Here is an 85,997-nt window from a genome sequence, read left to right on the forward strand (position 1 = left end):
AAGGGCAAAAATAGAAAAGTTTTAAATAGTGAAATAGTATATAAAAATCTTCAAAAAAAATTTGGAGATAACACAGAATCTGTCTGCTCAGTGTTCTCTGTGTTAAAGATTTTTTTCATTCGTAATATATCTAAAATCAAGCACATAAACCCTTATTCGGAATAATGTCTATTAAAATATGGGAAATCAGAAAACATAACGAATACTTAGTGCACTATCCCAAAAGCCATAGGGCGCATCACGGTCAGTAACAAAATCAAAAAATGGCTTGACATCAGCCCCAATTGTAAAAGGGATATCCGGAATTTTGTATTCAATTCCGAAAATAAAATCTATTCCAATTGCAATATAATTATGCTCGTGCACATATCCCTGGTTCCATGGACCACCGGTTTTATGCCAATGATCGTAACGATAGCCGCCCCCAAAATGAGCTCCGCCACCATATAACCAAAACAAACCTTCAACATCATCTTTGGTAAAAGCGGGTTTATGAATTTCATATAATCCGGTGATTTGCCATCCGCGATACCTGTAGCCGGAAGAAAGAATTCCTTCTACCGCTTTTCCATCGCTGATAAAATGTTTTAATGAAAGCCCGGATGTCCATCCCCCGCGCAAACCAATTCCTGTTTTATATTCCTGCGCCACAATATTTAGAACATCAATAAAACAAATTAAAACAGAAATAAAAAATATTCTTTTCATAGTTGGTTTTTAATTTATATTATAATCTTCTGTAAATAATTCCGTTTCCGCCACCGCTTCCGCTATCGCCAAATGAATAGGCAACAGAAATTCCGAACACAAAGTTGTGAGAAGGTTCATCACTTGCAAATAATTTAGTGAGCCCGAAAGCACCTTGAACAGATACTACCAGTTTAAACGGGAACCGGTATCCCCCGCCAAATGCAAGAGCATATTCGGTGGTGTTATAGCCGTACACATTACTCGAATCAATATTTTCTGATGTTGCCGAAGAAGTGACAGTTCCTTTCATTTTATCATTAATTAAATATCCAACCTGCGGGCCGAAATTTATAAATCCTTTATCGCCAATACTGATGCTAAGCAAAAGGGGAAAGTCAATGTAGGATAGATTGTGTTTCAGAATGGTATCCTTATTTCCGATGGCTGATAAATACTTGTATCCTCTGGTTGCGTATACTATTTCCGGCTGGATTGAAATCTGGTCACTGACTTCAAATTTCAAATATACGCCTGAGGAAAATCCTAACTTAAAATTATTTCCAGCGCTGTTTCCACCGCCAATCACATTAGAAAAATTTAATAAGAATTTCGGACCAGCAGAAACCTGACACTTTACCTGAAAAATAGGGGCAATAAAAATCAATAATGCAACTACTTTCTTCATAGAGTCACGAAATTACTCATTATACGCAAATATCAATGATTGAAGAACATCTTCAAAACTGTTGCTCTTAACATTTTTTAACAAACTTATGAAAATCGAATCCCCTCCGACACGTTAAATTTGCAGACAACAAAAAAAGATAAAACTATGACTGACATTAAAGAACTCAACGACCGCATTCAGCGCGAAAGCGCTTTCATTGACCTCATCAACCTTGAAATGGACAAAGTGATTGTAGGGCAGAAATACATGGTTGACCGATTGCTCATCGGCCTGCTTTCCAACGGGCACATTCTTCTGGAAGGTGTTCCGGGTCTGGCAAAAACGCTGGCGATAAAATCACTGGCGTCATGCATTCATGCAGACTTCAGCCGAATTCAATTCACTCCTGATTTGCTTCCGGCAGATTTAATCGGAACACTGATTTACAATCAGAAGAAAGAAGAATTCACTGTGCGAAGAGGTCCCATCTTCTCAAATTTTATTCTTGCAGATGAAATCAACCGCGCTCCCGCAAAAGTGCAAAGCGCACTGCTCGAAGCGATGCAGGAAAGGCAAGTCACGATTGGAGATACCACGTTCAAACTTCCTGAACCGTTTCTTGTTCTTGCTACACAGAACCCGATTGAACAGGAAGGAACCTATCCGCTTCCGGAAGCACAAGTAGACCGCTTCATGCTGAAAGTTGTAATCGGATATCCAGGTAAAGAAGAAGAAAAGAAAATTATCCGCATGAACATTGGTGAAAGTTATCCTTTTGCTTCCCGCATTCTAAAACCGGAAGACATTGTTAAGGCGAGGAATATTGTCCGCGAAGTTTACATGGATGAAAAAATTGAAAAATATATTGTGGATATTGTTTTCGCTACAAGAAATCCTACAGAATATAAACTTTCAAAATTCGCTTCGCTGATTAGCTATGGCGCTTCGCCCCGTGCCAGCATCAATCTTGCGCTTGCTTCTAAAGCCTATGCGTTCATCAAACGCAGAGGATATGTTATTCCTGAAGACGTGCGGGCAATTTGTCAGGATGTGCTCCGCCATCGTATTGGATTAACTTATGAAGCAGAAGCAGAAAATATTACAAGTGAAAATATGGTGAGTGAGATTTTGAATACAGTGGAGGTGCCGTAAAATGGAAACGACAGAACTATTAAAGAAAGTTAGAAAGATTGAAATAAAGACAAGAGGTCTTTCCAGCCAGATTTTTTCCGGAGAGTACCACAGCGCGTTCAAGGGAAGAGGAATGGCGTTCAGCGAAGTGCGCGAGTATCAGCCGGGCGATGATATCCGTGCCATTGACTGGAATGTAACAGCACGGTTTAACAGTCCGTTCATTAAAATATTTGAAGAAGAGCGAGAACTCACAGTGATGCTTCTGGTGGATGTGAGCGCTTCAGAAAATTTTGGAACGCAAAAGCAAATCAAGAAGGATCTAATGACTGAAATCTGCGCGGTGCTTGCCTTTTCTGCCATTCAGAACAATGATAAGATAGGCATGATTTTATTTTCTGATAAGATTGAGAAATTCATTCCGCCCAAGAAGGGACGTTCGCACATTTTAAGAATCATCAGAGAACTCATCAACTTCACTCCCGAATCTTCGGGAACAGATATTGAACTGGCTCTGAAATATTTCACCAACGTAATTAAGAAGCGAAGCATTGCTTTCCTGCTTTCAGATTTCATTGACGAAAAACTTACCCGCGAAAACAAACGCGACAGCGATGCGCTTAAAATCGCAAACAAGAAACATGATTTGGTTGCCTTGCAAATTACTGACAAAAGAGAAAAAGAACTTCCTGATGTCGGATTGATTCGCGCACTGGATGCTGAAACAGGAAAACTAAAATGGGTTGATACCGGCAATCTGAAAATCCGCCAGCAGTATTCAAGAACATCAGCAAAACGTGATGCACGTCTCAAAGAAATTTTCACCCGATGCGGAATTGATTCTACCACCATCGGCACATCTGAATCCTATATAAAGCCATTGATGAATTTGTTTAAGAAACGAGAAAGTAAAAGATGATTACAAGGCAGAAGGCAGAAGGCAGAAGGCAGATGTTTTTCCCATTCCGAATAAATGGAATGAAAATAATTTTGTCTTTGCTTACATTTTACTTCTTACTTCCTGTTTCTTACACATTCTCTCAGAACATCACCGCTACCGCAACTTTAGATACCAACACAATCCTCATCGGACAGCAGACAAGACTCAAACTGAAGGTAGAATACAAAACCGATCAAGGAGAACTAAAAATTGATTTTCCGAAAATTGCAGACACCCTCATCAAGCAGATTGAAGTTGTCAGTCAATCCAAGATTGAAAAATTTATTCCTGATTCAAACGACATGAGCACAATGGCGCAAATGCAAACGCTCATCATCACTTCATTTGATTCGGGTTATTATGCAATTCCTCCTTTCAAATTCGTTGTGAGTGGCGATTCAAACAAAGCACTTGAAACAGAACCTATGCTGTTAACAGTGAATACGGTTGCGGTTGACACTACCAAAAACATAATGGACATTAAACCGCCTATTGAAGTTCCGTTCTCATGGAAAGAATATCTGCCTTATGTGTATTGGGGTTTGGGCGCGATTGCGCTTCTGGCATTAATAATTTATCTCGTAAAATATTATCTGAAGAAGAGAAAGAAAAAACCATTACCTGAAATTATTATTCCGAAAATTCCTCCTCATATAACTGCTCTTGAGGAACTGGAAAAATTAAAAGAAGAAAAACTATGGCAGCAGGGAAAGCTCAAAGAATATCATTCCCGTCTTTCCGACATTATCCGCCAATACATTGAACACAGATTTTACATCAACGCGATGGAGCAGGTCACGGATGAGATCATGTATTCGTTCCGAACAGCTGATGCAAGCGAAGAACAGAAAATGAAACTGAGAAATATGCTTTTTCTCTCTGACCTTGTGAAATTTGCAAAAGAACAGCCGCTGCCGAATGAAAATGAATCGAGTTTAACAAACGCGTTTGAATTTGTGATGGCAACGAAGCAGGAAATAAAGAAAGAAGAAGCCCCTTCCCTAAAGACTACCGCAGGTAGCGAGCATAGCTCAGACAAGGACAATAACTCCCTTCTGGATGGAGGCAAAACGAATACCGGGCAATGAGTTTCTTCAGCAACATATCTTTTGCGCAACCGATGCTCTTGTGGTTATTGGTTCTGATTCCAATTTTAGTGTTTTTCTATATATTCAGAAATAATTTCAGCGAGTTCAAAATTTCTTCTTTTGATAATTTTTCAAGCATAGGAAAATCATACAAAGAATACCTGAAGCATTTTATGTTTACGATGAAGATGATTGCAGTGGGATTGCTGATTGTTGTCCTTGCGCGGCCGCAATCAAAAACTTCCTGGAAAAACATTACTACAGAAGGTATTGACATCGTTCTCTCTATGGATATTTCTGCCAGCATGCTTGCAAAAGACTTTAAGCCAAACCGCGTTGAAGCAGCAAAGGAAGTTGCCATTGATTTTATTGATGCGCGCCCAAATGACAGAATAGGATTGGTAGTTTTCAGCGGAGAGAGTTTCACGCAATGCCCTCTCACCACCGACCACGCCATCATTAAAAATTTGATGGGCGGTATTCACACAGGAATGGTAGCAGACGGAACTGCCATCGGAATGGGGCTTGCCACTTCCGTAAGCAGGATAAAAGACAGCAAGGCAAAAAGCAAAGTCATCATACTTCTCACGGATGGAGTGAACAACATGGGCGCAGTGGCTCCTCAAACAGCAGCAGACATTGCAAAAGCATTTGGCATTCGGGTTTATACAATCGGTGTCGGCACACAAGGGAAAGCATATGCACCCGTGGCGATGTATCCGAACGGACAATATGTTTTTGATTATGTGCCTGTAGAAATTGACGAAAAGATGCTCGGCAACATTGCAGACATGACGGGAGGAAAATATTTTCGTGCAACCAGCACCGATAAACTTTCCGCTATTTACAAAGAGATAGACAGAATGGAAAAAACAATTGTGGAAGAACGGAAACACACGCGCAGAACAGAAGAATTTTTTCCCTTCGCGCTGGCGGCAGGAATTTTGCTGTTACTGGATTTTATATTAAAAAATACTTTACTAAGAACTTTGCCATAGATGTACAGGATAGACAACATAGAATATTTATACGGACTCGCGCTCATTCCCGTGCTGATACTTCTTTATGTGCTCATGCGCTTATGGAGAAAAAAAGCGCTGAAACAAATGGGCGACATTGAGATTATTTCGCAAATGATGCCGATGGTTTCATCAGGAAAACCAACCCTGAGATTTATTTTATTTCTTATTGCGATTTTATTTTTGATTTTCGGGTTGGTGAATCCGCAGATCGGCTCCAAACTGGAAGAAGTAAAACGCGAAGGTTCTGATATCGTTATCTGTCTTGACGTTTCCAACAGCATGATGGCAGAAGATTTCAAGCCGAACCGTTTGGCGAAAGCAACACAGTCCATAGAAAAACTCATAGACAAACTGAACAATGACCGAATCGGGTTAATTGTTTTTGCAGGAGATGCGTTTGTGCAGCTTCCCATCACAAGCGATTACGCAGCAGCAAAACTTTTTCTTGAAAACGTCAGTTGCGATGCAGTGCCCGTTCAGGGAACCGTTATCAGTTCAGCCATTGAACTCGCCATGAAATCTTTCGGAACGGAAGAAGGAAAAAATAAATCCATTATAATAATTACAGACGGAGAATCACACGAAGACGATGCGGTGGCTGCTGCTACTGCAGCAGCGGAAAAAGGCGTAGTGATAAATACTATCGGCATCGGCACACCTGAAGGAGTCCCGATTCCTGTTTATAAAAATAAAATTCAGGCGGGATACAGAAAAGACAGGGAAGGCAATACTGTAATAACAAAACTTAACGAAAGCGCCTTACGGGAAATCGCTTCAGTAGGAAACGGTGTTTACATCCGCGCATCGCAGGCTGAAATAGGTTTACTTGCACTCCTTGAACGAATTAATAAACTTGAAAAGAAAACTTTTGATTCAAAGATGTATACCGACTACGAAGACCGATTCCAGATATTCATTGCTGTTGCGCTGTTGTTTCTCATCATTGAATCCATTCTCACCGAAAGAAAAAGCCTTTGGTGGGAACGAATGTTTAAAACGAAAGAATGAAAAATATGAAACATATTTTATTTCTTGGCTCCTTTTTGGCTCTTGGCGCCATCGCGTTTGCGCAAGACGATGAACGAAAACTTGTTCGCGAAGGAAATACATTGTACAAGGACAAAAAATATGCCGATGCTCAAAAGAATTATCTTGACGCGCTCGGCAAGCAGTCAAATTCTTACAGAGGGGCTTTCAATCTTGGGGATTCGTATTATAAGCAGGGAAAATACAAAGAAGCCACCGAGCAGTTTGAAATGCTCACCGCAAGAAAAACGAGCGATGATACTCTTTCAAAAGTATTTCACAATCTCGGCAACTCGTATCTGAAGCAAAAGGAATTTGAGAAAAGCGTTAACGCGTATAAAAACGCGATGAAGAAAAATGATTCCGATGAAGAAACGAGATACAATCTTGCCTATGCACAGAAGATGCTGCAGCAGCAGCAACAGCAGCAAAAACAGGATAAAGACAAAAAAGATAAAGATAAAAAGGACCAGGATAAAAAAGACAAAGACAAAAAAGACGACAAGAAGAAAGATCAGAAAAAAGACCAGAAGCAGGAACAACAGCAGCAGCAAAATATTTCTAAAGAAGACGCGCAGCGATTACTGGAAGCAATGAACAACGATGAAAAAAAATTGCGCGACAAGATGAACGAGAAAAAAGTAAAAGCAGCGCGCGGGCAAATAGAAAAAGACTGGTAAACATCTACGAATGAACAACACAAAAAAATATTTCTTCCTCTTATTAGCTCTGCTGACAAGTTGTGTTTTGTTCGCTCAGAAATTCACTGCATCGGTAAATAAAAACAAAGTAACAGTTGGAGAAGTATTTCAGCTGGACTTCACCATTAACGCAAGCGGAAAAAGTTTCACGCCACCCTCATTCAACGATTTCAATGTGTATTCGGGACCGAATCAATCTTCCAGTGTGCAGATAGTTAACGGAAGCATGAGCCAGTCCATCACCCTCTCGTACTATCTCGCGGCAAAAAAAGAAGGAACATTCACTATTGGCGCTGCAAGCATCACGGTCGGAACTAATACATTGCAATCTAATCCTATCAGCATAGAAGTCGTAAAAGGAAACACACAGGCGCAAACACAAACTCAAAGCGGAAATCAGAATCAAACCAGAGCGCAGGCAACCAGCGATAATCTTTTCGCGAGAACTATTGTAAGCAAATCAAAAGTGTATGCAGGAGAGCAAATCACCATCACGCACAAAGTGTACACACGCATGAACCTGAAAGGATTTCAGGACGTTAAGTTTCCTTCTTATAACGGGTTCTGGGCGCAGGAAGTAGGAAGAAATGCCCAATATGAAGTTACCACTGAAAATATTGGAGGAGTCGCCTACAATGTGGTGGAAGTAAAAAAAGCATTTCTGTTTGCTCAGCGAAGCGGCAAGATTGAAATTGAGCCGATGGAAGTTCAGTGTGTAGTGCGCGAGAAATCCGGAAAAAGAAACGACCCCTTTGAACAATTCTTCGGCAACGACCCGTTCTTCGGTGGAATGAGTTCATATAAAGATGTTCTTTACACAGTAAAAAGCAATGCAGTAACAATAGATGTAACTCCGCTTCCTGAAGCAACCAAGCCGGCAGATTTTCCGGGAGCGGTTGGAAATTTTTCCATCAACGCTGCGATTGACAAAGACAAAGTGAAAGCCAATGAAGGAATCAATCTCAAGATAACTATTTCCGGAAAAGGAAATCTCAAACTGATCGATGCGCCCAAGATGACCTTCCCCGATGAGTTTGAAACGTATGACCCCAAGACAAATGAAAATATTTCGGTAAGCGAAGGAGGAGTGACAGGAAGCAAAACATTTGAATACCTCCTCATTCCCCGGCACGAAGGCATTTACAAAATCCAGCCGAACGATTTCAATTACTTTGATGCTGATAAAAAAACCTATGTAAAACTTCCGTCAAAAGAATTTACCATCACTGTGGAGAAAGGCGAAGGCGGGACCTCTGCAACAATGCCTTCCATTTCTAGCGTTGTGAAAGAAGATGTAAAAATGGTGGGCAACGACATACGCTACATCAAAACAGGAGACATCATCCTCACAAAGAAAGGAGAATACTTTTTCGGTTCGTCAGGTTTCATAGCGGGATTTGGGGTGCCTCCCTTGCTCTTTCTTGTGTTCCTGCTTTTGAGGAGAGAACATATTAAAAGGAACAGCGATTTGGTTTTAGTGAAGAAGAGAAGAGCAAGCCGCATCGCAAAAAAACAACTGGCAAAAGCAGAAAGGTCAATGAAGGAAAATGACAAAGAAAATTTCTTCGTGAATGTTCTGTCAGCGCTGTATAATTACACAGGCAACAAGATGAACATACCGGTGGCAGAACTCTCAAAAGAAAAAGTGGTGGAAGTGCTGAAAGAAAAAAATGTGGCAGAAGAAACCATCCATGAACTTGTAACCCTTTTGGATGAATGTGAATTCGCAAGATACGCACCCGGACTGCAATCAGGAAATCTGAATGAAGTTTATTCGAGAGCAGAAAACATCATAACAAAAATTGAAGATGCAATATAGAAGTCTCAAGTCCCAAATTCCAAATTCCAAATTCCAAGGAATACATTTCCTTTCTTGGGACTTGGGACTTGCTACTTGGTGCTTTGGACTTCTCTTACTCTTCTCCCTTCAGGGTCGGGGTAATTCCATTGCTCCCACTGTTCTGCTGGACAGCGCCAACAGCGCCTACTCTAAAGGCAACTTTGAAAAAGCCGTGCAGTATTACGAAGGAATTGTTTCTCTCGGCTATGAATCACCCGAAGTTTATTTCAATCTCGGCAACGCGTATTATAAAACTGACAAAACAGGAATGAGCATTCTGAATTATGAGCGGGCGAAAAAACTTTCGCCTTATGATGAAGACATTGCTTTCAACCTGAAACTTGCCAGCCAGCGCACGCTTGACAAAATTGAACCAGCGCCAATACTTTTTCTTGAAGACTGGTGGAACAACCTCAAGAGCATGCACTCGGAAAAAACATGGGGCAACCGCAGCATCGTTTGCTTTGCGCTGTTCCTTTTCTTTCTGGGCGTGTTCATCACATCAGGCAGAACCTTCAACAAACAGTTCGGTTTCTGGCTGGCACTTGTGTTCTTTCTTTTTTCAACCATCACATTCTCCATTTCGCGGAGCCGGTATAAAGACATCACCGAAAAAGATTCAGCTGTCATACTTTCTTCTTCCACAGAAATCAAGAACGCCCCTGCCGAAAGCGGCACCAAACTTTTCATCCTGCACGAAGGCACTAAAGTTTTTTCTTCTGAAACAAATGGCGATTGGGTGAAAGTGGAAGTTTCGTCTGATAAAGTGGGATGGGTGAAAAAATCGCAGATAGAGTTTATATAAAATTGTTGTATTGTTGTATTGCTATATTGTTAAAGACAACTGTTCAACAATATGTCAATAAAACAATTTAGCAATAGTTGCTGATGACGAAGATTTTACTCCTCTCCGACACACATAATTTTCTTAACGAAAAAGTTTTTAAGTATGCCGAACCCTGCGACCAGATATGGCATGCGGGAGATATCGGCACCGTTGCGGTTACCGATGCGCTGAAAAAAATAAAACCTCTGGTTGCCGTTTACGGAAACATTGACGGAATGGATGTGCGGAAAGAATTCCCCCTGCACCAGCGCTTTATGTGCGAACAGGTGGATGTGTGGATTACGCACATTGGCGGAAGCCCTGGCAGATATTCTCCGGAGGTAAAAAGAATTTTAGACACCACCAACCCCGTTGGACAAAAACCAATGTCCCACGGGGCAAGACTTTTCATCTGCGGGCACTCGCATATTTTAAAAGTGATGTTTGACAAAAAACATAACCTGCTTTATATGAACCCGGGCGCGGCAGGCAACTACGGCTTGCACAAAGTAAAAACCCTTTTGCGCTTTTCCATTGCAGGAAAAGAAATAAAAGACCTTGAAGTGATTGAGATTGGGAAACTGTAAACTATTTCCTTCTCTTGTATGCTGCAGCCGGTTCTGCAACACGGGAAAGTTGCGATGGCTGGTGATAGGGATTTATTTTTCGTTCAAGAGCAGAAAGAGAATTATCCGCGCCCAGAAATTCAGAAATATGATACACTTCATCAGAGCCGTCAAAATCAAAGCCAACTCCTGCCATGATATGATATTTTTTTCGTTGAGATGATGAAAGCTTTTTAATAGCAGGAAACTTGCTCAGCGGAACAATAATAATCCTTCCGTCTGCTAAAAGCAATTGCATATCCGCATTCTTAAAATGGAGTGCTTTTATTTTCGGCAATGTATCTGCGTATCCGCTCATTTTGTTTTTCGTATTGCTTTCACCTGTTTTCCTTTATAAAATTTATTCAACTGGCTATGAAGAATTTCTTTGTTCTCTTTGATTAGTTTCTCAATCTCGTTCAGTTCTTTTTGTGAAAAACCGTAATTGTATTCAATTTCAATTTTGGGTTCAAGCCAGAACTTGCAGAGATTTGTCAAGCGTCTTTGCTGTCTCGGACATGCACATGCCTGCGCTTTTCTTTACTATCTGCCGAGAAAACAAGAAACACATATCTCAGATAAATAAGCAGTTTACCCATTTACAAAATTACAAAACTTTTGTACCGCCAAAGTCTATTTTCAACAAACATTGCCCTGCCTTGTTATTAAGACTATATTTACCATTCACAAAATAAATTATATAATATCATGAACGGCATTATTAAAAAGAAGACAGAAAAAGGTTTTGGTTTCATTAAAATTGAAGGTCAGGACAAAGATTTATTCTTTCACAGCAATTCATTAGTAGGTATCACTTACGATGAGCTTCACGAAGGAGACAATGTTACTTTCGATGTTGAAGATGGCGCCAAGGGAAAGAACGCTGTCAACGTTAAGCGCTAACATCTTTTATTTTTCATCTGCGCCTCTTCTGTTTTAAGAAGGGTTGTGATGGCTTGTTCCATACCTTGAGGTGATTGGAGATTGGGAAGTTGTAGATGTTACTCAGTGCCGCGATGCGAACTTGCCGGCAAGGCAAAGAATTTGGAATTTGGGACTTGTCCCGAAGGAGTCCTTCGTGACCTTCAAAGGTTGAAAAACTAATCCGCTTTTGTTCCGCGCTTCGCAGTATGAATAGTATATCTTTGGCGGAACACTTCTAATCTTTTGCTGAATGAAAATAAAATTACTCTCCGCAGTTTGTTTTTTTACATCTGCCCTCTGCCTTCTTACATCTTACATCACTTTCGGGCAGTACATCAAACTTTATGATTTTGGGAGCAATCCTAATGACGGACAAACTCCTTATGGCACTCTTATTTCTGACGGAACTTTTCTCTATGGAATGACAGGTAATGGCGGCACAAACACTAAGGGAAACATTTTTAAAATAAAGCCCGATGGAACAGGGTTTGCTAACCTCCTCGATTTTTCAGGCGTTACAAACGGAAGTTATCCTCAAGGCTCTCTTATTTCTGACGGAACTTTTCTCTACGGAATGACAAATATGGGCGGGACAAACGACTTGGGAACTATCTTTAAAATAATGCCCGATGGAACAGGATATGTCAAGCTCCTCGATTTCGCTGGTGTTGCAAACGGAAGTTTTCCTTACGGCTCTCTTATTTCTGATGGTACATTTTTCTATGGAATGACTTACGGTGGTGGCACTGGCGGTTCGGGAACCATTTTTAAAATAATGCCGGATGGAACAGGATATGCAAAACTCCTCGATTTCGCTGGTCCAACAAACGGAAGCGAACCTTATGGTTCTCTTATTTCTGACGGAACATTTCTCTATGGAATGACATCTCTGGGAGGCACAGGTAGTTCCGGAACAATATTTTAAATAATGCCTGATGGATCAGGATTTGCCAAACTATTGGATTTTACTATATCAGGCACAAACGGAAATACTCCTTATGCTTCTCTTATTTCTGACGGAACCTTTCTTTATGGAATGACACATGATGGCGGAACAAACGGTTACGGAACAATATTTAAAATAATGCCCGATGGAACCGGATTTGTCAAACTACTGGATTTCACAGGCGCAAATGGAGCTGCTCCTTATGTTGGCTGCTCTCTTGTTTCTGATGGAACTTTTCTCTATGGAATGACCACTGAGGGTGGAGCAAACTGGAAGGGAAATATTTTTAAAATAATGCCTGATGGAACAGGATATTTTAACCTGCTTGACTTTACAGGAAACGCAAACGGAGGTTCTCCCTTTGGCTCTCTTATTTCTGACGGAACTTTTCTCTACGGAATGACAAGTGATGATGGCACATTCGGTTTTGGAACAATATTTAAGATTAACGCCTGCACACCATCCATCACAGGCAATACAGTGCTTTGCGCAGGAGATGTTACAACTCTTACGGCATCTGGTGGAACAACCTATACATGGAGCACTGGCAGTACAAACGCTTCTATAATTGTAAGTCCTGTTTCAAACACAACTTATACTGTAATTGCAACAACAGGTACTTGTTCTGCTACGGCAAGTGTTACTGTTATAGTGAGTTCGCAACCGGTAATTTCTGTTTCTAATAATACAACAATATGTTCTGGACAAAGCACAACATTATGTGAAATGTGTTGGGACTTGAACGGTAATGGAATTAATGACCCTGCAGAAGATTTAAATGCCGATGGTAATTGGGATGAACTCGATTGTGTGGGCAATGGAATGTTTTATTCTTGGAGTACGGGTGCCACTACTGCTTGTATTGCTTTAGTTCCTACTGCAACTACAGCATATAATGTTATGGTCACAGACGCTAATGGATGTACGAACAGTGATTCTGTTACTGTTATAGTTTATCCTGCGCCCGTGCTTAGCATAACATCAACCAATGCTACTAACCCAACTTGCTGTGATGGCAGCGCTACTGTAAATGTTACAGGAGGTACTCCCAATTACACGTATTCATGGTCAAACGGATGCTTTATTACTTCTTGCACCGGACTTTGCTCCGGTACTTATACTGTAACTGTTATGGATGCAAACGGATGCTACCAAACTGCTACGGTTACAATCTCATGCCCCAACGGCATAGCCGAGAACAATGCGGAAACAGATTTTATTATTTCCCCCAACCCCACGAGCGGAAAGTTCAATGTGCAGATGAGCGGATTTGAAAACCCGCCTGCGGCATGGGCAGGTGTGCAGATGAACATCTATAATATATACGGAGAATATATTTATCAGCATATCTGCACATCCGCACATCCGCAAATTGATTTGTCTTCACAGCCAAGCGGAATTTATTTTCTGCATGTAAAAACAAACGAGGGAACAGCAGTGAGGAAAATTGTCATCAATAAATAAAATACAATAGACAATATATCAAATAAGAATTGTATATTAAAATTCATAACAATCAGGGCTAAAGCCCACACTGTATTTTGCATTATTAGCCACGACCTTAAGGTCGTGGCAACTGAAAACCAAAGCACAAAAGGGCTTCAGCCCAACATAAACCCCGTAGGATATTTTACCCCGTAGGAAGAATTTCCAACGGGGTGAATCCAACGGGGTAAACTCTTATTCGATATAAACTCCAATGAAAAAACTTTTACTTATCTTTTTTCTTTTCGTCATTGCCAGCGAAGCGAAGCAATCTCTTGCACAAGGCACTTGGACGCAGAAAGCAAACTTTGGCGGAACGGCAAGATGGTATGCTGTCGGCTTTTCCATCGGCACAAAAGGATACATAGGAACGGGAGATGATGGCAGCGTGCCTTTCAAAAAAGATTTTTGGGAATGGGACCAAAGCACTGATGTATGGACCCAGAAAGCAAATTTTGGCGGAACAGCAAGAAGGAAAGCTGTCGGCTTTTCCATCGGCACAAAAGGATATATAGGAACGGGAGACGCTAACACTGGCGGTTACCAACAGGATTTCTGGGAATGGGACCAAAGTACTAATGTATGGACCCAGAAAACAAACTTTGGCGGAGCGGCAAGAGAGTTTGCTGTAGGGTTTTCCATCGGCACAAAAGGATACATAGGAACGGGATATGATAACTTCTTTGGTCCTCACTATAAGGATTTCTGGGAATGGGACCAAAGTACTGATGTATGGACTCAGAAAGCCGACTTTGGCGGAACGGCAAGATATGTCGCTGTTGGTTTTTCCATCGGCACAAAAGGATATATCGGAACCGGAGATACATCGATTTATGGTGGTGGTTTCAAAAAAGATTTCTGGGAATGGGACCAAAGCACTAATGTATGGACTCAGAAAGCCAACTTTGCCGGAAAAGTAGGAAATAACGCTGTCGCCTTTTCAATCGGCACAAAAGGATATATAGGAACGGGAAGGGATACCGCTGGCATTGACACACAGGATTTCTGGGAATGGGACCAAAGCGCTAATGTATGGACCCAGAAAACAAACTTTGGCTCTACGGCAAGAGAGTTTGCTGTCGGCTTTTCCATCGGCACAAAAGGATACATAGGAACAGGAGGGGATGGCAATTATAAAAATGATTTTTGGGAATATAATTCTTCTTGTGGCACCACTCTTCCCTCCATCTGCCTTATTACCGTTGATTCCCTTTCACAAAACAACATTATTGTCTGGGAAAAGCAGCCCAATCAATTCATAGATAGTTTTATCATTTACCGCGAAATTCTTACTAACAATTATCAACCCGTTGGAGCAGTGGCTTATGATTCTCTGAGTATGTTTGTAGATACTGTTCGTACATTATATTTTCCGAATACAGGCGACCCTAATGCCGGAACTTACAGATATAAAATTACTGTAAAAGATACCTGCGGCAATTATTCAAACATGAGTTCTTATCATAACACTATTTACATGACTAATAACAGCGGTACTTTTTTCTGGAATTTTTACACCATTGAGGGAAATCCAAATCCTGTAAACAGTTATGTTCTCATGCGGGATGATTTTAATACGGGCAACTGGCAACCTGTTAACAGCGTATCGGGAACACAAAATACTGTAACCGACCCTGCGTATGCGGCTTGGGCAGCCACAGCAAATTGGCGCATACAAACAATCTGGAACATCAGTTGCACTCCTTCAATAAAAAATCCTGTTATCAATGTTACCAACCTTAACACATCCAGATCAAATAATTACAAGACAAATAATAATTCTGTAAATGAAACATCGCTGAATGATTTAATTAACATTTCCCCCAACCCCACGAGCGGAAAAATTAATGTGCAGATGAGCAGATTAGAAAACCCGCCTGCGGCATGGGCAGGTGTGCAGATGAACATCTATAATATATACGGAGAATGTATTTATCAGCATATCTGCACATCCGCACATCAGCAAATTGACCTTAGCGAAGCGAACAGCGGAATTTATTTTCTGCAAGTGAAAACAAGTGAAGGCATAGCAAATAAAAAAATAGTAATTAGTCGTTAGATTGGAAGGGAAATTAATAATTCTTCTTGAAATAACTTTCGGGCTTCACGCGCCTGAATTCAACCAGATTATTTCTGATAGTGCAGAGAATCCAATAAGTTTTATCGCTGTGTTCAGGTGTAATTTCAATTTTATACCAACTGCGCGTATAGGAGCGAAATCTTTTAAGATGGCTGATATGGGAAATGTCTTTTGCCTTTTTTATTTCGGCAATTTTTTTCTTTATGGCTTGAAGCAGATACCTGTTGTTGAGATTATCAAGGTCTCTGTAAAAAGAACCCTTAGAGTTCAACTCCATGCTTGCGGAAGTATTTTTTCATTTCTTCTTCAGAAACATCTTCGCTGTGGTCACTTTCCACAATTAATTTCAGCATTAGTTTTTTTTCATATTCTGCATGGTCTTTCACCACACTGATTTTTGCATCTAATGCTTTCATTAATTTTCTGAAAACATTCAGGTTCTTATTAGGGATGTCCACTATTGCTATACTCATGTTATTTCTTTGTCTTCAAAGTTACGAAAAGTTCCTAATTCACAGCCCAGCGGAGTTAACTTTCTGCAAGTGAAAACAAGTGAAGGCACCGCAGTGAAGAAGATTATCATCAATAAATAATTTTTTTGCATATTAATAAACTTTGTATATTTGTAATGTCAATCCCCAGTTCGTTTAATAATTCCAAATACTTATCTGCCTCGTTTCTTGATAAAAGCACTTATTAGTTAGCCTTCTTTTCAGTTTCGTTGTGATCTATCTGTCAATACACATACTTTAATAACTATCAGCGTTTTACGCTATTTATCTGTAATTCTTATTTTACCATGTTTTCCTTCCAAAATTCATAATTCTAATCATTAATTTCCTACCTATGTTTGACATCATTGAACTAAACGACAAAGCTTTGAACGAACTCAAAGAGATTGCCGAAAAACTCAACATCCCGAATTTTAACGCGATGAAGAAGCAAGACCTTATCTACAAAATTCTTGACTTTCAGGCAACCAACCCATCCAAAACGCCCGACAAAAAAGTGACGCAGCGCAGACCGGATGACAAAAGACCTGCTTCTGATAAAGAAGAGGATAATTTCATTGATGAAAATAACGGAGACGACTCCCCTGCTTCTATCAAAGAGCCCGCGCGCACAGAGCAATCGTATCACGAAACGGAAACTTTTTCTCTGCCTGTTGACCCGGTGATAAATCCGAGCGATGCGAAGAATGAAAATTCTGACCAGACGCAGGAAGTACCGCGGCAGGACAGAAAACCTGAAATTAATTTTGACGGCATTGTGATTGGCGAAGGCGTATTGGAGATCATGCCTGATGGCTATGGTTTTTTGCGCTCTTCCGATTATCAGTATTTGAATTCTCCCGATGATGTGTATGTATCGCAGTCGCAGATCCGTTTGTTCGGACTAAAAACAGGCGATACGGTATCGGGCGACATTCGCCCACCGAAAGAAGGCGAAAAATATTTTCCGCTCATTAAAGTGGGAGCCATCAACGGTCGCGACCCATCGTATGTGCGCGACCGCGTTCCGTTTGATCACCTCACGCCTCTTTTCCCTATAGAAAAATTCAAACTCACCCGCCCTAAAGAACAAAACATGTCTTTGCGCGTGGTGGATTTATTCACGCCCATAGGAAAAGGACAACGCGCTTTGATTGTCGCCCAGCCGAAAACAGGTAAAACCGTTCTGCTGAAAGATCTGGCAAACGCGATTTCAGAAAACCACCCTGAAGCATATCTCATCGTACTGCTGATTGACGAGCGCCCCGAAGAAGTTACTGATATGGCGCGAAGCGTTAACGCAGAAGTTATTTCTTCCACATTTGACGAACCGGCAGAGCGCCACGCGCGCATAGCAAATATTGTTTTAGAAAAAGCAAAACGCATGGTGGAGTGCGGACACGATGTGGTGATTCTTCTTGACTCTATCACACGCCTTGCCCGTGCCTACAACACACTTTCTCCTTCATCAGGAAAAGTTTTGTCGGGTGGTGTGGAGGCAACTGCTCTGCAAAAACCAAAACGCTTTTTTGGAGCTGCACGGAAAATTGAGAATGGCGGGTCGCTCACCATTCTTGCCACAGCACTCACAGAAACAGGTTCTAAAATGGATGATGTCATCTATGAGGAATTCAAAGGAACAGGAAACAGTGAAATGCAGCTGGACAGAAAACTTGCCAACAAACGAGTTTATCCTTCTATAGACATCACCGCATCGAGCACACGCAGAGACGATTTGCTGGTTGACAAAGAAACGCTTCAGCGCCTGTGGATACTGCGCAAGCACCTTGCCGATATGAATCCGCTTGAAGCCATGGAGTTCATCAAGGACAGAATGAAGAACACGGTGAGCAATGAGGAGTTTTTAGTTTCGATGAACAGCTAACCATCTCCCCCTTGTAAAGGGGGACTAAGGGGGATTCCTTGAACTCTACTATCAAATACTCTTTACTCGCCTCTGCTCTGATGATTTTCTGCAAACTCGGAGTTTATTTTACACATTCCCAATTCACCACATTCGGAATTTATTCAGGACTGATCGGTCTTTTACTGATTTCCATTCCTCTTGTTATGGCTATAAGAAACCGAAAAGAAGAACTGAACGGATACATCACGCTGAAAGAAGTAATGAAAACCGCTTTGGGTATTTCAGTGGTCACTGCGCTTATCGTTTCGATATTCACTTATCTCTACTTCATGTTCCTTGACCACGAAACGGCACCACAGATAATTTCACAGACAGTAGAATTTATGCACACGGCAAACAAACCGCAAAGTGAAATTGATTTAGCCATTGTTTCGATTCAGGAATTTTACACGCCTCTGAAACAGGCAACGGGTGTGCTTACAGGAGTTTTGATTGCAGGACTGATACTTTCTTTTATTTCATCAGCTTTCCTGGTGAAGAATCCACCTGCCACTAATTAGCACGAATTCGTGCTAATTAATTCGTGTCAATTCGTGGAATTAGTGTCTTGAAATCCATTCCGTCAAAAGTTCCTGAACTCATCATGAGCAGATTTTTATTTTCCCATTTCTGCTTCAGCAGAAAGTCAAAAAGAGTTTTTGAATTTGTAAATACAGAAAATGAACTCCCTTCCCTTGGGGAAGGGTTGGGGATGGGCTTGAAAGATATTTTCACCTGCTCTTCTGTGATGGACTTTAGTTTCTTATGCTCTATCGTATGCGGATTGAAATAAACAACTGCTTCATCAGCAGCATCCATCGTTCCTGCATACTCTTTCAGAAAATTTTCATTCAGACTGCTGAAGGTGTGCAGTTCAAGGCAGGCAATAAGTTTTCTATTCGGAAATTGTTTTTTCACTGCTTCAATCGTTGCTTTTACTTTCGATGGCGAATGAGCAAAGTCCTTGTAAAAAGCAAATGAATCATTCTTGACAATTAATTCCAATCTCTTTGCCGCACCTTTAAAGGAAGCAATGGCTTTATAAAAAATTTCATCGCTGATTCCGACTTGTCGGCAAACCAAACGAGCTCCGCTGATGTTCATCAGATTGTGTTCGCCATAAACCATCAGCGGAATTTCTTTGCCTTCATCTATTAAATAAGTGCTTCCATTTTCAATTTTATGTTTCGGTATTGAATAGGGATACAATCTGATATCTGCTCTTGCTTTAGAAATAAGTTTTTTTACTTCTTCATCTGTCTCGCAATAAACCAGTGCGCCAATCTGCTCGATGCAGTCAATGTATTTTTTAAACTGCTCCACATAACTTGCGTAAGTCGGAAAAACATTGATGTGATCCCATGCAATTCCGCTGAGGAGAGCCACATCGGGTTTGTAAAGAAGAAATTTTGGTCTGCGGTCAATCGGAGAGGCAAGATATTCATCGCCTTCAAACACCGCAATAGTGGCTGAGGCGGTAAGTTTTACCATTGTATCAAATCCTTCCACCTGCGCGCCAATGAGATAATCAAAATCTTTTCCGCATTGCTTCAGCACGTGAAGAATCATGGCAGTGATAGTGGTTTTGCCATGGCTCCCTCCTACTGCAATTCTGATTTTATCTTTTGTCTGCTCGTAAATATATTCCGGGTAGGAATAAATCCTCAGTCCGAGTTCCTGTGCTCGGAGAAGTTCAGGGTTATCAATCCGCGCGTGCATGCCGAGAATAACTGCATCCAGCTCTTCGGAAATTTTTTCAGGATGCCAGCCCATTTCTGCAGGAAGCAAGCCAAGTTTTTCAAGCCGCGTTTTTGACGGCTCAACAATTTCATCATCTGAACCAGTGACCGTATAACCTTTCCTGTGAAGAGCAATCGCGAAATTGTGCATTACTGCGCCTCCGATTGAAATAAAGTGAACCCGCATAGAAAAACGAATTTACGAATGAAATCAATTAGTGGTTTTGCTTTTGAAAATTTGCTATTGAATAGTTATTCAACCTTGTGTATTTTCTTTCTCCATCCATATAGAATACAGGTTCAGTACATTATCTGAGCGAAAGACCTAAAAATACTGAAAGGAACACGGTAACGGATAAACCTGATAAATATCAGGAGGATACATGACCAGAAACACATAAAAAACTATCATAAAATGTTGTGTGTATTTAAAAGTATGTATTATATTCGCGTCCCAAATTATTAAAAACAATTTTATGTAACAAAACAAATCATCATGGAAACAAAAACAACAAGCACGCATGAAAAAGCTGAAAAGATTAAAAAGAACATCAACGGCTTTGCGGAAAAATCAAAACAAACAATCAGAGAACTGATTGGCACGAGCAAAAAACAAATGAACACGGTGCTGGATACCAATGCCGAAGTGTTCAACACCATCAAGCAAAAGTTAGACCTGCACGAAGTGAACGAAGAGGTGAGCGACACAGTGAAAAACACCTTTTTGCAATCGTTAGAGCTGGCGGAAGATACGCTGGATGGCATCATCAATTCCTACACCAGACAGATGGAACTCACTGTGGATTTCAATACCAAACTGGTGGAAGCGGTGAAAGAATCCAATGTGGAAAACGCTGACAGGTTTTTGGAATTGATTCACGAAAACATGGAAGCATCACAGAAACTCACTGCCGAAAACACCAAAGAGATTCTTGATTTCTATAACAAACATACCAATCTGGCACTCAACTTCAACACAAAGTTTGCGGATAATGTGAACGCACAGGTGGAAGCCATGTTTGAAATTCAGAAAAAATCATTGCAGCGATTCACCGGCTGGGCACAGGAATGGTGGAAACAACCGGGAGAAAAAGAAAAAGTGTAACAGAATAAGTTAATCGTTAATATTTCGAAACCAATAATCAATAATAAATTATATCATCATGGAAACAAAAGAAAAAACATTTGCAAACGCAGCGGAACAAATGCAGGAAGCATTCAAAACCACTACCGACATTTACAAAAAGGCATCGCTGTCCATTCTGGAGGCGTACAACCAACAACTCTCCACTTCTGCCGAGTGGTACACCAATTTTGTTGGAGGCACTCTCAAGACCGACTTTTCAAAAAACTATGGAGTCGCTTCCGACCTGTGGAAAAAAAATCTTGACTCCTATCAGCAAACACTGGCGGAGACGAGTAAACTCTCAAAAGAAGTAACGGAAAAAATATTCCGTTCATGGAGCGAAGAAGAATCCTTTTTTTCGCCTGTAAGCAAGGAAGTTATTGAGGCCGTACTCAGCATTTTTAAGAAACAATCTGAATTGTTCAGCGACTCGGGCACGCAATTCTTAAACACTCTTACTAAGGAAAATAATCTCAAAAACTATTCCGAACAATTTAAAAACATCCTTGGAAGCACCATCAAAACCTCAGGGCAAACCATTAAAAACCTGGTGGAGAATTACAATAAAGAAGCGCAGTTTACTCAAAAGGCAAGTGAGCAGTTGCTCAACAGCATCACCAAACAGTTTGATGCGGTGGCAGAGATGAACACCAAACTCTTCAATGACACGCTCAAAAATTTTGAACAAGAGAAGAAATCAACAAACAAAAACAAATAAACAATAAACAAAAGGGAAGGATAGAGAATAAAAAAAAAACGAATTTACGAATAACAGAAAATGTCCTCATTTGTAGATTCGTAATCAATTCATTATCCGTACCACCAATTCTCATTCGCCATGACAACAGTAGAAGAACCAAAAGCAAAAAAGCAATCCGGCACATCGGAAAACAAAACTATCTCTGAGCAGATAGAAGGGCTTAAATCAAAATTGGATGAAGCCAGCGAGGAAGCAAAAGAAAACATCCGATCCACCATTGATGCCTGCACCAAGCAGTACAACCACGCTATTGAGACAAACAAGGAGTATGTGAAAGCACTGCGGGAACAAATGAAGGATGCCAAAATGGATACTTCCCATCTGGATGAAATTAACAGCACTTTTGCTAATTCATTGCAAATGTCCGAAGAGGTGATTGACACCATCATTGACTCACATCTGCACCGCATAAGCCAAATTATTGACTTCAACAAGAAAAGCGCAGAGGCATTGCATCAGGGTTATTCATCCGATAAATTCAATTATGAAAAATTTGTTGCCCTGCAGCAGAAAAATTTTGAGCAGAGCATTGAACTTTCTACCCGCGATATGAAGAAAATCGTTGATGTGTATAACAAGCACATCAACCTGTCGGTTAATTTCAGCAAGCGTTTTTCCAACAACATCAACACGCAGATTGATACACTTGTAAAATTTCAAAGTAAGGGCTTGCAGGCATACAGCAACTGGGTGGCAAACTGGTGGGAGAAAGATAAATAAGGTTTCGAGTTTACAGTTTACTGTCTATAGTTCTATCAACCTTAAACCGTAAACTATAAACCGTAAACCATTTTTTTATGACTGTATAATCCGATTTTGAAACCCTCTGATACATCGGAGGGTTTTTTATTTTTGTACTTTCATTGTTTTAACACTTTTAAACTATGAGCCGATCACAAAAAACAACAAGCAACGAAACTACCAAATTGCTAAAAGACATGGCAGAAGCCGGTCAGCGTATGACGCAAGCCTACCTTGACAGTTTGCCAAATCTGATTCACTCAAGCAAGGACATGACAGAAACCTGGCGCAATTTCAGCAACAGCATCGCATCCAACCCGGAAAAGTCTGGGTCAAATATTCAGAACAGTTATTTCGATTTTTATAAAAAACAAATGGAGTTGTGGCAGGAAATCAACCAACACATAATGGAAGGAGGAAACCCGCTGCCTAATGGCGACAAACGTTTCAATGCGCCTGAGTGGAACGAATCCCCTTATTATTTTTATTTCATCAAACAGACCTATCTCATGGCATCTGAATTGATGAACAATATCATAGAGCAGGCAGATATAGATGAAACTACCAAAAAGAAACTCAAATTCTATACACAGCTTTTTGTTGACGCTTTATCTCCAGCTAATTTTTTCGCTACAAATCCGGAAGCAATCAAACTGGCACAGCAAACGAACGGAGAAAGTTTAAAGAAAGGATTTAATAACCTACTCAAGGATATAAAACTTGGAAAAATCAGCCAGACAGATTTCTCAGCATTTGAAGTAGGAAAAAATCTTGCAACTACTCCGGGCAGTGTAGTTTTTGAAAACGAACTGATTCAACTCATCCAGTACAAACCGACCGGCAAGAAAGTTTGTGAAGTGCCATTGCTGATTATTCCCCCTTGGATAAATCGTTATTATATTCTTGACTTGGAACCGTACAACTCTTTTGTGCGATTTTCTGTAGAACAGGGCTTCACCGTATTTATGATTTCATGGCGTGTGCCCAAAGGCGATATGGGAAAACTTACTTTTGACGATTATGCAGAAAGCGGAATGTTAGATGCTGTTACGGCAATTGAGGAAATTACAAGTCAGAAAAAAGTAAATGTACTCGGCTACTGTATCGGAGGAACACTGCTGGGTTCTGTTGCAGCAGTACTCGCTGAAAAAAAGAAAAGTGACCTGAACACCGCTACTTTCCTTGCCACGATGCTTGATTTTTCTGACTTTGGTGTCTTGAGCGCTGTGGTTGACCTTCCGCTGATTCAAAAAATGGAAAAAGAATTAGGCAAGAACGGAATGCTCCAGGGAAAAGATATGGCCAATGCCTTCAACATGATACGCTCCAAAGATTTGATATGGAGTTATGTCGTTAATAATTATCTCAAAGGAAATGATCCTGCTCCCTACTCTATCCTGCATTGGACCAATGACAATACCAATCTGCCGGGAAATATGTACACTTATTATTTACGGCATTTCATACTTGAAAATAAATTAAGCAAAAAGAATGCACTCAAAGTATGTAACACCCCTGTTGATTTGGGAAAAATTAAAACCCCGTGTTATGTGCTTGGCACCGCAGAAGACCACATCTCACCGTGTCAAACCGCATTTTCAACCACTCGTCTTGTTGGCGGTGAAGTGGAATTTGTAATAGGGGAATCAGGTCATGTGGCAGGAGTTGTAAATCCACCCGTAAAAGAAAACAAGTACGGATATTTCAGCAATGGAAAACTCGGAAAGGACTTAGATCATTTTAAGGAAACCGCACAGTATCATAAAGAAAGTTGGTGGATTCACTGGGCTAAATGGCTGAAGCAACATTCCGGCAAAGAGATTAACGCACCTGCAAAACCAGGAAGCAAAAAAAATAAAGTGATTGAACCAGCACCTGGGCGGTATGTGAAAGAACCTCTTTAATATCAGGATTACAAGATTATCAGAAGATTACAATAATTACATTTGTTGTAAATATCTAATTTTGATTTTCTGTAATTGTGTTTAACTTACTATAATCGCGATAATGTATGAGGGAGAAAAATAATAAAGTAGCGCTTGTAACAGGGGGTACGGGCGGTATGGGAACTGCTATTTGTGAACGCCTTTATAAAGATGGATATTCTGTAGTTGCCAACTACAGAAATTTTACGACTGCAATGAAATGGCGCGAAATGGCAAAAAAATGGCGCGATGACCAGTTGCAAATGGGCATTGATGTGAAAATCGTTCAGGGCGATGTCACTAATTATCAGTCTGCAACCATTATGATAAAAAAAATTGAAGATGAAGTTGGTCCTGTAGATGTACTTGTTAACAATGTAGGTATTTCAAGAGATGCTACCGTAAGAAAGATGACTCCTGAACAATGGTATGAAGTCATCAACACAAACCTGAACAGTGTATTCATCTGCTCACGATTGGTCATTAACCAAATGGTAGAAAAAAAATGGGGACGAATCATCTGCATATCTTCCGTTAACGGGCATAAAGGTTCTTACGGCACTTGCAATTATTCCAGTTCCAAAGCCGGCATGTATGGATTTGTAAAAACAATTGCCATGGAAGTTGTAAAATATGGTATTACCGCAAACACCATCTCCCCCGGCTACACCGCCACACCTATGCTTACAGGAATACCTGATGAAGTGATGCAAAAAATTATTGCACAAGTCCCCATGGGTCGTTTGGCACAACCTCGAGAAATAGCTGCTGCGGTTGCTTATCTCGCTTCCGATGAAGCCGCCTTCATGACCGGTGCCGACATTTCTATCAATGGAGGGCAGTATATGTATTGATAATATAATTGGTTCTACAAGGTTTCCTGTGGGTAGAGATTTATAGTAGAACTGTAAATTGAATAACGAACATTTGAACATTTGAACTGAGAACATTCGAAGTGAATGTATTTTACTTCTGACTTCGTTATTCAAATGTTCTATTGTTCATTTTTTAGTTTACCCCGTTGGATAATTTTAATCCTACGGGGTTTACCCACAACAAACATAGTAGAACCATATAATTTATGAAACTATATACCATTAATACAGGTTTCTTTAAACTTGACGGTGGCGCCATGTTTGGAGTTGTTCCTAAATCAATATGGACAAGAACCAATCCTGCCGATGAAAACAATATGATTAATATGGCAATGCGCGCACTGTTGGTTGAAGACGGAAATAAACTTATCCTGATTGACAACGGCTGCGGCACAAAACAGGATGCAAAATTCTTTTCTTACTACTTTCTACACGGAGATGATACGCTGGAAAAATCTTTAGCGAAACATGGATTTACTCCTGATGATATCACGGACGTTGTTCTTTCTCACCTTCACTTTGACCATTGCGGAGGAAGTGTGAAATGGAACAGCGACAGAACAAAATTTGAACTCGCTTTTAAAAACGCAACTTACTGGAGTAATGAAAGACACTGGAATTGGGCGATGCATCCAAACAAAAGAGAAGGCGCAAGTTTCCTTAAAGAAAATATTTTACCTATTCAAGAAAGCGGTCACCTAAAATTTATTACACCTCCTTCTTCAGATGATGAACTTGCCTCCCTTCCCTTCGGGGAGGGTTGGGGTGAGGCACTGTTTTCCAACGGGCATACCGAAGCAATGATGCATCCTCACATTAAATATAAAGAGAAGACAATTGTTTATGTTGCCGATTTAATTCCTACCACCGGACATATTCCTGTTCCTTATATAATGGGATACGATACTCGTCCTCTGTTAACATTAGACGAAAAAGAAAAATTCCTAAGCAAAGCCGCTACCGAAGAATATGTTTTATTCTTTGAGCATGATTCCAAACATGAATGCTGTACTGTTAAGACAACGGAGAAGGGTGTGAGAATGAAAGAAGCTTTTTCTCTTGCCGAATGTTTCTCTTAGATGCTAATAGAAAATATTAGTTTTTATTGAAGAAACTTTCTGATGAGCGGAGCGCTCGTCAAACTGGTCACAAGCGCCATGATAACAAGCGCTACAAAAAGTTTGGGTGAAATAAGACCGGCACTGAGCGCGAGAGTTCCAAGAATTATTTCCATTGCACCGCGCGCATTCAATCCAAATCCCACGGCAAAAGCTTTTTTGATTTTCAATCCACCTATATATGCTCCGAATGCTGCGCCAAATACTTTTCCGAAATAAGCAAGCACCAAAACTATTCCGACAATCGTGGCGTCAAAGTTATCTATGAAGTTAACACGCAATCCGATAGAAACAAAAAACAACGGAGCAAAAAAATTGGTGATGAACTGATGAATGATTTCGCGTGCTTTTTCATGCAGATGAACTGAATCTCCAAAAGCGATTCCCGCTATGAAAGCGCCAAGAATTGCATGAATATTTATTTTCTCTGTGAAAGCAGCGCAGAGCAAACAAATTCCAATGGAGATAGAAAGCACTCCACCGGGCCAGGAAAGTTTTGTTTGAATCCATGGCAGCGAGCGATCAATAATTTTTTTACCGATGGTGAGCATAAAAATTCCAAATCCGAAAATATATAATATGGTATAACCCACTCCCATTGATTCATCTGCTGTTTTCATGGAAAGCAGGAATGAAAAAATAAGCCACCCGAATAAATCATTGAACATGGCAGAAGCCATGATAAGCATGCCTATATTTGTTTTGAACAAATTCATGTCCATCAGAATTCTGGCGATGACAGGCAATGCTGAAATCGCCAGCGCAGTTCCGATGAACATGGCGAAAAAAACATCTCCGCCCGAATCATTTCCAAACCATTTCGGAAAATAAAAGGCGCAAGCAAATCCTGTTGCAAAGGGAATCAGCATACTGAAAAAACTTGTAAAGATGGCGGTTTTCCCCTGCTTCAATACCATGGGCAATTGAACTTCAAGTCCGGCAACAAACAGAAGAAGCACTACAGAAAGATTCACCAGCCCGTCAAACGCGATGGAAACATTTCCATCTTTCGGAAAAACTCTTTCAAAAAATTCAGGATTGAATGTTCCAAGTATAGTGGGACCCAAAAGAATGCCGACAACAATTTCTCCCATTACAATCGGGAAGTGAAACTTCCTTCCCATTTCAGAAATAATGCGGGACAAAATGAGAATAGTGCCGATAGCAGTGAGAATTACTATCAGGTCATTATGAGAGAACTTAGACACAAATTAAACTCTTGAATGAACAATTAAAAGATTGCAGGGAAGATTGGCAAGAATATATTCAATGTCGTGTGTGAAAATCCGGTCAAGAAAAGTGAGGTGAGTGTCGGGCGAATTAATTACAAGAAGATCTGCTTTTTTTGTTTCGGAATACTGACGGATTGCATAGCCGGGTCTTCCTTTAATTATCTTTTCATTGATTTTCAGGTTTCCTATATCGCATTTGGAAATCATTGAATGAAGCTTATTCGTTTCTTCTTCGGTATATTCTTTTTTAAGTTTTGTTACTTCAGGCGCGCTGCTGCTGTCAGCCATCGCCATGGCAAGCGCAGGCGCGTGAACTTCGTGCACAAGTGTGACTTCTTTTATTCCGGTATGCTTTGCAAAATAAAAAGCCGTGTTAATAGTATGCATCGTTTTAGGATGGTCAGCGCCTGCGTTGATGATTACTTTTTGTTTTGGTTTTTGCGCGGATGTGCTGGTAATAAGAAGAACCGAACATTTCGCTTTTCGGCTGATGGTGCGGGCAATAGAGCCAAGATAAAACTTAATGATGTTTTCTTTTTCCAGAGCGCCAAGAATGAGAAGGTCAACAATATTTAGTTTACAAAGCTTAAGAATGGTATCCACTGCATCTCCTTCTGCCCAGATAATTTTTGCTTTCTTATCTTCAATACCTGTATGAAAAAGAATATCGCCAAGAGATTTTTCTTTCTCTTTTGTTTTCGGTCCAACATGAATTAAAACTAATTTAGAACCGCATGCATCAGCAATCTTTTTTGCTTCTGATAAAATGATTTCCATTCGCGGAGAAAAGGCAAGACCCACCGCAATGGTTTCAAATGGGTAGGAAGGGCGCTTTTTTAATTTGGTTAAATCGAATTCCATAAGTTAAATGCAATTTAGGATGTAGGAATTGGGATGTAGGATTTAAAATCTTTAATCCTCAAATCCTAATTCCTTAATTCATCATGCCACTCCGGTTTTTCTAACGCCCATTGTTTTCTTCGGAACATTGGCAGTAGGGTTCAAATGCTTTCCTTGATTTTCATGTGTGAAATTATGTTCGGGCTTTTTTGTTCCTTCCTCGGCAATAACTGGCGCATCATCTTTTTTTCCTGCCCCATCGGGGTCTTCTTCCTTCTTCGTAAAAATATCCGTCTTCTGTAAAAGGTTATACCAGAGAATTGCTTTGCGGATATCAGAAGTATGAACTTTCTCCTTATCATATTCAGGAAGTACTTCTCCGAAAAACTTTTTCAGTTCATCATCAGAGGATTTAGAATCGGGCGCTACACCTCCGTTTTGCTTTTCATATATCTTCTTTAACAAATCCTGAAGAGGAATTGTATCATCCTTGGAATCTCCTACGGGGTGAACATAAATACTGATATTATCCAGCACGCTGATTTTGTTGGTGGCGTGAACCGGAATTCTTTTTTTGTCGGCAAGCGATTCAACAATAAGTCCGCTTTTGCCCTGAGCAACCACTTTAAAAAGTCCGCTCATGCCGGAGATGGAAAGGATTTTAGATAAGTCCATTTATAAAAAAGTTAATAGTTAATCGTTAATCGTTTTGCTGACAAATGTAGAAACTTTTGCCACAGATTGCACAGATTATCACAGACAAAATTCCTTCTATCTTCGCCATTGTGAAAATGCTGCTTGAAAATATTCTCATCGCTCTGCGTTCCATCCGAAGCCAGTTGCTGAGAACCATTCTCACTATTCTCATTATCTCTATTGGAATCATGGCGCTGGTTGGAATTCTCACTGCCATTGACAGCATTAAATCTTCCATCAACAGCAACTTCACCGATATGGGAGCCAACACGTTCACCGTTCGCAACCGCGAAATGTCAGTTCACATCGGGAGGAGGGGAAAAAAAGCAAAGCGGTTTCCACCCATCACCTTCGCGCAGGCAACTCAGTTTAAAAAAGAATTTCAGTATGGCGCGGCAGTTTCTGTTTCCACCTGGGCATCGCAAACGGCAACGTTGAAATTCAAATCCAACAAAAGCAATCCGAATGTGCAGGTGCTTGGTTCGGATGAAGGATACCTCTCCACATCAGGATACGAACTTGGCAAGGGAAGAAATTTTTCTTTACAGGATATTCAAAACAACGCGCATGTGGTAATCATCGGCAATGAACTTATTGCGGTTTTGTTCAAGCAAAAAGAAAATCCGATTGACCAGATCATCACCGTGGGAAGCGGAAAGTTCACCGTGATTGGAGTGTTGAAATCAAAAGGAAGCAGCATGATGTTTGGCGGAGATAAAATTTGTTTGATACCGGTAACCAGCGCGAGGCAGTATTTCCCCAACCCAAAAATGTCATTCACCATAAACGTGCTTGCTTTCAATGCGCGCGTGCTCGAAGCAACGCTTGCCGAAGCAACCGGATTACTCAGAGGAATCCGCAAACTCGGCACAGGCGCAGAAGATAATTTTGAAATCACCAAGAGCGATGCCCTTGCCGGAATTCTCATAGACAATATTAAATACGTAACCCTGGCGGCAACCATTATCGGAATCATCACACTGCTGGGCGCGGCAATCGGGCTGATGAACATTATGCTGGTTGCCGTTGCCGAACGCACACGCGAAATAGGCACACGCAAAGCCATGGGCGCAACACGAAAAGACATACGCAATCAATTTCTCATCGAAGCCATTGTAATTTGTTTGCTCGGTGGATTGGTCGGAATCATTCTCGGCACCGCCATCGGCAACATCACCTCCATTCAGATGAAGTCAGGATTCATTATGCCCTGGATGTGGATTTTCGGAGGGCTTGTGATTTGCATTACGGTGGGAATCATCTCTGGAATTTATCCCGCCATGAAAGCTGCTAAGCTTGACCCTATTGAAGCGCTGAGGTATGAATAGCGTTTACAGTTTACGGTCTACAGTTTACGGTTGAAAACATTCGTCATTCGATTATTCAAATGTTCGAATGTTCAGTTGTTCTGTATTGATTGTTTGGCTATTGATTGCCTACTGCCCTTTGCCTATTTGTATTTGCATGTGGGCGTGCCCCCAAGCGAAACGCAAGGGGTCAGGCTTTCGCCACTCGCTTTTTTATGAAGCATAAAAAGAGCTCAAACAAATGGCTCAATCCTTCACGCAACAGCCCATAATATTTTCGGCTAAAGCCAAATCCTTTCCGCTATTTCAATAGCCACGACCTTTCCCATAGGGACTCCTTCGGAGAAGGTCGTGGCAAATAAATTCAATACAAACGGACTTTAGTCCAAACCAGATAAGTTATTCCTTCTGAAAGAAATGATATTCCTTGTGTAGGATAAACTATTCCTATTGAAAGAATTGTTATTCCTCCACAAAGAATTCTTATTCTTCCACAAAGAATTGTTATTCTTCCACAAAGAATTCTTATTCTTCCACAAAGAATTGTTATTCTTCCACAAAGAATTGTTATTCTTCCACAAAGAATTGTTATTCTTCCACAAAGAATTGTTATTCCTTCATAAAGAATTGTTATTCTTCCACGAGGAAAACATTTATTTCAGCCAAAAAATGAAGGCAACCTTAAATTTTGCGTTTTTATTGAGTGGGTGGTTTAGGCGGACGACCTGTGTGTGGTTTTTCGGGCTGAACGCCATAATCGCGCAGCGTTTCGCTGTGAATGCCATAAAGTCCTTTGATGATATGCACATCCCCGTTATACAAGCCCTCCGATTTCTTAACATCGCTCTGATAAACATCAAACGCTTCATTGGCTTTTGTTTGCGCATCTTTTGCCGTGTTCCATGATTTTGTGAGGGCGGCTTCAGATTCCTGATATGTCTTTTGAATCATGTCGGGCGGAAGCCGTTTTTTCGTATCGTCCTTGTGCTTTTCAATGCCATTGCCCATGTTTTCTAAATTCTCCTTGAGCGCTGAATACTCTTTGTCTTTGATATCTGCCATTTTGTTTTTGCCCTTGCGGGTCTTGTTGGTTTATTTTTGTATGATTAGTTTTTTGTTTGCGATTCCATTTTCAGTTTTTAGTTGGAGGAAATAAATTCCGTCAAATCTCAGTTAAAAAATAATTTTTATTAATCCTGATTGTCCATCTTTTTCATAAGGCATTACAACTGCTTTATCTGAAATCTGAATGCCTTCTGTCGGGTAAATTTTAATTCCTTCAACCGAAAGAGTGTTCTTGCTGGTATTGCCTTCATCGTCAATTTTGCAATGAGTTATTTTGCTGCCATCATCACTATAAACGATATGAATAAATTTACCATCACTACAAGAAATGTAAGAACCCCAATCCAATGTTCTTGAAAATGCTTTTATTTTCTCGTTTCTTTCAAATGATTTCATCCATTTATAATTTCCCGTTTTATCAGTACATAATAATACAATGTCACCATAAATATTTGCAGGCACTCTAAATTCTTCTTGTGGCAATTCACCAGTATAATGAGTTACGACATCACCGCTTGGTGAACCAACGTAAACTTTAGGCATTTCCATTCCCTCGATACCATAAATATTATTTCCATTATTAATATAAAAATCAGCTCGTCCATAACCACGTGACGAGAAAAATGATGAGTTTTTGTAAGCGTTATCAATTTGTGTTTGCACCGTTTGAGTGAATGGAACTATTTGTTTATTATCAATTCCACCTGATTGGTCAACAATATATTTGAAAGTTCCTGAAGCAAATGATGGATTTTCTTTCTCGGTTTTTTTTGTTAAAAACCCACTAAAAACTATTTTGTTATTTTCTATTGAATAGTTATATGAAAAAAAATAACAACCATCTACAGCAGAAATTTCAAAAGAATGAAGATCGCCAGTATTAACATCAACGAAATCTGCCTTTCCGCCATCTAAAGTTTGAAAAATAAATTCTGCTGCGCCACTAGAAAAATGAAGACGTTCTTTTTCCGATTTAAAATAGTTAACAAAAAAATAATTGCCGGCAAAAGAATAAAAGGGAATGGCTTTATTTTTCTTGCCAAAATCAGGAGCATTTACCTTGATTACACTTTTTTTAACATTGTTGTTTTCATCAAATGTCCAGTAATATATATTAGGAGAATCTGCAACCCATGAGTCGGGGTTTTTATAATCCATATATATTACGAAATTATTACCCTCTGATAAAATGTGAAACCTTTTAAAGAGGTAACTATCATTCCATGATTTATCATAGACAAATTCATTGCTGAGGTTTAATGTAATAATCTTATTTGCGAATGGTTGAATAACCTCAAGACCTTTTTTATCAAAAACAAGTAGATTCAATTCATTGTTAGCTACAAATGCTTTTATAGGCCAACCCTTCTTGTCAAAATCATAACTAAGAGATTTTATTTTTTTCAAATCATTATCAAATAAATTAAATGCCATGTCTTTTAATTGGTCGCTGTTTCTTTTTGCTGTGAATACATAAACACCTTTATCACATTTACCTATAACATACATTTCATATTTTGATTTCCATGAAGTATCAGAATAAGTTATTTGCTGGGAAAATATGTTTGTGCTAATAAGAGCAAACAAAATAACCACATAAAGTTTTTTCATCGTAAAATGGTTTTTACCCTGTGAAATTCTGTCTTACAGACAATTTCACTGGGTGAATGGTTAAACAAAAATAAACCTGCCCGTCCGGCAGGCGGGTGTATTACATCACGCCTGTTAAACCCCGTAGGATTGAAATTATCCAACGGGGTAAACTCAACTGCGTTTCGGAAACTTTTCTTAAAAATAAAAAGATATGCTCTCCTGAGCAACCTAAATAAAAAATCGAGAGAGAGAGAGAGAGAGAGAGAGAGTTATTCATTACATAAACGCTGGGTTATAATGAGCAAATATAGAAACTATTTTCAGAAAAATGTTTTTACTATTAATGCAAGAATACCCGCCAGCACAAATCCGAGCATCCATTTAACAAGAAGTAATTCCGCTCTGAGTTTTTCAAAATCCGCTTTTGTTGCAAATATAGTTAGCGCATCAGCTTTCGTCAAAAGCTTTTCTTTATCCTCGTGAGAAAGCAGGTTCTTTTTTTCTTTTTCTATTTCTTCTTTTACTTCCGCTTCAATAAAAGTAACCAATGTCTTGGCTTCCTTTTCGCCAAGTTTAACTTTAAGCAGTTCGTATAATTCTAATTCTATGGAACTCATAAGGTAAAGATAAAAATTTTTATAATACCAAATGGTTGTTAATGACTAATGACGAATGGCTTCTTCTTCTTCAAACTCCGAAGTAAAATGAAATTTAATATCAGGATAAGTTTCCTGCGCCTTTTGTAACATCCATGCGCTTTCAGCAAAATATACAGGGCGGTTTTCTTTATCGTATGCAATGTTGTTTGCTTTTACGGAAAGAAAAGTCCCCCAACCCCCCGAAGAGGGGCTTTGCTCCGAAGGAGTGGATACCCACACGCGCAAGTTCTCCCCCTTCGGGGGAGTTAGAGGGGGCTGTGCTGTAAACCAACAAGCTTTGTAATAATCCAATGGGCGAAACTCGCAGGAAGCACCGTATTCTTCTCTCAATCTGAATTGTATCACTTCAAACTGAAGTTCGCCCACTGTGCCGACAATTTTTTTATTCCCCATGTGCTGAACAAACAACTGCGCAACACCTTCATCGGTCAGTTGGCGGATTCCTTTGTCTAATTGCTTTGTCTTGAACGGGTCTTTATTAATAAGTTCCTTAAAAATCTCAGGTGAAAAACTCGGAATACCTTTGAACTGCAAATGCTCTCCTTCTGTTAATGTGTCACCGATTTTGAAATTGCCAGTGTCATACAAACCAATCACATCTCCGGGAAATGCCTCATCAATAATGTTTTTTGAACTTCCCATAAAACTTGTCGGACTGGAAAACCGAACTTGCTTATCCAGACGAACGTGATGATAAAATTTATTCCGCTCAAACCGGCCGGAACAAATTCTGCAAAACGCAATTCTATCGCGGTGATTCGGATCAAGGTTAGCGTGTATCTTGAAAACAAATCCTGTAAATGCTTCTTCTTCAGGATTTATAATTCGCTTATCAATCTGTCTGGCAAGAGGCGGAGGAGCAATCTTCACGAATGTGTCGAGCAACTCTTTCACGCCAAAATTATTTATCGCACTTCCGAAGAAAACAGGAGCCAAATAACCTTCACGGTAAAGATTCATATCAAAAGGTTCGTAAACTCCTTCAATCAAATGAGCATCTTCTCTTAATTGCTTAGCGTAATCTTCTCCAACATATTTTTCAAGAGCAGAATCATTCAAATCATTAATCGCGATTACATCTTCTGCAATTCGCTGTTTGTCTGCAGAAAAAAACAATTGTAATTTTTTCTCAAAAAGATTATACACTCCTTTGAATTCAGAACCCATTCCTATCGGCCATGAAAGCGGACGAGTATGAATGTGCAACTCTTTATTAATTTCTTCGAGCAAGTCGTAAGGGTCGCGCCCTTCTCTGTCAAGTTTGTTGATGAAAACGATAACAGGAGTGTGACGCATGCGGCAGACTTCCATTAATTTTCTCGTTTGTTCCTCCACTCCTTTCACACAGTCAATAACGAGAATAACACTGTCAACTGCAGTGAGTGTTCTGTAAGTGTCTTCTGCAAAGTCTTTGTGCCCTGGTGTGTCGAGAATATTTATTTTATAACCGTTATATTCAAAACCCATTACGGAAGTAGCAACAGAAATTCCCCGTTGCTTTTCTATCTCCATGAAATCGGATGTAGCGGTTTTCCTGATTTTATTGTGTTTAACAGCACCCGCAGTTTGAATTGCTCCACCGAACAAAAGTAATTTTTCAGTAAGCGTAGTTTTTCCTGCATCGGGATGACTGATGATGCCGAAAGTCCTGCGTTTTGCTATTTCTTCTTTCTGTGCCATTGATAAAAGAAAAAGGCATCCCGATAAAACAACGAGATGCCTTTCAATATGATAAAATCCTATTCTGCTACAACTTCAAAATTTACTTTTACGATAACTTCTTTGTGAAACTTTATTGTAGCAGCATAAGTGCCGAGGGTTTTAATATTTTCTTCGTTTTCAATTGAAATATTTTTTCTATCCACATCATATCCTGATTTCTTGATTGCTTCAGCAATCTGAATGGATGTAACAGAGCCGAATATTTTTCCTTTTTCTCCTGCTTTTGCTCCAACTTTCAGCGTCATGCCCTTAAGAACTTCTGCCGATTTTTGTGCAGCCGTAAGAATTTTTTCTTCTTTGTGCGCGCGCTGTTTAACAATCTCAGCATGTTCTTTTCTTCTTCCTGTAGTAGCTTCAACTGCAAGTCCCTGCGGAAACAGAAAATTGCGTGCATAACCCGGACGAACTTTCACAAGTTCATTCTTTGTGCCGAGGTTCTTTACTTCTTGTTTTAATATAACTTCCATTTTCTTTTTTGTGTTTAGAGTTATTATTTCCTGGTTACTAATTAACGAATCTTGTTACGAATATTACAAATCATACTTGGCGTCATTTGTAACATTCGAGCCATTCGTTATTAATAATCCTATTTCAATCCGTCAGCAACAAATGGCAAAAGCGCCAGATGACGCGCACGCTTAACCGCCTGAGCAACTCTTCGCTGAAACTTAACAGAGTTTCCTGACAAACGCCTTGGTAAAAGTTTCCCTTGATCATTTACGAATTTAAGGAGATAGTCTGCGTCTTTGTAGTCAATATAATCCCATCGCATTTTTTTGAAGCGACAATATTTTACATTGCTCACCTCAAGCACGGGAGGATTTAAATATCTGATTTCGCCTGTATCGGTTGTTACTGTAGCCATATTTTTGAAATTAAGATTATGAATTATAAATTACGCTGCAACCTCTTCTTTTCGGTTGTCTTTTTTGTTAGCCCGTTTTGCTTTTCTGCGCTCAGCAAATGCAAGCGCAAACTTATCAAGATGAATGGTAAGATAACGGAGTACACGCTCATCACGCTTGTAAGCGGTTTCAATCACAGAGATAGCTTCGCCCGGAGCTTCAATCTGGAAGAGCTGGTAAAAACCCGTGTTTTTCTTTTTGATGGGGTAGGCCAGTTTTTTCAGCCCCCATGATTCTTCGTGAACGATTTTCACACCATGTTCCTTGAACAGTTTTTTGTATGTGTTTACTGTTTCTTTTGTCTGCTCGTCAGACAGGACAGGTGTCAAGATAAATACTGTTTCGTACTGCTTTGACATTTATTTTTGTTTTGTCTCATGCCCTATTCCCCTTGCGGAGACCTTGGATCCCCCGACATGTCGGGGGAAGGCATAAGGGTTATTGTTTTATTTTTCCTTTTTTATAAAAAGGGACGCAAATATAGAAAAAGGATTAATACCAAGAAAAGAGAATTTGAGGTGAATTACTTAGGTGTATATTTGCTAATTCTATTAGGAAAATGAACAATCTGATAACAAATATTATAGAAAAGAATTGGCTGTATGTTTTAGTGCTTCTCAATTCTCAATTCTTAATTCTTAATTCAGCATTTTCTCAAACGCTGACACAAACCATTCGCGGAGTTGTGGTGGATGCCGATTCAAAATCACCGATTGAGCAGGTGGGTGTAAAAGTTCTGAATATTGATACGAATATTTATTCTATTACTGATGCGGACGGGAAATTTCGTTTAGCAAAAGTTCCTGTGGGCAGGCATACCATAAAGTTTTCTTTTATTGGATATGAAGATATAATCCTCCAGAACATCATCGCAACCACAGGAAAAGAGGTAGTGCTCAATGTAGAGATGCACGAAAAACTTTTAATGGGTAATGAAGTGGTGATTATTGCTGAGAAAGACAAAACAAAAGCAAACAATGATTTGGTAACGAACAGCGCGCGCAATTTTCAGAGCGAAGAAACGGAGCGTTATGCAGGAAGCCGCGGTGACCCAAGCAAAATGGTTGCTGCTTACGCAGGCGTGGCAACAGGCAATGATGCACGCAATGATATAATCGTGCGCGGAAATTCTCCCCTCGGAGTTTTGTGGCGTTTGGAAGGCACTGACATCCCTAGCCCGAATCATTTTTCTACGCAGGGCGCAACAGGAGGTCCTGTGAGCATTCTCAATAATAATCTTTTGGGCTCTTCTGATTTTCTTACGGGCGCTTTTCCTGCCGAGTATGGAAATAAAATGTCAGCTGTGTTTGATTTGAAGATGAGAAACGGAAACAATGAAAAAATGGAATACACAGGTCAAGCCGGACTGAACGGATGGGAAGGCGGAATTGAAGGACCTTTAGGAAGAACAAGGGACAAGGGACAAGGAACGAATGATACAACCAGAAAATCTGCCTCATCAAATAACGGTTCTTACCTGATTAATTACCGCTACAATTCTCTGAAACTTTTTCAAACGCTTGGAATCAATTTTGGTGTTTCCGGAATTCCAACTTATCAGGATCTTTCCTATAAAATAAATCTTCCTACATCAAAAGCCGGTGTGTTCACGCTCTGGGGAATTGGCGGCATGAGCGATATTTCTTTACTCGATAGTCAGAAAGATTCTACAGACTGGTCATTCACAAATTTGGGCGAAGACCTTGTATTTGGTTCTAAGATGGGAGTTGCCGGATTTTCTCACCTCTATTTTTTTACCGATAAAATTTCAGGCAAGTTGAATGTCTCAGTTTCTGGTTCGCAATTCAAAGTAACTCTTGATACGCTTGCTGCTGATAAAAGTCCTTTCCGCGTTTACACCAATGCATCCAAAGACGGACAATACTTTGTCAACTACACGGTGACGGATAAAATTAATGCGCACCACTTGCTTAAAACAGGTTATATATGGAAATACATGATGGTAAATTACGAATCTATCTACTGGTCACGCAATAACAAAAGATACCTTAATGAGTTCAATGAAAAGGGAAATACAAGTTCCTTTCAGACATTTTTACACTGGCAGTATCGCTGTACTGACAATCTCACTTTCAATAGCGGGGTGCATTACAACTGGTTTGCACTGACAAATTCTTTTGGACTTGAACCAAGAGCTGGGATGCGATGGCAGTTTTTGCCGAAGCAAACTCTTTCTCTTGCTTTTGGAATGCACAGCCAAACACTTCCTCTCATATATTATATGTACAAGTCTTTTGACTCAATCACTAATGCATACTACAACACCAACAGCACCATTGATTTAAGCAGAAGCATTCATTACGTTCTGGCGTATGATTACAACTTTGCGAAAGATTTTCGCCTGAAGCTTGAATGCTATTATCAGGATTTGTACAATCTTCCTATTGAAAAATACCATAAGAGCTCGTTCTCAACCGTGAATGTTGGGAATGAACTGGAAGGATTAACTTTTGTTGATTCATTGGAAAATAAAGGAACCGGTTATAATTACGGAACTGAGTTTACGATTGAAAAATTCTTCAGCAAAAAATATTATTTTCTTTCATCCCTTTCCCTTTATGAATCAAAATACAAGGGAAGCGATGGAATTCTCCGCAATACTGCTTTCAACGGTGGGTATGTTTATAATCTGCTTGGCGGAATTGAGCTGCCTGTTGGAGGAAAAAAGAATCAGTCCATCGCTTTTGATATAAAAATGACTTTCGCTGGCGGCAACCGCTACACTCCCATTGACATTCAACAATCTATTCTGAATAAAGATGTAGTGTACATTGATTCGCTTGCCTTTCAAAATCAGTTCCGCGATTACCAGAAAATTGACTTCAAAATTTCTTACCGCATCAATACCAAAAAAGTTTCGCACTACATTTTCTTCCACATCGAAAACATCTTCAACCGAAAAAACATTCTGCAGCAAGTGTATAACGACAACAAGAAGGCAATTACTGAAGAATATCAGCTGGGATTGTTTCCTTACGGGGGCTACAGGATTGAGTTTTAATTTGCCCCTGCCTTAATAGTTTCTGCTTTCAATTTTCTTTCTATCTTTTGGGCAAGATTACCACTTATCCCGAAGGGACTCCTTCGGAGCTAAAAAAATATGCCGGTTGCTAAATACTTTTGTTAGTTCAAAACACTTTTTGTACCTTTATGCCATGAGAAAAGTAATGCTTCAATTGTTTCTTCTTTCTTTTTCTTGTTCTGCTTTTGCTTTCAAAGCGCAAAAACCAATTTACCAAGAGCCGCTTTTTCAACTTGGCGGAGGAGCAGTATATTCAAGCATTGATTTGAGCAGGTATAACAGTTCGGTGGTCTATCGCGGATTGCATGCCCATCTTGTTACTCATCTCGGAAGCGTATTTTTTCTATCCACTGAATATTCTTCTTTCCCTGTTCATGAATCTCCATCCGCATGGGATAATGTTCATACCAGAAAGTTTGACATCAATGGACAAGTTTCGTTTCGCACGCAAAGCCAACTCACCCGAATTTATACTATTACCGGCATCAACAGACATGAATGGAAAGGCAGACGCACTGCCTTCACCGACCTTGATCAGTTTGCGAAAGGCGTTTTGGAAGGCACCTATGTGGAAGTAAAAAGATGGGGAATAAATTTCGGAGGCGGAATCACCCAATTGATTTATGAAAACATCAGTTTATTTGGAGATTATCGTTTTGTCTTTGGCAAATCAAATGGTTTTGAAAAAGTGCGTATCTACGATGTGATGGCAACTATTGGAATTAATTTCAACATTCCCCACCCACAGAATCCGAACAGTAAAAAAACTTTTGGCATTGGAAAAAAAATTTACAAGTGGACAGAGAAGGGGGCTCAGTAATTCTAACCTTCCCTATGATCAGATATTTTTTCATTTTAAATTTTTCATTATTTATTGTTAACTGCTTTAGCCAGCCAACGCTTCCTCTTTACGAAAAAAACGAAAAAGGGGAAGTGTTACTTCTCAGAATTGACTCTTTCCCGAAAGATCTAAAAAAGAAATTTGATACGGTCAGCATAATCAGTGAAAATGGAATCTGTTATGGAAAAATGTCAAAGTTCAGAATGATTTCTCAGAAAGAATGCTGCACACACCCTGATCCTAAGTTTTTGCTTGGAACAATTAAATTAAAAAAAAAGAAATGTACAGGAACAATGATTCTCGGAAAAATTGACTGCGGAAAAAGTTTGAACTACGATTCACTAAAAGCTAAAACAAATCTTTTTGAGATGGTAAGCGAAGAATTTCAAAGTCCTCTCATCAATAAGGAATATTTGACAAGATACAGATGGAAAGCAACTGAAGTGGATGAAAAGAAAGATGTGTACTTGCAATCTATTAGTAAAAATAATAACGAGGACTATGTAATCACCTACAGCGTTCTGTTAAAAAACTGCATTCACATCAAAACAGATTCAACTGATTTTTATTACTGTACAACAGATACAACGGGTTATTCGAAAAAGAAAAATCATAGTTGGTATGATGACAGGATAACGTGGTCGCTTCTCTATGTAAACCAAAAACTGATTTATGTTATTCCTGATTTTTCCAGTACAACGATTGATGGATACGGACCTTTTCATGGCAAAGAACAAAAATTTTCTTCCATTTACAAAGCGAAAGGAATCACTTATTATTATTTCTCTCCCGGCTATGTAATTTACTATAGAAACAAAGAATGGAAATACGCAACCCGTGAACCTGTGATGTATTACGGAGAATGTGATTGCGGGGAGTGACGGCACTTACTATTATTTACCAATCACTTGCTGGTACAATGCTTCATACATCGGCAATATCTTTTCAATGCCAAATTTTTTTGCCTGTTCGAAAGCGTTTTCAGAAAACTTTCTATGCTCTTTTTCATCTTTCAGAATTGACACTGCATTCTTTGCCATACCATCCACATCACCCACATTGCTGAGCATGCCGGAAAAATTATGAAGATTCACTTCAGGGATTCCGCCTGTATTGGTGGAGATCACAGGAACTTTTGCCGCCATTGCCTCCAGCGCTGCAAGTCCGAAACTTTCTGTTTCAGACGTGAGTAAAAATAAATCCGCAACCGGAAGAATTTTTTCTGTATCGCGCACCTTGCCAAGAGTAATAATATCTCCGCAAGTATCCAACTGCCTGCAGAGGTTTTCAATATTGCTTCGCTCAGGACCATCGCCAACTAAAATCAACTTAGAAGGAATTTGTTTTCTCACCTTATCAAAAACTTTCAGCACATCCTCTACCCTTTTTACTTTCCGGAAATTAGAAATGTGCATCAGTATTTTTTCTCCATGGGGTGCGTATTGCTTTTTTTCCTGCTCTGTTACTTTATGAGTGTAATCATCCAGACAAATAAAATTTGGAATCACTTTTATCTCGCGTTCAATTTTAAAAAACTTCAATGTATCATCCTTCAAAGATTGCGAAACTGTTGTCACCGCATCGCTCTGGTTAATAGAGAAAGTAATCACCGGTTCGAACGAAGCGTCTTTTCCCAATAGTGTAATATCTGTTCCGTGCAGCGTGGTAATGAACGGAATTTTTATGCCTTGCGATGCAAGAATCTGCTTTGCAAGATAAGCCGCGCTTGCGTGGGGAATGGCATAATGCACATGAAGCAAATCCAATTTATAATAACGCACCACATCCACTAACTTGCTTGACAAAACCAATTCATAAGGCGCATAATCAAAAAGCGGATAATCAGAAATAGAAACTTCATGGTAATAAATATTGGGAGAAGATACATCCAGCTTTACTGGCTGGCTATACGTGATGAAATGAACTTTATGCCCTTTAGCGGCAAGCGCCTTGCCCAACTCAGTGGCAACCACACCGCTTCCGCCAAAAGTCGGATAACAGACAATTCCGATTTTCATTCTTTACGAATTACGAATAAGGTTACGAATATACAAATATGGAAAAATATCACTTCATCGCTCCATACACTACTCTTAGCAAAGCACTGCGCACACCCAGTTTGGTAATCTTCTGATTCTCGGCATCGGGATAAACGCGGTTAGAAAGAAAAACATACACAAGATTTTTTTCAGGGTCAGCCCAGGTGATAGTGCCTGTGAAACCCTGATGACCGAAACTTAAATAGGAAACACAATCGCAAACAGGACTTTCTTTCTTAGGATCAGTTTCGGGTTTGTCAAACCCAATTGCTCTGCGGTTGTCGGCACAAAACTGGCACTTGGTAAATTCACTCACTGTTGCTGTGTCAATATATTTTTTGCCTCCATACTCGCCCTTCTGCAGAAACAATTGCATCATCACGCCCAAATCATTCGCATCAGAAAATAATCCTGCATGTCCTGCCACCCCGCCCAGCATGGCGGCTGCGGGGTCGTGCACATCTCCGTGCACTAATTGTTTTCTGAACTTCACATCATATTCTGTAGGAACAATTCTGTTAAGCGAAAATCTTTCCCTGGGCTTGTATCCCATCGTTGACAATCCGAGCGGAGCATAAAAGTTTTTCTGCACATATTCATTCATCGGCATTTTTGTTTCTCGCTCCACTATTTTCCACATAAATAACAAATCGAGATCGCTGTATTTGTATTCGTGCTTATCGCTCACAGGTGATTCAATGATCCTTTTCCAGATGGTGTCAGAATAGTTCTTATTGATATATAATTTATCTGCCACACGAACAGGAAAATCCTTGTTCTTGTACTTGCTGTATATGCCGGGCTTGTATTCTCCTTTGCTTAATGTTTTCAAATAAAATGGAATCCAGTCTTTTAATCCCGCCTGATGCGTGAGCATTTCCCTAAGATTAATATTCATCTTGTCTGTTCCTTCCAATTCAGGTAAATGATAGCAGAGCAGATCGTTAAGAGATATTTTTTTCTTGTCCACCAACTGCATGGTGGCGGCTGTAGTTGCAGCAACTTTTGTGATGGAAGCTAAATCATAAATATCATCATTCTTAACTGCCCGTTTATTCTCATAAGTATGGTAGCCGAATGACTTGTAATAAAAAACTTTTCTATCTCTGGCAAAGAAAATTTCGCAGCCGGGGAATGCTTTTTCTGAAATTGCTCTTTCTACGATTGTATCCAGCGCTTCCAATTTTTTAGGATCCATTCCAACATCTTCCGGGACTGTATATTTGAAACGAATAGGTGCGCCTGTGTTTAATCCGGAATTAAGCGGAAAAGTTTTAGATGCAGTTACGGGTAGTTTTCCTTTAGCAGAAACTCCACCAAAAATCATTTGCGCGGTAAGATTCATCAGGTAATCATTATTCTCGTAGCTCATTATAATTGCATTGGTGCTGTCGGTAATCGTGTCAAACATCTGCATAGAATATGCATTTGCGAAAATGGAAACGATTGTTTTCGACTGGCGGTTTGCTTTACGGATAAAATTTATCGTTTGGGAGGTGATTCCAAAATCCTGTTTGGGATTATTCATTCCGGCAATTCCAAAAATCACAAGATTGTAATCGCGAAGTTTTTTCAAGAGCGTATCGGACTGGGATTGTGTCGGTTCTTTTGCCAAAATAAATTTTTTCACAGGGGAATACCAGCCAAGCATTTCTTGAAATTTATTGCTGCTCCCCGCCCCTATCATTACCGATGCAATCTTCAGCGTATCGAGATTCATCAGGGGAATTAATTTTTTGTTATTCTTCAGAAGCGTTATAGAATTTTCAGCAAGAAGAATGTTGAGGTATTCGCTTCGGTAAGAATTAATATCGCGGAAAAGATTTGCGGTATCAACCGGAGAATATCTGCTGAGTCCGCACCATTGCTTTGCTATCAGAATTTTTTTACATCGCTTATCTATTTCTTCCTGCGTGATCTCACCGCGTGCCAATGCATTCTTTATTTCCACTATGGCTTTTGGAACATCTTCAGAAAAAAGGAGTACATCATTTCCGGCAATGAGCGCTTTTACATCCACTTCCCCGGGCTTATAAAATTTGCTCACGCCTTGCATGTTGAGCGCATCGGTAAAAACCAATCCCTCAAACTTTAATTCTTTCTTCAGCAAATCGGTTACAACTTTCGGAGACAATGTAGAAGCTGTGTTTGCTGTTGTGTCAAGCGCAGGAATGAAAAGATGCGCCACCATTACACAGCCGATTCCCTGTTTAAAAAGTTCTTTGAATGGATAAAGGTCGAGCGTATCAATCGTTTCTTTGCTGTGAGAAATTACAGGGAGCGTTTTATGCGAATCGCTTTCCGTATCTCCGTGCCCGGGAAAATGTTTGGCGCAGGAAAGAATTCCGGCATCCTGCATTCCTTTCATGTAGAGCATTGATTTTCTCGCTACGGAAAATTTATTTTCACCAAACGAGCGGCTGCTAATCACCGGATTGAGCGGGTTATTATTCACATCTACAACAGGGGCAAGATTCACATGAATCCCCAACCGCCTGCACTCGCGGGCAATTTCTTTTCCCATGAGATAAATCAGAGAATCTGCTTTGGGATTAATTGCACCGAGCGTCATCTGACGGGGAAACTGAACCGTGCTGTCAAGGCGCATATCTAATCCCCATTCTCCATCAATGGAAATCAGAAGTTTCACATTGGATTTTGATTGATAATAATTTGTGAGAACTGCCTGACGCCTGGGACCTCCCTGAAAAAAAATAAGTCCGCCAATCCCACAGGAGTCAATTAGTTTTTTTATCTGTGCGGTATCGGTTTTGTCATTCGAATAGGCGGCAACCATAAACAATTGCCCGATGCGCTGATCGGGTGTAAGAGAATTAAAAACAGAATCAGACCATGATTTTTCAGAAAGTGCTGCAGGATAATCAGGTGATGACTTAAGAAATACGGGTTGGGAAAAGGAAATGACGAATGACGAATGGCAAATGATAAATAATAATCCAATATATTGCAGGGAAATTCTCACTAAACGAATTTAGTTTTACTCATAGCGCAACTATCGCACCCATTCACTATGTTTTCAACGAAGGGATGTTGATGGGATATAATTGTGATTACACCGATTATAAATAGCAAAGAGATTACACCGATGAAATACAGTACTATTATAAATCGGTGTAATCTCTTTTAAAAATCTGTGTAATCTCAGGAATGAAATTTACTTAATGCGCTTTCCGTTTTTGAAAAAAGCAACAAAAGCACCTGCATATCCCTGCGCTTTTAACTGGTCTTTGTACTCGGTCGCCTTCTCATATTCCCATGTTTGAAATTCACCGGCAGTATATTTATAAACTCTATTTTCAATATACTCTTTTATATTTTTCGCTCCTTTGAATGTTGTGGCGTATTGCGATGCCGGGATTTGAGTTGAACTTGACATGATCTGTATCCTGTAAATAACAGATGAAGAGGTATCTGCTGGTGAAACCAGAGGATTGGGATTGGGATTGGGATTAGGATTAGGATTAGGATTTGGAACAGGATTAGGATTAGAGTTATTATTACTGTTTCCACTTATGTTCATCTGGCGTTTCTTTTCGCTGAAGATAAAATCAACCTGAAATTCTTTTGCGCCATCAAAACTTACGGTGTATTCCGGTTCCTGCAATGTAAATTGATCGCCAAAAATATTATTCACAGTTACCTTGTATTCTCCCGCCTCAGGCGCATAAAGGGTATAACTGCCATCACTGGAGGTGAGGGCTGTAAAACTATTGCCGGCAGAATCGGTTGCAACTACCCTTATGTTCGCAACGGATGTCATGCCATTGGAAGAAAATTCATCTCTGAGCACAATGATGTGCCCGATTACCCTATAGCTTTGAGCAAAAGGGATGTAAAATGTGGTATCGCGAATAACCTTTGCCTTTTGCAATTGCCCGTTAATGTTGTATACGTCTTTCAGGTTAACGAGAGGATACACGCGCAAATCAAACTCTCCTTCAGGAATATGATAATACATTATCTGACCGAAATTATCTGTAACTAATTCGATAGGGATGAATTGCCCGCGTTGCTTTACAGCTGTATTGGTCACGGAATCCATTTGCGATTCACGGTCAACAGAAATAACAATATCAGAAATTCCCTGCTCATTGTTATCCATTATTTTATTGCCGTTAATATCTTTAAAACATACCACTTTCAAATCATAATATTTTATTCCGGGCTGAGGTATGTCAAAAGTTTTTCTGAAGCCAAGGTTAAGGTAATATTTTCTGTTGTATATTTTTGCTCCTTCAGCGGTCACCCTGCTGGAGAAATACATGTTGTTGTCAACAAAGAATCTCCAGTCGTGATCAAAAAAGAAAGTGAAGCGGGCATTCAAAGTAATCCGTTCTGAATTGGCGAGCGCTTCATAATAATAGCTGTCATACGAAGACACGAGCATTTTTTTATTGAAGTAATATTTCTCAAAATGCGGGGTGATTCGTATGGATTTGCTATAACTGTTGAAATAATAATAATCCTTCTGGGTATTCATATCATGAGGTCCGTAGAAATAAAGAATATTAACTCCCCAATATTTCTGAATCATGTTCACTCCTGCATTGGCGTTAAAGAAAGAACTTTTTGAATAAGGTGATGGAGTTCCTATTGTAGAATCAATTGCAAACAAAATATAAGTATAACCGAAAGCAATAAAAGGGCTTATTAAACTGTGCGTGTTATTTTTATTGCTTAATCTGAAAGCAAGTTTAGGCGATATGCTTGAAAAGCGGGAAGTAATGCTATCGCCATTGTAATTGATTTTTAAATTTCTATGGTAGATGTGATCGAAAACAGGTCCTGCTGAAAGAGAAAGATGTGAATTCACTTTGTCCACTATTTCCGTTTTGTAATTTCCGGCAAGCAAATATTTTTCAGGATATAAGATTCCCTGGTTGTAGATGGTAGGATCCATCTGATTAATATTTATACCGCTGTTGAGATAGTATTTATTATTTATAAAATACTGTCCGTTGCCGTTGACAAGAATTCTTCCATTGGATTGAGAAAAATATTTTGATGTATAATTAACGTTTAATCGCGCGTGCGCTTTTTTAAGATTCATCCAATATTGAAGCTGTCCGCCATATCCATAGAAAGTTGCGCTGGGGTCTGCAGTAGTAATGAAATTGCCATTTGCATCAGTGAACGTTTGATTATCGTATACGTGGTTAGTTTGTGAAACTCCCAGCAAAAGGGCTACGCGGTGACCGGGTAAAAAGGGATAACTGGCGCGGGCTGACAAACCATAACTTTGAACTTTATTATAGTCATCAGAAATAAATGCTAAGGCAGAACTAAAATCTATAGACTTCCCCAGCATAATATCATGCTGAACATCGCCTGAATAAACCGGAGTTCCAACAGCCGCAGTGAATACACCGCTTATTTTCTGGTCAGGTTTTATTTTATAACTGCCGCCTATTCCCCGCCCACCGACACCTAACATACTTATTCCATACGAACCTATATCGCCCGCCATTGCCTGCCATTTATCTGCTGTGTAGATGGCGCGCATGCGCGTTCGCTGCCAAAGCGATTTTGCCAGATAAGGGTCATTCCCGTATCCCGACAGCGGAAGCCCCGGAATGCGAAGTGAGTAATTAAGTTTGTCGTCATTCTTAAATACCAGATCGCCATATGCGCCAAACACTATTCGCGGGTCAAATTCTGAAAGAAGATTGATGAGCTGAACATCTATGGTGAGAGGAGAAAACCGCTCGGCAAGCACATTGTAATAATTGCTTTCAAGATATTTAAATAGTATGGATGTCTTTTTTACAAGAGTATCTGAAGTGGCAATTATTTTAACAGACATTTTTTGAAAATCTCTGTTCCACACGCCATTTTCTTCAAAAGGAATATATTTTACATGATACGTAAGGATGGTATCAAGGTGAGGTTTTAATTCAATGGATGTAAAATATTTATTTGCAAATGTGCCGTACATTTCCAATGAACTTCCGATGGTGAACTCCAGTTTCACCATCTCGCTGCCGTTTCCTTTATTCGACAACTTTACAGACATGGGAGCATATTCAGCATAGCGGTCAAAATAAATGGTTCGCTGAAGAGGGAAAACATCCCACCGTGTTTTTTTAGGGATGGTAACATAACATGCTTTACTTATCGAATACTGGTTTTTGTCAGAGAAAAGAGAACGAGTTGAAATCAACGTGGCGTTAATGATGTAGGACGTTCCGCCTGTGGAGGTTCTCGCCAGCGAAATCCGCATGGGTATATATTCGGTTTGTCCGGGATTTATGTTTACTGTTTTTTCGCTTTCAGAAATAAGTTTCCATCCGTCAGGAACTGAAATTTTTACAACGCCTTGTACGGGCGCGGCATTTGTATTTGTTATTTTCAGAATATTAAAAAAGGTTGAATCGGTGCCGTGTTCGGTTTTTTCCTTCACAAACTCCATGAGCACAACGCTGTGGGAAGCCCCATCCCCCGCCTTCCCCGAAGGGGAAGGAGTTTCTCCCCCTTTGGGGGAGACGGAAGAGGGGGCTGCAGTATCTGCCGCAATAACCGCTGTTGAATCAGGTGCCTGAGCAAATAAATTATTATTTCTTACTAAAGAAAAAAATAAAAGAAAAGCCAAATAATAGTATATGTTGGTAGTAAATCTTTTCACCTAAGAGGTTTTTATGGGCTCATGAGCAATGTGAATACAATATCATCAGCATAAAAATCAGGCGTGCTGTTCAATAAACTGGTGGTTACTCCGCAACGGTAAGTAATAGAAATCTGGTCAAGCGTATAAACCAGGTTTTCAGGAGACGGAACATCTTCAATCTCATCTGCACCGCCACCGCTTCCATCTACTATAGGAACACCAGCACCTGAAGCAGGTAATGGTAAATAAGGAGGACCAGGAAATAAACTAACGCAGGTAAGACAGCCACCGCTTATTGAAGCGCTCATTTCTATGGTGCTGAACAAAAGAGTATTGGCGGGATTGGTGCCTGTTATGGCTCCATCGCCATCGTTATCCTGCGCTTCAACACTTAGTGTCCACTGTGTATAATCATCAATACCATCACCGCCTGGAGGATTATTATCACCGGCAATATCCGTTACAGATATACCAAGAATAGTCCAGTTGGTGTACGTAATGCCTGCCTTGTATTCTGCAATTGAATTAAAAACAAAATCAAGATTGCCTCCGCCAAGCACTGTTAATCTGACTGATCCGCCCGGTGTTGAACTTTGTGCGTACAGACAATTCGCTGTATTTATCAAAAACACAATTACAATTGTAAACAAACGTAACATCATATTTTAATATTCCTTTAAAATTAATAGCTTCTGAAAGTATTCTTTATCCGATAGTGTAACCTTACCTATATATATACCATCAGGCAATCTATCCATTGTTAAATTGAAGAGTGAGTTGATAGGGTTGAGCATTTAGTATTTTGATAATGAGTAACATTATGCGAAAATTTCTTTTCCAGCCAGGAAATCCTTTATTTCAAAAAGTATTTCCCTTGCAAACATTACTCCTCTCATATTCTTCGTTTCAGGGTCAATTAGAAGCGTATATTTTTTTCGTTTATCAGGGGGTAATTTTTTTAAAGAAGGAAAATGGTTTAAAGGAAGAATAATTATCCTGTCATCATCCATGTAAACAGTTATTCTTCCTCTTTCTTTGAAAGATATTTTTTCTATCATTTTAAAGTAAGTTTTATGGGATGAGTTTCTTTTTTCCCGAATGAATTATATAAATCAATTAATTCTTTCTGATATTTTGTTGCCAGCTTTTTCACTATATTTAATTCTTTTGCGCTAAAATCTGCCGGATGCATTATTTCTAAATTTTGAAGCCACAATTTACCATAAATGTATTTTGATTTATGTTTACTGAAATGTATATGTGGAGCTTCAGTTTTCACATCTTGTGCAAAGATAAAAAATGTAATGAATTTATAGAAAGCAAGAACAGGCATTTATATTTTAAATTTCAAATCCTGAATGTAAAATTTATTTTTATCCAACAGAACTTTCTCATGAAAAACATCAATAACTTTTGTGCTTCCACAGCAAACTCCATCTCCAATTGAATTAAAAATAAAATCAAGATTTCCGCCACCCATCACTCTCACCCTCACCGAACCGTCTGACTGAGAAAAAACGCATTGATATAAATTCAAAAATAAAAGCAGAATCTGCAAACGTAACATCATATTTTAGTATGTATTTAGGAGCAATAACTTCTGAAAATATTCTTTATCTGATAATGTAATCTTACCTATACACACTCCATCAGGCAATCCATTTCCGGAAAAGGAAACGTTCAATGTTCCGCTGTCTGCATTATTATCAAACAATAAGGCAACCTTATTGCCAATTAAATTAAACACTTCAACTTTTACTTTTTCAGGATATGAAAGGTGAATAGAGATGGTAGTATTATCATTAAATGGATTTGGATAAACTTCTATCAGATTAATAGGAGTACTTTCTTCTTGAATGTCAGAAGAAGTTATTCTGTAATTAATACAAGGACCGCAGTAATCACCATGCGCTAAATGGGCTGACAGCGCGTTTGGACTAATGCAAAGCGTTTGTGGATTGCCGGGATTACCGGGAGGAATATGGCATATCACTACTTTTTCATTTTTGTTTCCGCATTTAAAGTTGCTGCAATCCTGAGGTTGCTGAACAAAGACTGTAACATTATCGTTGCTGCTGCAACCATTCATGTCAATGACAGTAACTGTATATGTAGTAGTAACAGTCGGGCTTACTGTAATGCTTTGTGCTGTTTGTCCTGTGCTCCACAAAAAACTATAAGAGGGTGTGCCTCCGCTTACAATTGCTGTTAATGCAGTGATTTGACCGATAATAATGGTTTGGTCTGCACCGGCATTGGCAACTAATTGAAGCGGTTCAATAATTACTACCGAAGCCGTTGCATTGCATCCGTTAGCATCGCTAACAGTTACGCTGTATGTTCCGGCAAACAATCCGGTTGCAGTGGCTGTGGTTTGCCCGTTGCTCCATACATGTATATAAGGAGGTGTTCCGCCTGAAACGTTTACCGTTGCACTGCCGTTGCTTCCTCCAAAACACGAAACATTTGTTTGGGATGTAACTAAAGTAAGAGTCGCAGGTTCTGTAATAATAACTGTTGCAATTGCTGTGCATCCATTGGCATCGGTGATTATAACAGAATAATTTCCTGCCGATAAACCAGTGGCTGATGAAGTTGTTTGCCCGTTACTCCATACATATATATAAGGCGGTGTTCCGCCTGATGCAGTTACGGATGCGGTTCCATTGTTTCCACCAAAACAGGAGGCATTAGTTTGGGTTGCAGTGATAGTGATAGCGGTAGGTTCTGTAATTGAAACAATGCCCGAAGCAGTAGCTCCGCTTGCATCAATTACTACAACCGTATAAGTTCCTGCACATAGTCCTGTAGCAGCAGGTGTAGTTTGTCCTGTGGGTGACCAAAAAAATGTGTATGGTGTAGTGCTTCCTGATGGTGTGGCGGTAGCAGTACCAAGACAACCGCCATTACAAATATTATCAGCGTGAGAAACGCTAACAGTAAGAGGAGTAATTCCGCAAAGGGAAGAAACAACAACTGAAGGAGTACCAATAGTAGGCGTAAAGTTTATTAAAACTGTAGGAGGCGTAGAAGTATTCGTTGAAAAAGTAATGTCTTGAGTATTACGCATGGCTTCTGTAAACACAGCGTTACTTTCATTACATCCACTGTTACCTACAGCATCTGTTTTAATAAAATAAAAATCAAGAGTGCCACCAAAACTGCTAGTGGATCCAACGGTTGCATATCCTCCATCAGAAGTAATTTGCAATGAATGAGGGAGATCCGCTGCATCACCGTTTGTACCTCCGTATAATTTAGCCCATTGAATATTTCCTGAAGAATTAATTTTCAGCAGGCATTTATCATAATTTTGAAAAAGATTCTGACCAGTTGCGGCATCTCCTGAAACGATGAATCCTCCATCAGAAGTTTGTTGTATATCACTTCCCTCTTCATGGTTAGTTGTTCCATAGGTTTTTGACCACAATACATTTCCATTGCTATTTGTTTTAACTACCAATATATCATGCACTCCTAATTGAGAAAAAGGCGATACTGTATGTGAGCCAACAATAATAAACCCACCATCATTGGTTTCTCTCCCGGACCTAAAAACAGTTGACTCAGCAAGACCTGTATTACCATATATCTTATTCCAAAGCAAATTGCCACCGGAATCGGTTTTTAATAAAGATGCGCTATTGAAACCAATAGGCGCTTGATTTTGAGTTCCCACCAAAGCATACCCGTTGTCATTTGTTTGGATTACAAAAGAAGTTGAAGACCCTTGGTCACCAAATACTTTACTCCATTCAAGTGCACCATTTGAATCTGTTTTCAATAAGTATTTAGTTAAAGAAGTACCAAAACTTGATGTAATCCCGGAAATAATAAATCCTCCGTCTGTTGTTTGTGCCATTGTATTCGCTAAGTCCACACCAGATACTCCTCCATATAGTTTAGTCCATAATAAATTCCCGTTCATATCAAATTTGTTTAAATATATTTTTCTCGAAAATTGTCCTACAATGCCGCCATGCACACCCGTCCAGATAAATCCTCCATCGTATGTTTGCTGAACAATTCCAGAAAGTCCACTCACAGGCTGATTGATTTGTTTGCTCCATAAAATATTACCTGAGGCATCCGTTCTTGTAATATTAGAAACACCTGTACGGGGAGCGCCAAACACATATCCTCCATCACTGTTTTGCCAAACACTCATTATGTTCGTAGTTTGTACCTTATAAACTTTTTGAAATGATGTTTGTCCAAAAAAGATTTGCGGAATAAAAATTCCTGATAATAATATAAGGTAAATGAAAAATGAAAAGATATGTTTTTTCATGGGAATGAGTTTGTTGTTAAACAATTTAATCTCTAAGAAAAAACCCCGATAAAGTATTTCACAATATCGGGGTTCTTTTACTAACCCAATGAAATAAGAGTTAGAGTGAAGTCAGTTCAAGAAAAACATTGGTTACATACCTGTCCGGAGGAATATTCTGGTCAAGCAGGTTTATTGCCGACATTGGGCTGTTAGCCGATACGGCTGGAGTAGTGCCGCACTCCCAATTGATAGTGAAATTATTATCTGCCACATCTCCACCGTTTCCGGTACCGGAAGTAAAGAGAATTACAGTACCAACACCTGCATATTGAAGTAATCCGTTGGGAATATTGGGAACACCAAGAGCAGAAATGTTATCTGTGTAAGCGCCAGTACGGTCAACGTCAAGAATAGCGCTACAGCAAGTATTATTTGCTGCAATTGTACCCCAATCGCAGGTGAAACCAACATTATCCAACGCCATGATGTGCGTTGCGTTTGTAGGATCATCTGTTCCAATGAGGTTTGCATCTTCTGCGCCCATATCTAACTGCCACTCAGTGGAAGAAGCAATCTGAACATCAGAATCATAAAAGCCATTACCTTGTGCATTGGTAATGCCGTTTTTGTAATCTTCAATGTCATTAAACACGAACTCAATGTTGCCGCCATTGGTAACATGAATGCGCAAAATCTGAACCAGCGTTACTCCCAAGGGAATAACAGCCCTGTCAGAAACCGGCTGTGCCATAGCAGAACCGGCAATTATCATGGCTATGCATGATGCGAGAATTGTTTTTTTCATAGATTTTGTTTTTGTTTTTGTTTCGTTTAATTGGATGAATGCAAATGTAATAATAAAATTAAAGCATATTGTTCAATAAAAACTAATTATTTTTTATGAAGTATCTGAATACATGATGAAAAAGGAAAAGGTTACTCCCCTGCTACGCTGAAAATAATTAAAGGTTACACGGAAAACCAATTTATTAGGACTTTTACGCAAAATGTACAATTCTTGTATTTCTCTGCGGTTCTCAGCGTCATTTTTCTCTGTGAACTCTGCGGTTAAAATTTTTACCGCAGAGAACGCTGAGATTTTCGCAGAGAGCCGCAGAGTTTGCGTAAGTCCTATTTATTTTGGTTCGGATTCCTGTAAAGTTAATGCGGAGAAAGGTCTCCTTTAGTAAAACGATTGTTTTTCATCAGAGTTTCATCCTTTTACTCAAAAAATCAATAATTTTTATCATTCCTACAAACATTTCTGCCATAAAAATAAGTGTGGCAATGGCATCTACAAGTATTTTGTCAGAGAAAATAAATGTTTTGTCAGAAGAAATAAGTATTTTGTCAGAGAAAATAAATGTTTTGTCAGAGAAAATAAGTGTGGCAATGGAAGCCACAAGTATTTTGTCAGAGAAAATAATTAAAGCCATGCACAATATACACTGGCAAGATCCGTTCTCATTTGTATAAATCAGCCCCGATGATGAATCGGGACACAAAATTAAATTAAATGAAAATCACTTATCCAACCACCCATGACGGATGGTTAAAACTCGGCAACTTAATATTTGCGAAGAGCGAAAACTTAGGCGATGAACCAGCCATCAACCCTGCCGATGCTGATCCCAAAAAAGTAGGAACGCTGGCAAGCACTGCCGCAAAAAAACTGGCAACAGGCGCGCAACTTCACAAAGATGCCGAAACAAGCAATGAAGCAGGAGAAAAAGATATTACGGAAATGGAATCAGAAATCCGCAGAGTTGCCAAAGTGCTTACCGGCAGGAATCAGAAAAACCCGAAAGCCACCGGAGTATGGGGATTTACAATGGACGAAAGCAGCGGCACTCCACCGCCTGTGCCTCCTGTTGCCAAGTAAGCAAAGAAATTTTCTAAAAATAATCCTTCTCCACTCAATCGGAGAGGGATTTTTATTTCCATCAGACAAGGAGGGAGAGGTTTCCAATTATTAAAGATTGATAAAACTGAAAAATAATTACATTTGCCGACAGAAAATCACAAGTAATCGGTGAGCGGTCATCGGTGAACGGTGGATAACAAACAGTTATGAGAAATAAATTTCACATATATACATTCTGCCTTTTACTGATTACTGGTAACCGATTACCGATTACCTTTCTTAATGCCCAGGATTTTGAAGTTGCCCCCGTAAAAATGCTTTATGACTGCGAGCCCGGGCAAATTCAAACCAAGACCTTATATATCCGCAATCACGCCAACCAAAAACAGCAATTCAATGTCGTTGCAGTTGATTTGCCTGCTGATAGTTTAGGAAAGAAAAAAACTTCTGAAAACAAATCCTGCAAAGACTGGATTACGCTGAATCCCTCATTCTTTGATTTGAATCCGAATGAACAAAAAGAAGTGAAAGTGGTGATGCAGGTGCCGCCCGGTCATTCAGAAACCCGCTGGTGCATGGTGTTTGTGAGCGCCACCGAAGAACAAACCGCCCTTTCGGCAGACAAACAAATGAAAGGCAGCGTAAAAGTAAAGCCCCGCATAGGCGTGAAAGTGATTCAATCGCCCAAATCAAATATCAATTACAAGGGAGCCATTTCTAACCTGAAAGAAACAACTCTGCCGGCAGACACGCTGCGCACGTTTCAGGCAAACATATCAAACACAGGCGACAAAGTAATAGAAGGAAAAATTTATCTCGTATTTTCAAATCTTGAAACAGCAAAAGAAATAAAAGAAAAACCTCAGCGCATTACCGTGCTTCCGGGCGCAACAAAAAAAATTACCCTCATAATGCCCCCAAAAATCCCTGCCGGAAAATATTCACTTGCCGCCATTCTCGACTATGGCAACAACTCCGCGCTGGAAGCAGTTCAGATGAATGTTGAAGTGAAGTAAAAAGCCCCACCCGACCTCCCCGAAGGGGAGGGGAAAATCAACATGAAGAAAAAAATTCTGATACTCTTAATTTTCTCCCTTCCCTTCGGGAAGGGATGGGGATGGGCTTTTGCACAAACCCAGCAAACCTTTTACGATGCCGATAAAAAAATAAAAAAAGAAATCTTTCATACAAAAAAAGAATCGGGAAAAACAATGAAGGATGGTTTGTATCAAATCTATTATGAGAATGGCAAACCCTGGCAGGAAGGAAATTACAAAGAAGATAAATTAGAAGGAGACTGGAAGATTTATTTTAACAACGGGCAGCTGAAACAAACCGTTCATTATGAAAACGGACGGAGGCAGGGAAACTCAAAAATATATTATGACGATGGCATACTCTTTCAGGAACTGATTTACAAAGATGACAAGATGGATGGGAAAAATATTTTTCATCACACCAACGGAAAAATCATGGAAGTGTCGGAATACAAAAACGACACGCTCAACGGAGAAAGCAGGGGCTTTAATGAAAACGGAAGCAGGTCATTCAACAGAATATATCTCAACGGCAAGCGCAACGGCAACTGCGAAGGGTTTTATGATAACGGATTGCAAAAAGAAAAATATACCTGCGTAAATGATTTGTATGAAGGAGAATTTATTTCGTATTACAAAGATTCGCTCAACGGAAAACAAAAAACCTGCACTTACAAAAACGGAAAGCTCAACGGAACCTTCACCGGATATTATTCCAACGGCTCCATTGAAATGAAAGGAACCTACGCGAACGATTCCCTGCAGGGAGAATACACGCATTATTTCTCATCTAAAACTCAGGGAGTTCAGCAAGGAATACCTGTGGAAAAAGGTAATTATAAGAACAACTCGCGCACCGGATTATGGACATCGTGGTATCCGGATGGGAAGAATTACACTGCCGGAAATTTTGTCAACGGAAAATATGAGGGCGAATGGAAAGTATATCACCCAAACGGAAATCTGAAACAAACGGGCGCTTACTCAAACGGAATTGAAAACGGTTTTTGGAAATACTACCATCCCAACGGCAACACGTATATGGAAGGAAAATATACTGATGGAAAACAAGAAGGACCCTGGAAAGTTTATTACGAAGATGGAAAACTACTTGCCGATTACAACTGGCTGAACGGAATCCTTAATGGCAAACAAACTGCCTACGATAAAGAAGGAAAAGTGGCTGAAGTTAAAGTTTATGAAAACGGAGTGCAGAAATGAAAGTCCCAAGCATCAAGTCCAAAGTCCCAAGCCCCAAGAAACAGCCATTGCATTTTCTTCGGCTGTTCCTTGAAACTTGGAATTTGGAATTTGGAACTTGAAATTTGGGATTTGGAACTTATTTCCCTCTCCCCTGCAGAATAATCATCACCGTATAAATAAGAATTTTAAAATCGAGGGCGAGAGACATGTTCTCAATATAAATAATGTCGAACTTGAGGCGTTCAATCATCTGGTCAACATTTTCGGCATAGCCGTATTTCACCTGTCCCCACGAAGTAATGCCCGGGCGCACTTTGAGTAAATGTTTATAATGCGGGGCGCGTTTCACAATCTGGTCAATAAAATGCTGACGTTCAGGGCGAGGACCTACAATACTCATATCGCCCATCAGAACATTGTAAAACTGCGGAAGTTCATCTAATCTTGTTCTTCGCATAAACTTTCCGAACTTGGTGATGCGCGGGTCGTTGCTGCTGGAAAGCTGCGGACCGTTATGCTCCGCATTTACATACATGGAGCGGAATTTATGAATCATGAAAGGAATTCCATGCCGCCCGATGCGCTCATGACGGTAAATAATTTTTCCGGGCGAACCTATCCGCACCAAAATTGCCGTAATGATATATAGAGGACTGAAAACCGTGAGCACAATAAATGAAATCACAATATCAATCGTTCGTTTCAGTGTTTGCTGCCACACCGGCATGATGCTTCGCGAAATTTCTATAAGCGGTGTTCCCAGCACGTTGCTCATCTTCACCTGACCCGATAAAATATCATACATATCAGGAATGATTTTTATGTTGGCGGGAGTTTCTTCCAGTTCTCCGATTATTTTCCCCAAACTCTCGTGCTCAGATGATTCAATGGCGATGATCACTTCCTCCACTTCTTTTTCCTTAATGCTTGCTTTAATACTGCTGATGTTTCCCAGGCAGGGCACTTGCTGCTGAAGCTTGTGCGAATAGCCGTTCTTATCATCTACCATCACAAAGCCGATAAATTTATTGCCCGAAGATTTTTTCTGGCTTGTCATCTCGTTAAAAATTTTCCAGGCTCCTTCATTGCTTCCCACCAGCAATGTATTGAAGCTGATAATCCGGTTATGCACTTTGTAAACCGTATTGGTTACGAGTATGAACCGCATAAAGAATGTAATGGCAAAATGCAGAGTCAGGATAGCAAGGAAGGATTGATAATACGTTTTGTACGTAATAATTTCATCATCCAGAATGATGGTAAAGAAAATAATAATAACACCTGCAAGGGAAATGAAAAGCGTTTGCCCGAGCTCTTTCAATCGGGATTTTCTGAAAACATCCTTGTAGGCACCCGTGGATGCATAGAGCGCAAACCAGAAAATGGGAATGATAAACAGTCCCAGATAAAATTTCTTTCCAAACTCAATGGGAATATCCTGACCGAACTTAACACTCTCAATATAAATTTTCCGAAAAACATAAAAAGCCGCCCACGCTGTCGATGCAGCAAAAAGATCCGCAGCAATGTGCTTGACTATTTGTACGGTTTTTCGGGGCATGAAAAGAGCTGTTGGGAAACGATGGCTTTATTTCGATATTGTTAGGAAGGGTATGTGAGTTATTAAGATGTTATTAACAATTTAATTGATTATTAGAGTTTATTCCGATTAAGGATTGTATAATGAAATGGGTACAGATAACGGATTGTTACAGATGTACAGAAATACAAATCCATACAGATTCACATCAATTTGTATTTCTGTACATCTGTATGGTTTCGTTATCTGTACCATAATTTTCTACTGTTTCTTATTCGGAATAGTATCTATTATATTCGAATATTAATCATCAACAGACAACAATCAATTGATAAGTTTCACATTATCTAAATAGAAATACGAGTTGGCGAGGTTCTCGTCTTTCAGCATTGAGAAGAAGATGCTGAACTTAGTTGAATTGGTTGCATTGGAAACTTCAGTACCGAGGTTTATATACACTTTATTCCATCCTGTTGTAGGGCGCAGGGTAAGCGAAGTCCACTGAACATCTATCGTATTATTCGCAGTATACCCGATTATGCCGATATTGAATTCTGTGTTGCAGTTATAATCCAGTTCAAGAAAAACCGAGGCGCCTCCCTGCGGCAAAATATATTTGGCGCATGAAATTCCAATGTAAGAACTGCTTGTGATGGAGACCTTTCCGCTTCCAGTTCCTTCAAAGACATCAGACGGAGCTGTGGTAATAGTCATGATTGAATCTGCCGTTACTCCGCTATTACATACGCTGTGAGAGGAACCCTCAAAATCTTCGAGCCAGGTAAAATCAGCATTTGCTGCATAAGTTACCGTTGGGCTGATGGTTGTGATTTGTCCGCGAGTAAGAATTACGGTTTGAGAAAAAGTTTCATAGAAAGGATACTTAATGCGTGTTTCCGCAATACCATTTTCTTTAATACCCGCCCAGATTTTTATTTCATGGCTTCCTTCTGCCAACACGGGAACCGTGCAGGGCAGTTCAAACGCGCCCACTTGCTGGTCGTCAATATAAATCCACGCGTCAAGGATTTTGTTTGAACTGCTTCCTTCCAGCAAATAATTGGTTGTGAAGTTTATTTTATCAATATGAATGTAGGATGGAATGGGCTCTTCCTTGTTGCACGCCACTCCGATTACACTAATAATAAGTCCCAAATTCCAAATTCCAAATTCCAAATTCCAAGGGAACAGCCATCTAAAACTGATGATTCCTTTTTGGGACTTGGGACTTGGGGCTTGGAATTTTGGACTTTTATCTTTCATTCGTAATTTTAAACTGCATCTTCTCCATCACCTTATAGGCCACATCCATCGCGCGGCAACCGTCTTCTGCCGTGATAGCAGTTTGTTTATCATTAATTATTGCATCCGCGAACGATTGCAATTCCATTTTTATTGCATTGCTCTCCTCCACTTTCGGGTTGTCAAAAAATATTTGCTTCATTCCTTTAGCGCCTAGGTCTATCGTAAGGGCAAAAGGATCGCTGGGTTCCTGCTCAATCGTTTTCATTCTTATTATTTCTGTTTTCTTATCTAAAAAATCTACCGAAATATAGGCATCTCGCTGAAAGAATCTTGACTTGCGCATGCTCTTTAATGAAATCCTGCTGGCTGTAACGTTTGCCACTGCTCCATTGTCAAACTCAATGCGGGCATTGCAAATGTCAGGCGAATCGCTCACCACCGCCACTCCGCTCGCATTTATTTTTTTCACATTCGATTTCACCACACTCAATACAATATCTATATCATGAATCATTAAATCAAGCACCACCGAAACATCTGTTCCGCGCGGATTGAACTGCGCCAGCCGGTGCGTTTCAATGAACATGGGATTGTCAAAATATTTCTGAACGGAAAGAAAAGCAGGGTTGAACCGCTCCACATGCCCTATCTGAACTTTTACATTTGCTTCCTCCTCCAACTTGCGGATTTCTTTCGCTTCATCCAGCGTGTTTGCAATCGGTTTCTCTATAAAAATATGTTTTGAGTTTTTCAGCGCCCTGACTGCAAACCGGTGATGCGTGATGGTGGGAGTTACAATATCAACAGCATCGCACAGGGAAATTAATTTATCGGCAGAATCAAAAGCAGGAACATTAAACTCTTTCTGAACTTTCTGAGATTTCTCTTTGTCAGAATCAAAAAAACCTATTACCTGAAACTGCGGAATTTCTTTCAGAAGCTTCAGATGAATCTTGCCAAGATGACCGACTCCGAGCAATCCTATTTTAATCATTTCAATATACAATAAAGAGGTACGAGGTACGATATACAAGGTACGAGGTTTGATATACTAGGTACGAAGTGCGAGGCAAATTCAGTTTTCATATTCCACTTATAGATTTCGTTCTTTGATTTTTGATTCTCTTAAATTCTTTCTTGCCGTTTTCAGCGAAGCAACCGTAATTGAAAATTGCCTGAACCGTTTTATTAAATCCTGCCTCATCAGCTACTTTGTTCGTAAATCATAATTTATATCTCATACTTCGTAATAATTTTGCAAATGTAATATTAACCCTGTATTTTCGTGTTTCACATCCCGCACTTTGTATTTTATCCCTCGTACTTCGTACTTCTTACCTCGTACCTGCCATGACTCCCAATCAACTCACTGATACCTATCTCCACCAGGGGCTTCGTTCCAAACTTGTAAAAGAATTGCGGGAGAAAGGAATTAAAGATGAAAATATTTTACACGCAATCGGAAAAATACCGCGCCATTTTTTCTTCAACACCACATTCATAAAATTCGCTTACGAAGACAAAGCGTTTCCCATTGCCGCAGGGCAAACCATTTCGCAGCCCTACACCGTTGCGTTTCAAACCCAACTGCTGGAACTGAAGAAAGGAGAAAAAGTGATGGAGATTGGAACCGGCAGCGGCTACCAGACAGCCGTGCTATTGGAAATGGGAGTAAAAGTTTTTACCATTGAACGCCAGAAAGAACTTTACGATAAAACAAAAATATCGCTGCCGGCTATGGGATATGCTCCAAAGTTTTTTTACGGTGACGGATACATAGGGCTTGAAGCGTTCGCACCGTTCGATAAAATTCTTGTCACTGCCGGTGCTCCTTTTATTCCCGAACCGCTGAAACAGCAATTGAAAACCGGAGGGAGGCTGGTAATTCCTGTCGGGCAGGGCGATCTGCAGGAAATGATTTTGATAGAGAAAAAAAGTCCCACCCCTGCCCTCCCCGTTAGGGAGGGAGAAAAAGATTCAGAAGGGGCTTTTGAATACAAACAAACAAAACACGGATTCTTTCGCTTTGTTCCATTGCTGGAAGAGAAAAATAAGTAATCAAGTTAAGTAAGTTAAATAAGTTAAGTAAGTGTTTCCCTCAATCAACTCAATTAACGCAGCTAACAAAACCATGTTTACAACAACAAAATATATTATTGTTATTTTCGTTGCGGCAAAGTAACTTTGTATACTCATTAAATTTTTCTGTTATGAAAAAAAATCACTTCTCGTTTTCAGTTTGCCTTTTTACATCGTACATCGTACTTTGTACTTCGTACATTACTTATGCTCAGGATTTAAGGTCCCGTAAAGGAGAATCATTTCTTCCCGATTCAGGCGACTATGCCATCAGCTTTGACGCCATGCCTTTTTTAAATTATGCCGGCAATCTTTTCAGCGGAAACACTTCTGCCAATAATTCTCCCACCGCCAGCTGGGTGGACCCAACCACCATGACCATTACCGGAAAACAATTCACAAGCGCTAAAACCGCTTACCGCGGAACGGTTCGGATTGGATTTGTATCGGTAAAAGAATCGGGCTTGGTTCCTGACGCTGCGGCAACTACGGCTCCCGTATATCCCAGTTCCATACTCACGCGCAGCGATGTGCATAAAGTTTCAAAAGCAAATATTGGCGTTGGCATAGGAAAAGAATGGCGAAGGGGCAAAACACGTTTGCAGGGTTTGTACGGAGCAGAAGGAATGATATGGATGAGCGCCCAATCGCAAACCTATGAATATGGAAATGCCCTCTCCTCCACCGTAGAGGTGGATACCACCACCGGCACCACTTATAATTTCGGATCCAACATTACCACCGATGAATATGGAAACATGGCTCGCATTAAAAAAGAAAAAGAAGGAACCTTGTTCGGATTAGGGATAAGAGGATTTGTTGGCGCGGAATATTTTCTGATTCCGAAAATCTCGGTGGGCGCTGAATACGGATGGGGAATCGGAGTGGTATTGATAGGTGAAGGCACCACACAGATTGAAAGCGTGGGCGGCTCTCCTGCCACAAAAGGCGAGCAAACTCTCAAAACAGGAAAAGCAGCGGGCTTTGGAATGGATAACGACATCAACGGAGGCACCGGCTCAGGAACCGCTCAACTGAAAGTTACTTTTCATTTTTAGGGCACCTCGAATAACGAACATTAGAACATTTGAATAACGAATGAAGAAGTAAGGAAACAGCAGATTTGTATTGTATTGTGCATTTTACTTCGTTATTCGTTGTTCTATTGTTCAATTATTCTATTGTTCAAGTAGTTTAGAGGTTCCCTTTAGAAGACCTTCTTTTCAGAAACTTACCAAGCCACACATCATAGCGGATGATTTCATGACTCATAGCATCCCAGGCATTATCGCCTTTTTTCGCAGTGAAAAGTTTTGCCCCATTCCTAAGCCCCTTCATGCTTTTGCCATCCTGTTGAGCCATCTTTAAAAACAAATCAGCCATTAACTCATCGCGCTTTGAAACAACAGGGTGGTATTTTAAAAACTGTTTCAGTTGTTTCGCTTTGCCGATACCTTCTTCCTTATTATACTGCACCGCAAGCATCATCAGTTCCAGCATGCGGATGGAAATAGCCCAGCCGCTTTTGTCTTTCATCAGCTCGGAGTTTACGCTCAGCATGGCTTGCGCTTTTTTGATTGCGCCCTGCCTGAAAAACACAGCGGTAAGATAGAAGTTGATTCTCGCCTTGCGGATGGGCTCCATATCATCCGGAAAATTTTTCAGCATCACCTCCAGCAGGGCTTTTGCTTTTGCAAACTTCTTTTGGTAAAAAAGAATTCTGAATTCCATTTCTCTTGATTCAAACCAGTCCAGCGAATAAGGGAGGATGTATTTCTGCTTCCTGATAAGTTGCAATGCGTAGGAATAATCGCCTATATAAATATAGCATTGAGCTAAGTTTCCAAATCCATAATCAATCCGCTGGCGGGTGAACACAGAAACATTATTCATGATCAGATCAAGCAGTTCTACGCATTTCATTCTCGCCTCATCAAAATTTTTCTTATTCTGAAGAAAATCCAATTCTAAGTATTTCAGATGATACAGCACTTCGGGCGAACCGGTTTGTTTGTAAAGCGCAGTCAGCTCTTTAATGCCGCTCTTCAAAAAGAGCTGAAGTGATTTTATATCGGGGTTTGCGCTGAATTTTTTCTTTGCCACAAGGCGGTAATACAGTTCAGTTGCCCTGCGGAGCGCATGTTCGCATTTCTTATAAAACTTAATTTGCCCGGTTGCTTTGTCAATTTCTCTTTCACCCAGCCGGTAGCCCCTTCTTATTTGTTTTCTGTGCAGCAGTTGAATCAGGTCGGTGTAACATTCATATTTTTTTGCTCCTTCAATGGCTTTCTCCATCAGCGCATCATTGCCGATTCCGCTTCTGCCGGTGTTCTGCAAAAAATTATACAGTGTGTGTTTCTTTTTAATGTCCACCTGCGCGGCATGGAGTTTTTCCAGCACAGGGTGATTCTTCAGTGCGGACTTGCTGAGAAAGAAATCATCAATTTTTTCATTCAGCCGGTGATTGAGCATGTCAAATTGTTTTCCGCCCGAAGTATTGCCGTAAAGTTTCTTTTTCATTTCTTTTTTTTCTTCTCTGCTCAGTTCTTTTTTCCCGTGCAAGCGCAGCAAACGAAACAACTCGAGCATTTTTTCGGGCTTGCGCGGAGGGTAAAGAAAATTGCTAAAGCGCTGGGCTTCTTCATCCAGCAGGAGGGCGGCTGTGTTGCGGGTGGTCTTCATTGGTCAAGTCAATTTGAAGATTTGAAGATGAGTCAATTTGAAAATTAACAGCCGTGTTCAATGCCTTTCATTTTCAAATTTTCAAATCGGCTCATTGACTGATTGTTCTGCAATGTTACCATTTTTCTGCATTTCTCTGGGTGTTTTCATAGATAAATCTTACTTCTCACTCTCGCTTCTCTCTTCTTTCTGAGTTACTTATCATCTTCACTTGGTTTAGCCATAGCGGAAAAGAGGAGGTATATTTGTAGATAAAGAAATTAACAAAAAACTAAAACCAAACAATCAAAATGAAACAAACAAAAAACAAATCCATTCTCTTTGCAATGCTCATTGCAGGAGCAATGGTTGTACAGAATGTACAGGCGCAAACAGCATTAAGCGGTACTGCTGCTGCTTCTAATTCTTGCGGTACTACAGCCGGAACAGGTGGTACAGATAACACAAATGTGGGCTGTGGTGCCGGAGATGCTATTGCTGCTGGGGGTATTAATAATGTTGCAGTGGGTATGGATGCTCTTGGCGCTCTTACCACAGGAGATTACAATACCGCGATTGGATGGCAGGCAGGATTGATATGTACAACCGGAACTTATAACGCTTTTATTACTGCGAGAGCAGGTGAAGCAAATATCACTGGGTCTAACAATTGTTTTGCGGGATACGAAGCAGGTTTTAATAGTACAGTATCAGACAATACTTTCTTGGGCTTTCAAAGCGGTCTTGTTAATTCAACTGGCGCAAACAATACTTGCGTTGGTTCAGGCAGCGCGTATCATAACAACACAGGAAGCAACAACGCTATCGTGGGCTATCAGGCAGGATATCTTAGTGGAAGTACCAGCACTGCCATTAGTAACAATTGCTTTTTTGGATATCAGGCGGGATTGGGTGTTTCAGGAAACAGCAACAGCGATAACTGTTTTTTCGGTTATCAGGCGGGCGCAGGAATAACCACTGGCGTGGGCAATGTGTTAATTGGCAGAGAGGCAGGCTCAGGGCTTACCAATACAGGTGGAGTGCCCGGACCAGTTCCAAATACAATTGTCGGCTATAGGGCAGGCAATGGTATTACTACCAGCCCCGGTAATGTTATTATGGGAGCGTCATCAGGACAAGGTGTTACTACTAACTCAGGCGGGTACAATACAATTGTTGGATATAACTCTGGAAACATCATTACCACAAACGGCTATAATACTTGCATTGGTAATGGCGCGGATATTCCCTCCACCTATACAAACTGCACTTTTTTAGGTAATAATGGAGGAACAAATTGGATTGCTGCTAATAATGAAATGCAGCTTGGCAATAGCAATATTACAGCAATTCATGTGGCACCTGCTGCACTTACTTATCATGGCAGTGACAGGAGAATTAAAAATAATATCAAGGAAAATGTGCCGGGTCTTTCTTTTATCAACCTGCTTAAACCTGTTACATATCATTATGACATTCACAAAGAAAGCAGCATAACAGGATATCCCATGAAAACTGTTGTGGATGTTGAGGCAGTAACCGTAACCGATTCATCATCAGGCAATGTGACTACTACTCCCGCGCAAACACATCAGGAGATTGATACTGCATACTGGAATGGGAAATACGATGCTGAAAAAATATTGCTGACGGGTTTAATAGCACAACAAGTTGATTCCGCTGCACAACAAATCGGTTATGATTTTGACGGAATATATAAACCGAAAGATGCAAATCATATATATGGTTTGAGTTATACTCAATTTGTCATTCCTCTTATTAAGGCGGTTCAAGAATTGTCGAAAACAGTTGACAGTTTAAAGGCTGCTAAAAGCGGTCAGCGATTAGGTGATGATGGTTCAGGTAAAAACATACAGAACATAAAACTCACTTTGCCGAATGCGGCAACCTTAGGCGATGCACAGCCGAATCCGAACAGCGGAAGCACGCAAATTCCGTATTACTTGCCTGATAATACCAATGGCGCAAAAATCATCTTCACGGATATGCTCGGCAAAGTGATGAAAGAAGAAGTATTAAAAGCAGGATACGGATTGCTGAACATTGATACGCAGGATTTGCCAACCGGCATTTACAATTACAGTTTGGTAGTAGACGGAAAAGTAATTGACAACAAGAAAATGATGCGCAATAAATAATTTTAATTCACAATAATTGAAAAGGCGGTAATTCTGTTTTGCAGAAACCGCCTTTTTTTTATCTTTACCTAAATGAAAATTAAAATACTCACCTTACAGTTTGCGCTTTGTTTAATTACAAATGCACAATCTCCTAACTGGCAATGGGCGAAAAGTGCAGGAGGATTTCCTGCGCCTGGCGGAAATCACTTTGGAAACAGCATCAGTACAGATGCAAATGGTAATTGCTATGCAACAGGAAACTTTCAAGTGCCTAATATTGTTTTTGGTAATGATACTTTAACGTCTCCTACTACTAATGGTACAATGATGTATGTAGTGAAATACGATAGTTCAGGCAATGTACAATGGGCAAACCGCCCGGGGGGAGTAGGCATCATCACTCTGGGTAATGGCATTGCCACAGATGCAAACGGAAACAGTTATGTTACGGGAGGGTTTTCAGGAACTGTAATTTTTGGAAGCACTACTTTGGTAGGTAATGGATTTTGTCTTGTAAAATATGACAACACAGGGAATGTACTATGGGCGAAAGGTACTAACGGCAGTTCAACAAATACACAAGGCAAAAGAGTCAGCATTGATGCAAACGGTAATGTATATGTAACAGGTACATTTTCCGACCCCACTATTACTTTTGGAAGTTATACTTTATATAATGCGTATTCCTCTAACCCAATAAATATTTTTGCAGTTAAATATGATTCAGTTGGAAATGTGCTTTGGGCGAAAAGTGCGGGCAGTAATAATGCAGTGGGTAATAAAGATGTTTACACCATGGGCATCAGCACAGATGCAAATGGCAACTGTTATGTAACCGGATATTTTCATTACATAATAACAATTGGCGCTATCACTTTAACAGGTTCATCAACGGGTGGTGATTGTGTTTTTATAGTGAAATATGACAATGCAGGTAATGTTGTTTGGGCAAAGGGTTCTGACGGCACTTATCCTTCTTCAGGTACAGCAACAGGCATCAGTGCTGATGCGATTGGAAATAGTTATATCCTTGGTAATTTCATCAGCCCTGTATTTTATATTGGCACCGATACTCTAACAGATGCATTTGGCGGTTCAACTCTTTTTATAGTTAAATACGACAGCGCAGGCAATTTTCGCTGGGCGAAACAAACAACAACTGCTGGTAATAGTAATATTGAAACGCAGGGAATCAGCACCGATGCAAAAGGAAATAGTTATACAACAGGAAGATTTTTTGGTGTTGTATCCTTTAGCAATCAAACAATATTTTCCAATGGCAACAATGACATTTTCGTAGCGAAATATGACAGCGCAGGCAATGCTCTTTGGGCAAAAGGAGTTGGAGCGCCACCACAGAATGCAGGTGGAGTGGGTATCGCCTTAAATACAAAAGGAAATTGTTTTGTAACCGGCTCTTTTGAAAGCCCGTCAATGGTGTTTGATGGCGATACCGTATTTAATACGGATATGTGGGGTGGCAGTGATAATGTTTTTGTAGCGAAGTTAAATAGCAGTGACATTGCAGGAGTGCAAGAAGAAAATAATTTATTGAATGAAATAATTATTTATCCAAACCCAACGAACGGAAAAATTGAAGTGAGAAGTGAGAAGTTAGAAATAAGAGGTTTAGACATTTACAATGTGCTTGGAAAGAAAATGTATAGCAGTAATAGCAGCCAAACAACAGGCAGCAGGCAACAGGCGATTGATATTTCTTCTCTGCCTTGCGGAATATATTTTTTGCAAATCAAAACTCCAATTGGAGTTGCAGTGAGAAAAATTGTAAAGGAATAATATGCCATGAGATTTATTCTCTTAATCTGCTTTCTTCAATTTTCAATTCTTAATATTCTTTTTTCTCAAACAATCAATATTAATTCCATAACATGGTCGAGACAAAGCAGCGGAGATAATGGTTATACGCTTGACGGAAACCGGATGACTGGCTCAAGAGCAAAATTATTAGCCCCTGCTAATTTTAGCGCAAGCGGAATTTATCCTAAATCAATTTCAATTTATGATGCTTACGGATTGTCAGGAGATTTAACTCAAATATCTTCTGTTCCTACAAGTAATATTTTTTTCTTCGGCAGTTTTATAATTAATGTCCCGTCAACTCAACAGTTTACTTCTGCTGAAATTGATTCAGTTTATAATTGGTCAAAAAAAGGAGGCAAATTAATTATTGCAACGAGTCCTAATGGTGCCGGATACGACCTATCTATTCTTAATAACAAATGGGGATTTCATGATTCATTAAAAGCTCCCAGCTATCTTTCTCCAACCACAGATGGGAATAATACTGATATTTTTAATGGACCATTTGGAAATGTTTCATATGCATCTCAAGGCGGTTACCTTCAGGGATATTTTGATGTTATTCCTGCTAATTCAAAAGTGTTTGCAACAGACCCAAATACCGGAAACCCAACCTTGTTTATGGATTGCAATACACTTGATTTAATCGCAGCCGATGTTGATGTTTATACTGACCTGAGCGGAATAAGTAGTGGGGGTGCTATAAATAATATGCAAGATATATTTTGGGCAAACGCAATTGTATTTATGGACAAACTTCAACCGCTTCCAATAATCTCAAATACTTCCAATACATTATCTCTAAATTCTGCTTACAATGATTATCAATGGTACCTCAATGGAAATCCAATATCTAATTCTAATAGTTTGTCAGTCACAGAAAATGGAACTTATAATGTAGAAGTTACTGTAAATGGCGGATGCAAAGTATTTTCAAATTCAATTGTAGTAGATAATTTCTGTGAAGGTGCACTTTACCTCCCCAACGCCTTCTCCCCCAACAACGATGGTGAAAATGACATACTTAAGATTTATTATAATAATATAAATTGCATAAAAAAAAATTCCCTAACCATCTATGACCGCTTTGGAGAAAAGGTTTTTGAAACTACGGATGCAAATTTTAAGTGGAACGGAGAATATAATGGCAAAATGTTAAACACTCAGGTACTAGTGTATTCTTTGCATGTAGAGTTTACAGATAAAACATTGCTTGACAAGAAAGGAAATATTTCTTTGACTCATTAAAACGCTACAAAGTAAAAGTAGATGATACGTTTAATGATTTGCTGCTTGATAACACGCAACTGCCTGCGGGAGTTTATTTTTATCAACTGTTTACCCCTTCGGGGCAAACTAAAAAAGGAAATGAGAGCGTGAAAAAAATGATTGTAATAAAATGAAAGCAGAGCTTATAAACTACTCAGCGCACGAAGTACAACTTCGCGCGTACGGGGAGGGGGTTGGAGTTCTGAAAGTCAGAGAGGGGCTACCTGAAGTTTCTTCTGATCTCCCTGTCGCTATCCCGTTTCTTAATGGTTTCGCGCTTGTCGTGAATCTTTTTTCCTTTGGCGAGGGCAATCTCCAGTTTGGCAAAACCTCTTTCGTTGATGAACAGGCGCAGGGGAATAATAGTGAGTCCTTTGTTCTTCAGCGCATCGCCCAGTTTCCTGAGTTCGTTCTTTGTGAGCAGGAGTTTGCGGTCGGCCGTGGGCAGGTGTCCGTACTGCCCTGCGTTCTTGTATTCGGCAATGTGCATTCCTTTCACAAACAATTCTCTGTTATGAATGAGGCAGTGCGCATCGTTGATGGTTGCCTTTCCCCCGCGTATTGATTTTATTTCTGAGCCCTTTAACTGAATGCCGGCAGTGTACCGGTCAATAAAAGCATATTCAAATGATGCCCTGCGGTTTTGTATGTTAATGATATGGGTCATGTTCCTTTTAAAAAAAAGTCTAACTTTGTGCTATGCAATTCTTAAAATACATAGTTGTTTCTTTCTGCATTTTAATTTCTTCCATCTCTGTTTCCCTCGCTCAGGCGGATTTAGATAATCCAGCAAAAATAAAACTGAACAAAATCAAATCTCAAAAAGTTCTCAAATATAAGTATGAATGGGGTGAGCCGATGCTGCAGGGAGATTTAATATTCATGAAAACCTATGACGAAAGCGGAAACCTCACTGAGAGTAAATCGCCTAACGCACGTTTGACTTACAAGTACAACGAAAAAGGAAAAATGGTTCAGGAGACTTATTTCAACAACGATGGTTCTATCAAATACCGCTACAACTATAATTATGACGGGATGGGCAACCTCACCGAAGAAGCGGAACTGAATGTGGATGGAAGTTTCTATTTCAAAACCGCGTATGAATATGATAAGAACGGCAAACGGGTAAAAACATTGATGTACAATGAGGACGGAAGCATTAAAACCGCCTTCAAATACGATGAAAAAGGAAACCTGCTGGATGCCGCCTCGTATGACAAAGACCAAAGCTTTTACTTCAATACGGTTAACAAATACGATGTGAACGGAAGATTGATTGAAGAAACATCATATAACCAGGACGGAACCATCAGTAAAAAAATATTTTATGCCTACGATGCGAAAGGAAATAAAATAAAAGAAGTTCGTTACGGCACTGACAGTAAAGCGGAAGACAAGAAATTATTAGCGTATGATACCAGGGGAAACATAACCGAAGAGCTCCAGTACAATTCAGAGGGGCAGGTTTATTCAAAAAATGTTTACCGATGGGGCATACTCGGAAAGCTGCTTGAAGAAACTGCTTATTCATACGGTAATTTTTCATCCCGCAACACCTATTTGTATGATGATTACGGCAATGTGATTGAAGAGGTGATGTACGGAGAGAAAGAAATTACTTTATCCAAAACCACCTATAAGTATGACGTTAGTGGAAACAGAACAGAAGCTATCAAAAATAATTTCCTTGATGAGCCCGAAACGCTGCTGAAGTACGAGTACGAATTTTATCCCTAATGTTTCTCTCTTTCTGAAGGTGCCATTTTTCTTCCTTGCTTTCCATGAATTCTAAATTCCTCAACTGGTCAATATTATTTCTCCTCGCGCTTGTTTGGGGAAGTTCATTCATCCTGATGAAGCGCGGACTGGATGTATTCACTTCTTCGCAGGTGGCGGGATTAAGAATGTTTATCGCTTTTCTATTTATAATTCCTTTTGCATTCAGGTATGTAAAAGTGAAAGAGAAGAAAGACTGGCTGAAATTTCTTGGCATCGGCTTGTTTGGAAATTTTATTCCCGCTTTTCTTTTCACCGCAGCGGAAACGGGCATTTCTTCTTCCCTCACCGGAATGCTCAACGGGCTCACGCCTTTTTTCACACTCCTCATCGGCATATTGGTGTTTAAATCCAAGGTGAGCGCGAATAAAATCATCGGCATCTTCATCGGGCTTGTAGGCGCTGTGGGGTTATTAATTCCTGAAAAGTTTTCTGACCTTGGCACAAATATTAATTACGGTGGGTATGTAATCATCGCCACTATTCTTTACGGAATGAGCGTGAATTTTATCCGGCAATATGCAGGTAATTATCATTCCATCACCACTACCTGCTGGGCAATCCTTTTGGTGGGACCGTTTGGCGGAGCTTATCTTTTGTTCACTGATTTTTCATCTGCCATTCATCATCCGCTTTTCTGGAGCAGTCTGGGTTATGTTGCCCTTCTTGCCATAGGAGGAACGGCACTTTCGGTGATGCTGTTTAACCTGCTTGTGAAAAATACCGGAACGCTTTTTTCTTCTTCTGTTACGTATCTGATTCCCATCGTTGCAATTCTCTGGGGATTTTTTGACGGAGAAGAAATTTCTTTAAGGCAAATCCTTTCCATCTTCGTCATTCTCGGAGGGGTTTATCTGGTCAACAGGAAATAGAAGACGATATTAATTCTGCCTTATACAGATTTTTTATATTTACACCATCAGGAACAATCCTGCGTTTGTACATGAAAGAAGCCAGCACCGAAACAATGCGTTTCACCTTTGACGGAAAACTTCTCACCTGCGAGTTGATAGGTGATGTGGAAATTGACGTTCACCATGAAGAAGAATCTTACGAAGTAGCTAAAAAAATTACAGAAGGGAAAAAACATCTTTCACTCGTTCTTGTTTCTCAGGATACTTCTATTACCAGTAAAGCCCAGAAAACTTCGATGCAGAAGAATCATTACACTCACGTAGTGGCTCAGGCAATTGTTATCCGCTCACTCGCGCAGAGAATTATAGGAAATTTCATGTTTAAGTTTATCAAACACCCTCGCCCAAGTCAGTTGTTCACTTCAAAAACAGAAGCGGTGAAATGGCTTAACAAAGAATGGATAAAGGCAGGTTTGAATTAATTACTCCCTCACAATCATTACAGGAATTTTCACATTGTGGCGGACAGATTCAAGTGTGGTTCCATAAGCTAAATCTTTGAGAGCGCCATGTCCGTGCGCGCCCATCAGCAGCAAATCAGCATTCACTTCTTTTACTAAATCAGGAATGGAAAGTTTTGGATTTCCGTATCCGAGTTTCATGTTTGCTTTGAGCCCAAGTTGAGTTAACTGCTTCACATATTTTTTCAAACTGGCGGCATCGGCAGAAGTTTCGTAATCGGCAATGTCTTCGCTCATCATCAACGCGCCCGCGGTTTCCACTATGTGAATGAGAATATATTCTGCATTCTTTCCTCCCTGCTCCAGCGCTTCTTTCACAGCACGGGAATCTGCAAAGGAAAAATCCACCGTAACTGCAACGCGTTTGTATTTGCTTTCAGCAGGAAATAGAATATCTGCAGGAATAGAAAGTTTTTTTGCTTCCGCATGGGGAATTTTTGTTTCTCGGAAAATATATTTCTTAAAGAACGGAGAGAAGCTTACATATAAAAGAAGAACACCTGCTGCAGATGCGACAGGAACAACTATCAGATAAATTGGCACTGAGTTTTCACTGTTTTGAATCCAATCAATTATTGTTTCAATCACGAGTTTTACATTGAGCGAAACAATTATTCCAGCTGTGAGCCATGCACAGACTTTCACCCAAGGCTTAATTACAAATTCTCCCATCTTTATTTTATCGCTGGTGAAATGAATGAGCGGAATCACAGCAAATCCTAACTGCAGACTGAGAATCACCTGGCTAAGCACCAGCAATTCTCCTGTGCTGTCTTCTCCCAAAATATATATAGTTAGAAATGCCGGAATGATGGCAAGCAAACGGGTGATTAATCTTCTCAGCCATGGCTGCAGGCGGAGATTCAAATATCCTTCCATCACAATTTGTCCGGATAAAGTTCCCGTAAGCGTTGAACTTTGCCCAGCAGCAATTAACGCAACTGCAAAAAGTATGGGCGCGAATTTAGTTCCCAGAATGCCTTCAAGAAGTTTATGCGCATCCTGTATTTCACTGACATCTGTAAGTCCTGAATTATAAAAAGCTGCCGCAGCAAGAATGAGAATGGCTCCATTCACAAACAATGCCATGTTGAGCGCCACAGCAGTATCAATAAAATTAAATTTTATCGCGGAACGGATTCCTTCAGATGTTCTTTCAAACTTTCTCGTCTGCACTAGCGCAGAATGCAGATAAAGATTATGAGGCATCACGGTTGCTCCGATTATTCCGATGGCGATATACAGCGCATCGGAGTTCGGAATGGAAGGAATAAATCCTTTCACGATTCCTGTAACATCGGGCCGGGCAAAAATCATTTCACAGATAAATGCAAAACCCATAGTAAGAATCAGGGCAATAATAAAAGCTTCCATCTTTCTCATTCCGTATCGCTGAAGAAATAAAATCAGGATGGTGTCTAGTACGGTAATGGAAACTCCGACAAGTAAAGGAATATGAAAGAGCAATTGCAATCCAATCGCCATTCCGATTACTTCAGCTAAATCACAGGCGGCAATAGCAATTTCACAGAGTATCCAGTTAAAAAAATTTATTACGGGGTGATAGGCTTCGCGAGATGCCTGCGCCAAATCCAATCCGCGAACTAAACCTAAACGCGCGCTCAGACTCTGAAGCAACAGCGCCATCAGGTTGCTCATGATAAGAACCCAAACCAACGCGTAACCAAACTTGCTTCCACCTGCAATATCAGTAGCCCAGTTGCCGGGATCCATGTAGCCAACGCTGATAAGATAGGCTGGACCTACAAATGCAAAAAGTTTTTTCCAGAATCCTGAATACTTTGCCGTGTCCACCGTAGAGTGAACATCGTCTAGCGATTTTCTTTGCTTATTTTTTTCTATTGATAACACAGGAAACCAGAATGTTTTTTGCTATTTGATTACTGATGAATAAGCGTTTCTTTCCATTAAGAAGAATTGCCAGTGATTTATCATAGGGCTGAATATCTTTCACTTTTATTTTGCTTCCTAAAATAATTCCTGATTTATCAAGGAGATTAAGAAAAGCGCTCGTGTGGTCAATCACGCCTTTCATTATATAGTTACTGTCTCGCTTGGCTTCTGAAAGAAAAAGTGATTTCTCTTTCGATAAAATAAATTTCCCGCTTGAATCCGGAATCGGATCACCGTGCGGATCAAATTTCGGGAACTGTAATACCTTATCAATATGCTGAACTAATTTCTCAGAGCGGATATGCTCCAGTTGTTCAGCTACTTCATGTACTTCATCCCATTTGAATTTTAAAACCTTCACCAGGAACATTTCCCATAGGCGGTGCTTGCGTATTACACCGAGTGCGACTTTCCTCCCGGATTCAGAGAGAGAGAGCCCGTTATATTTTTTATAGCGGATAAGTTTTTTTCTTGAAAGCTTCTTGAGCATGTCGGTGACAGAAGCGGCAGAAGTATTTATCCTTCTGGCTATATCGTTAGTGGTGATAAAGCCGTCACCACTCTCAGCAATCTTATAGATTGCCTTCAGGTAATTTTCTTCTGCTAATGAGTTCATGAAAAATAATTTATTGGTAAATGTAATAATTTTTTAGATTTGTCTAAATATTTAATTAGATATATTTAAACATGTTAAAGTTAACATCTCTGACGATTTTATTTTTGGCTTCAATGCAGCTTTTTTCACAGGAATTAATAGATATTGAAACAGACAGACCTGACCAGACCGAATGCTCATCAGTTATACCACGAAAAACAATTCAAATAGAAACAGGTATTGTTTATGAATCGGATGATGAATCTGTCTTGTACTTCCCAACTTCACTTATAAGAATTGGCGCATTCAAAAAACTAGAGGTCAGAATCATTGCCGGAGAATATTACAAATCAGAATCAAAAACCGACTCGCTGACTTATAAAACAGAAGGATTCAGTCCTGTTTCATTAGGAGTAAAAGCCTACCTATTAAAGGAAAATAAATTTCTTCCTCAAACAGCATTCATTTTTCATTTTAACAGAGATAGCAGAAAAATTTATGCTGTCGCCACTCCGTTTGACTTCAGGTTTTCCATGTCGCATACATTGTCAAGAAAAATTGATTTAGGATATAATCTTGGAGGAGAATGGAATGAGGATCAAAAAATATTTACCTATATATATACTCTGACTAGCGCATTCTCTATAGGAGAAAGGTTTGCTTCATACATAGAAATTTTTGGCGATGTTGCTGATCGTAGTTTTCCTCATCATCAGTTTGACGCAGGAATTACGTTTCTCCCAAAAATAAACATTCAACTTGACTGCTCATCAGGAATTGCATTGAATGAATATTCCACTCATTTGTATCTGAGTGCCGGCCTGTCGTGGAGAATTCCAAATTAACTCTTAGCTTCTATTCCCTATATTTGTTTCCATGGAAAAAGAATTATTTGCTGACGTAATTCTGCCGCTTGCGGTTCCTAATCTCTATACGTATTCCATTCCGGAATCCTTACAGAAAACAATTATATCAGGACAAAGAGTTGTAGTGCAGTTCGGGCAAAAAAAACTTTATACTGCTCTTGTAAGAAATGTTCATAGCAACAAACCCGAATATAAAACCAAACAACTTGAAAGCATTCTTGACGCAGAACCGATTGTAAACGAAAAACAATTTGACCTCTGGAAATGGATCTCGGATTATTACATGTGCACAATTGGCGAAGTAATGAACGCTGCGCTTCCTTCAGGGCTAAAGCTGGCAAGCGAAACGAGGATAATACAAAATACGGAATTCAGAATTCAGAATCCAGAATTGTCAGATGATGAATTTCTTATTTGTGAAGCCCTTGAGAAAAATAAAATCCTGACAATGAGTGATGCGGAAGAGATTGTTCAGAACAAATCTGCACATTCAGTAGTGAAATCATTACTTGAAAAAGGAGTTGTTTGTATTTACGAAGAGTTAAAAGAAAAATTTAAACCAAAGGTGGAAGAATTTGTTCGGCTGACAAAACATGCATCGGATGAAGAAAATTTAAAAACTATTTTTGACGAGCTGGAGAAAAAAGCATTTAAACAACTGGAAGTGTTGATGGAGTTTGTGCATTTATCTGCTGTGCAGAAAGAAATTAAGAAATCAGAGCTTCTGAAAAGAAAAGATGCTTCACCCGCTGTGATTGATGCGCTGAAGAAAAAAAATGTGCTGGAGGTGTATGAAAAAGAAACCGGCAGGTTTGCTCATCTGGATGCATCGGCAGGAAGTAAGTCCCTTTCTGAAGAGCAATCCACTGCTCTTGAAAAAATAAAAGAAGAATGGAAAGCGAAAGATGTTACTTTATTTCACGGAGTAACTTCCAGCGGCAAAACTGAAATCTATGTAAAACTCATAGAAGAAATAGTAAAGCAGGGCAAACAGGTTTTGTATCTCCTTCCTGAAATTGCCCTTACAACACAAGTAGTAAGCAGAATAAAAAAATATTTCGGAGACGCACTTGGGGTTTACCATTCAAGGTTTAATGAGAATGAAAGAGTGGAAATATGGAATCAAATAATTAAGTTTCAAGTCGCAAATCACAAGAAAGATAAAGTAAATAATAAATTCAATGTAATACTTGGCGCACGTTCGGCATTGTTTCTTCCCTATTCAAATCTTGGTTTGGTGATTGTGGATGAAGAACATGATTCATCTTACAAACAGTTTGATCCTGCGCCAAGATATAATGCGAGAGATACAGCCATTATGCTGGCTTATATTCACAAAGCAAAAGTTTTGCTTGGCTCCGCTACTCCTTCTGTTGAAAGTTATTTCAATTCGCAGAACAAAAAATATGGATTTGTTGAACTTCCCACTCGCTTTGGCGGAGTGCAGATGCCTGAAATCCTTACAGCAGATATTAAAGATGATACAAAGCGCAGGAAAATGAAATCTCACTTCTCCCCGCTTCTGATGGAAAATATAGAGACTGCATTGAAGAACAAAGAGCAAGTAATTGTTTTTCAGAACCGCAGAGGATTTGCTCCACACCTTGAATGCAAAACCTGCGGATGGGTTCCCCGGTGCAAAAACTGCGATGTAAGTTTAGTGTATCACAAAGCAGGCGCGCAGTTGCGATGCCACTATTGCGGATACATGACGCCTGTCCCCTCTTCCTGTAATGCGTGCGGAAGCCCGGATGTTCTGATGAAAAATTTTGGAACGGAAAAAATTGAAGAGGCACTTCAACTCTTTTTTCCTGAAGCAAGAATTGCCAGAATGGATTACGATTCCACGCGAACAAAACACGCACACCAGCGCCTGATAAATGATTTTGAAGAACAGAACATAGACATTCTTGTCGGAACACAAATGGTAACGAAGGGACTTGATTTTGAAAACGTGAGCACGGTGGGAATCCTCAGCGCTGATCAGGCAATGAACTTCCCTGATTTCCGCTCGCACGAAAGAAGTTTTCAACTGCTGCTGCAGGTGGCAGGAAGAGCCGGAAGAAAATCAAAGCGCGGAAAAGTCATCATACAAACCTATTCTCCATCACATCACATCATACAACATGTGATCAATAATGATTTTGTAAAAATGTATGCAGAAGAAATTGAGCATCGGAAAAACTTTCACTACCCGCCTTTTTACCGCCTCATTGAATTAACAGTAACAGATAAAGATGTTCACAAAGTAAATGCCTTTGCGGATGAATTCGGAAATGAATTGAAGAAAGCATTCGGCAAAAGAGTGCTGGGACCTGAGTTTCCGATGATACCGAGAATAAAAAATACCTATCACAAAAAGCTAGTGATAAAGATTGCCAAAGAAGAATCAGCCAACAAGACAAAAGAAAAAATCAATTCGGTGATTTTGGAATTACAGAAAACTCCCGCGTTCAAATACGTGAAAGTGCTGGCAGATGTGGATCCGATGTAAAAACGGTTTCCAGTTTACGGTCTACAGTTTGTGGTTAAAGAAAAACCCCGACCAAGTTTTGGATCGGGGCTTTCGTAATTCGTGAAATTCGTATTTCGTAGATTTTACTCTTCTATCTGAATCATTTTGAAAGGCACGTTAATGATTGCCTGATAATCTTCACCCGCTTCCAACATGTCTTCATCATCCTGTTCGTAATACCAGTTAATCACTAATTGGTTTCCCCCTTTGTGAATTGATTCTAATTTTTTAAATACATCCAATATGCATTTGGATGAACTTGTGTTAAAATATTCAAGTTGTATGTTTACAGTAGTTACATCGTTTGGAGTGCTTCCGTATTTCTCAAGTGATTCAACAATGGGTTTATAGAACTCAATTGAATTTTCAGGGATGGACCTTCCTTTAATTTCCAAAAACCCCTTCTCAAAATCAAAGTTGATGGATGGCGTTTTAGGAGTTGATTCAATGTTTATTTTTTCCATAGTGATAGGATGATATTATATTTTAATATTTAAACTGAAGAATGAATATTTGTCGTCAATAGGCATGAAGGAGTAGCTCAACTTCTGACCTGTTTTTCTTGCAATGTCAATCATTCCTAATCCTCCACCGCCTTTGGCTGACATTTCTCCGTTAGCAAGGACTTTTTTGTAGTACTCTTTTAATTCGTCCTGGCTAAGAGAGTTGATTTCAGCAAGGCGGGTATCTAACCCCTCCACATTTTCCGAGCGGATATAGTTACCGGTTATGATGGTGTATTGGCTTTCAAGTTTTCCAATCATGAAAATAGCGGAACGTGTTCTGTCGGTTGAGGCATCCACTTCATCCATGTGGTGATAAAGATTCTGGAGGCATTCTACCAACACGTTGTATACTTTCTTTTTTACTTTGGGTTCTTCCTGAAGGTTTTCCAATTTTGACTCCATGATTTGCAGAATGGAAGTAAGGAGCTCAGAGGTAATATCGCCCTTGAAGGAAAGCAATATATTGTTGCGTTCCATCTTGTCGTAAAAATCGTAAATGTCGAGCATCATAGACGGTTACTTCGTTATTTCCTCCCGATAACTACCGGGATAGGAAAACAAATATAGGAATTAATTATTTATACACGCTTTACAAATATTTATTGAAGTGCAAACTCAAAGGTATTGCCATCTATAGTAACGGTTGCTCTGTCATCGCAGGTGCCGTTGCCAAAATCAACAGAACGATCTTTTTTGCCGTCAATCTTAATAGTCATGGCACCGGACACAATCCAACGGCAGGCCATTTCTCTTCTCAGGGGAGAAGTAATGTCAACAGAAAAAGCTTTGCCATTACGGTCGGTGCCATTTGCTGTTCCGCTCACGAGACTGAAATCGTCTCCGGGTACTGAAGGGTCTCCAATATCCACCGTAAGGGTGCGCGAGCAGTTCCAAAGAATAGTCCAGCTTCCATTACCGGCTTTTCCGTTTGTAACAGTTTGTGTGAAAGAGGTGGCAGAATTTTTAGTGACAGAGATAGTTCCTTCGTACTTGACTCCGCTTACATAATAATCTATCAAATCCATAGTAACGTTGGAACCGTTTTGGCTCCATGGCGCGCTGAAGACCGCTTTTACAGTTCCCATCCTTACTTTTTCTCCCGGTGTGTTGCATCCGTAATCAAAAGTGCCATCGTAATTGGTATCAGCGCCATATTGTATCCACATGGTAATAGGAAATCCGTCAGCAACATCTGCGGAATCAGTCCATGAGTCAGGACAATAGTTTGAGGGAACAGGAGGGATATAGCTTCCTTTCTGAACACCGCTGTCGTTCACAGCAATGCTGTTTGTTACGATAAACATGCGGGAGAATTCTCCTTCGGCAATGCTGTTATCAGTTGATGCCTGGGTATCGGTATCGGGTTCTTTCTTTTTGCAGGAGTTAACAGTGAGCAATAAACAGTAAACAGTAAACAATAAACAATAAACCCCGTAGGAAGAATTTCCAACGGGGTAAACAATCAGATATTTTTTCATTGGTGAAATCAATTATGAAACAGATGTTATGCTTCGGAAGTTTCTATTGCTAAAGTTCCTGAACCAACGGGTGTGCCTGTCATGCCATCCCACCTGCTAACGACAAGAGCAACGGCACGGGTGACTTTTACATTCAATGCATTAGCAGCTTTTTTCAATTCTTCTTTTGCTTTTGTTGGGCTCATATCCTTGCCCTTTTTCCACAATAAGTTTGAAGGGAGATGATAGGTTATTTCATCTCTGCTGCCTCTTTTAACTTTCCAGTTTGACATATATCCTTTTGAAGCAAGTTCTTGCCTTACCTGATCTTGCTTTGCGCTGACTTCAAAACAGAGAACTACGTTCATGATTAGGTGTTTTAAAAATTTGTCAAAAGTACGAAATAGATTCTAAATACAAAATGCCAATTTAAACTCTAATTCCTATAACCAAGATATCGTCAACACTCGCCTAAGAGCGGGATTTCTTCAAACCTTATTTGCCAGAACATTCCTGTCTCACTATATTCTAATGCCTATTACCAGCACGTCATCAACCTGCGAATGATTTCCTTTCCACGTTTCCAGTTCTTTTTCGAGCAATACTTTTTGTTCGGGCATGGGCAGAACGCTGAAAGACACGAGCATTTGGTGAAGCCGTTTGATCATAAACTTTTTGCCTTTCTCGCCACCAAACTGGTCGGCATAGCCGTCAGAAAACATATACACGGTATCTCCTTTCTTCAAAAATTTAAGATGGTTGGTAAAAATCCGTTCTGTATCCAACTGCGCTCCGCCTATGGGAAACTTGTTGCCGTCAATTTTTTCAAGTTTGTTATCGCTGATGATGATGAGATGCCTGAGGGCGCTTGAGAATTGCACTTGAGTTTGGAGTTGGGAGTTGGGAGTTCGGAGTTGAGGATTGTTCTTCTCCGAACCCCCTTCTCCAAACTCCACACTAACTAATGCGATGTCCATTCCATCGGTGGTTTCAATATCGGTTTGCTCGCCTTGTTTTAATGCTGAACGCACGCCTTGATTGAGCGAGGATAAAATAGCGGCAGGCTCTGTCATTCCGTTTTCAAGAATTATCTGGTTTAGCAGGTTGGTTCCTATCATGCTCATGAACGCGCCCGGCACACCATGCCCCGTGCAATCTACGCAGGCGGCAATCTTTCTTCCGTTCTTTTCGCCAAACCAATAAAAATCACCGCTCACAATATCTTTCGGCTTGAAGAGAACAAATGATTCGGGAAAATGTTTTTGGATTTGGTCCTTGGTGGGAAGAATTGCATCCTGAATTCTTTTGGCATATTGTATGCTGCTGGTAATGTCAAAGTTTTTTTGCGCCAGTTCGGCTGTTCGTTCCGCCACTTTCTGCTCCAATATTTTTTTCTCCTTTTGAATGGATGCGGTGCGATAGCGGATGAATCCGAAAACAAACGCAATAGAAAATAAAACGGAGAAAGCATAAAAAGCATTTGTCTTCCACCAGGGTGGGACAATGGTAATGTAAATGGCAACTCCTTCATCGTTCCATAATCCATCGCTGTTAGAGCCTTTCACGCGAAACACATAATTGCCGCCTGGAAGATTGGTGTAGCTGACATATCTTCTGGTGGAAGGAGGCGACCAGTCGTTATCGAGCCCGTCCATGGTATAGGAGTATTTGTTTTTGGCGGGGAAATTATAATCGAGCGCAACAAACTCAAACGAAATAAAATTATCACGGAAAGAAAGTTCAATAAATTTTTTATCGCTGATGGCTGAATCAAGCGTAACTTCTTTTCCGAATTTTTTAAACGAAGTGATATAAACTGCGGGAATGTGATTGTTGCTGGAAATATTATCGGGGTAAAAGGAATTGAATCCGTTTATTCCTCCAAAAAACATTTCGCCTGTTTTTTTATTCTGGAAGTAGGCGCCCTGGTTGAATTCGTCACCCTGCAATCCATCATACGTGGAAAAATTCTTGAAAGCCGAGCCCTCTTTGTTTTCAATATTGGGATTAAAACGTGTGAGCCCTTTATTGGTGCTTATCCATAGGTTTCCTCTTTTATCTCCTTGAATTCCTGCTATTGATGAGTTGGGCAAACCATCTTTTTCATAATACTGCGTGAAGGTTTGGCTTTTGATTTCAAATTTGTTAAGTCCGTTTGAAGTGCCAATCCACATGTTTCCTTTCCGGTCGTCATAAAGGCAATAAACCTTATTACTGCTGATAGAGTTAGAGGCATCCTGATGCTGGTATATTTTTATTTTGCCGGTATTAAAATCAAGCATATTCAATCCTCCGTCAGAAGTGCCAATCCAAACCTTTCTGTCTTTATCTTCATGCACACAATAAATTCTGTTGGAAGAAAGCCCTTCTTCTGTGCTGTACTTCGTAAGATTTTTTGAGGTTTTGTCATACGCATAAAGTCCGGTGCTCCCGAAAATGCCTATCCATATTATGTTGCCATGCCCCTGAACAATTCGAATAGCCGCGCCTCCGTCAATTACATGTTCTGTCTTGCCTGTTTTTTTATCCAGCACATTTACTCCTCCGCCCTGAGTGCCAACCCAAATCAATCCGTCTTTATCTTCAAAGAGAGAAAGCACAGAATTATTTTTTGCAGTTGAAAGAGCGTTTTCTTTTCCGGTAACATTGAATTTATGATTCAGCCGGTCAATGGTGGTGATTCCTCCCTGCGATGTTCCCACCCAAATCAAACCCTCTGAATCCTGAAGAATGGACATGATGGTGTTGGAAAGAAAAGAATTCTCGTTTGACATATCGCGGTGATAGTGCTTGAACCGGGCAGCGTTGGGAAAGTAAACGCTTACACCTCCCGCTTCTGTTCCTATCCAGATGTTTCCTTCTCTATCCCGATATACGCAGTTAACTTCATCGTTGCTCAAGCTTTGAAAATCATATTCATTATGCCGGTACGAAGCGAACGAACGCATCTGCTTGTTGTAGCACGACACTCCTCCGCTTTTTGTACCCAGCCATAAAACATCTTTAGTATCCGTGCACAATGAAAATACGCGGTTATCCGAAATGCTGTTTTCTACATTACTCTTGTCATGAATAAGGCGCTGAAGAAATTTTTTAGTGGAGGGATTAAATGAAACAAGTCCGCCATTATCAGTTGCAATCCAGAGAATGTCGGATTCATCCTGAGCGATGTCTTTTACACGATTAAAAAATTCAACATCCTCACCGGCTGAATTATCAATATACCAATGAAATGTTTCTTTCTCTCTGTCAAAAAGATTTAATCCGCCATCATAGGTTCCAATCCATAAATTCTTCTTTTTGTCTTCAAAAATAACCTGCACTTTAAACCCGTTTAACGAAAGCGTATCTTCTTCTTTATGAATGAATGTTTTGAATTCATTGGTCTTGCCATTGAAAGAATTCAAACCATACGTGGTGCCCACCCAATAGGTTCCTTTTATATCTTCATAAATGCATTTCACTTCGTTGTGGCTGAGAGAATTTTTTCTTTCAGGGTCGTGCTGAAACCGGGTGAAGCGGTTAAGAACAGGGTTAAACGCATTCAATCCTCCACCGCTGGTGCCAATCCAGATGGTTCCTTTTCTGTCTTCATACAAACATTCAATATAATTGCTGGAAAGGGAGTTGGAATCGGAAGGATCGTTCTTGTAAACAATCATTTCATATCCGTTATATTTGTTCAGACCATCCTGAGTGCCAAACCACATGTATCCTTTGCTGTCCTGCAAAATGCAATTGACTGATGCCTGTGAAAGCCCCTCATCGGAACCGATGCGCGAGAATTTTACATCCTGAGAGAAACAGAAAAGAGAAAACAGAAGGCAGAAGACAGAAGACAGAAAAACTTTTTTCATTTCGTATTTTTCATACAGTTTAGTTTCCTGAGAACCGCTGGCAGATTCGTTGAATTGGGAAACAAATTTAATAAAAGAAAGAAAGTAAATTTCAAATTCTTTTTATGCTGAAGATCATATGGGATTTTGCCGAATGCTCAACACTCACAGGGTCGCCTGCCTGAAGTTCATCAAACACAGAGGCATCAAGAAGAATATCTTCTTTTTTGAATTGCTGGTTGCCGATAGTCAGAATGGCTTTATCGCGTCTAACAATTCTTGTATGTACTATTTTTTTGAAGGGCGAACGGGTTTCTTTCAGAAATTCTGAAACTTCTCCGAAGTAAATACGACCACAGAGGACAGCGGTGATTCCAACAGCCAGATAAAGCAATGCGAGACTTTCAAACTCTTTTGTAAAAAACATAAAGTAAACAAGAACGAAAATTGTGCCGCCAATAATGGATAGGTAAATAAAACTTTTCATCAGCAATCTTTTTCTAAGGATGGACACAAGTCGTCTTTTTTCTTCCGAAGTAAAATTTTCAACACTGGTATTGGGAGAAGGCATATAGCGAAGTTAGAAATTTGTTTCAGGTTCCATGCTCAGGTTGAATGCAAAACTCTTTTCATACCTTCGCCTTTGTATTTTTCATCCAAGTAACTGATGTTACGCAGAAAAGCAATTAATCCCGTAGGATAATCTGTTCGTTACAAGTTTATGTCTACAACAATCATATCCAACGGGATTAACCGCAGAGAACACAGAGAAAACAACACGCGGAGAGCCGCAGAGAAAATG

General features: G+C 39.9%; 78 protein-coding genes and 1 pseudogene. 38 read left to right on the forward strand and 41 right to left on the reverse strand.

The window, feature by feature from the left end; translation table 11 throughout:
- Positions 1–186: 186 nt before the first annotated feature.
- Positions 187–708, reverse strand: coding sequence for a hypothetical protein (locus HY841_05700; protein ID MBI4930236.1), 522 nt, complete (start codon positions 706–708; stop codon positions 187–189).
- Between the two features lie 19 nt (positions 709–727).
- Positions 728–1,375 carry a PorT family protein gene (locus HY841_05705; GenBank protein ID MBI4930237.1) on the reverse strand — a complete coding sequence of 216 codons (648 nt, stop codon included), beginning with the start codon at positions 1,373–1,375 and terminating at the stop codon, positions 728–730.
- A 147-nt stretch (positions 1,376–1,522) separates the two neighbouring features.
- Between HY841_05705 and HY841_05710 the strand changes: the two genes are divergently transcribed.
- From HY841_05710 to HY841_05750, 9 genes are all read left to right on the forward strand, one after another.
- On the forward strand, positions 1,523–2,509 hold the full coding sequence (locus HY841_05710) for a MoxR family ATPase (GenBank protein ID MBI4930238.1): 987 nt from the start codon (positions 1,523–1,525) through the stop codon (positions 2,507–2,509).
- 1 nt (position 2,510) lies between these two features.
- Positions 2,511–3,407, forward strand: a complete 897-nt coding sequence (locus HY841_05715; GenBank protein ID MBI4930239.1) for a DUF58 domain-containing protein — start codon at positions 2,511–2,513, stop codon at positions 3,405–3,407.
- A 59-nt stretch (positions 3,408–3,466) separates the two neighbouring features.
- Positions 3,467–4,516, forward strand: a complete 1,050-nt coding sequence (locus HY841_05720; protein ID MBI4930240.1) for a hypothetical protein — start codon at positions 3,467–3,469, stop codon at positions 4,514–4,516.
- A 14-nt stretch (positions 4,517–4,530) separates the two neighbouring features.
- A complete protein-coding gene (locus HY841_05725; protein ID MBI4930241.1) occupies positions 4,531–5,514 on the forward strand; it encodes a VWA domain-containing protein in 984 nt (327 codons plus the stop codon).
- On the forward strand, positions 5,515–6,546 hold the full coding sequence (locus HY841_05730; GenBank protein ID MBI4930242.1) for a VWA domain-containing protein: 1,032 nt from the start codon (positions 5,515–5,517) through the stop codon (positions 6,544–6,546).
- 50 nt (positions 6,547–6,596) lie between these two features.
- Entirely contained in the window at positions 6,597–7,244 is a 648-nt protein-coding gene (locus tag HY841_05735) for a tetratricopeptide repeat protein (GenBank protein ID MBI4930243.1), read from the forward strand.
- Positions 7,245–7,254: 10 nt separating this feature from the next.
- Positions 7,255–9,084, forward strand: coding sequence for a protein BatD (locus tag HY841_05740; GenBank protein ID MBI4930244.1), 1,830 nt, complete (start codon positions 7,255–7,257; stop codon positions 9,082–9,084).
- Between the two features lie 61 nt (positions 9,085–9,145).
- A complete protein-coding gene (locus tag HY841_05745; GenBank protein ID MBI4930245.1) occupies positions 9,146–9,910 on the forward strand; it encodes a hypothetical protein in 765 nt (254 codons plus the stop codon).
- A gap of 83 nt (positions 9,911–9,993) precedes the next feature.
- Positions 9,994–10,518, forward strand: a complete 525-nt coding sequence (locus HY841_05750; protein MBI4930246.1) for a metallophosphoesterase family protein — start codon at positions 9,994–9,996, stop codon at positions 10,516–10,518.
- A 1-nt stretch (position 10,519) separates the two neighbouring features.
- On the opposite strand, the gene HY841_05755 is transcribed toward HY841_05750, so the two are convergent.
- Together HY841_05755 and HY841_05760 are read right to left on the reverse strand one after the other, a co-directional pair.
- Positions 10,520–10,855, reverse strand: a complete 336-nt coding sequence (locus HY841_05755; GenBank protein ID MBI4930247.1) for a hypothetical protein — start codon at positions 10,853–10,855, stop codon at positions 10,520–10,522.
- Positions 10,852–11,135, reverse strand: a pseudogene (locus tag HY841_05760) (DUF4160 domain-containing protein). Before HY841_05760 ends, HY841_05755 begins: the two are co-directional and overlap by 4 nt.
- A gap of 109 nt (positions 11,136–11,244) precedes the next feature.
- Here HY841_05760 and HY841_05765 point away from each other — a divergent pair.
- From HY841_05765 to HY841_05780, 4 genes are all read left to right on the forward strand, one after another.
- Positions 11,245–11,439 (forward strand): cold shock domain-containing protein, encoded by a 195-nt coding sequence (locus HY841_05765; GenBank protein MBI4930248.1) that lies wholly within the window; start codon positions 11,245–11,247, stop codon positions 11,437–11,439.
- Between the two features lie 271 nt (positions 11,440–11,710).
- Positions 11,711–12,385, forward strand: coding sequence for a hypothetical protein (locus HY841_05770; protein ID MBI4930249.1), 675 nt, complete (start codon positions 11,711–11,713; stop codon positions 12,383–12,385).
- A gap of 3 nt (positions 12,386–12,388) precedes the next feature.
- Positions 12,389–13,870, forward strand: coding sequence for a T9SS type A sorting domain-containing protein (locus HY841_05775; GenBank protein ID MBI4930250.1), 1,482 nt, complete (start codon positions 12,389–12,391; stop codon positions 13,868–13,870).
- Between the two features lie 235 nt (positions 13,871–14,105).
- Complete coding sequence (locus HY841_05780; protein MBI4930251.1) at positions 14,106–15,950, forward strand: T9SS type A sorting domain-containing protein; 1,845 nt, start codon at positions 14,106–14,108, stop codon at positions 15,948–15,950.
- A gap of 13 nt (positions 15,951–15,963) precedes the next feature.
- Here HY841_05780 and HY841_05785 read toward each other — a convergent pair whose 3' ends face one another.
- Both HY841_05785 and HY841_05790 read right to left on the reverse strand, forming a co-directional pair.
- The gene (locus HY841_05785; GenBank protein MBI4930252.1) at positions 15,964–16,248 is read right to left on the reverse strand and encodes a hypothetical protein; all 285 of its coding nucleotides are present in this window, start codon (positions 16,246–16,248) and stop codon (positions 15,964–15,966) included.
- Positions 16,232–16,444: a hypothetical protein gene (locus HY841_05790; protein ID MBI4930253.1), complete on the reverse strand. Its 213-nt coding sequence runs from the start codon at positions 16,442–16,444 to the stop codon at positions 16,232–16,234. Before HY841_05790 ends, HY841_05785 begins: the two co-directional genes overlap by 17 nt.
- Positions 16,445–16,817: 373 nt before the next feature.
- Between HY841_05790 and rho the strand changes: the two genes are divergently transcribed.
- Both rho and HY841_05800 read left to right on the forward strand, forming a co-directional pair.
- Positions 16,818–18,347, forward strand: coding sequence for a transcription termination factor Rho (rho, locus tag HY841_05795; GenBank protein MBI4930254.1), 1,530 nt, complete (start codon positions 16,818–16,820; stop codon positions 18,345–18,347).
- A 38-nt stretch (positions 18,348–18,385) separates the two neighbouring features.
- Positions 18,386–18,889, forward strand: coding sequence for a DUF4199 domain-containing protein (locus tag HY841_05800; protein ID MBI4930255.1), 504 nt, complete (start codon positions 18,386–18,388; stop codon positions 18,887–18,889).
- 16 nt (positions 18,890–18,905) lie between these two features.
- On the opposite strand, the gene HY841_05805 is transcribed toward HY841_05800, so the two are convergent.
- On the reverse strand, positions 18,906–20,294 hold the full coding sequence (locus HY841_05805; protein MBI4930256.1) for a peptidoglycan synthetase: 1,389 nt from the start codon (positions 20,292–20,294) through the stop codon (positions 18,906–18,908).
- A 309-nt stretch (positions 20,295–20,603) separates the two neighbouring features.
- On the opposite strand from HY841_05805, the gene HY841_05810 reads away from it, so the two are divergent.
- From HY841_05810 to HY841_05835, 6 genes are all read left to right on the forward strand, one after another.
- Positions 20,604–21,212: a hypothetical protein gene (locus tag HY841_05810; GenBank protein MBI4930257.1), complete on the forward strand. Its 609-nt coding sequence runs from the start codon at positions 20,604–20,606 to the stop codon at positions 21,210–21,212.
- Positions 21,213–21,270: 58 nt separating this feature from the next.
- Entirely contained in the window at positions 21,271–21,951 is a 681-nt protein-coding gene (locus HY841_05815; GenBank protein MBI4930258.1) for a hypothetical protein, read from the forward strand.
- A 120-nt stretch (positions 21,952–22,071) separates the two neighbouring features.
- Positions 22,072–22,713, forward strand: a complete 642-nt coding sequence (locus HY841_05820; protein ID MBI4930259.1) for a hypothetical protein — start codon at positions 22,072–22,074, stop codon at positions 22,711–22,713.
- 164 nt (positions 22,714–22,877) lie between these two features.
- Complete coding sequence (phaC, locus tag HY841_05825; protein MBI4930260.1) at positions 22,878–24,638, forward strand: class I poly(R)-hydroxyalkanoic acid synthase; 1,761 nt, start codon at positions 22,878–22,880, stop codon at positions 24,636–24,638.
- Between the two features lie 107 nt (positions 24,639–24,745).
- Entirely contained in the window at positions 24,746–25,513 is a 768-nt protein-coding gene (phbB, locus tag HY841_05830) for an acetoacetyl-CoA reductase (protein ID MBI4930261.1), read from the forward strand.
- Between the two features lie 227 nt (positions 25,514–25,740).
- Positions 25,741–26,613 carry an MBL fold metallo-hydrolase gene (locus tag HY841_05835; protein MBI4930262.1) on the forward strand — a complete coding sequence of 291 codons (873 nt, stop codon included), beginning with the start codon at positions 25,741–25,743 and terminating at the stop codon, positions 26,611–26,613.
- Positions 26,614–26,636: 23 nt separating this feature from the next.
- On the opposite strand, the gene HY841_05840 is transcribed toward HY841_05835, so the two are convergent.
- From HY841_05840 to HY841_05850, 3 genes are all read right to left on the reverse strand, one after another.
- Entirely contained in the window at positions 26,637–27,860 is a 1,224-nt protein-coding gene (locus tag HY841_05840; protein MBI4930263.1) for a cation:proton antiporter, read from the reverse strand.
- A gap of 3 nt (positions 27,861–27,863) precedes the next feature.
- A complete protein-coding gene (locus tag HY841_05845; GenBank protein MBI4930264.1) occupies positions 27,864–28,745 on the reverse strand; it encodes a universal stress protein in 882 nt (293 codons plus the stop codon).
- A gap of 81 nt (positions 28,746–28,826) precedes the next feature.
- Positions 28,827–29,399, reverse strand: a complete 573-nt coding sequence (locus HY841_05850; protein ID MBI4930265.1) for a DUF5606 domain-containing protein — start codon at positions 29,397–29,399, stop codon at positions 28,827–28,829.
- A gap of 116 nt (positions 29,400–29,515) precedes the next feature.
- On the opposite strand from HY841_05850, the gene HY841_05855 reads away from it, so the two are divergent.
- Positions 29,516–30,748 carry an ABC transporter permease gene (locus HY841_05855; protein ID MBI4930266.1) on the forward strand — a complete coding sequence of 411 codons (1,233 nt, stop codon included), beginning with the start codon at positions 29,516–29,518 and terminating at the stop codon, positions 30,746–30,748.
- 675 nt (positions 30,749–31,423) lie between these two features.
- On the opposite strand, the gene HY841_05860 is transcribed toward HY841_05855, so the two are convergent.
- From HY841_05860 to HY841_05895, 8 genes are all read right to left on the reverse strand, one after another.
- Positions 31,424–31,789, reverse strand: a complete 366-nt coding sequence (locus HY841_05860) for a hypothetical protein (protein ID MBI4930267.1) — start codon at positions 31,787–31,789, stop codon at positions 31,424–31,426.
- Between the two features lie 30 nt (positions 31,790–31,819).
- Positions 31,820–31,900, reverse strand: coding sequence for a T9SS type A sorting domain-containing protein (locus HY841_05865; protein ID MBI4930268.1), 81 nt, complete (start codon positions 31,898–31,900; stop codon positions 31,820–31,822).
- On the reverse strand, positions 31,901–33,403 hold the full coding sequence (locus HY841_05870; GenBank protein MBI4930269.1) for a hypothetical protein: 1,503 nt from the start codon (positions 33,401–33,403) through the stop codon (positions 31,901–31,903).
- Between the two features lie 302 nt (positions 33,404–33,705).
- A complete protein-coding gene (locus HY841_05875) occupies positions 33,706–34,002 on the reverse strand; it encodes a hypothetical protein (protein MBI4930270.1) in 297 nt (98 codons plus the stop codon).
- A gap of 45 nt (positions 34,003–34,047) precedes the next feature.
- On the reverse strand, positions 34,048–35,724 hold the full coding sequence (locus HY841_05880; protein MBI4930271.1) for a peptide chain release factor 3: 1,677 nt from the start codon (positions 35,722–35,724) through the stop codon (positions 34,048–34,050).
- Between the two features lie 59 nt (positions 35,725–35,783).
- The gene (locus HY841_05885) at positions 35,784–36,233 is read right to left on the reverse strand and encodes a 50S ribosomal protein L9 (protein ID MBI4930272.1); all 450 of its coding nucleotides are present in this window, start codon (positions 36,231–36,233) and stop codon (positions 35,784–35,786) included.
- A 119-nt stretch (positions 36,234–36,352) separates the two neighbouring features.
- A complete protein-coding gene (locus tag HY841_05890) occupies positions 36,353–36,631 on the reverse strand; it encodes a 30S ribosomal protein S18 (GenBank protein ID MBI4930273.1) in 279 nt (92 codons plus the stop codon).
- A gap of 30 nt (positions 36,632–36,661) precedes the next feature.
- Positions 36,662–37,030, reverse strand: a complete 369-nt coding sequence (locus tag HY841_05895) for a 30S ribosomal protein S6 (GenBank protein ID MBI4930274.1) — start codon at positions 37,028–37,030, stop codon at positions 36,662–36,664.
- Between the two features lie 200 nt (positions 37,031–37,230).
- On the opposite strand from HY841_05895, the gene HY841_05900 reads away from it, so the two are divergent.
- The 3 genes from HY841_05900 to HY841_05910 all read left to right on the forward strand — a co-directional run bounded on the left by HY841_05900 (position 37,231) and on the right by HY841_05910 (position 41,436).
- Positions 37,231–39,693, forward strand: coding sequence for a TonB-dependent receptor (locus HY841_05900; GenBank protein ID MBI4930275.1), 2,463 nt, complete (start codon positions 37,231–37,233; stop codon positions 39,691–39,693).
- Between the two features lie 154 nt (positions 39,694–39,847).
- Positions 39,848–40,534, forward strand: a complete 687-nt coding sequence (locus HY841_05905; GenBank protein ID MBI4930276.1) for an outer membrane beta-barrel protein — start codon at positions 39,848–39,850, stop codon at positions 40,532–40,534.
- Positions 40,535–40,548: 14 nt separating this feature from the next.
- On the forward strand, positions 40,549–41,436 hold the full coding sequence (locus HY841_05910) for a hypothetical protein (GenBank protein MBI4930277.1): 888 nt from the start codon (positions 40,549–40,551) through the stop codon (positions 41,434–41,436).
- Positions 41,437–41,448: 12 nt separating this feature from the next.
- Here the strand turns inward: HY841_05910 and bshA are convergent, their stop codons facing one another.
- The 10 genes from bshA to HY841_05960 all read right to left on the reverse strand — a co-directional run bounded on the left by bshA (position 41,449) and on the right by HY841_05960 (position 54,928).
- A complete protein-coding gene (gene bshA, locus HY841_05915; GenBank protein MBI4930278.1) occupies positions 41,449–42,573 on the reverse strand; it encodes an N-acetyl-alpha-D-glucosaminyl L-malate synthase BshA in 1,125 nt (374 codons plus the stop codon).
- A gap of 49 nt (positions 42,574–42,622) precedes the next feature.
- Positions 42,623–45,577 carry a serine hydrolase gene (locus tag HY841_05920; GenBank protein ID MBI4930279.1) on the reverse strand — a complete coding sequence of 985 codons (2,955 nt, stop codon included), beginning with the start codon at positions 45,575–45,577 and terminating at the stop codon, positions 42,623–42,625.
- Positions 45,578–45,769: 192 nt separating this feature from the next.
- A complete protein-coding gene (locus tag HY841_05925) occupies positions 45,770–49,237 on the reverse strand; it encodes a hypothetical protein (GenBank protein ID MBI4930280.1) in 3,468 nt (1,155 codons plus the stop codon).
- Positions 49,238–49,248: 11 nt separating this feature from the next.
- Entirely contained in the window at positions 49,249–49,881 is a 633-nt protein-coding gene (locus tag HY841_05930; protein ID MBI4930281.1) for a hypothetical protein, read from the reverse strand.
- A 156-nt stretch (positions 49,882–50,037) separates the two neighbouring features.
- Positions 50,038–50,277: a hypothetical protein gene (locus HY841_05935; GenBank protein MBI4930282.1), complete on the reverse strand. Its 240-nt coding sequence runs from the start codon at positions 50,275–50,277 to the stop codon at positions 50,038–50,040.
- Positions 50,274–50,498, reverse strand: a complete 225-nt coding sequence (locus HY841_05940) for a DUF4160 domain-containing protein (GenBank protein MBI4930283.1) — start codon at positions 50,496–50,498, stop codon at positions 50,274–50,276. The genes HY841_05935 and HY841_05940 overlap by 4 nt, the downstream gene beginning before the upstream one ends.
- 54 nt (positions 50,499–50,552) lie before the next feature.
- Entirely contained in the window at positions 50,553–50,789 is a 237-nt protein-coding gene (locus HY841_05945; protein ID MBI4930284.1) for a hypothetical protein, read from the reverse strand.
- Positions 50,790–50,792: 3 nt separating this feature from the next.
- Entirely contained in the window at positions 50,793–53,510 is a 2,718-nt protein-coding gene (locus HY841_05950) for a T9SS type A sorting domain-containing protein (GenBank protein ID MBI4930285.1), read from the reverse strand.
- A 100-nt stretch (positions 53,511–53,610) separates the two neighbouring features.
- Positions 53,611–54,297 carry a hypothetical protein gene (locus HY841_05955; GenBank protein ID MBI4930286.1) on the reverse strand — a complete coding sequence of 229 codons (687 nt, stop codon included), beginning with the start codon at positions 54,295–54,297 and terminating at the stop codon, positions 53,611–53,613.
- Positions 54,298–54,697: 400 nt separating this feature from the next.
- Positions 54,698–54,928, reverse strand: a complete 231-nt coding sequence (locus HY841_05960) for a hypothetical protein (protein ID MBI4930287.1) — start codon at positions 54,926–54,928, stop codon at positions 54,698–54,700.
- 80 nt (positions 54,929–55,008) lie between these two features.
- Here HY841_05960 and HY841_05965 point away from each other — a divergent pair, with 80 nt between their 5' ends.
- The 3 genes from HY841_05965 (at position 55,009) to HY841_05975 (ending at position 57,614) form a co-directional block, all read left to right on the forward strand.
- The gene (locus HY841_05965) at positions 55,009–55,374 is read left to right on the forward strand and encodes a hypothetical protein (GenBank protein MBI4930288.1); all 366 of its coding nucleotides are present in this window, start codon (positions 55,009–55,011) and stop codon (positions 55,372–55,374) included.
- A 188-nt stretch (positions 55,375–55,562) separates the two neighbouring features.
- Positions 55,563–56,372, forward strand: a complete 810-nt coding sequence (locus tag HY841_05970) for a hypothetical protein (GenBank protein MBI4930289.1) — start codon at positions 55,563–55,565, stop codon at positions 56,370–56,372.
- A gap of 42 nt (positions 56,373–56,414) precedes the next feature.
- Positions 56,415–57,614, forward strand: a complete 1,200-nt coding sequence (locus HY841_05975) for a toxin-antitoxin system YwqK family antitoxin (GenBank protein ID MBI4930290.1) — start codon at positions 56,415–56,417, stop codon at positions 57,612–57,614.
- A 118-nt stretch (positions 57,615–57,732) separates the two neighbouring features.
- On the opposite strand, the gene HY841_05980 is transcribed toward HY841_05975, so the two are convergent.
- The 3 genes from HY841_05980 to HY841_05990 form a co-directional block, all read right to left on the reverse strand.
- Positions 57,733–59,157: a sugar transferase gene (locus HY841_05980; GenBank protein ID MBI4930291.1), complete on the reverse strand. Its 1,425-nt coding sequence runs from the start codon at positions 59,155–59,157 to the stop codon at positions 57,733–57,735.
- Between the two features lie 303 nt (positions 59,158–59,460).
- A complete protein-coding gene (locus HY841_05985; protein MBI4930292.1) occupies positions 59,461–60,312 on the reverse strand; it encodes a hypothetical protein in 852 nt (283 codons plus the stop codon).
- A gap of 76 nt (positions 60,313–60,388) precedes the next feature.
- Positions 60,389–61,375, reverse strand: coding sequence for a Gfo/Idh/MocA family oxidoreductase (locus tag HY841_05990; protein MBI4930293.1), 987 nt, complete (start codon positions 61,373–61,375; stop codon positions 60,389–60,391).
- 356 nt (positions 61,376–61,731) lie between these two features.
- Here HY841_05990 and HY841_05995 point away from each other — a divergent pair, with 356 nt between their 5' ends.
- Together HY841_05995 and HY841_06000 are read left to right on the forward strand one after the other, a co-directional pair.
- The gene (locus tag HY841_05995; GenBank protein MBI4930294.1) at positions 61,732–62,439 is read left to right on the forward strand and encodes a protein-L-isoaspartate(D-aspartate) O-methyltransferase; all 708 of its coding nucleotides are present in this window, start codon (positions 61,732–61,734) and stop codon (positions 62,437–62,439) included.
- 152 nt (positions 62,440–62,591) lie between these two features.
- Complete coding sequence (locus HY841_06000; protein ID MBI4930295.1) at positions 62,592–63,518, forward strand: hypothetical protein; 927 nt, start codon at positions 62,592–62,594, stop codon at positions 63,516–63,518.
- A 136-nt stretch (positions 63,519–63,654) separates the two neighbouring features.
- Here HY841_06000 and HY841_06005 read toward each other — a convergent pair whose 3' ends face one another.
- Positions 63,655–65,142 (reverse strand): hypothetical protein, encoded by a 1,488-nt coding sequence (locus tag HY841_06005; GenBank protein ID MBI4930296.1) that lies wholly within the window; start codon positions 65,140–65,142, stop codon positions 63,655–63,657.
- A gap of 290 nt (positions 65,143–65,432) precedes the next feature.
- Between HY841_06005 and HY841_06010 the strand changes: the two genes are divergently transcribed.
- The 3 genes from HY841_06010 (at position 65,433) to HY841_06020 (ending at position 70,331) form a co-directional block, all read left to right on the forward strand.
- Positions 65,433–67,280, forward strand: a complete 1,848-nt coding sequence (locus tag HY841_06010; GenBank protein ID MBI4930297.1) for a tail fiber domain-containing protein — start codon at positions 65,433–65,435, stop codon at positions 67,278–67,280.
- A gap of 72 nt (positions 67,281–67,352) precedes the next feature.
- The gene (locus HY841_06015) at positions 67,353–69,059 is read left to right on the forward strand and encodes a T9SS type A sorting domain-containing protein (protein MBI4930298.1); all 1,707 of its coding nucleotides are present in this window, start codon (positions 67,353–67,355) and stop codon (positions 69,057–69,059) included.
- 6 nt (positions 69,060–69,065) lie between these two features.
- Complete coding sequence (locus HY841_06020) at positions 69,066–70,331, forward strand: gliding motility-associated C-terminal domain-containing protein (GenBank protein MBI4930299.1); 1,266 nt, start codon at positions 69,066–69,068, stop codon at positions 70,329–70,331.
- A 241-nt stretch (positions 70,332–70,572) separates the two neighbouring features.
- Here the strand turns inward: HY841_06020 and smpB are convergent, their stop codons facing one another.
- Positions 70,573–71,019, reverse strand: a complete 447-nt coding sequence (smpB, locus tag HY841_06025) for an SsrA-binding protein SmpB (protein MBI4930300.1) — start codon at positions 71,017–71,019, stop codon at positions 70,573–70,575.
- A gap of 32 nt (positions 71,020–71,051) precedes the next feature.
- Between smpB and HY841_06030 the strand changes: the two genes are divergently transcribed.
- From HY841_06030 to HY841_06040, 3 genes are all read left to right on the forward strand, one after another.
- On the forward strand, positions 71,052–72,092 hold the full coding sequence (locus HY841_06030) for a hypothetical protein (GenBank protein MBI4930301.1): 1,041 nt from the start codon (positions 71,052–71,054) through the stop codon (positions 72,090–72,092).
- A gap of 44 nt (positions 72,093–72,136) precedes the next feature.
- Positions 72,137–73,003: a DMT family transporter gene (locus tag HY841_06035; protein MBI4930302.1), complete on the forward strand. Its 867-nt coding sequence runs from the start codon at positions 72,137–72,139 to the stop codon at positions 73,001–73,003.
- 71 nt (positions 73,004–73,074) lie between these two features.
- Positions 73,075–73,467, forward strand: a complete 393-nt coding sequence (locus HY841_06040) for a hypothetical protein (protein MBI4930303.1) — start codon at positions 73,075–73,077, stop codon at positions 73,465–73,467.
- On the opposite strand, the gene HY841_06045 is transcribed toward HY841_06040, so the two are convergent.
- Together HY841_06045 and HY841_06050 are read right to left on the reverse strand one after the other, a co-directional pair.
- Positions 73,468–75,369 (reverse strand): Nramp family divalent metal transporter, encoded by a 1,902-nt coding sequence (locus tag HY841_06045; protein MBI4930304.1) that lies wholly within the window; start codon positions 75,367–75,369, stop codon positions 73,468–73,470.
- Complete coding sequence (locus tag HY841_06050) at positions 75,356–76,036, reverse strand: metal-dependent transcriptional regulator (GenBank protein ID MBI4930305.1); 681 nt, start codon at positions 76,034–76,036, stop codon at positions 75,356–75,358. The genes HY841_06045 and HY841_06050 overlap by 14 nt, the downstream gene beginning before the upstream one ends.
- A 71-nt stretch (positions 76,037–76,107) precedes the next feature.
- Here HY841_06050 and HY841_06055 point away from each other — a divergent pair, with 71 nt between their 5' ends.
- Both HY841_06055 and priA read left to right on the forward strand, forming a co-directional pair.
- Positions 76,108–76,860, forward strand: a complete 753-nt coding sequence (locus HY841_06055) for a transporter (GenBank protein MBI4930306.1) — start codon at positions 76,108–76,110, stop codon at positions 76,858–76,860.
- A gap of 31 nt (positions 76,861–76,891) precedes the next feature.
- Complete coding sequence (gene priA, locus HY841_06060; GenBank protein MBI4930307.1) at positions 76,892–79,375, forward strand: primosomal protein N'; 2,484 nt, start codon at positions 76,892–76,894, stop codon at positions 79,373–79,375.
- A 104-nt stretch (positions 79,376–79,479) separates the two neighbouring features.
- Here the strand turns inward: priA and HY841_06065 are convergent, their stop codons facing one another.
- From HY841_06065 to HY841_06090, 6 genes are all read right to left on the reverse strand, one after another.
- On the reverse strand, positions 79,480–79,860 hold the full coding sequence (locus HY841_06065) for a DUF1987 domain-containing protein (GenBank protein MBI4930308.1): 381 nt from the start codon (positions 79,858–79,860) through the stop codon (positions 79,480–79,482).
- Between the two features lie 15 nt (positions 79,861–79,875).
- Positions 79,876–80,412 carry a hypothetical protein gene (locus tag HY841_06070; GenBank protein MBI4930309.1) on the reverse strand — a complete coding sequence of 179 codons (537 nt, stop codon included), beginning with the start codon at positions 80,410–80,412 and terminating at the stop codon, positions 79,876–79,878.
- A gap of 89 nt (positions 80,413–80,501) precedes the next feature.
- The gene (locus HY841_06075) at positions 80,502–81,380 is read right to left on the reverse strand and encodes a hypothetical protein (protein ID MBI4930310.1); all 879 of its coding nucleotides are present in this window, start codon (positions 81,378–81,380) and stop codon (positions 80,502–80,504) included.
- 26 nt (positions 81,381–81,406) lie between these two features.
- Positions 81,407–81,727: a hypothetical protein gene (locus tag HY841_06080; GenBank protein ID MBI4930311.1), complete on the reverse strand. Its 321-nt coding sequence runs from the start codon at positions 81,725–81,727 to the stop codon at positions 81,407–81,409.
- 153 nt (positions 81,728–81,880) lie between these two features.
- Complete coding sequence (locus HY841_06085; protein ID MBI4930312.1) at positions 81,881–85,216, reverse strand: SpoIIE family protein phosphatase; 3,336 nt, start codon at positions 85,214–85,216, stop codon at positions 81,881–81,883.
- A 91-nt stretch (positions 85,217–85,307) separates the two neighbouring features.
- Positions 85,308–85,682, reverse strand: a complete 375-nt coding sequence (locus HY841_06090; protein ID MBI4930313.1) for an RDD family protein — start codon at positions 85,680–85,682, stop codon at positions 85,308–85,310.
- Between the last annotated feature and the right edge of the window lie 315 nt (positions 85,683–85,997).

This window comes from Bacteroidota bacterium (assembly GCA_016213405.1).
Lineage (GTDB): Bacteria > Bacteroidota > Bacteroidia > Palsa-948 > Palsa-948 > Palsa-948.

Bases quoted from the DNA above. Each gene is read 5' to 3' on its own strand.
- HY841_05700 (MBI4930236.1), bottom strand. From the start codon at position 708: ATGAAAAGAATATTTTTTATTTCTGTTTTAATTTGTTTTATTGATGTT.
- HY841_05705 (MBI4930237.1), bottom strand. From the start codon at position 1,375: ATGAAGAAAGTAGTTGCATTATTGATTTTTATTGCCCCTATTTTTCAG.
- HY841_05710 (MBI4930238.1), top strand. From the start codon at position 1,523: ATGACTGACATTAAAGAACTCAACGACCGCATTCAGCGCGAAAGCGCT.
- HY841_05715 (MBI4930239.1), top strand. From the start codon at position 2,511: ATGGAAACGACAGAACTATTAAAGAAAGTTAGAAAGATTGAAATAAAG.
- HY841_05720 (MBI4930240.1), top strand. From the start codon at position 3,467: ATGAAAATAATTTTGTCTTTGCTTACATTTTACTTCTTACTTCCTGTT.
- HY841_05730 (MBI4930242.1), top strand. From the start codon at position 5,515: ATGTACAGGATAGACAACATAGAATATTTATACGGACTCGCGCTCATT.
- HY841_05740 (MBI4930244.1), top strand. From the start codon at position 7,255: ATGAACAACACAAAAAAATATTTCTTCCTCTTATTAGCTCTGCTGACA.
- HY841_05750 (MBI4930246.1), top strand. From the start codon at position 9,994: ATGACGAAGATTTTACTCCTCTCCGACACACATAATTTTCTTAACGAA.
- HY841_05755 (MBI4930247.1), bottom strand. From the start codon at position 10,855: ATGAGCGGATACGCAGATACATTGCCGAAAATAAAAGCACTCCATTTT.
- HY841_05765 (MBI4930248.1), top strand. From the start codon at position 11,245: ATGAACGGCATTATTAAAAAGAAGACAGAAAAAGGTTTTGGTTTCATT.
- HY841_05770 (MBI4930249.1), top strand. From the start codon at position 11,711: ATGAAAATAAAATTACTCTCCGCAGTTTGTTTTTTTACATCTGCCCTC.
- HY841_05775 (MBI4930250.1), top strand. From the start codon at position 12,389: ATGCCTGATGGATCAGGATTTGCCAAACTATTGGATTTTACTATATCA.
- HY841_05780 (MBI4930251.1), top strand. From the start codon at position 14,106: ATGAAAAAACTTTTACTTATCTTTTTTCTTTTCGTCATTGCCAGCGAA.
- HY841_05785 (MBI4930252.1), bottom strand. From the start codon at position 16,248: ATGGAGTTGAACTCTAAGGGTTCTTTTTACAGAGACCTTGATAATCTC.
- HY841_05790 (MBI4930253.1), bottom strand. From the start codon at position 16,444: ATGAGTATAGCAATAGTGGACATCCCTAATAAGAACCTGAATGTTTTC.
- rho (MBI4930254.1), top strand. From the start codon at position 16,818: ATGTTTGACATCATTGAACTAAACGACAAAGCTTTGAACGAACTCAAA.
- HY841_05805 (MBI4930256.1), bottom strand. From the start codon at position 20,294: ATGCGGGTTCACTTTATTTCAATCGGAGGCGCAGTAATGCACAATTTC.
- HY841_05810 (MBI4930257.1), top strand. From the start codon at position 20,604: ATGGAAACAAAAACAACAAGCACGCATGAAAAAGCTGAAAAGATTAAA.
- HY841_05815 (MBI4930258.1), top strand. From the start codon at position 21,271: ATGGAAACAAAAGAAAAAACATTTGCAAACGCAGCGGAACAAATGCAG.
- HY841_05820 (MBI4930259.1), top strand. From the start codon at position 22,072: ATGACAACAGTAGAAGAACCAAAAGCAAAAAAGCAATCCGGCACATCG.
- phaC (MBI4930260.1), top strand. From the start codon at position 22,878: ATGAGCCGATCACAAAAAACAACAAGCAACGAAACTACCAAATTGCTA.
- phbB (MBI4930261.1), top strand. From the start codon at position 24,746: ATGAGGGAGAAAAATAATAAAGTAGCGCTTGTAACAGGGGGTACGGGC.
- HY841_05835 (MBI4930262.1), top strand. From the start codon at position 25,741: ATGAAACTATATACCATTAATACAGGTTTCTTTAAACTTGACGGTGGC.
- HY841_05845 (MBI4930264.1), bottom strand. From the start codon at position 28,745: ATGGAATTCGATTTAACCAAATTAAAAAAGCGCCCTTCCTACCCATTT.
- HY841_05850 (MBI4930265.1), bottom strand. From the start codon at position 29,399: ATGGACTTATCTAAAATCCTTTCCATCTCCGGCATGAGCGGACTTTTT.
- HY841_05855 (MBI4930266.1), top strand. From the start codon at position 29,516: ATGCTGCTTGAAAATATTCTCATCGCTCTGCGTTCCATCCGAAGCCAG.
- HY841_05860 (MBI4930267.1), bottom strand. From the start codon at position 31,789: ATGGCAGATATCAAAGACAAAGAGTATTCAGCGCTCAAGGAGAATTTA.
- HY841_05870 (MBI4930269.1), bottom strand. From the start codon at position 33,403: ATGAAAAAACTTTATGTGGTTATTTTGTTTGCTCTTATTAGCACAAAC.
- HY841_05875 (MBI4930270.1), bottom strand. From the start codon at position 34,002: ATGAGTTCCATAGAATTAGAATTATACGAACTGCTTAAAGTTAAACTT.
- HY841_05880 (MBI4930271.1), bottom strand. From the start codon at position 35,724: ATGGCACAGAAAGAAGAAATAGCAAAACGCAGGACTTTCGGCATCATC.
- HY841_05885 (MBI4930272.1), bottom strand. From the start codon at position 36,233: ATGGAAGTTATATTAAAACAAGAAGTAAAGAACCTCGGCACAAAGAAT.
- HY841_05890 (MBI4930273.1), bottom strand. From the start codon at position 36,631: ATGGCTACAGTAACAACCGATACAGGCGAAATCAGATATTTAAATCCT.
- HY841_05895 (MBI4930274.1), bottom strand. From the start codon at position 37,030: ATGTCAAAGCAGTACGAAACAGTATTTATCTTGACACCTGTCCTGTCT.
- HY841_05900 (MBI4930275.1), top strand. From the start codon at position 37,231: ATGAACAATCTGATAACAAATATTATAGAAAAGAATTGGCTGTATGTT.
- HY841_05905 (MBI4930276.1), top strand. From the start codon at position 39,848: ATGAGAAAAGTAATGCTTCAATTGTTTCTTCTTTCTTTTTCTTGTTCT.
- HY841_05910 (MBI4930277.1), top strand. From the start codon at position 40,549: ATGATCAGATATTTTTTCATTTTAAATTTTTCATTATTTATTGTTAAC.
- bshA (MBI4930278.1), bottom strand. From the start codon at position 42,573: ATGAAAATCGGAATTGTCTGTTATCCGACTTTTGGCGGAAGCGGTGTG.
- HY841_05930 (MBI4930281.1), bottom strand. From the start codon at position 49,881: ATGATGTTACGTTTGTTTACAATTGTAATTGTGTTTTTGATAAATACA.
- HY841_05935 (MBI4930282.1), bottom strand. From the start codon at position 50,277: ATGATAGAAAAAATATCTTTCAAAGAAAGAGGAAGAATAACTGTTTAC.
- HY841_05945 (MBI4930284.1), bottom strand. From the start codon at position 50,789: ATGATGTTACGTTTGCAGATTCTGCTTTTATTTTTGAATTTATATCAA.
- HY841_05950 (MBI4930285.1), bottom strand. From the start codon at position 53,510: ATGAAAAAACATATCTTTTCATTTTTCATTTACCTTATATTATTATCA.
- HY841_05955 (MBI4930286.1), bottom strand. From the start codon at position 54,297: ATGAAAAAAACAATTCTCGCATCATGCATAGCCATGATAATTGCCGGT.
- HY841_05960 (MBI4930287.1), bottom strand. From the start codon at position 54,928: ATGGCTTTAATTATTTTCTCTGACAAAATACTTGTGGCTTCCATTGCC.
- HY841_05965 (MBI4930288.1), top strand. From the start codon at position 55,009: ATGAAAATCACTTATCCAACCACCCATGACGGATGGTTAAAACTCGGC.
- HY841_05970 (MBI4930289.1), top strand. From the start codon at position 55,563: ATGAGAAATAAATTTCACATATATACATTCTGCCTTTTACTGATTACT.
- HY841_05975 (MBI4930290.1), top strand. From the start codon at position 56,415: ATGAAGAAAAAAATTCTGATACTCTTAATTTTCTCCCTTCCCTTCGGG.
- HY841_05980 (MBI4930291.1), bottom strand. From the start codon at position 59,157: ATGCCCCGAAAAACCGTACAAATAGTCAAGCACATTGCTGCGGATCTT.
- HY841_05990 (MBI4930293.1), bottom strand. From the start codon at position 61,375: ATGATTAAAATAGGATTGCTCGGAGTCGGTCATCTTGGCAAGATTCAT.
- HY841_05995 (MBI4930294.1), top strand. From the start codon at position 61,732: ATGACTCCCAATCAACTCACTGATACCTATCTCCACCAGGGGCTTCGT.
- HY841_06000 (MBI4930295.1), top strand. From the start codon at position 62,592: ATGAAAAAAAATCACTTCTCGTTTTCAGTTTGCCTTTTTACATCGTAC.
- HY841_06005 (MBI4930296.1), bottom strand. From the start codon at position 65,142: ATGAAGACCACCCGCAACACAGCCGCCCTCCTGCTGGATGAAGAAGCC.
- HY841_06010 (MBI4930297.1), top strand. From the start codon at position 65,433: ATGAAACAAACAAAAAACAAATCCATTCTCTTTGCAATGCTCATTGCA.
- HY841_06015 (MBI4930298.1), top strand. From the start codon at position 67,353: ATGAAAATTAAAATACTCACCTTACAGTTTGCGCTTTGTTTAATTACA.
- HY841_06020 (MBI4930299.1), top strand. From the start codon at position 69,066: ATGAGATTTATTCTCTTAATCTGCTTTCTTCAATTTTCAATTCTTAAT.
- smpB (MBI4930300.1), bottom strand. From the start codon at position 71,019: ATGACCCATATCATTAACATACAAAACCGCAGGGCATCATTTGAATAT.
- HY841_06030 (MBI4930301.1), top strand. From the start codon at position 71,052: ATGCAATTCTTAAAATACATAGTTGTTTCTTTCTGCATTTTAATTTCT.
- HY841_06035 (MBI4930302.1), top strand. From the start codon at position 72,137: ATGAATTCTAAATTCCTCAACTGGTCAATATTATTTCTCCTCGCGCTT.
- HY841_06040 (MBI4930303.1), top strand. From the start codon at position 73,075: ATGAAAGAAGCCAGCACCGAAACAATGCGTTTCACCTTTGACGGAAAA.
- HY841_06050 (MBI4930305.1), bottom strand. From the start codon at position 76,036: ATGAACTCATTAGCAGAAGAAAATTACCTGAAGGCAATCTATAAGATT.
- HY841_06055 (MBI4930306.1), top strand. From the start codon at position 76,108: ATGTTAAAGTTAACATCTCTGACGATTTTATTTTTGGCTTCAATGCAG.
- priA (MBI4930307.1), top strand. From the start codon at position 76,892: ATGGAAAAAGAATTATTTGCTGACGTAATTCTGCCGCTTGCGGTTCCT.
- HY841_06065 (MBI4930308.1), bottom strand. From the start codon at position 79,860: ATGGAAAAAATAAACATTGAATCAACTCCTAAAACGCCATCCATCAAC.
- HY841_06070 (MBI4930309.1), bottom strand. From the start codon at position 80,412: ATGATGCTCGACATTTACGATTTTTACGACAAGATGGAACGCAACAAT.
- HY841_06075 (MBI4930310.1), bottom strand. From the start codon at position 81,380: ATGAAAAAATATCTGATTGTTTACCCCGTTGGAAATTCTTCCTACGGG.
- HY841_06080 (MBI4930311.1), bottom strand. From the start codon at position 81,727: ATGAACGTAGTTCTCTGTTTTGAAGTCAGCGCAAAGCAAGATCAGGTA.
- HY841_06085 (MBI4930312.1), bottom strand. From the start codon at position 85,216: ATGAAAAAAGTTTTTCTGTCTTCTGTCTTCTGCCTTCTGTTTTCTCTT.
- HY841_06090 (MBI4930313.1), bottom strand. From the start codon at position 85,682: ATGAAAAGTTTTATTTACCTATCCATTATTGGCGGCACAATTTTCGTT.